Here is a 115,343-nt window from a genome sequence, read left to right on the forward strand (position 1 = left end):
TGGGTGAGATGTGTGTAGTTCATTATGCAATTTCGACTGGCCGGTCAAAAAGGCACAAATGCTATCGCATCTTGCCCTCATTAACCGGTACCGTTCATAAATTGCACTTCATCCTAGAATTCGCCTTTTATTTTTATTTTTATTTTTATTTTTATTTACCAGATTCGATGGGAACATTCCCATCAATACATTGCTTCTTCAGCACATCGCTTGCACGGCTTTCCCCTTCCTTTTAACGGGGAAAAAGTCTCTTCAATCATTGATCAGGCAGGCCACGGCGCATTCTCCTGCGGATAAACCAGAAAACAACAGTGGTGTTTTGCAGTGTAAATTACCGCTTTTATTGACAGAATAAACACCTATACTTTGGATGTTTTTCTAACAACCGATGGATTATCATTATGCAAAATATTCCCAAAATTGCGGCACTGATCGCTATTCTTATATTGTTGTTTATCATTAGCCCGTTTGCCACTATTCCAGCGGGTGAACGCGGCGTTCTCACGACGTTCGGAAAGCCGTCTGAAGAAGTGTATAGCGAAGGAATTCATTTTATTTGGCCAATTGCACAAAAAATGCACAAAGTCAGTGTTGCGATTCAAAAAGGTGAAGGCGACGGCGATGCCGCTTCCAAAGACTTGCAAACTGTTCACACTAAAATCGCCATCAATTACCACGTGCGCCCCGATGCAGTCGTCTCCGTTTATCGCGATTTGGGAAATGAACCTGGCGAAAGAATTATTATTCCTAGCGTTCAAGAAGCGGTAAAAGCAGTTACCGCAAGGTTTACGGCAGAAGAACTCATCTCACGCCGGTCTCAGGTTCGCGATGAAATTGTGATGGCGTTGAAAGAACGCATGGCGAGACACGGTCTGATCGTCGATGAATTTTCTATCGTTAATTTTAATTTCAGTAAAACTTTCAACGAGGCGATCGAAGCAAAAACCACCGCGGATCAATTAAAAATGAAGGCAGAACGAGACCTCCAACGGATTGAAGTAGAGGCAAAACAAAAGGTTTCACGTGCACGCGCAGAAGCTGAAGCTCTTGCACTGCAACGTCAGCAAGTCACGCCTGAATTATTACGTTTGAGAGAAACTGAAAATCAAGCCAGAGCAATTGAAAAGTGGGATGGTCATTTACCTACCACGACCGGCGGCGCAATTCCGTTTATCAACGTCAATGGTAAAGGTAGTACGACTGAAAACAGTCATTAGAAGCTGAAAGGGCTATTTTCTTAGAGTAGTCGGGCGGTTGCAATCGGCGTCTTCAATATGACAGCACCGTTTGCGTCCGACCGACAAAATACGAACATTTTCGCCCTAAGAACCAGGGGATTCCTGCGAAGTCTACGCCTACAAAATCATGCCACACCGCCAGCACCAACTTACATTGCAAAGCGCTGACGCTGATTAAATATCACCAAATTAAATAGCCGCCTGTATTATGTCTTGCGGCTGAAAATCGGTACTTTCTATTGGGCGCAATGCGACCATACTAAATCCTTTGCTTGCGCTAATAAGGTGACCTGGTTGAATAGTTTCGGGGCCATTCTTTGTTTTGATTTTCAACGCACGATCAACTTCAAATTTTACGCCGCGCGGGACAAGTAATTGTGTTGAATTTTGATAGGTTCCCTTGATCGCACGAATCATTTCTATTTTTTTTTCTGGTCTTCCGTTGAAGTGCTTAATTGCACCCCTGGCTGCACATCAATCACAATGGCTTCTGCATACTGACTTAACACGCGTAATTCGATATAAACCTGTCCTGTTTGTGGACGCAAAATGCGTTGAATTACCCCTAGCTGCGGTTGATGCCAATCCGTCTGTTCCAACATATATGCAGCCAAGTCACCAATATTCATCACTGACGTATGACGACTTTCTAACGTTGACAAGCAAATCAATTTATCATCTTGATGACGTAAGAACCAGGCACTACCGGCACTTGTTTCAGCGTCGTCTGAAAACACAGCTGAATGTCTCGCTAGCAAATCGGACATCCGTTGCCCCACGCCCTTCCATCCACCGCCAGTTCCAATATGATGCAGTAAAGAGAAAACGTCGTTAAAGCCAATAAAAATCCGCAGGTCTGGCACTTCTTTTTTCTGGTCAATAAAGATCGACTGGCGACTCGGATAATCTCGATAACATTGGTATTGCAATTGCGCGATGGCGAGGCGTTCATCTGGGCTAAACAAACTAAGATGTTTAGATAACGGTGCTGAAGTCTCATACTGCCGCGACCGTAATACCTGTGCCAGATCAGACGTTAAGGCAACTTGTAATTGATCCCACTGTAAGCACAATGGTTCGATCTCATTGGCTCCCTTAATTTGCGTAAAACGCATAGGTAAAATATCAGCACAATACACCAATGAAGTATGGGCATTCTTGGGCAGATTGGCGCTCTGATGCAATGCAATTTTTAATTCGCCCAAACCGATTGAGCGCTGCAACCACATTTGCCATTGCACTGGCCAATAACTAAGTTGTAAGCGTTCGACGATTTGCAACGAAAGATAGACGTCAATTGATCGCGTGGTTGCTGTTGGCGTGTCCGAACGGTATTGCTGCTCAAGGGGTTTTAGAACAATATTCATACGCTCGGATGCCGCCAGAATATGAATCAGCGTATTGGCCATATTCCAGGATTTAGCCGTCAATTCCTGGTAACGCAATCCTTTTATTGTTTGTTTTAATTTCAAAAATTCGAACAAACGAAAGATCGCCAAATCTAAGTTCGGAAGTGAACGTGCATAACGAAAACGTGAGCATTGTTGAAAATATTGGATCAACAAACCATGCGAATTGATCAATTCTGTACAGATCGTAATCATGCATTCAAGTAGCTGTGCGCGCTTGTCACTATCAGGAACACCGCCGTCCTTAGAAAATCGTGTTACCAACACCACTGCAAGCGGATAGAACAATCCCGTCAGACGATGGTTGTACTCTTCTCGTCTGGCAACACTCGCTTTACTCCGGTTGAGCTGTTTGAGGTTTTTAAGTAGCAATGACAAAAACTCGGCATCGTCCGCATCTGTCGCGCGTTTTTTTGTAATTGATACAGCGTATTAAGAACCGGTAAGGTTGTCGATTTGATGAGTGGAAGTGAGAAAGCAAAGGGAATGCGTTTCTCAGGATAATTCAAACCTAACCAGTTATGCAGCCATTGCGGGATAAAAGCCATAGATCATTGATGCAGTCAGAAATATGATCAATTATAGCAATTTAATCAATAAAATACCTTTTTTACAATCATATGAAGACCGCCAGCAACGATACTAGCAATTCAGTTACTCCTCAGTTACCCCCGTCACAGTGTGAGCATGAATTGATCATGAATTGAGGAAGCATTGAGCTTGCGCGCATCGCATCGCATCGCATCTTAAAGCGTACCTATCGTAATGAAAAATAAAAAAACCTCATCCGTTATCAAGTAATAGGATGAGGTCATTTTATATTGCCTTAGGTTCAAACTTGGTATGAGCCATCTTGCAAAAAATTCAGCTAACCGGATGATCATCCGGTTAGCTCGTCGGATTGTTAGTTGCGGATCAAATGATCAAATGCACCTAATGCTGCTTTTGCACCTTCGCCTACCGCAATCACAATTTGTTTGTACGGCACTGTAGTCACGTCGCCAGCAGCGAATACGCCCGGTAATGAAGTCTGGCCGCGGGCATCAACAATTATTTCTCCGTGACGGGATAACTCTAAAGTACCTTTCAACCATTCGGTATTTGGAACCAGGCCAATTTGCACAAATACGCCTTCTAACTCAATATGCTTGAGTGCTTCCGTCGAACGCTCTTTATAACTGATTCCGTTAACCTTTTTGCCATCACCGTGAATTTCCGTGGTTTGTGCATGGGTGATCACGGAGACGTTTGGCAAGCTGTGCAGCTTTTTCTGCAACACGGCATCTGCCCGCAACTCGGCTGCGAATTCGATCAAGGTAACGTGACCGACGATACCGGCAAGATCAATCGCCGCCTCTACACCAGAGTTACCGCCACCAATCACAGCAACGCGTTTGCCTTTAAACAAAGGACCATCGCAGTGTGGGCAATAGGCGACGCCATGATTACGGTACTCTGTTTCACCAGGCACATTGACTTCGCGCCAGCGTGCACCCGTTGCCAAAATCACCGTCTTCGCTTTCAAGGTCGCACCACTTGCAAGACCAATTTCTGTCATGCCGTCTTTTTGCGTGAGCTTGTCTGCACGCTGCAAATTAGTGATATCAACCTCGTACGCTTTAACGTGCTGTTCGAGAGCAACCGCAAATTTCGGTCCTTCCGTTTCTGTCACTGATACAAAATTCTCGATCGACATCGTATCTAAAACTTGCCCGCCAAAACGCTCCGCAACGATGCCCGTACGAATACCTTTGCGCGCTGCATAAATTGCTGCCGCCGCACCTGCCGGACCACCACCGACAATCAGCACATCGTAAGGGGCTTTTGCGTCTAATTTTTCTGCCGCACGTTGAACGGAACCGGTATCAAGTTTGGCCAGAATTTCTTCGACCGACATGCGTCCCTGACCAAACACTTGACCGTTCAGATAAATCGTCGGCACCGCCATGATTTGACGTTGCTCGACTTCTGCCTGGAACAAAGCCCCATCAATCGTCACCGATTTAATACGTGGATTGAGCACCGCCATCAAATTTAACGACTGCACGACTTCAGGACAGTTTTGGCAAGACAACGAGATATAGGTTTCAAAATGAAAATCACCATCCAGATTTTTGATCTGCGCGATCACGTCGGCATCGACTTTCGGCGGATGTCCACCAGCCTGCAATAATGCCAATACGAGCGATGTGAATTCATGGCCCATCGGGATACCCGCAAAGCTGACGGATATATCGTGACCAGGAGAAGTGATCGCAAACGAAGGCTTACGGATCGCGGGATCATTATTTTCGGACAAAGAAATCTTATCCGACAATTCGGCGATTTCATGAAGCAAACTTTGCATCTCTTTTGCCTTGTCACTGTCATCAAAAGACGCAACCAATTGGATAGGGCGGGTCAATCGTTCGAGATAAGCTTTGAGCTGGGTTTTGAGTGTATTGTCTAGCATGATATTTCTTTCCTATTTTCAGCTTGGTGTATTTAGGACTGATGCAGAATGGTCCCAACCGGGCAAGACGACGAAGGTGATGGATACGACGGCGAAGTGCCAAAAAATGCGGGGCAATTTTGCATCAGCCCACACTCTGATCAACGAGATCAGAGTGTGGTGTACAGCGAAGAATCTTCAATAATTCTGCGCAGTATTACGAATCAGATTACCTGGCAATTGCAGGTCAATCATGACGACTTAGATCTTGCCAACCAGATCCAAGGATGGTGTCAATGTTTCTGCACCTGGTGTCCATTTTGCTGGGCAAACTTCACCTGGATGGCTAGCAACGTATTGCGCTGCCTGTACTTTACGCAGCAATTCTTTTGCATCACGGCCGATACCGTTGTCATGCACTTCCAATACTTTGATTTCGCCAGCTGGGTTCACAACGAATGTACCGCGCAGTGCCAGGCCTTCTTCTTCGATCAGCACTTCAAAATTGCGGGAAATCGCCAATGTTGGATCAGCAATCATTGGGTAAGTGATTTTGCCGATAGTGTCTGACGTGTCATGCCATGCTTTGTGGGTGAAATGTGTGTCAGTAGAAACTGAGTAGATTTCAACGCCTAGTTTTTGAAATTCAGCGTAGTGGTCAGCCAGATCACCTAATTCTGTTGGGCAAACGAAAGTAAAGTCTGCTGGGTAGAATACGAAAACAGACCATTTGCCGTTCAGATCTTCATTCGTTACTGGTACAAATTTACCATTGTGGTAAGCAGTTGCTTTGAATGGTTTTACGATTGTATTAATCAATGACATGGTAATTTCCTTAGTGGTTGAAACGTGTCTTATTTACTTACTTGCTTATTGCTTGCTTATTGCTTGCTTATTGCTTGCTGATTGCTTGCTTAGTTACGTCATGTGCTACGTGATGAAGTATCTATGATAGTGCGTTTTTACATATATGAAAAACTAATTAATTTTATCGACTCAATTAATTTTAACTATCACATCAAGTATACCGTAAATTTCCTTCTTCCATATGTCATGCCCCTTCTATGATCAAGGATTAGTAATAACTTTGAATAATCACCTCGAAAAAGCAATTTTTTTGCATTGCAATACAGGAAAAACGTGATTTATCTTTGCGCAACGTTATAATTCCCGACCACTTCAATTCAAAGGTCACCTACTGTGTCTGATCGACTTGCCGTTCTCACTCAATACCTATTGCCTAAGCAGGCACTCACTGCGTTGGCCGGCAAAGCAGCTAATGCGGCATGGGGCAAAGTAACGACCAATTTCATTCGCTGGTTTGTTGCTAAATACCAGGTCAATATGAATGAAGCAAACAATCCAGACATCACCAGTTACGCGACCTTTAATGATTTTTTTACGCGCCCTTTAAAACATGGCGCACGTCCCTTAGCCAATAGTGATCTGATCTGCCCGGTGGACGGCGCTATCAGCCAATTCGGACCGATTGCACAAGGACAGATTTTTCAGGCAAAGGGACATGAATTCTCAACCACCGCGCTCATTGGCGGCGACAGCAAGGCTGCCGCTGAATATGCAAACGGGAGTTTCGCGAACATCTATCTTAGCCCGCGCGACTACCACCGGATTCACATGCCTTGCGATGGCAAGCTGACGCGCATGGTCTATGTGCCTGGTGATTTATTTTCAGTGAATCCAACGACGGCACGGGGGGTGCCAAATTTGTTTGCCCGAAATGAGCGTGTCGTGTGTTTCTTTGAATCAGCCGCAGGTAATTTTGTGATGACATTAGTGGGTGCAACCATCGTCGGTAGCATGGCCACTGTATGGCATGGGATTATTAATCCACCACGTCCAGGTAAAGTCCGCTCATGGGATTATCAGGATCAAAATATCGTCCTCAAAAAAGGCGAAGAAATGGGGCGTTTCATGCTTGGCTCCACCGTCGTCTTACTGTTCCCACAAGCGGATATACGTTTCAACGCATCCTGGAAACCTGCCAGCGGCGTCAAGCTCGGTGAGTCAATGGCTGACTTCGCGTAACCACACACTTAGCTGCCCACTTAATTGCGCACGTAACTGCAACTTCAGCTCCCACGTTGTCATCCCCTGGAAGGGCGATGGCCGACCATCCAAACACTGTCTGCCCTCTTAGTAGGGCGTACTGACTCCTGCATACTGTCGCTCTGACAAAGTCCTGCAAACCACGCCGTTTCAACACAAATCTGACAACGCATAAAGTCACGTAAATGACTAAATTCCTTGCAAAAGTCTTTTTTTTCGTTAATAATTAAATGCGAATTATTCTCATTTAATGTAAGTATATTTAATTTAATTTGATTAAATTCGATTTAATTGGATTTTTATTTTACCCACTAACGAAAGACAGCAATGAATACTCATGAGCAACATGAAGTCATACAAATCGCCATCGACCAGGTCGCCGTGCGCGATCGCAACACGATGCAACCTGTCCTGCGACACAAAAGTAAGGACCTCATGCAAAATCGCAGAGAGCTTGAAATAGATCATGAAGGCCGAATTTATCGTTTGCGGGTCACTCAATTAAATAAACTGATCCTAACCGCCTGAATTGAATACCGTCAGCCAGCTAAGCAGTGAATTGCCAGTCAGCCAAGCCACCCATGACTCAAGGGAGAACGATTGTGCAACACATTTTATATCGCAGTATTCCAACTGACAGCTTCACTGATCGACCAACGGAAGCTCCATCTAAAACGCAACAGCACGCAGAGTTATTACTTTCCGCTGCCTTGCACCTGATGTCCCATTACAGCGTCAAATCGGTTTTACCAGAAGGAAGTACGGCCTGCCTTAAGCTTGCATCGGTCATCGAGAGACACTTAAAAGCCTTAAGTGAAATGCCGGAAATGACACCCGTTCTCCTTGCCACATGTCAACAATTGCATGAACAGTGGGCGGGATTTATTGATGAACAGTTAATTCTACAGCAGAAGAAAAGCCGCTATTCATTTGGCTTATTCGGTTCTGATACGGTGCTAAAAAGCTAGATGTCTTTACAGATGACAGATGAAATTTGGCAGGTCGGAGGATACATCGGGCGACCTGCCAATGGATTGCGTGTAACTGAATTACGAGGGGATCGTATCTTTAAACGATGGGCGCTCTGCCAATTTAGCTGCAAGTTTTGCCAGATTAGGATAATCAGTTCTCCAGTCAATTTCAGGAAAACGGAAACTTAACCACTCGACGGCGCAGACCACACTGATATCGGCCAGCGTCATATGATTGCCTGAACAAAATGGCGTTTCAGCCAAGCCAGTCGACATAGCTTTGAGTCCAGCATTGACCTTTGCCATTTGACGCGCAATCCACTCGTCGCTCTGCTGTTGCGCCGGACGCAAGGTTTTTTCAAGACGAACCAATATAGCTGCATCGAGCACACCGTCCGCCAGCGCTTCCCAGCATTTCACCTCAGCGCGCTCACGGCCCAAGGCCGGAATCAGTTTGCCGACCGGGGTTAACGTGTCCAAATACTCAACGATCACACGCGAATCGAACATCGCACCACCATCTTCCATTAGTAGGCACGGAACTTTGCCCAAAGGATTAGATTCTTGAATTGTCGTGTCGCTGGCCCAGACATTTTCCAATAAAAACGCGTAGTCAAGTTTCTTTTCCGCCATTACAACACGGACTTTTCTAACGTAGGGACTGGTGGTGGAGCCGATGAGTTTCATAGTTTTTACAAGAATAATAGTGACTTGATTATAGCATTCTGAATATCAAAAGCTGCTTTCACCAAGGCAAGACGGATTGCACATGTGCCACAAATTTCCGCAAACCAACCTGGTAAAGCCTGCTTTAAGTGCCTATGAAATGGTAAAATCGCGGTTTAGCCGCAAAAACAAACCAAAGCAAGTAAAGACAGTCAAAAAACTTAGCTTAATTTAAAACCTTGAATTAGTTAGAAAATAACCGACGAGTGTTGTTTTTTGCGCAAGCCTTTCCATCTTACATTACCACATCGAGCAATCATGTCCTTATCCGCCCTCTCCGCCCTTTCCCCTCTTGATGGCCGTTACGCGAGCAAAGTTGATGCCTTGCGTAAAACTTTATCCGAAGCTGGCTTTATGCATCACCGCGTGAAAGTCGAAATTTCCTGGTTACAAGCTTTATCGGAAGCTGGCTTTGATGAAATCAAACCATTTTCCGCAGCCGCAAATACCTTGCTCAATAAAATGGTTGCCGATTTTTCTGAGGTTGATGCACAGCGTATTAAAGATATTGAAGCGGTGACTAACCATGATGTGAAAGCCGTTGAATACTGGCTCAAAGAACAAGTCAAAGATGTGCCAGAGTTAGTAGCTGCCAGCGAATTCATCCATTTTGCGTGTACGTCGGAAGACATCAATAACACCTCACATGGGATGATGTTGAAAACTGCTCGTGATAGCGTGATGTTGCCCTCTCTGCAAAAATTGATTACCCGTTTAACTGAGTTAGCACACACCAACGCTGACGTACCGATGCTGTCGCGTACGCACGGCCAGGCAGCCAGCCCGACGACGCTCGGCAAAGAAATGGCCAACGTCACCGCGCGTCTCCAGCGTGCAATAAAACGGATCGAACAAGTTGAGATTCTTGGCAAAATGAATGGTGCTGTTGGTAACTACAACGCGCACTTGTCCGCTTACCCGCACTATGATTGGGAAAGCTTCTCTAAAAATGTGATTGAACAACGTCTGGGCCTCACATACAACCCGTACACAATTCAAATTGAACCACATGATTACATGGCAGAACTGTTTGATGCGTTTGCCCGCGTGAATACAATTTTGCTGGATTTAAATCGGGACATCTGGGGCTACATCTCAGTTGGCTATTTCAAGCAAAAAACCAAAGCGGGCGAAATTGGCTCGTCCACAATGCCGCACAAAGTTAACCCTATCGATTTTGAAAACTCAGAAGGTAATCTCGGTCTGGCAAATTCATTGTTGCGTCACCTGTCAGAAAAATTGCCTGTCTCCCGTTGGCAGCGTGATCTGACTGATTCGACGGTTCTGCGTAATATTGGCGTCGCGCTTGGTTACACACTTCTCGCTTACGATAGTTGCCTGCGCGGCCTCAACAAGCTGGAAACCAATCCTGAACGCCTGGCTGCAGATTTGGATGCAACATGGGAAGTCCTCGCTGAGCCAGTGCAAACGGTAATGCGCCGCTATGCAATTGAAAACCCTTACGAGCAATTAAAAGAATTGACACGTGGCAAAGGTATCTCCAAAGAAGCATTGCGCGAATTCGTCGAAGGACTGGCAATTCCACAAGAAGCAAAAGACGTATTGCTGGCAATGACACCGGCAAACTACATCGGTATCGCCGCAAAATTGGCCAAAGCCATCTAATTTATCGCACTTGAATTTGCCAACAGGCAAGAGCAAAATGCAAATGAAAAAGCGCAATCAATTTGTTTTGATTGCGCTTTTTTTTCTGAGCTCTATAGTCAATACAGGGTAATGTGTGCACGTGCATGTGCTATTTACCTCTATTTACATCAATTTACCTCTAATTGCCTCAGATCATCTTTTGCTGAAAATTAGCACTCCTCAGCAGACTTGAACTTTTTTTGCTATATTAGTTCTAACACGAACTAAATTTTATATGAACAGGAGTTTTTGAATGACGGACAATCAACGTTATCCAGCCGTAATCGTCGTTTTACATTGGTTGATCGCAGCCTTAATTGTTGCCGCTTTTGCGCTCGGCACAGTGATGACCGACATGCGTATCAGCCCAACGAAATTGCAATACTATTCCTATCATAAATGGTTAGGCGTCACCGTTCTGGGATTAGTCGCGATACGCCTTTTAGCACGTCTATTCAGTACTGCACCAACCTACCCGGCAGCAATGAGCCAATGGCAAACCAAAGCTGCCGACGCCGCACATCTGCTGTTGTATGTACTGATGTTCGCGGTGCCACTATCCGGCTATTTTTATACGTCTGCCGCAGGCTATCCTGTGGTCTACCTCGGACTATTCGAATTACCGACCATCATAGGGCCAAATCCAGAGCTAAAACATACACTCAAAGAATTACACGAATTACTAACGAATGTGCTTTTGGGCGTTGTTATTTTGCATGTATTAGCTGCTCTCAAGCATCAATTTATTGATAAAGATGGCCTGTTACGCCGCATGAGTTTGAAAAATAAGTAAGTCTGAAAGTAAGTCTGAAAGTAAGTCTGAGAAACAATCTAAAGGGTTATTATGAAATTCCGTCTCAATACCAAACACCTTGTTGCCTCGGCAATCGTCGCTGCAGTAGCAATACCAGCGCTTGCTGCTGTCGCTAAACTTGATAATGCTAAAAGTACAGTCAGCATCGTATTCAAACAAATGAATGTGCCGGTCGATGCAAAATTTAAAAAATTTAGCGCCAACATTGATTACAACGCCACTAAACCTGAAACCTCGAAAGCAAACGTCGAGATCGATCTTGCTAGCTTCGATTTGGGTGACGCCGAATACAACAAAGAAGTCTTGAAAAAAGAATGGTTTAACGCCGCGCAATTTCCGAAAGCCAACTTTGTCGCCACGAGCATGAAAGTGAGCGGAGCAGGAAAACTCGATGTCAATGGCACGCTCACCATCAAAGGCAAATCAGCAAATGTCACTTTCCCGATGAGCGTTAAGCAAGAAGGCGCGAATCAAATATTTGACGGCAGCTTACCAATCAAGCGACTGGCCTTCAATATTGGCGAAGGCGAATGGAAAGACACCAGCATGGTCGCCGACGAAGTAACAATTAAGTTTCATGTAGTCACCACGCAGTAAAACAAAGTAAAAACCAAGTCGTCATCACACGTTAATCAAGGATGTCATCGTTCAAGGTTGGCATCCCATTTTCATCCACTCAGGAGCAATCAATGAAATTAGCAAAACTCATCGCCGCAGCTTTAGTTGTTAGTGCAGCCCCGGCATTCGCTGACAACTATACGATCGAGCCATCACATACCTATCCTAGTTTTGAAGCTGACCATATGGGCATCTCCGTATGGCGCGGAAAGTTTGATAAAACCAGCGGCACTGTTTCTTTAGACCGCGCAGCAAAAACTGGCACTGTCGATATTACAATCGATACATCGTCTATCGATTTTGGCTTTGTCAAAATGAATGACCATGCCAAGTCTGCCGATATGTTCAATGTAGAAAAATTCCCAACTGCGACCTACAAAGGCACATCTATCAAATTCAACGGCGATACGCCAGTTGCGGTGGAAGGTCAGTTCACATTGTTAGGCGTGACTAAACCATTGACATTAACGATCAATAAATTCAAATGTATTCAACATCCAATGTTGAAAAAAGAAGTGTGCGGCGCTGATGCTTCTGCGGAATTCAAACGTACAGATTTTGGTTTGAACTATGGCACACCACGTTTTGCACCAGAAGTAAAATTGTCGATCCAGGTTGAAGCAGTTCGCGCTGACTAACTCCCGCCAGACCAACCAATGATCTCCCCAATTGCGCGCTGATCATTGGTGCCGGTTCTGACCGTCACAACGTAGAACCGGCATCCTTAAAAGAATCAAAAATGAGTAAACGTTACCTTCGCAGCATCCGCTTGTTATCCGAATGTATGCAGCTGTTTGAAACAGCATCCAAACGCAATGTACGCCAATTCGGCTACACGCCAGCGCAATTCGACATTATTGCGACACTCGGTAATACGACCGGCATGACCTGCAAAGAACTGGGTGAAAAAACCTTAATTACCAAGGGCACTCTGACCGGCGTACTCGACCGTCTGGAACAAAAAGGCTTAGTCCAACGTGAGCGCGGTGGCGAAGATCGTCGTCAGCTTTTTATAATGCTGACCGCAGAAGGTGAAGCGATATTTAAAGACATTTTCCCTAAAGTCGTGGTCGCTGGCGAACAACGATTTGCCCATTACACCGACGACGACTACCATGCATTAGAGCTCGCCCTGAGCAAATTGAAACAGCATTTGAGTGTCAGCTAAGTGTTGATCAGGTATGCTGATTCAGAGTTAGTGGCGACACAATGATTAAAGTCACTCGCAATAATCCACACTAAAGAAGCCATCAGAAAATCATTGCAGCATAGCAAATTTAAGTATGATTCTAAGAAAAAGCACTTGATCCTAAAAAAAGGACAATATCTCTTTGTATGCGTCAAAAAACAGTCAATAGTCAACGGCAACATGATCGCCAGACAACCACTAGTCAAAAAACAGACAGCAGACAGCAGACAGCAGACAGCATCAGATATTGACTCAGAACAGGTTCATTTAAAGTTGGTATTGCGATTCTTTTCACGCGACATTCAATAGACGAGATTTTTCATGACAGCGACGACAGTTCAATTATTAAACCTCTATCCGGTTTTAAACGAATTACCTGACACAATTCGCGATCAATGTCTGGCTGAAGCAAAACAACTGGTGGTGCCTGGAAACACATCCATATTTGAAGAAGGTCACCCATGTACCGGATTTCCATTGGTAATCAGCGGAAGTATTCGGGTACTTAAATCAACAAAAAGTGGGCGTGAAATACCGCTTTATCGCGTTTTCCCGGGCGAATCTTGCCTCATAACCACCACATGCCTGCTAGGCCGCATCGCCTATAGCGCGCGTGGCTTCACCGAAGAGGAGACGCAATTACTTTTACTGCCTGGAAAATGGTTTGATGAGCTGGCGTCATTTACGTCGTTCAGAGGTTTTCTTTTTCAGCTATTGGCTGATCGAATGGCTGACATGATGCAACTCGTCGAAGAAGTCAGTTTTCAGAGGCTTGATCAAAGACTAGCCAATATTTTGCTGGGCAAGGGAGCGCATCTTCAAGTGACGCACCAACAACTCGCCGATGAACTGGGCAGCGTACGCGAAATGGTCAGTCGCATTTTGGAAACCTTCAGTTCAAAAAATTGGGTGCGACTAGGGCGAGGAAAAATTGAGATTCTAGATCCCGCAGCACTTAGAGTGTTAACAGAAGAACGCTAGAGATAGGCGTATCTCGTTATGTGACTTTGGTTACATACAAAGTATCTGGTCAGATGGTTTACTTGGCATTCCTCGTATGTAAACCAGATCTAAGGAATTATCATGAAACTCAATGTTGGTGGACCAGACCGTATTCTTCGCATCCTTGTAGGCATCGTTTTGATTGGATGGACTTTTGTAGGCGGACCGCAGTGGGCGTGGATTGGAATCGTAGCACTTGCTACCGGTTTATTCAGATTCTGCCCGCTGTATTCCCTATTTGGATTCAATAGCTGTCCAAAATAAAAAACACCCATGCGGATGCCGACCCCGGTATATCCAAAATTATCAACGAACACATTACCGCTTTACTTGAAATATGTCGGAAACTCTCACGCTGAGAGAAATTCTCATCGTGAGAGTCGGGCTTGTGCAACCTATGCTGCCAATCATCATCTGCGAAATTGGCAAGTTGCGCCCGCCCGACGATCGAGTATCCGTATCCATCGCAATATCGCTTTTGATTATCTGAGCTGTAGGCACAGCACTTTGTGTTTCACGGAAAACGGATCAAAAAATATCTTTGTCTGAGCGCAGCGAGTTTAGATACTTTCCCGTTTTAAGTGAAGCTCACATTGTGCAGACACACAGTGACGGCACTTGCCGGGCCAGACCCGGCATGGCTCTAAAAAGAGCGATGGTTTTACCTATCAAAAATGACGATAAAATGACGCAGAAAAAAGAACATCAGGATCGCTTTGGATAGCTTTGAATAAGAGTATTTACTTGACTGTGTCGTGTTAAAGCATTTTTACACTGTACACATTTCTTGTTCCACTGCTGTCGCGATAGCTTCGGCTCCCCGTGAACTGCAGTTGTTTGTGAGCTGCATCCCAGGTCATGGGTTGATGGTTATAGGGGCTTCTGAATGGCTCTTTTGCGCCATTTACATACGCCAGCATTTTATCGTCTGTAATACCCTGGCGACGAATATCCAGCTGCAGACCAACGAGACGTATATAGCCATCAAGATCAGCCACGTTCTCCATGTAAGCGAAATATATATCGTACGGTGTAAATCCGGTATAAAAAAGAATTTTCCCTATGGGATTATATAAATAATGCAGATAAGGCAAATAGGCATGTTCATTGAGAATGGTACCGGGGTCTTGCAGTCCTTTACGAACGCGATCAAACTCAGGCGGCAATATATTCAACGATGGGATCAGCGTTTTCCAACGATCAGCCATTAAATTTTGCGTGGCGTTGACCTGATAAAACAACGTAAAAAAGTGATCTGCAAAATTGTTCGCCTCGGCATATTTGATGGATTTTATGCGTATCAAGCTATATTGCGCCTCATCGGTAAGGGCAGGAACCAACGATAACTCGTCACTTGTCAACGGCGTGAGCATCTTGCCGAGTTCATCGCCATTGCTATTAACAAGCTGTGGATACATTTCCACCAATTCACTGATCGTTTTTACCTGTCGTTTCAACATTGCCGTTATCATCGTCTTGGAACTCAAGGTCGATGACTGGCGCATCAAGCGGCGTAGACAAAGATCATTTCTTTGTAACTGCTCAATTCCTTCTTTTATCTTTCCATCGGCAATATCAAATACCGCCTCAGTAACTGCCATGTCAGAACCTTCCCATAGAGATATATTATTACCCGTTACCAGTACGGGAGATATAGTCGGGGGTTCCGAGAACTGCGGAAGTTGTTGAATCATTTCATAGCGCTTCAGAAGAAGGGCATTTTGGACTAATGCAGTTTCTAAAACTTTTCGATTTAACAGATCTGCTTTAATACAAAAATCAATCCCATCTTTGCATCCTTCATTGTCATGGCGAAAAGAATGCCAAGTAAATCCCGGTACTTTTTTATATTTTACTTTTTCAAAATAATCGATACGACTTGGATTTTCATGAGCCAGGAATGTCAATTTTTCGGTGACTTCCTGACCGATTTTTAAAACGTCCTGGCTTTCATCAGCGTCAATTGCGCTCAATACAATGTAACCATTGCTATTCATCTCAACTGGTTTTTTTGACAAAGCTAAGAGTTCTCCGGCAGCTGGATTCAGCTCTACATCTTTCAAATTGATGACGAAACAGAAAGCAAGAAACGTCACGATCGCAGCGATACTACCGCCTGCAATTCGCAAGAACCAGGTTAAGATTTTTCTTGAATTTGGTGCAGCCAATATTGTTTGGGACGTTGCTTCTTGCATTTGAAATCCTTTGAAAACGGGTTATTGCAATTCACAATCCGAACAAGTTTTAGGGAGCCAGTTCCTATTTAAAGTGCCTTGTTCTTCAAACTTAAGCAATTTAACCAGGTCGAAAAAACTTATCTCGACTCGACGTATTTTTTGAAATTCATCAGAATTGCCTGCCAACCATGCCGCTGCTGTTCTTCGGGATAAGTTGTCTCGGCATCGAATGTAACAGTGACATGAATACCTTCCGACGTATTATCGAAAGTAATTTGTGCAGTGCGATCACCGAACGAATACGCAATGAATTTGTATTCATCAATGTGCGTATAAACCCCAGAAAAATCAAAACCCATACTGCCGTCTTTCGCTTCCATTTTGAATGAAAAATTCCCACCCACACGCAGGTCTACTGTGGCATTGGTTGTCTGCCAATCATCCGATGCGGCATTCCAGATTTTAATCACGTCGGGTGATGTATACGCACGCCAAACTGATTCGAGAGGGGCTTGAACGGTAACATCGACGTTGATTTTCATTGTATGACTCCTAATATCTATACAGCATCTTGCTGCAATACAATCTCACTCAAACACTTCAGAGAAAAATCCGGCACGCGGTACAGCCGCCCTAGCAAAATTTTATTGATCTTTTTTGATCTTTTTTGAGAACAATAAATGAAAGACAACTAAATTGCAATTATATTTTTTCTGGCTATATGAGTCAGTTTTTTGGTTTTGATATGACCAACACTCGATTAAAGTTGTGAAACCTGAAGGGTTCAACATCATATTTTCACCTTTCAAGTACTCTATTGTTAGGATAATAAAACACTCTCACCCCTTTACTCTACGAGAGGTGGACTGAAAGAGGTTTAACTTCACTCTGTTGAATTATGAATAGAAGTTGCAAAAAAAAAGCCAGCAAGCTGGCTTTTTCAAATGATTAATAAATTAAACGACGGCGCCGTCTGTATCGTCTTTCTCTTTGACTGGCTTGATCAGATCTTCACGTTTGACACCCAACCACATCGCAATCGCGGCAGCCACGAAAACCGATGAATAGATACCGAAGCAAATACCAATCGTCAGGGCAACCGCGAAATAATGCAAGGTTGGACCGCCGATTAATAACATGGACAACACCATCATCTGTGTACAGCCATGCGTGATGACTGTACGTGAAATCGTACTAGTGATCGCATTATCGATGACTTCTTTGACCGTCATCTTGCGCTGCTTACGGAAGTTTTCGCGGATACGATCGAAAATAACTACGGATTCGTTGACGGAGTAACCCAACACCGCAAGCACGGCTGCCAGAACGGACAAGTTAAATTCCCACTGGAAGAACGCGAAGAAACCAAGAATGATGACCACGTCATGCAAGTTAGCGAAAATCGCTGCTACCGCAAATTTCCATTCAAAACGAATCGCCAGATAAATCACGACGCCAATGACCACAAACAACAGAGCCATCAGGCCATCGTGCATTAACTCGTCCCCCACTTGTGAACCGACTTGTTCCGTACGTTGCAACTTCACATCTGGGTCAGCGGCCTGCAAAGCAGTGAACACTTTTTTCGCTTGATCGTCTGCCGAAATTTCTTTCGGTGATGGTAAACGAATCACCACGTCCTGTGCTTTACCAAAGGTTTGCACCGGCACATCAACAAAACCCAAGGACTCTACCGTTTTACGCACAGAATCAACGTCAGCGGCTTTGGAGTACGATACTTCCATCACCGTACCGCCGGTAAATTCGACAGATAAATGCAAGCCTCTGTGCAGCAAGAAAAACACGGCAGCAACAAACGTTAAAGCAGAAATGACATTGAAAATCAGCGCATGGCGCATGAAAGGAATGTCTTTTTTAATGCGGAATAATTCCATAATGAATTCCTGAATTCTTATCTAGGCTTATGATTATTTGGCGACGTCAGTCGTAGTAGTTGCATCACCATCTGGTTTCCAGATCTGGCCGATAGACAGTGAAGTCAGTTTCTTTTGGCGACCGTACCAGAGATTCACCACACCGCGCGACACGAACACGGAAGAGAAAATCGATGTCAAAATACCCAGACAATGCACAACCGCAAAACCTTTGATTGGACCCGAACCAAAAATCAACAGAGCCAGACCAACGATGAAGGTGGTCACGTTGGAGTCAAGAATAGTCGCCCATGCATGTCCAAAACCTTCTTCGATCGCTTTTTGTGGTGATTTACCGCCACGTAATTCTTCACGGATACGTTCGTTAATCAGCACGTTAGCATCAATCGCCATACCCAGAGCCAAAGCAATCGCGGCGATACCAGGCAATGTCAGCGTTGCTTGCAACAGGGACAAAGTAGCGACCAGCAACAACAAGTTGACCGACAATGCCAGAACACTGAATGCGCCGAACAACATGTAATACACGATCATGAAGATGGAGATTGCAGCAAAACCATACAATGTTGAATTGCGGCCTTGTTTGATGTTTTCTACGCCTAACTGCGGGCCAATCGTACGTTCTTCGATGATTTCCATCGGTGCGGCCAACGAGCCTGCACGCAACAACAGAGCCAGATCACTTGCCGCAGCAGCAGTACCCATCCCAGTAATCTGGAATCGGGAACCGAGTTCGTCGTTGATCGTTGGCGCAATCAATACGTCGCCTTTGCCTTTTTCAAACAGCACGATCGCCATGCGCTTACCAATTCGGGTACGGGTGGCATCACGCATTTTGCGACCACCTTCGCCATTAAGGTCAACGGAAACCGCTGCTTGTTGACGTTGGTCGAAACTCGCGGAAGCGCTTGTAATATAATCACCTGTCACAACGGGATCTTTATTCAAAATCAACCATTCACCACGATTTGATTTGAATAATTCAGCACCAAAAGGCACTGGTGTATTCGCATCCACAGCACCAATTACACTGTCGTCCAGCAAGCGTACTTCGAGCGTTGCGGTACGTCCGATGATTTCTTTTGCACGTGCAACGTCCTGCACACCAGGCAATTGGACAACGATACGATCAGGACCTTGTTGCTGAATAATCGGTTCAGCAACGCCTAATTCGTTCACGCGTTTGGATAAGGCGGTAATATTTTGCTTCACGCCTTCAGTAACCACCGCCTTTAAGGCTTCTGGCTTCAGACTTGCTTGTAAATTAAATTCCGTTGCATCGCTTCCTGCGGCTTCAACAAAATTCACGTCGGGTAATTGCGATACCAAGGCCGCTTTGGCGGCAGCACGCGTTTCAGCGTCACGGAATTTAATCGAAATGACGTCAGCGTCACGACCAATGCCAGCATGATGAATTTCTTTATCACGCAAAATTGCGCGAACGCTGGATTGCAAACCTTGCACCCGTTTATTTAATACAGCCTTGGTATCGACTTGCATCAGGAAATGCACACCACCGCGCAAGTCCAGACCCAGATACATCGGTAAGGCATTTAAACTTTGCATCCACTTAGGTGTGTTTGACAATAGGTTGAAAGCGACCGTGTAAGTAGGATCTGCCGGGTCTGTATTCAGGGCTTTTTCGATGACATCTTTGGCTTTGAACTGGGTATCGGTGTCAGTGAAACGAGCACGCACCGTGCCTTGCAAACCATTAAAATCGTAAAAAATGCCGTTGTCTTTGATGCCTGCCTGTTGCAAGGCTTGTTCAACCGTCGTCGACAAGCTGCTATCAATTTTAACTGTCGATTTCGCGCTACTGATTTGTACGGCAGGCGACTCGCCAAAAAAATTCGGTGCCGTATATAAACCGCCAAAAACCAGCGCGATTAAAATCAACAGATACTTCCAGAGTGGGTAGCGATTCATAATAAAAATAGAAGTGGAAGCTAAAAAGCACAACGCAGTCCAAAACTTGATGGACTGCGTTGCCGGTGGTTGCTAATTAAATCGCTTTAATGGTGCCTTTAGGCAACAAAATCGTTACAGCAATTTTTTGTACAACGATTTCTGTGCCGGTTGCGACTTCCAGAGTGACATAAGCATCGGTCACTTTGACGACTTTACCCAGAATACCGCCGGAAGTGATCACTTCATCATTCTTCGCCAACGCATCCATCATGGCCTTTTGTTCTTTCTGACGCTTCATTTGCGGACGCAACATCAAGAAGTACAACACCACAAACATCAACACCAATGGCAAGAAACTCATCAAGCCACCATCGCCACCAAGAACACTAGCAGCACCTGTGGACTGCGCGTAAGCGTTAGAAATAAACACGTTAAGACTCCATTCGTTATAAGAGACAGCAGCCCATCAAAACAAGCCGCTTTCGTTGCAATTACCCATATATCGTTACAAAGGGGTAATTTTCAATTGGCAAAGCGCCACATTCTAGCATTGGCGGACAAAAATACCGCTTTTTCGTATGCTTTACCGTGTTTTGCTCGCAAAACTAACGCATCCCATCTATTTATTTGATGGATTTTGGCGTATCCATAGCAAAATCATGCGACATTTTTGGTCAAACTGCGTCTAATTTCATGGTTTCCAGCGCCAGCTCCGCCGTATTCAACGCACCTTCGACAAAACCCTGGTAATCAGAATAGGCTTCACCAACGATATGAATGTTTTTAGCGCCGGATCCAAAATCAAATGCTTTAAACACGTCCATCACTTTCCAAGAGCGGACACCTGGCTGCCAGCCATGATTGGCAGCACCATACGGCGCGCGTGCCCAATCGCGGATGCCATAGGTAATCACAGAGTTTTTTATAAACGCCGCGGTTTCTTCCAGGCTCTTTTCTTCAAACATATGCCGCGCCTGCTCAGTCAAGCTCAAACCAGAACGATTAATGTCAATCAAGCGTTTGACGTCCCGTGCAACAAATAATGAAAAAGCTTCAACGATCTTGGCATTTTGATCAATTTCTGCCCTGTCATGCTTATCGCCCTCAACCACGTAATGCTTCCAGAACTCGGTCGAAGGACGATCCATATATAACAAGACCATGCCGTGCCCGTCTTTGTCTTTATTCTCTGGGCGGCGGAAATAATGAATCTCACGAGTCGGTAAGCAGCTCGCATACTGCTGAGGCTTTTGCGAATAATCCCACCACGGCGCATCGGTGACGAAGAACAACTTCAGCATCGGGAAGCCATTCACCGAATCCAGCTGGCTCGCCACGTGCTCTGGCAAGGATGATGCCAGTTTGACCAATGGCAAGCGTGGCAATGCCAAAATAAGGCGGTCGGTTTGCAATTGAATTACACCATTTTTGGTCGTAATTTCCAAATCCAGGCGTGGCTGGCCCATGGCAACTTGCTTAAAGCTTTTTAAGGTATGTCCGCCAGCGAGCGTAACATTGCTGGAGGCGCGCAATTTAGCCATGATGCTATCGGTCAACTTGGCACTGCCTCCATCAATCGTTGCCAGTTCCTGACCTATGGTTTTCAAGGCACGCAACCACCAGATGATCCATTCAATTGCATTCAGATTTTCTGGCAGCATGTGGTAAAAAGTACCAGTATCACGCAACTTGGTCAGTGCCAGATGCGACAACACGCCTTGTGCCGACATCGCGTTCCAGAAACCCATGCTCCATAATGGCTGGCCATTCAACTGCGCATGTTTGCGCATACGTTGGTAATCGGCTTCCGTTTGCTTATCGATCCAGGTCTGATCATCGGGTGATTGCCCCATGATCAGCATGATGCCGCGTTTGAGCAGTTGCAATGAATTGAGTCCTAGTTCTTCATCCGGCAAATCATAGGTCGGCGCATTCACCTCTTCACCTACCGGACCACTAAAATCAATCAGCTTCACGCCCAGATCGCGGCATAAACCAGCAAAGCGTGGTTGCAGCGTCGGTTCAAAGCGCATTGGTCCCCACTCGGCAGTAAAGCCATCAAGGTCTTCGGTCTCAATACGACCACCCCACCGATCCGCAGAGCCTTCCAACACCACCACTTGCTGGCCGGACTCAGCGAGCCGCCAGGCGCAATACAAGCCAGCAATACCGCCCCCGGCGATCACTACAGGATGAAAATTCATGTTATCTCCTTTTTATTTCCAGGTCTATGCGGCGAGCGTTGATCTCAGCCGCAGAACTTTCAGCAATACATAAAATCTGTCAGGCGCGATTTTACTCTCGGAGAGCAGCAAAAACCCGTGATTCACCGACTATATTTGAAAAACGCATATCAATATAACAAACGTAAAAAAGGGTCGCAGCGCGACCCTTTTTGGACTGCATCAATTCAATTTGATGCTTTGAATCTTCAAGTAAATTTATATACCGCGACCACGATCAGCATGGAATTGCTGCACAAATTCCGGGAAACGCTCATCGTCGAGCGCTTTACGAATGTTTTTCATCAAATCCAGGTAGTAATGCAAATTGTGTATCGTGTTCAAACGTGCCCCCAGGATTTCGCCAGTACGGTGTAAATGATGCAAATACGCACGTGAGAAATTTTTGCAGGTATAACATTCGCAGGTCGCATCCAAAGGCTCTTTGTCTTCTTTGTAACGTGCATTTTTGATTTTGACATCGCCAAAACGAGTAAAGATCCAACCATTACGCGCATTGCGAGTTGGCATCACGCAATCAAACATGTCGATGCCATTCGCCACGCCAGCAACCAGATCTTCTGGCGTACCAACGCCCATCAGATAATGTGGCTTATTTTCTGGCAATTTGGGACCGGTATGCGCCAGAATGCGCATCATGTCTTCTTTTGGCTCACCCACCGACAAACCGCCAATCGCAATCCCATGGAAGCCTAATTCATTCAACCCCGCGAGGGATTCATCGCGCAGGTTTTCAAACATGCCACCTTGCACGATACCGAACAAGGCATTCGGATTTTCATTCGCATTAAATTCATCAATCGAACGCTTGGCCCAACGTAAGGACATGCGCATGGATTTGCCTGCTTCTTCGGTCGTCGCCGGACGGCCATCGATTTCATACGGCGTGCATTCGTCAAACTGCATGACGATGTCAGAATTCAAAGCGCGTTGAATTTGCATCGAGATTTCTGGCGACAAGAACAAACGCTCACCGCTGATTGGTGAAGAAAACTTGACACCTTCTTCGGTAATCTTACGCATGGCTCCCAGAGAAAATACCTGAAAACCACCCGAATCCGTGAGAATCGGTTTGTCCCAGCCCATAAAGTCATGCAGGCCGCCGAATTTGTTGAGCACACTCAAACCCGGACGCAACCACAGATGGAAGGTATTGCCGAGAATAATGTGCGCATCGATCTCTTTTAATTCCAGGGGCGACATCGCTTTGACCGAGCCATACGTACCCACTGGCATAAAAATCGGCGTTTCGATTTCACCATGATTGACTTTGACGCGCCCACGACGTGCTGCGGTGGTTTTGTCTTTTTTTATCAGCGTAAATTCCAGCATATTCTTTCCTTGTACCCTACTCTGTCGTGGGCACGCTAAATGATTCGTTTTTTCTCATCCGACTTATTCGTTCGCTGCAGCCTGATCACCTGAGGTGTTGTTCAGTAACATCGCGTCGCCATAACTGAAGAAACGGTATTGTTGTGCAATTGCATGAGCATAAGCAGCCTTGATGCTATCGTAACCTGCAAACGCCGATACCAGCATCATCAACGTTGATTTTGGTAAGTGGAAATTCGTGATTAAGCGATCCACAGTTTTAAATACATAACCTGGTGTAATAAACAATTGGGTGTCGTCACTACCGGCTTCTAACTGACCCGATTGCGATGCTGATTCCAGGGCGCGCATACTGGTCGTACCAACCGCAACGACCTTCCCACCGCCAGCCTTGGCTGCGCGAACGGCATCCACCGTTTCTTGCGGTACGGTGTACCACTCGCTGTGCATGACGTGTTCGTTCAGGTTTTCTACGCGCACAGGCTGAAAAGTACCAGCACCGACGTGCAAAGTCACGTAAGCGAGGTGCACGCCTTTGGCTTGACAAGCATGCAACAAGCTCTGGTCAAAGTGCAAACCAGCGGTTGGCGCTGCGACAGCACCCGGTACGCGGTTATACACGGTTTGATAACGCTGCTCATCAAAATCATCTGCATCGTGCTCGATATACGGCGGCAAAGGCAAACGACCATATTGCTCCAAGAGCGCAAAAATATCCGACGGAAAAAACAAGGTAAAAAACTCACCTTCGCGTTCACCCACCACGACATCAAATGCGTCCGCCAGACGGATTTTACTGCCAGGTAACGGCGATTTTGACGCCCGCATCTGTACCAGTACGCTGCGGTTTTCATCGGTATTCGACAACACGCGCTCAACCAGCAATTGCACTTTACCACCGGTTTCTTTGACACCAAAAAAGCGTGCTTTGAGTACCCTGGTATCGTTAAATACCAACACATCGCCCGCATTTAACTGCGCCAATACATCAGAAAAACGACGATCGACGATGCGTTCACCATCAACGTGCAATAAACGGGAAGCGGTACGATCCGGCAATGGCATTTGCGCGATCAGGGCTTCGGGCAAATCAAAATCAAAGTCACTAAGAGAATATTTCATGCTCGGAGAATCAAAAAAGACCAAAAAGGTAAAAACAAAATACTGGACACTGTATAAAAAATCAGTAGAATAGTTTGCGGCATGCTATGCTTTTGCGAATATAAGAAAAATATAAGAAAAGAAGCGCAGTAACCCTGCCACTATTCCCACTATATAAACAAAAAATCGGCCAAACTTTTTAAACGACGCGAACAGCCAAACCCACCATTTTACACCCATGGCAGCTGAAGCCCCAAATCCCCTCGCAGCAACCCCTGAAATCATCAATAAATCAGATGATACGCAGGGCAATGGTCGATCCTCAGCAAAAAAAACCGTAAAAAAGCCTGCAGCCAGTAGCACCGTCAAAGCCAGTGACAAACTAGCAAAATTAGGCTTGCGCAAGGACATGGATTTTGCCTTGCATCTGCCCATGCGTTATGAAGACGAAACCAGCATCACCAGCATGCATGACGCCTCATTGCGCGGCGGGAGCACGGTACAAGTAGAAGGCGTGGTCACCGAATCCGACGTGCAATATCGCCCGCGTCGGCAATTAGTCGTCACCATCACTGACGATAGCGGGCAAATCGTACTGCGTTTTTTAAATTTTTATGGCAGTCAACTCAAACAATTAGCGGCCGGCATACGTGTCCGCGCACGCGGCGAATTGAAGCATGGTTTCTTCGGTGCAGAAATGGTGCATCCGACGTACAAAATCGTCAATGAGGGAGCGCCATTAGCGACGGCATTAACGCCGGTGTATCCTTCGGGCGAGGGCGTACCCCAAGCACTATTGCGCAAAGCCATTGCCAACGCCCTAAGCCGCATGCATTGGCGCGACACCTTATCTCCAGCACGATTGACGGCGCTGGGATTACCCGGCATCGAAGAAAGCGTGCGTATTCTGCATAACCCGCCGCCAGACATTGATCAATACAGCCTGATAGAACACGAACATCCAGCCTGGCAACGCGTCAAATTTGACGAATTATTGGCACAACAATTGTCGCTCAAGCGCGCGCAGATTACGCGCCGTAGTAAAGGTGCGAATGCCTTACCGGTGGTCGGTGAATTGAGCAATGCGTTTTTACTCAATTTACCGTTTTCATTAACGGGCGCCCAAGAAAAAGTATTGGCTGAAATTCGCCAGGATCTGCGTGCCAGTTACCCTATGCAACGCTTACTGCAAGGCGATGTCGGTAGCGGTAAAACCATCGTCGCTGCACTGGCTGCCGCACAAGCGATAGACAATGGCTATCAGGCCGCCCTCATGGCACCGACCGAGATCTTAGCAGAACAACATTTCCGAAAAATCGCCGCCTGGCTAGAGCCGTTGGGTGTCAAGACTGCATGGCTAACTGGTAGTCTGAAGAAAAAAGAAAAAGATACCGCCAATGCCTTAATCAGTTCTGGCGAAGCGCAACTGGTCATCGGCACCCATGCGCTAATTCAAGATACGGTGCAGTTTAAAAAATTGGGATTAGTGATCGTCGACGAGCAGCATCGCTTTGGCGTCAGCCAGCGTCTAAATCTCGCGAACAAGGCCGAACAAGGCAAAGTACCGCATCAACTGATGATGTCAGCCACACCAATTCCTCGCACGCTGGCGATGACCTATTTTGCTGATCTGGAAGTCTCTGTGATTGACGAACTGCCGCCCGGTCGTACACCGATCGTTACGCGTGTGATTGATCAGAATCGTCGCGATGAAGTCATCGCCCGTGTGCATGCAGCAGCCCAGGAAGGCAAGCAAGTGTATTGGGTGTGCCCGCTGATCGAAGAATCAGAAACCTTGCAATTACAAACCGCCACCGACACCCACTTGATGCTTGCCACCGCATTACCAGGCATCCAGGTAGGGCTGGTGCACGGGCGTTTAAAACCTGCGGAGAAACAGCAGGTCATGGATGATTTTATCCACAATCGCAGCCAGGTATTGGTCGCTACCACGGTGATTGAGGTGGGCGTTGACGTACCCAATGCGAGTCTGATGGTGATTGAACACGCGGAACGCTTTGGTCTGTCGCAGTTGCATCAATTACGTGGTCGTGTAGGTCGCGGCGCAGCTGCCAGCGTCTGTCTGCTACTGTATCAAGGCCCGCTCGGTGGCACTGCAAAACAACGGCTTGCAACCATGCGGGAAAGTAATGATGGCTTTGAAATTGCACGTAAAGATCTAGAGCTACGCGGCCCCGGTGAATTCCTCGGCGCGCGCCAATCCGGTGAGGCCATGTTGCGTTTTGCAAATCTGGAAACCGATCAGTGGCTCGTAGAAAAAGCCCGTAATCTGGCCGATGATTTATTGAAAAACGATCCGGTGACGGTCGCTGCGCATTTGGAACGATGGCTGGGGAATCGCGAAGAGTTTTTGCGGGTTTAAAAACTTTTCAGAGGCCAGATAGTAGTCCGCGCACCCTTGAGATGAAAGGACATCACGGGCCAGGCGTGAGAATTGGCACCAATATTGATGCGCTCAACAATGTAGTTTTTTCTTCCTTCGTTCAAACTCCTATCGCATCAGATCATGGCCGTAACAATGTTTGGACTGATTCGAGCGACGCAACGGCTTTGGTCTCAATTTTTTGGGCTATTGCCCAAATAAAAAATGCAGCAGAAAAACATTTTCTTTTGTCAATTTTCTGCCTACAATAAAAAATCTCATGTCGCGGAGGGCTATCTATGCCAAGGCTAGCTTTGTTTTTGCTTCTCAGCACCTTTTCACTGCTCGTGCATGCGCAAGATAGGAAATTACAATTTTGCTACGAGGATCACTCCGTCTACCCTTGGGTTACCGGCGTAAAACAAGGTCTTGTTTTTTATCTCCTGAACAAAACGGAAGCAGAGCTCCGGCTGAACTTTGACTTGATTAGTTTGCCCTGGAAAAGGTGCCTGAACGAGGTCAAAGCGGGGCGAATACACGCTGCCATTGGTGCAAGCTACATTCAGGATCGCGCCAAATGGGGTACCTACCCGACTGATGCAAATGGCAGCATCAACAAAGAACTTCGTTTGTTTTATGCCAATTTTTTTGTTTATCGACGAAACGATAGCGCGGTACGTTGGCACAACCAACGCTTTGAAAACCTGCGGCAACAAAGCGTTGGAGTACAACTCGGTTATAGCGTAGGAAAAGATTTGGAAGAACTGGGCTATCCGATCACATATCTACCTGCGAGTGAGGACTTGGTAGCGGTGTTTAAAACCAAGGCGCTGGAAGTCATCGTACTCGAAAACTCGGAAGCAGATCGAGTTATCGCCGCTAACCCGGGGTTAGAAAATTTGATGGTTAAAGAAGATGATCCGGTCAAAGGCGGCGAACAATATCTTCTGTTTAATACGGTCTATTACAACGCTAACAGCGCGTTGGCGCACAGTATTTGGGAAACTTTAGCGAAAGTAAGAAGAAGTAAAGCGTATCAGGAAGAAAGAGCAAAATACATCAGTAGTAAATAGAGTGGAATAGAAGAGTAAGCCATCAGTTTCTCTGCGAAATTTAGAAACATGGGAAGTCGTCTTTGGCGATCTGGTCAAGCCGACACCAAGTCCCACACTTCAATGGCAAACCCTATACTGACTTGAATGCAAGATCACAGCAGACTCATGCATGAGGTGACGATGTCAATTGAAAAAAGCCCAATAGAATCGACACCGTGTTTATCAAACAAAATTCAACTCAATGCCATTTCCCAATGGATCATTAAAAAAGATTTGGTGCTGTATTGGGAAGCCCTCAGAAGCCGGAATTTGTGCCATTTTGTAAGCGATCCCAGCTTGCTGTAATTTGTGCAACATTGCCGGATGATCGGTGCAATTAAAGGCGACGTGGTCAAAACTGGTTTTCAGCATTGTCTGTCTTTGTTCCCCGACCCGCATTTCCGAAAGATGCAATACGGCCTCGATACCAGCATATAACCAATAACCAAAACTCTGCAATGCGGGTCTCGCACCGACCTGAAGACCAACGTACTCACAATAGAATTCTTTGAGCACTTCCATTTGCTCACGGTCCGCACGCAAATTATAGTGACTCAATGAAGTGGTTGGCATACGCATTATCCTTTATGAAGAAACCAAGGTCTGATCCAACGATTCCAATAAAACTTCATGAAAACATCACGATTAACGTTCAGCTCTTTCAATCATCTTATCGATCATTTTATCGCTGCCGCTGCTACTTCTGTCATCCACTGTAACTGGTTTAGGATGGACGAAACCCTGCGTGTCGCTCAATTTCATATGCACACTCGTTGGATTTTTATCGGTGCATTCTGTATCAGAAAAGACGGTTTTACCGTTAATCACACAACGTCTGACACCAGACTGAATCGTTACCGGCGGTGGGACACCGGCATTGTCCTGACCAGGCAAATGTAACTCTTTGACACCCGCCGCTTTTTGCAACTCATGGCCAATCACTGTCCCCGATTGCGACCACCGAGCCCACGCTTCCTGAAACGGCAAGTGTCCATAGCGCGCGGTATACAAGAAACACATACTCGCAGCTGCCACTAACATCGATATGATGGCGACCCAGACTAAGCTAATACCTCGTTGTCGATGAAAATTCATGGTAATTCCGCGTTATTCATACGTTTGACAATTAATTCAGTTCGTCGTTGTAAGTAACTCGAACCTTGGTTTTTATCGAAATATCTTGGCTTCGGCAACATCACTGCTAAGCGCGCCGCTTGCGCAGGACCGAGCGCAGCCGCCGTCGTCCCGTAATAATGATGCGCAGCAGCTTCTGCACCAAATATACCTACGCCCCACTCAACGGAATTTAGATAGATTTCTAGAATTCGTTGTTTGCTCATGCAAAATTCTAGCATGTAGGTGATGATCAATTCCTGACCTTTTCGTAAATAACTCCGCTCACCAGACAAAAATAAGTTCTTAGCAAGTTGCTGCGTAATGGTTGAGCCGCCAGAAACAACTTTGCCTTTTTTTTGATTTTTTTCGTAGGCTTTCTGCATCGCTTCCCAGTCAACACCTTCGTGATCGACGAAGCTATCATCTTCGGAGGCAATCACGGCACGTTTAAGATTATTAGAAATGCGATTGTAAGGAACCCATTGATGTTGCAGTTTGGCGTTCGGGTCTTTCTCTTGCAAAACACTAAGCTGGTGACGCATAAAACTCGTTGATGATGGATTGAAATTAACCCACCAGGCGATCTGTACTAAAAAGTAAATTTGCAGCAGCACAACCAATAAGACGGGAACTCCGACCAACCAAAAAAGTAAGCGACGAAAAATTTTCATATTATTGAAATACCTTAGACTGCTGTCGACGCGCACAATTCAGCACGTAAATTGGCGAGTACAGTTGCCGTTTGCGGTCGCACTCCACGCCACAAAAAAAAGGCTTCAGCAGCTTGTTCCACCAACATCCCCAAACCATCCCGACAGGCGACGCCATATTGATCCGCATATCGTAAAAATGCAGTTGCTTGCGCGCCGTACATCATGTCGTACGCCAACTTGCATTGTTCAAATAAGCCTGGTTGCAATGGTGGTACATCGTCATTCAAACTGGCCGAGGTAGCATTAATGATGATATCGAACAGACCCGATAACGCCTCAAACGTCACTGCCTCAACCTGACTGGCAGGAGAAAATTGACGCGCTATTTTTTGCAAATCTTGCGCCTTGGATAAAGTTCGATTGGCAATCACTAGCAGCTCTGGTTGCTGCTCCAGTAAAGGTAATACTGCACCGCGCGCCGCGCCACCCGCACCGAGTAGCAGCACACGTTTGCCGCGCATTGGGACACCAGCGTTTTGGACAATATCGGCAACAAGCCCAATGCCGTCGGTATTATCACCGATGATATGGTCAACTTCAAATCGCAAAGTATTTACGGCACCAGCGGCGGCTGCACGTGGTGTCAGATCAGTCGCTAATGCGTAAGCTTCAAGTTTAAAAGGCACAGTGACATTTGCCCCGCGTCCACCACCAGCGCGGAACGCTTGTAGACTTGCAGCGAACCCATCCAGCGGCGCCAGCAAATGTTGGTAGGTTATTTGTTGTGCGGTTTGAGCGGCAAATGCCGTGTGAATCGATGGTGATTTGCTATGTGCAATCGGGTTACCAATTACGACGTAATGATCATTCGTTGCAACATGATCAGTCGGGCTATTATTCAAGGACAACCTCAAGATTTGCCTCCGCGTAGTTCTGTTTCTAGTTGCTCATCGCGGGTAAATTTAAAACGAGTAATCACAATCCATAAGTCATCTTTGTCAGACGACAGCATATTTTGTGGAAACTTACCGAACGGTGCTGAATGTCTGATAATGCGCAAGGCTGCTTTATCAAGCGCTTTATTGCCGGAAGATTTTTCTATGCGTGGTCCACCGTCTTTTTCGTAAATCGTACCATCCTGAAATATCGGGATATACACAATCAATTCACCATACAACTTCTGACCATCTTTTTGAGGAAAATGAACGGTGCCAAAATCTTCGATACGTTTTTGCATTTCCTTGTAATACATGGCGTAACCCACTTTTTGAGTACTTGGTGTAATAAAGGTTTTGCGCGGACGTTTGTTTTGGTCTTCAATCGTTTGTGAGATTTCTGCGGCCATCCTTGCTAAGGCCTTAGTCGTATCAAGATCATCGGTTCCCTTAGTGGGAGCACGGCTATCATCGAGGCGTCTTTTCTCCTGCTGCGGCATGCGGAATTTTTCCTGTCGCTGGGTCTGATCCAGTAACTGCTTTTGCAGTTGTTCAAGTTCTTCAATTCGCTTTGTGGCCGCGCGAATATTGTCTCCATCCTCATTTTTTTGCATGTCGGGCAACGGCGACTTACTGCGGCCGCTTTCATTCGGGCCACCACCATCAAGATTTGCCTGTGCCAGGGCTTCAGCTTTGAGAGGCTTTTTATCATGTTTGGCATTAACCAAAATCACTTCCAAGCCGGGATCGGCAGCCTTGGTTTCTGCTACATCGGGAGAAACGAAATGAACCAGCATCAACGCCACATGCACCATCACAGAAATTGTGATGGCGATTGTCAGTATCAAATTATCGAAAATAGATTTCAATGCTATGTTTTCCGTCTTAGTTCGGTGGTCGAAGATCCGTGGTCTATGATCAACGTATTAGTGTATTTAGTGTATTTGTATTTAAACTATGAGATCGCATTCATAAAATAGTTGTTACATATTAATTACGTATTTTCCTGTGTTACATTTTGCTGGTCTTGTTGCGTTGCATCCTCAGCATCAACAGCAGTAGCGTCCGCGTCAGCAGGATCGGCATCTACAGCATCTACAGCATCTAAAATTATCGCTTGGTCTGCCTCTGCTGCCTCAGTCTGATCGGTATCGGATTGCAATGCATTTGCATCATCGCCATCTTCATCATCGCCCAACTCAGTAACGGTATTCAAGACCTCCAAGAGACGGGCTTCGACACTCAGGTCGACTTCATCCCAACGTAAAATATCAAGCTTGACTTGCGCGCCTCGTGCAGTTTGCGGCATGCCTGGCAAGCGTATCACGAGTGGAATATCCACCAGACGCAGAATTTCATCCTTCAACACGACAGCATCGACCTGACGCGCCGCTTCTTGTTGCAACCAACGCAAACACCAGTAGCGTTCCATATTATTCTGGAAGTCCGCATAGGCAGAATACGCCGCATCAAAACCAGAGACGATCGCAAACAAGTCAGCATCCTTGGGTTTGAAGGTAGCCACCAATGGTGCAGTAATGCCATGTTGTACGCAAGCGATAATCTGCCATTGATTCACCAGATCGGTATAGCGGCGCAACGGCGAAGTGCTCCACGCATATTGATCGACACCCAAGCCCTGATGCGGCGATGCATGCGTCAACATCCGCACTTGCATACGTCCCGCCCAGCCGCCCTGGCCACGCCCACCAGCAACACCTTGAGCACGATAAATGCCTGGTATGCCATGATCCGCCATCAGCTTACCCCAGGTACTATTGGCAAAAATCATCAACTCTGCGACCATCTTATCTAAGGGCGCACCACGCTTACGCCGAACGATGCTGACGACGTCATCCTCAACGTAAAAATTAAAATCAACGCGATTGGTTTGTTCTGGCTTCATACCAAAACTTTCACGTTTGGCCATGCGACCTTTTTCTAATTCCAGGGCCCATTTCCAGATATGCGCAATCTCAGACTTATGGGGATAGTCACCCGCATCGTTGGCCAGATTGTCTTCCGTCACCAGGTCGTCCAAATCGTTGTGCCGCAAATTAGACGCCATTGGAATAGCCTCGACTTTGGTTTCTGTCGCCAGGACTGACCAGTCTTCGGTATTGATCGTTGCGTACAGCGACACAGCAGGACGCGTCTGACCCGCACCCAAGGTGTAGGTATTCACCAATTCATCGGGCAACATAGTGATTTTATCGCCGGGCATATAGACCGTTGACATCCGTCCGCGAGCGATCAGATCGATCGCGTCGCCACGTTGTATGCCCAGGGCCGGTGCTGCAATGTGAATGCCAACACGCAACTTACCTTCGCCAAGATCGACCACGGAAAATGCATCATCAATCTCGGTCGTTGTGACGTCATCGATAGAAAAAGCCTGCACATCAGCGACCGGCAAATCAGTCGGCAGAGCGGGTACCTGGATTGCAGGGAACGCTACGCCTTTCGGGAAATTTTCAAAATGGAATTTCGCCAGATGTAAATCTTTAGGGCTGCTGATGCCACCAACGGCCAGCATCAGTCGCTGTGCCGAGGTTTGCATCACATCGCAGGCCTCAGCCAAGGCTTTGTATTCGATACTGTTTTTGTCCGGCTTGAACAACAATTGCAAAGCTAAAGGTTTCATCGCTTCTGGCAGGCGATGTTGTTTCAAGTCTTCTACATAACTTGCTTGTACAAGCAATTGCTGTTTCTTTTTTTCAATACCAGCCAACGCTGCTTTCAGTGACGCTTCAGGGGCAGCTTTATAACGACCACGGCCTTTTTTATAGAAATAGACAGGCGCAGTATGCAAAGCGAAAATCAATCCCGCCGCCTCAACAGGTTGCGGGGCATGACCATAATATTCTGTTCCTAGTTCGGCAAAACCAAACTCTTCCTGGCCGGCGACTTCCCATAAGAATTCCAGATCAATCTCGGCCGCGGCGGCTTTTGCTTGTTCTATCAAAGTAGAGGGATCGGGAGAAGCAAATTGCAGCAACACGTCTTTCGCTTTGATTTTGCTGCGCTTGCCGCTTGCTAACTCAACCTGATAGGCCTCGCCCGCCTGTGACATCACGCTACCTGCTTTGAAATCGCCAGATTCTTCGAAAAATAAATTCATTCAATACTTCTTTATAAACATCAATGTTTGTAAATCGCCATGCATCACGCTCTGACAAATTACCGATTTTTAGGGAGTATGCTTAATTTCAGTTGATTTATCATGACGAACCAACGAGCTTTAAATTTACTCCCCTCCAGTATACCTAGTACATTTATCCGATCTACGCTTAAGCATCAGTCCGGATAAGGTCAAGCTGTCGTCGCTGCCATTGTTGATCGAGACTCACAATCGCCGGTAAAAATACTTCCGTGACCAACAAACATCCCCCTTTACGCCAAAACAAAGAGCGACGTGCTGGCAAAGCATGCGCAGTCATATCGGGCACAGCCAGTTTGATTCTTCGCATTAATGGATGACCATTGTGCAAGCGTGCATAAGACAACACGCCGCGTTCCACTAAGGGATCGTTAAATAAGGTGCTACCGAGAGATTTTTCACCCAAGGCATGAAACAAAGGCCATTGACTCGCCGTCGCCGACAGCGGCACCACGGTATGTCCGTAAATCATGGCGACACCATCACAACGCAACAAGACTTCACGCTGATGGACTTTGGCAGCACGCGCCAAACCAATCGCAGCATACTCATCCTGCAAACAACGTGTCTTATGCTGCGACAAACGTTGTACTCGAAATTGATGACAACGCGCGACTAATCTGGCAGTCAATGAGTCACGATTACTGAGCCAGTCTTGCATTTGAGGTCGGGTATCAACCGTATTCACGTGCTCTACCCAGTTCGCCAAAGTCGGTCGATAAGTCGGTCGCTGCGCAGATTTTGGACTAACGGCAAATTGAGATTCAATCATGCGGCACCACACCATCGCAAAATGCAAGCACCTGCGCAAACATCGTGGCAAACTCTGCCAGGCCGTGGTCGCTGCCTTCAATAATGACTTGTTGCGCATTTTGATAAAAAGCCACCATTTCGCGCCAGTCCAGAACCTCATCACCCGTCGCTGCCAAGAGCAGGTAACGTTGAGGGCGGCTTATTTCCTGTATCGCCAACGCCCTTAATTCATCCACATACTCTGATTTAAACTCAAAGACTTCATTGCTATGGTAATAAGTAGTGACGCCGACATAACTTTCTAATTCACGCGGTGGTTTGACAGCTGGATTCACAAGGATGGCTTTACAAGCGTACCTTTCCGCCAACCACGTGGCGTAATATCCGCCTAATGAGGAACCAACAATCGTTACCGTGCTGGGGTCAACCCCTTTTAAAATTTGCTCCGCCTGCGCAATGGCCGCTGCAGGAGACGGTGACAACGCGGGGCAAAAAAATTCTGCCTCTCGTCCGCAACGCTGCATATATTCTTGCATGGCACGCGCCTTAAACGAGGCAGGTGAGGATCGAAAGCCGTGCAAATACAAAATCATGCTACGACTGCCTCAGGTGTGTGCTTTTCTTTGAGTGCGGTCAATAATTTTTGATGTACGCCACCAAAACCGCCATTGCTCATGACCAGTACATAATCACCCGGCCGTGTTTGATCAACAATTGCCTGCACCAATTCTGGCAAATGTTTGAAGCTTTGCGCTTTATTTCCCAGTGGTGATAAAGCCTCGTCCAGATCCCATCCTAAGGCATCTTTTCCCTCTTGCGCGCCATAACCAAAGACCAGATCGGCTTCATTCAAACTTTCCGGCAAGGCTTGCTTCATGGTGCCAAGCTTCATCGTATTTGAACGAGGTTCCAATACTGCCAAAATTCTGGATGAACCGACTTTGCGGCGCAGACCGCCGACCGTCGTCGCAATCGCGGTGGGGTGATGGGCAAAATCGTCAATCACGGTCACACCGTTTTCTACGCCACGGATTTCCATGCGACGTTTGACATTCACAAACTCAGACAAAGCGGCAATGGCGATCGCCGGCGTGACGCCGACATGACGTGCAGCAGCGATGGCGGCTAAAGCATTTTGACGGTTATGTTCGCCGTTTAATTGCCAATGTACAGTTCCTTGCAAGGTGTCATTGAAAATCACATCAAAATCTTCACCCTCACGCAACACCAGACGCCAGGCCTGATCTTGCCCGAAAAATTCTTTCTCACTCCAACACCCACGCGCTACGACACGCGTCAGTGATTCGTCTTTGCCATTCACGATTAAACGGCCAACCCCCGGCACGGTACGTACCAAATGGTGGAACTGTGTCTCGATCGCCGTCACATCCGGAAAAATATCGGCATGATCGTATTCCAGATTATTCAGAATGGCGGTTTTGGCATGGTAATGGACAAATTTACTACGCTTATCAAAAAAAGCCGTATCGTACTCATCGGCTTCAATGACAAAAAAGTCAGATGTTTGCTTTCCATGCAGACGCGCCGAAATTCCAAAATTCAACGGCACGCCGCCAATCAAAAAACCTGGTGCGTACCCTGCGTACTCAAGTATCCACGCCAACATGGCTGAAGTCGTGGTTTTGCCATGTGTGCCGGCGACTGCTAACACCCACTTATCGCGCAAAATATGGTCGCCCATCCATTGTGGCCCCGATACGTAAGGCAAACCGCGATTCAGGATTTCTTCCATCAAAGGATTGCCACGCGAGACCACATTGCCAATCACATATAAATCCGGTTCCAGCGCCACTTGTTCAGCACCAAAGCCCTGCGTCAGTTGAATGCCCTGCGATTCAAGTTGCGTGCTCATGGGTGGATAGACGTTAGCATCACAACCTGTCACCGTGTGCCCAGCCTCTTTTGCCAAAACAGCAAGTCCACCCATGAAGGTGCCGCAGATACCTAAGATATGAATATGCATAATTTCAATTAATTTCAGAATCCCGTAATTCTACCTGAGAGCAGCGTGGTTTCCCTATGCACGAAGGGATAGATCTTGAGTTATGATGCCAACATGATGATCCAAACTCCCACTGAAGCAGAAGCATTGCGCGCCGAAATCGCCGCCCTTGCCGCCCGCATGATCGCTGAAGACGGCGCTGATTACGCCTCTGCCAAGCGCAAAGCAGCCAAACAACTACTCGGCAATCAAAAGCTCAAAGGCGACGTCTTACCCGACAACGAGCAAATTGAACAAGAAGTTCGTGAATACAACGAATTGTTCTTCGGTGATACGCAACCACAACGACTTTTGCAATTAAGACAACTCGCCGCCCGATTAATGGCAGAATTTGAGTGTTTCAATCCCTATCTGGTTGGGGCTGTTTTAAATGGCACCGCTGGCGCGCACTCCGACATTTATCTACATCTTTATACCGACAATAGCAAAGATGTCGCGATCTTCTTATTAAATAAGGATGTGCAGTTTGAAGTCTCTGAAACCTTTAACAAGCGCAATGAAAGTATCGAGACCCTGAGTTTTATGGTTGAAAATGAAGGCGTCCATCTGGTGTTACATGACCATGATGGCATCCGCAGCAGTAATGGAAAAAGCGTTGAGCGTGCCAATTTGGCAACTTTACAAGCATTGATATCCAAAGAAACTGAATAAATCATGAATAAAAAAATAATTTCTATCTCAGCCATCATTGGCGCACTTGGCTTAGGTTTGGGCATCTATGCAGGCAATCTGAACGCCAACGCAGATACGCCGCAAGATAAAAATGTCGCCCAATTGCTGGCCAGGACATTACCGGATAGTGCTGCCAGGCCACAGGCTCTGAGTCAATGGAAAAATCATTTTCTGGTGGTGAATTTTTGGGCTACCTGGTGCTCGCCTTGCGTACAGGAAATGCCTGAATTATCAGCTTTGCAAAAAGAATTCCAAGGAAAATCCGTGCAAATCATCGGACTTGGCATCGATAGCCCCAGCAATATTGCGGATTTTGCCAAAAAATATGAGATTAGCTACCCTTTATATGTCGCAGGGTTGGATGGTAGCGAATTATCACGCCAGATGGGTAATCAAGCAGGTGGACTGCCATTTACGGTATTAATTAACGGCAACGGCAAGGTCGTGAAAACTTATCTCGGACGACTGAAGATGGGCGAGCTACGTGCCGACATCACCAAATTTTCTGCGGAAAAGCTTAAGTAAGTCGTTTTTTTCTTGCCAATCTGTAGTCATTAGCGGCAAAATGCGGCCATCTTCGTCAAATTGAATCCGACTATGGCAAGCAAACTGCTGCTACTGAATGGCCCCAATCTGAATTTGCTCGGCACCCGCGAGCCTGCCACCTATGGCGCAACGACTCTGGCCGAAGTGGAGGCCGCCGCGCAAAAACAAGCACAAGCAGCTGGCGCTGAGCTCGCCGTTTTCCAAAGCAACCATGAAGGCGCCTTAATTGACCGCATTCACGCGGCCCGCCTGGAGCTTGTCGACGCCATCGTCATCAATCCAGGCGGATTGACGCATACCAGCGTTGCCTTGCGCGACGCATTGGCCGGCGTTGCCATCCCATTTATTGAAGTTCATATCTCCAACGTTCATCAACGCGAAGCGTTCAGGCATCATTCTTTCTTGTCGGCAATTGCAAAAGCTGTGATTTGCGGTTGCGGTACCGATGGTTATCGCCTTGCCATTGATTTTTCTCTAAAAAATATCTAATTTCTTTTAACTTCGTTCATTTAACGTACATTTTCATTTAATTTAATGTACAATCCGCAGTCCGGCAGCATTGCAAGAACTGTCAAATCGTTCTATATTGCGCCCTTCAGATAATTCAGAACTACTTTTTTTAAGGGGATTACACATGGATTTAAGAAAACTCAAGACCCTGATTGACCTCGTTGCAGAATCGGACATTGCCGAACTCGAAGTGACCGAAGGCGAAGGTAAAGTCCGCATCGTTAAGTCTTCCGCCTTACCCCAAAACCAAGTCGTCATGATGCAGCAACCACAAGCGCATCAACCAGCAGCGCCCGCCGCCGCTCCAGCACCCGTTGCAGCCCCTGTTGCAGCAATACCAGAAGGCCAAATCGTCAAATCGCCAATGGTCGGTACTTTCTACCGCTCTTCTTCGCCAGGCTCCGCCCCATTCGCAGACATCGGCAAACAAATCAGCAAGGGCGATACGCTGTGCATTATCGAAGCAATGAAATTGTTAAATGAAATCGAAAGCGATTTCGACGGTGTGATCAAACAAATTTTGGTCGAAAATGGTCAGCCTGTTGAATATGGCCAGCCATTGTTCGTCATTGGCTAATCCGGGCTAGCGTGTTCATTTTTCCGACACCAAGAGCTGCAACCATTGCCACAGCAAAGTTAAATCATGTTTGAAAAAATTCTTATCGCCAACCGTGGTGAAATCGCGCTCCGTATTCAGCGCGCATGCCGCGAGATGGGTATCAAAACCGTGGTTGTGCATTCTGAAGCCGACCGCGAAGCAAAATACGTCAAACTGGCCGACGAATCTGTTTGTATCGGCCCTGCACCATCAAATCTGAGCTACCTCAGCATGCCTGCGATTATTAGCGCCGCGGAGGTTACTGACGCACAAGCGATCCATCCTGGCTACGGTTTCTTATCCGAAAATGCCGATTTCGCTGAACGGGTAGAGCAATCCGGCTTTGTTTTCATCGGTCCACGTGCAGAATCTATTCGCCTGATGGGTGACAAGGTGTCCGCTAAACACGCCATGATAGAAGCAGGTGTACCTTGCGTACCGGGTTCTGAAGGCGCCTTGCCAGATGATCCAAAAGTCATTGTTCAGACCGCTCGCAAAGTAGGCTACCCTGTCATTATCAAAGCAGCCGGTGGCGGTGGCGGTCGCGGTATGCGCGTCGTCCACACTGAAGCCGCATTACTTAATGCAGTGACCATGACCAAAGCCGAAGCAGGTGCGGCATTTGGCAATCCAGAAGTTTACATGGAAAAATTCCTGGAAAATCCACGTCACGTAGAAATCCAGATTCTCGCCGATCAGCATGGCAACGCCATCTGGCTGGGTGAACGCGATTGCTCCATGCAACGCCGCCATCAAAAAGTGATTGAAGAAGCGCCAGCACCGGGCATTCCACGCAAGTTGATCGAAAAGGTCGGCGACCGTTGTGCTGCCGCCTGTCGCAAAATTGGTTACCGTGGCGCAGGTACTTTTGAATTTTTGTATGAAAACGGAGAATTCTATTTCATCGAAATGAATACCCGTGTTCAGGTTGAACACCCAGTGACAGAAATGATCACTGGCGTCGACATTGTACAAGAGCAGATCCGCATCGCTTTCAACGAGAAATTGCGCTTTAAGCAAAGCGACATTACGATCAGAGGCCACTCGATTGAATGCCGTATCAACGCCGAAGACCCGTTTAAATTCACGCCGTCGCCAGGCCGTATTACGTCATGGCATACGCCAGGCGGACCCGGGATTCGTGTTGACTCACATGCATATGCAGGCTATTTCGTCCCGCCTAACTACGACTCTATGATTGGCAAAGTTATTTCCTACGGCGAAACACGCGAGCAAGCAATCCGCCGCATGCAAATCGCCCTGTCAGAAATGGTCGTTGAGGGTATCCAAACGAATATCCCGCTGCACAGAGAATTGATGATCGATGCACGCTTTATCGAAGGCGGCACCAATATTCATTATCTGGAACACAAACTGGCCGATATGCCAGATTTGTCGAAGAAAAATAAGTAAAGCTTAAGACCTCTTAACACAGGGGCACAAAGGGCACAGAAGGATTAGAATAAGGTGTATTCTTTATATCAAATCCGGATGTTGCCCTTTGGCGTTTTCTCTGCGTCACTTGTATTAAGCCTGTTGGTTATAACGTAGGAATAGAAAGTAATAAAATGGCTTGGATAGAAATTGTCATCGAAGTAGCGCGCGCACATGCAGAACAGTTATCGGACGCCTTGATGGATAGTGGCGCTTTATCTGTGTCTGTTGAAGATGCCGATGAAGGAACTGAAGATGAAAAGCCATTATTTGGTGAGCCAGGCATGGAACCGGATGAAGCGGCCTGGGATCGCAGCCGCGTCGTCGCTCTGGCAGAAACTGACAGTGATCATGCAACCATCGTTGCAGAAGCAGCAGCATCCATTGGCTTGGCAAACACACCAGAATACAGCATTCGTCGGGTTGAAGAACAAGACTGGGTACGCTTAACCCAATCCCAATTTGACCCCATCCATATTGGTAAAAATATCTGGGTTGTACCGAGTTGGCACGATGCACCAGATGCGAACGCATTGATCCTCGAATTGGATCCCGGACTAGCGTTTGGCACCGGTAGCCATCCTACCACTCGTTTGTGTATGGAATGGCTGGAAGAGCATGCACCAAAAGACTTAACTGTTCTGGATTACGGTTGCGGTTCCGGCATTTTGGCCATGGTTGCTAAAAAATTAGGCGCACGTCAGGTCATTGGTGTTGATATCGACCCGCAAGCAATCGAATCTGCGCAATACAATGCTGAACGTAATCAATGCGATATCGACTATGCATTGCCTGCAGAGTTTGGCGTAGCGCACCCCGCAACAGAAAAATTTGACGTCGTGGTCGCCAATATTTTATCTAGTCCACTCAAATTGATGGCGCCAATGTTGGCTGGTCGGGTTGCGGCTGGTGGTTCATTAATTTTATCCGGTGTATTAGCACGTCAGGCTGAAGAAGTCGCGGCGGCGTATGCGCCATTTATTCAACTTAGCGTCTGGGCTGAGCACGAAGGTTGGGTCGCTCTTTCCGGCCAATTAGCAGGATAAAGCTATGGCACTTGCCACCCGCTGCCCCCACTGTCAGACAAGCTTCAGAGTCGCCAACGACCAACTGAAATTACATGCTGGCCTGGTGCGCTGTGGCTCGTGCCAGCAAACCTTTAATGGCGTCGAACATTTGATTCCTTTGGATGTCGCAAAAGCGACGTCTGCTGCGTCGACAAGTCGTGAAAAAAAACCTGCGCCAACGGAAGAATCATCAGCATCAGCATCAGCATCAGCATCAACATCGACGCCAGCATTTATGCAGCGTGAAGTTCAAAATGATGTAGAAGAAGCTGCCGGACATGATGTATTTACTGCATCGGCGCCTGAGGAAGAAAAATTCCTTGCAGATAATGCGCCCCCAGAGCCGGAAGCGCCTGCAAGCAACAGCGTAATGGCCGCATCAACTCAGGAATTACTGCCAGATTCCGCAGCATCTTTAGATTTTTTATTGGGCGATGCTGAAAGCGACGCGGCGCCCACGTCTCTGACACCTGCTGACAGTATCGCAACACAAGCAGAACTAGAAAGCAAAGCCGCTTTACTTTCGCCAGGCGATCCTGGCTGGTCAACCACCGACACACCAGAAAATGTCAATCACGAGGTGGACATCGAACGTAGTCATCAAGCGGACGCGGAGTTGGCAAACATCGATTTTTCTGCTGGAAAAAGCGATAACGAGCCACACGAGCCGTATATCGGCGATGCCGAAGCAGCATTAGAACAACACGCTGCGCGCGCAGTGGATTCAGACAACGAATCCACTGCTGATCTGACATCTGAAGAGAAACCAGATTTTGTCATCAAAGCAGAACGTGAACAAAAGCGCGGTCGTATTATCCGTATCGCAATGGGGGTGTCTTGTTTGCTGCTTTTACCGCTTTTATTACTGCAAGCGGTCTATATTTTTCGCGTTCAAATTGCGGCCAATTATCCAAATAGCAAGGCCATTTTGGTTCAGGCTTGCGGCCTGATGCATTGCGAGATTCCACTGCCAGCGCAAAAAGAACTCATTACGCTAGAGTCTAACGAACTTGAATTGCAGCCAGACGGCAAGATATTTTCACTCGTGATGCAACTGCAAAATAACGGCACGACGCAACAGGCGTGGCCGCATATTGAACTTGTGCTCAATGATGAAAAAGAAAAAGCAGTGTTACAAAAAGCTTTCACACCAAACGAGTACCTGGCAGACAAGGCGCTTTTGAGTAAAGGCTTTACGCCGAAGAGCCAGCAAAATATTACTGTGTATTTTGAATTACCAAAACTCAAAGCAGCAGGCTATCACGTTAGCCTTTTTTATCCTTGAAGCATCTGGTTACTCTGTTGCTGATATATTTTCTGCAACAGAGTGATTTGAAATACAAACTAATATTTATTACTTATTACTTATTACTGATAACTTAAGGTTTCTTGAGTAACGCCAGCGCCAGAGCAAGCATTGCACCAACTTTGGCATTGTGTTTTACCAGAGCGATATTCGTTGCCAAGCTGCGACCACCGGTCAGCTCTTTAATCCGACTTAATAAAAATGGCGTAACCGCCTTACCTGTAATGCCTTGTAATGCCGCTTCTTCCAGCGCCTGCGACGTGATGAGATCAATTTCTTCGGTTGGCATTGCATCGCTCTCTGGAACCGGGTTGGCGATGACAACGCCACCGCGCAAGCCAAGTTGCCATTTAGCGTGTACAAAATTAGCCTGCTCTTCTGCAGTATCCAATTGAAAATCTGCGAGATATCCACTATCTCGTGTGAAAAATGCCGGGAACGCCTTCTGTCCGACGCTGACCACAGGTACGCCATACGTTTCCAGATATTCCAACGTCAAGCCCAGATCGAGAATAGATTTAGCGCCAGCGCATACGACGGCGACCGAGGTCTGCGCTAGCTCTTGTAAATCTGCCGAAATATCAAAACTGGTTTCAGCACCGCGATGCACACCACCAATACCGCCAGTAACAAACACAGAAATGTCGGCCAATTCTGCACAGATCATGGTCGCTGCAACGGTCGTTGCCCCTAGTTTTTTACTCGTCAACACATAAGGCAAATCGCGACGACTGACCTTCATAGCATCTTTCGACTGTCCCAACAATTCCAACTCTGCATCCGATAAACCAATATGAATTTTCCCAGCGATAATAGCGATGGTCGCGGGGACGGCCCCCTGCTGGCGAATTATTTGCTCGACTTCACGCGCCGTCTGCACGTTTTGTGGGTAAGGCATACCATGTGAAATAATGGTCGATTCTAAAGCAACGATCGGCTTGCCGGATAGTCGGGCAGCGCTGACCTCGTCAGAAAAATTCAAATAGACGTGCATAAGGATTCCTCGGTAAATAGGGATGGGTGCAGGCTTTGCGCGACGGTCGAGGCCGTCTTCAGCGTCAGTGCCGCCAAAATCTGTCCGCGCTGGCAAGCAAGTTTTAAATCTGTCGGCGCCTCACTCAACGACCAGCATACACCGGCCACAAACGCGTCCCCAGCACCAGTTACGTCCACGATTTCATCAGGATGAACCGGTGCAGCCGGAAGTACAATCCAATCGTCACTACCTTGACTATGACTGAAAAGAACACCACCCTCACCCAGCGTAACGATCACATCTTGTACGCCTTGGGACTGAAGATGACGGCCAGCAGCGATGATCTCTTCGTGATTCGCGAAAGAATTGCCGTGTCGCTGCTCCAATTCAGCCTGATTCAGAATCAGCAAACGCAAACCAGCCAAATGCTCAGGCAAACGAGCCATCTTGGGCTGCGAAACAGCAACAATAACTAAGGGGATCAGAGAGTGTTTGGCTTCATCCAATAATAGTTGGATGCTTTCCAGCGGTAAATTGAGATCCGCTACGGTCATTATTGCGTTCGCTCTTTGTTGTTGGCGACTAACAAGAAATTCGGAGGTGATGGTTTCACAAAGTTCCATATGCGCCATGGCTAACACTAACTCACCTGCATCATTGAGTAATGCCGTATAAGTCCCGCTTAGCGCGCCAGCAACCTGAAGACTGGCGCCAACATCAATACCGATAGAATCAGCCTGCGCTAACAAGCTTTGCCCGGCTGCATCATCACCAACTGCGCACAACAAACGCGTGGAGGCACCTAAACGTGCCAGGTTTTCAGCAATATTACGTGCCACGCCGCCATAACTTTCCTCTTGATACACCGGATTTGAGGTGCCCAACTGCAGCGGCGCTTTGCTACGCAATTTGCGATCAATATTCGCGCCGCCAATACACACAACAGGACTTAGATCAGGTAAGACATAGGCACGGCCTAGTATACGGCCATCTTTGGTCAGGTTGGCAACATAACCCGCCACTGCCGATCGAGACAATTGTAATTGTGTTGCTAATTCCTGCTGAGAAATATACGGATTTGCTCGCACTAGTTCAAAGAGCTGATCCTTTTTTGACATCGTTTTACCCATATTTTTTACCGCAGAAAATATCGCGCAAATTTAAGGCGCGTAGAAAAAAAACTAACAATGCACGCACTATATCAAACATTTGTTTAAATTTATAAACATTTGTTTTTTTGATTATCTAACTTTTTTACGTACTTTTCTTTGATCGCCAAATTACATCGCCAATATGTCATGCGATATTTGACAGCATCACCTATCAGCCCCACAATCCTAAATGCTGGCAGAGCAATAAAGCGAGATCAAAATCATAAAAATGACCGCTTGCCTTGTCGCAAAGACGCTCAGCAAGTCTTAAAATTGCACAAAATTTCACCAAAAAATTAAGAATGCGCTTGACGAGCCGATTAGCGCATAGTTAAATACGAAATCGATTGCGCAAACGATTGCGCAACCACTTTTTATCGAGAAAATTGCATCATGAAGCCACGGATAACTGTAGTCGGCAGCGTCAATATGGACCTGGTCTTTCGCACACCACGCATGCCTGCGCTCGGCGAGACTTTGCATGGGCATGAATTTCGACAGATTCCTGGTGGTAAAGGCGCGAATCAGGCAGTCGCTGCTGCTCGTCAGGGTGCGAAGGTAAGCTTCATAGGCGCGGTGGGTGATGATGGTTTTGGTGCCTCGTCGTTACAATGCCTGACGGCTGAAAAAATCGACGTGACGTACTTGTCGACCATTCCAGGCGTCGCAACCGGTGTTGCGGGAATTCTGGTTGAAGATGGCGGCGACAATAGCATCGTCCTGGCAGCAGGCGCGAATGGTAGTTTATCGGCGACACATATTGCTGCTGCGCGTTCTGCCATATCTGCAGCAAAACTCTTGCTATGCCAGCTTGAAACCCCGCTGGCAACCGTGGAAGCTGCGATCGATATCGCGCGTGATCTCGGGGTCAGAGTCATTCTGAATCCAGCGCCGGCACAAAATTTAAGTCCAGCCCTGTTAAAGAAAATTGATTTCCTGATTCTGAATGAAACAGAAGCTTCGCAGCTGAGTGGTATTGCGGTCACAGATCAAACTACAGCACGCTCAGCATCACAAGTTTTATCGGGCTTTGGCGTCGCCACAATCATTTTAACAATGGGCGGTCATGGTGCCCTGATTACCGAGCAAACTGGTAGCCAATTTATCCCTGCCATCAAAGTCGACGTTGTCGACACCACTGCTGCGGGCGATACGTTTGTCGGTGCCTTTGCTGTAGGAATCGCACACGGTTTAAGCGTCCTGGATGCAAGTATCGAAGCACAATATACTGCAGCAATGACCGTCACAAAATTGGGCGCACAAACCTCAATTCCGCGACGTCAGGAAGTTCTGGACTTTATGTCCACACGAAAAACCGCGTAATAAAGCAGCATATTGCTGTGATCGGCTCGCAGTTTAAAAACGGATAAGAAACATCAGTATTTGATAAAATTTTGCCACCGTGTCAGAGCATTCACCATTGACATGATAGGCTAGTGAGAACGGTTGATCGATTAATTGTAGATATGCTAGCGTCAGCACCCATAAATCGCCATTAAACGCCCACACTACGAAAACATTACGAAAAACTAAGACGACATCACGCAGACATCTAAAAAAGGAAGCTCTTATGAAACTCAAGCAAATTTGCCTGTCTATGGCTGGTCTGTTAGCAGCAAGCAGCGTCTACGCTGCCGATCCAAAAGTAGCGGTGATCTACGATGCCGGCGGTAAATTTGATAAGTCTTTCAACCAATCAGCGTCCGAAGGTGCTGAGCGTTTCAAGAAAGAAACAAAAATCAATGTGATCGAAGTGCAAGTTGCCAGCGATACTCAAGCCGAACAGATGTTACGTAATCTGGCTCGTAAAAACGTCGACCTGATTGCTGCGATTGGATTTGCACAAGCGCAAGCCGTCCAAAACATCGCTAAAGAATTTCCTAAATCTAAATTTGTCATTATTGACGGCATCGCCAAAGGCGACAACGTCAATTCCGTTCTGTTTAAAGAACAAGAAGGTTCGTATCTTGTCGGCGTCGCAGCAGCTTTAACCAGCAAATCAAAAAAGCTAGGCTTTATTGGCGGCATGGACATTCCTTTGATCCGTAACTTCTCATGCGGTTATACCCAAGGTGCCAAAGCAACCGACAGCAAAATTGACGTTGTGCAAAATATGGTTGGTACAACCACAGCCGCCTGGAACGATCCAGCAAAAGGTGGCGAACTGGCGCGTGCTCAGATGGAACGTGGCGTTGATGTGATCTTTGCGGCAGCAGGCGGTAGCGGCATGGGTACGCTGCAAGCGGTCAAAGAAAAAGGCAAATTAGGTATCGGTGTCGATTCCAATCAAAATTACATTCACCCTGGCAATATGCTGACTTCCATGGTCAAACGTGTCGATCAAGTCATTTACGACAGTTTTATGGAAGTTAAAAACGGCACCTGGAAAGGTGGCGTAACGTACAAAGGTCTGAAAGAAGGCGGTGTTGACTGGGCGTTGGACAAAGACAATCGCAGCGTGGTGAGTGCCGACGTCGAAAAACGCGTCAATGCAGCAAAGCAAGACATTATCAGCGGGAAGATCAAAGTAGTTGATTTCCGCGATGCAAACAAGTGCCCGGTCTGATTTAAGATCTGGCAAACGGGGCGCTGTTGGATAGCGCCCCGAAATTTTTACAATGGCGTATTAAGCCCCGCCCTTATTTATTATCATCTGGAATCCCGAAAGTATGCAGCCAGCCGTCGAATTTCAACACATCTCCAAACGCTTTGGCGCTGTACAGGCCAATCGCGATGTGAGTTTTTCCATTGCACCAGGCTCAATACATGGCGTCATCGGTGAAAATGGGGCGGGTAAATCAACGCTGATGAGTATCCTGTATGGTTACTATCAAGCGGACAGCGGCAAGCTCTTGATCAACGGTCAGGAACAACAGATACGCAACAGTCACGAAGCCATTGTCCTTGGTATCGGTATGGTTCATCAACACTTTATGTTGGTCGAAAATATGACGGTGCTAGATAATGTCATGCTCGGCGGTGAAGGTGGTTTTCGTCTGGCGCAGCGTCGCAAAGAAGTCGAAGCTACCTTGCGTGACATCTGCAAACGCTACAACCTCGATGTTGATCCATTGGATAAAATTGAAGATTTATCAGTTGGCGTGCAACAGCGCGTCGAAATTCTGAAACAAATTTATCGCAGCGCAAATATCCTGATTCTGGATGAGCCCACAGCCGTGCTGACGGTACAAGAAACTGCCTCGTTATTTGAAGTTTTACGACTCTTTAAAGAACAAGGCAAAACGATCATCTTGATCACCCACAAACTCCAAGAGATTCTCGACATCACGGATGAAGTCACCGTCATGCGGAGCGGCTCTGTCGTCGGCTCTGTCATCACCGCCAACACCAATAAAGAACAATTAGCGGAACTAATGGTCGGACGACCGATTGAAACTCAATTGCCACGTGCGCCCTATGCACCAGGTGAAACGGTACTGGATGTAAAGGGCTTAAATCTGATCAATAATCAGCAAGTCAGCTTACTCAAAGATCTGAATTTCACTATCCGTGCTGGTGAAATTGTTGCTATTGCTGGTGTGTCTGGTAATGGCCAAAGCGAGTTGTTGGAAATTTTAAGCGGCATGCGCTTGCCGACCAGCGGCACTATGACGATGAATGGCAAAGCGCTGCCCTTTTCCGGACGTAAAGACGCGGATGGTCTGCCTGCCGAGTATCGTGAACGGGGCATAGGCCATGTACCAGAAGATCGACTGCGAGATGCCGTCATTAAAAATTTTTCTGTGACGATGAATAGTTTCCTCGGCTATCAGAAAAAATTAGGCAAGGCGTTTGGCTTACTCGATTACAAACAAATTCTGAGTAACTGCAACGATATGCTACGTAAATTTGACGTGCGTCCTGCCGATCCCCATTTGCGTATTGCCTTGTTATCGGGTGGCAATCAGCAAAAGGTGGTGATGGCGCGCGAAATTGATGCGAATCCAAAACTCATGCTGGTAGGCCAACCGACGCGCGGCGTTGATATTGGTACGATAGAAAGTTTGCATGCGCGCTTGCTCGCCATGCGTGACTCGGGCATAGCGATTCTGCTGGTTTCGGTCGAGTTAGAAGAAGTGCGCGCTTTGGCAGACCGTATTTTGGTCATGTCGAGCGGGTCGATTACTGGCGAATTAAAAATTGAAGAATTTGATGCGACTCGTATTGGCTTGTTAATGGGTGGGTTGCACAAGCATTAGGGCTTACGCCGCCGTTTCTGCCAATACTGACATCCGTCCCGAAAAAACATAAAGCTAATACTCATCCTACTAGCGACAATAGAACCTAAAGTATGAATCAAGCCGACCTTCCCCGCTGGGCCAGCGCCTTTGCACTACCATTACTCAATTTGCTATCGGCACTTCTGGTCGCTGCAGGTGTCATTTATTTACTCGGTGAAAGTCCCATTGAGTCACTACAAATTCTGATCAATGCGGCAGTACTCGACCCCGAAGGTCTCGGTTATACCTTGTTTTATGCGGCAACATTTATATTTACCGGACTGTCAGTCTCTGTTGCGATGCAAGCTGGTTTATTCAATATCGGTACTGAAGGTCAAATGTATATTGGTGGCTTGGGGCTGACTTTAGTGATACTGATGCTGGATGCCCATTTACCCGGCTGGATATTAATACCGCTTGCGATTGCAGGCAGCGCCATCTTCGGTGCCGCGTGGGCATTTTTACCGGGCTACTTGCAGGCAAAGCGCGGTAGTCATGTCGTCGTGACGACAATTATGTTTAATTTCATCGCAGCCAATCTGATGAACTACCTGATCATTCTGCTAATTCCAGATGGTCAGCAAAATCCTGCGAGTCGTTTGTTTGCCAACAGTTCATGGTTACCAAAATTAAATGCACTGTTTCGTGTCCTGGGTGAAACACCGCTCAATATCAGCTTCATTATCGCTATTTTTGCCTTGGTTGTTTACGGCGTCGCCGTCTGGCGCACCACCTGGGGCTATCAATTGCGGGCAACTGGTCTGAATCAACATGCCGCGCATTATGCAGGTATCTCGATCAAAAAAACCATCGTTGTGACAATGATGATTTCTGGCGCATTGGCGGGTCTGGCGGCAGTTAATTCAGTGATGGGCTCAACCCATTACCTGAACCTGAACTTCCCTGCAGGTGCTGGTTTTATTGGGATTGCGATTGCTTTGATGGGTCGCCAACATCCGGTTGGCATATTTTTGTCGTCAATTTTATTCGGCGCATTAATACAGGGCGGCTTTGATCTCTCGTTGGAGAAACCCAATATTCCTCCAGAGACCTTTATATTTATTCAGGGTCTGATTATTTTGTTCTGCGGTGCGATGGAAAATTTGTATGCGCCAGCTTTGTCCGCGCTGTTAAAACGTAAGGAAAAATGATGTTTGATGATTTTCAATTTTCCAGCATTCTGGTCGCAACTATCCGCAATGCGCCAGTCTTGATATTTGCTGCCATGGCTGGTCTGTTTGCTGAACGCAGCGGCGTCGTCGATCTGGCATTGGAAGGCAAAATGTTAGCTGCTGCGTTCGTCTCCGCATCGGTAGCTTACACGACACAAAACCCGTGGCTTGGTGTACTGGCAGGTGTCGGTGTGTCAGTCGCGATTGCGATGTTGCAAGGTTTTGTCAGCATTACCCAAAAAGGCAATCAGTTAGTTGCGGGGATTGCCATCAATATTGCGTTGAGTGGTCTGACGTTCGTATTAGCACAATTCTTCTTTATGCAAGGTGGTCGCACACCTGATCTGGGTGAGGCACGTTTGTTCGATATTGTTTTACCTGGATCTGCTGCCATCACCGATGTTCCTTTTATCGGATGGTTTTACACAAAGCTGCTTGGTGGTCACAGTATCTTGGTTTATCTCGCATTTGGCTTGATTCCACTGGTCCACTGGGTGTTATATCACAGTCGTTTTGGATTACGTCTGCGTGCCGTTGGTGAAAATCCGCATGCAGCTGATGCTGCGGGTGTAAATGTCGAACGTACCCGTTTTATGGCGATGTTATGTGCAGGCGTACTTTGTTCATTTTCAGGTGCTTATTTGTCCATCGTACAAAGTGGATTTTTCCTGCGCGATATGTCGGCAGGTAACGGCTATCTGGCATTGACAGCATTGGTGTTTGGTAACTGGCGTCCGCTACAAACCGCATTGGGTTGCCTGATGTTTGGTTTCTTCACTGCCCTACAAGTACAAATCGAAGGTGTTGTATTTCCAGTCATCGGTAAAGTGCCGGGTTCGTTGATTCAAATGATACCTTACGTCGTAACGGTGATCGTGCTCGCTGGGCTGATGGCGAAATCAGTAGCGCCCAAAGCCATCGGTGTGCCATTTGTAAAATCACGATAAAAATACACGCAATAAGCGATCTCACGGACATCATAAATACCGTCAGATCTTTGTCAGGCAACGCGCAATTTTCGGCCTCCTTGAACCGGGTCAACCACAACAAATCGCTTCGCGTCTGGGTTCTGCCTAATGGCCAGCCGGAGTTATTTTTTGGAGAACATCCATGCAAACCAAACACAAAGTCATTTTTGATACCGACCCAGGTGTAGATGATGCAATGGCGCTGTACTTTGCACTTGCCCATCCGGACATCGATGTCGTTGGGATCACCACGACTTTTGGTAATGTCTACGTTGAGCAGGCAACCATCAACGCGCTGTATCTGACACGTATCGCTGGCCGCCATATCCCAGTAGCGCAAGGCGTGAACGTTCCATTGGCAAAAGCAGCAGGTACGCCACCTGACTTTATCCATGGCGCTGACGGTTTGGGCAATCTGCCTTCACGTATCGACGTCGGCGGCAAAGCAGAAGTTGAAAGCGCAGCGGAATTCATCGTCAAAATGGCACGCCAACATCCAGGTGAAATTACGCTCGTGGCAGTCGGCCCATTGGGCAATCTGGGCCTGGCATTGAAGATGGAACCACAACTGCCTAAGTTGTTGAAAAAAGTCGTCTTGATGGCGGGTGCCGTTGATGAACCAGGTAATGTTTCTCCGGTGGCGGAAGCTAACGTCTGGAACGATCCTGACGCTGCTGATCTGGTATTTACCGCTGGTTGGGACCTGACTATGGTTGGCCTGGATGTCACACACCGCGTAGTATTGCCTTCGACATTCTTTGCACGTCTGGCACAACATCACAAACACGTGGCAATGGATACCTTATCCCACGCTGTGAACTTCTACGCTAACTTCTACCAAAGCATTCGTCCAGATCTGGGCCATGCTTGCTATGGTCATGACGTCTTGGCGTTTGTCTGGTTAGTTGCTCCAGAAATTTTCGAAACCCAATCGGGTCGCGTACGCGTTGCTAAAGAAGGCATCGGCAATGGTCAGACCATGATGGCAAAACTGCCTATCCCGTATCCACAAGCAGGTTGGGAAGCCAGCAAACCCGAAACCCGCGTATGCATGAAAGTGGACGCTGAAGCCTGTTCCAAATTGATCGATGCAACCTTGAGCAGCGATTGGTTGCAAGCGCCTTTGAGCAACTAAGGAGCGATCATGCATATTCAACCAGTTGATTATCGTGATCCGGATGCTGCCAGAAAATTCACTGAAAGCCTGCATCAAACCGGCTTTGGTGTGTTGACCAACCATCCTTTGTCGCAAAATTTGCTCAACACCATTTATCAGGAATGGTATGAATTCTTCCAGACTGATGCGAAGAATCAATACACATTTGATGCTGAAAAAATGGATGGCTATTTTTCGCCAAAAATTTCTGAAACAGCCAAGGGCTTCGCGAAGCGTGACTTAAAAGAGTTTTACCACGTTTATCCATGGGGTCGCGTTCCATCGGAAGTATCGAATGCAGCACGCGAATACTATGTTGAAGGCTCTAAATTGGCCGCTGAGTTATTGCAATGGGTAGAAGATCATACCCCTGCAGAAATCAAAGCCAAGTATTCTATGCCTTTGTCAGACATGATTACGGACAGTGATCTGACTTTGTTACGCGTATTGCACTACCCACCATTACGCGGCGACGAAGAACCAGATGCGGTGCGTGCGGCAGCCCATGGCGACATCAATTTACTGACGGTTTTGCCAGCGGCGACTCAAGCCGGTTTGCAAGTGTTAGGCAAGGATGACGCATGGCATGACGTACCATGCGATTTTGGTATGTTGATCGTCAATATTGGCGACATGCTCGATGAAGCATCGCAAGGTTACTATCCTTCGACGATTCATCGTGTGCTCAATCCAACGGGCGAAGAAGCGAAAAAATCACGTATTTCTTTGCCGCTATTCTTGCATCCGCGTCCTGATGTTGTGCTTTCTGAGCGCCATACATCGGGTAGCTACCTGCAAGAACGTCTGCGCGAATTAGGCGTTAAAAAATAATACTCACGATTAGTGACGTTATAAAACAAAGGCATGCCGTTGAACGACATGCCTTTTTCACTGGAATAAAAAATGAATACTCAGGAATTGATCACCCAAGCAAACATTGCTCGTGAACGTGCATACGCGCCTTACTCAAAATTCAAAGTCGGCGCTGCAGTGCTGACCAACGACGGTAAAGTTTTTCATGGCTGTAACGTCGAAAACGCGTCATATGGCCTATGTAATTGTGCCGAACGCACCGCTTTGTTTAGCGCCGTTGCCGCAGGTTATCGCCCTGGAGATTTCGCCAAAATCGCCGTCACCGGCGACACCGAGGGCCCGATCGCACCTTGTGGTGCATGCCGTCAGGTGATCATCGAACTCGGTGGCCCTGAACTTGAAGTCGTGCTGACGAATGTTAAAGGTGATGTTAAAGAAACGACCGCTGGCGCGCAATTGCCGGATGCGTTTTATTTGAAGCCGGAATAAGTAGCGATAAATAGCGATGAATAGCTGTAAATAGCGGTAGCTTTGTACCCATGTCCCGCAAACGGGACATGGACCTTTATTCACACATCAATGTACCAGTGCAGTAAACGGCGGCACGTAAGCCAACAAGAACACAAACAAGCCAACCAACACCGCTAAAGCCAAGCTATGGAAGAACACGAAGCGCAGAATGCTGCTTTCATGCCCATACCAGCGCGTTGCAGTACTGGCAACCACAATACTTTGTGCATCTACCATTTTACCCATCACACCACCAGCACTGTTAGCAGAAGCCATCAGTATCGGATTCAAACCCAATTGTTCTGCTGTCGTTTTTTGCAAACCACCAAACAAAACGTTGGCTGCCGTATCAGAACCAGTCAAAGCAACACCCATCCAGCCCAATAAAGTACCGAAAATAGGATACAAGCTACCGGTATGCGCAAACGCAATTCCCAGTGTTGCATCGGTACCTGAATAACGTGTCAGATAACCCAGCGCCAACATCAGAACGATGGTCAATAAGGAATAACGCACTAACCAGATCGTGCGGAAATAGATTTTTATCAAATCCAGCAAACGATATTTCATCATCACACCGCTCAACAAACTGGCGATGAAAATACCGGTTCCTGTCGCAGATAACCAATTAAGGACGTAGACCGCTGGCTCTTTGTGTGGTGTGGTAACAACCGGCGCCACCTTTTGCACCATATTGTCCAGACCACTGAACGGGATTTTAAATATCGAAATCCCATCAACCCATTTTTTAAATTCTGGTACGCCCCAGATGAACACGAGAATAGTCAGAATGACCCATGGCATCCATGCCAACAAAAGCGCACGACGGTCGTGCTTTTTGAAAATCGCTGCAGCAGCATCCGCTTCGTGGCCATGCGGCTGTTCACTGGCAACGTCTGCTACACCGGAATCATCGGCATGACCTTTTAAAGATACAGAAGTCCACACCTTCGCCGGTTTCCAGACTTTGAGGAACAGGATCAGACTGACCATAGAAACAATCGCTGCGACCACGTCAACCAACCAAGGACCGTGATAGTTTGAAACCAGATACTGGGGAACAGCAAAACTTAAACCGGCGACCAGAATCGCTGGCCAGATTTGTAACATGCCACGGAAGCCGGCAAACGCCCATATCAGCCAAAATGGTACCAGCAAAGAAAACAGAGGCAAGATGCGGCCTATCATGCCTGACAATTGCATCAGATCAAGACCGGTTACAGCGGCCAGCGCGATGACTGGCGTCCCCAAGGCACCGTAAGCGACTGGTGCTGTATTGGCGATCAGACACAAACCAGATGCGGCAAGCGGGGAGAAGCCGAGACCGATCATAATCGCTGCAGTAACAGCAACCGGCGTACCAAAGCCAGCGGCGCCTTCAAAAAACGCACCAAAACAAAAAGCGATCAGCAGCAATTGTATGCGGCGGTCATCGGTGATGTTCGTGAGGCTATCTTGCAACACATTGAAGGAGCCATTTTCGATGGTCAGTTGGTGCAAGAAAATAATATTAAGAACGATCCAGCCAATCGGTAACAAGCCATATGCGGCACCAAAGCCTGCGGCATTCCATGCCAAACCTGCTGGCATCCCAAAACCCCAAATTGCGACTAAAAGTGCGCTAATTAAACCTAAGCCTGCGGCGTAATGCGCTTTCATGTGACCAAAAGCGATACAAGCTAACATCACGACGACGGGTATTGCCGCCATCAGCGCAGACATCCAAACATTCCCTAACGGGTCGTACACCTGACTCCAAACCATCCTAATCTCCTTTTTGTTTTATTCATGCAGCGAGCCTGCTTTTGCTCTCAGTTTTTGATGGTACGACAGGTCGATGCAAGAAAATCATCAATCAGGCATGAAATGAATTTCAGCAATCGTTGAATATTTTGAAGTTTTAATTAAAACACTATGCTATTCAAGTTAACGATGATAAAAAATTCTTTTTTGACAACTTAAGCTGGATTGAGCGCAATCTGAGACATGAACCCGGCACCGCGCGCGCGAAGGGACGCCAACTCAATATGAAATTTCACGCTAAGATACGGATGCACATCTTGCGAACAACGATGTCAATCTACCCTCATCCTCAACCATGCTGGAGAAATTAATGCTACACCGTGAAGAGTTTAATAGTATGACCGGACATTCTGATGAGTCTGAACCTATGAGTCGCCGTAATTTTATCCAGACTGCCATGGGAGTTGGTTTTGCAGCGGCGGCATTGCCTGTTGTCGCACAAACCATGATTAAAACAGACACAGCGGGCCTCGAAGATGGTCGGGTTAATTTAGAAGTCAGCGGCCAGCAAGTACCCATTTATTTTGCCAAACCACAAGGTAAATCGAACTTACCAGTCATTTTGGTCATTTCTGAAATTTTTGGTGTCCATGAACATATCGCCGATGTCGCTCGCCGCTTCGCTAAACTGGGTTACCTGGCAATTGCACCCGATTTGTTTATTCGCCAAGGTGATGTAAATCAATATCCATCGGTCGCAGAATTAATTCAGCATGTTATCTCTAAGGTGCCCGATGCTCAGGTGATGGGCGACCTCGACACGACAGTAGCGTGGGCAGGTAAAAATGGCGGTGATTTAACACGTCTTGGCATTACTGGATTCTGCTGGGGTGGTCGCATAACATGGATGTACTCAGCGCATAACCCGAACGTCAAAGCTGGTGCGGCCTGGTATGGTCGTCTGGTTGGCGCCCCTACGCCACTGTCACCTACCAATCCTATCGACATCGCCGCTGGTTTAAAAACGCCGATCCTAGGCTTATATGGCGCAAAAGATACTGGCATTCCTGTATCTACCGTCGAACAGATGAAGGACGCTTTAGCCAAAGGGCAAAGTCACTCGGAATTCAAAGTTTTTGAAAACTCCGGTCATGCATTTCACGCTGATTACCGTCCAAGCTATGTTGAAGCAGACGCGAAAGACGGTTGGGTACGCGCAGTTGCCTGGTTTAAAACACATGGCGTGGTGTAAGGTTTAGATCTGCACAATAAATGCCACCGGGATCTTTTTTGAAACAAGTTATCATTCAATGTCAGGTGGCCAGACCTAAATACAGAGCTGGATTTGCAGAATAGCCAGCTCTGTGTTTTAATTTGCAACCTTGTTGCAAATTATCCTGAGGTTTAAAATTCACTCCACCCTGATATCCATCTTAATTACCACCTCATTAGCTGGTTTATTAAGCATTACTGCTGCTGCGATCTTTTCATTTGCATTGCTGGCCAAAATGGTGGAGCGCATGGTCGCTTTGTCGGTCGGTATTATGCTATCGACGTCCTTATTACACGCACTGCCAGAAGCATTTGAATCCAAGGCGGATCCACACACTTTGTTCGCCTGTTTACTCGGCGGATTACTGGCATTTTTTCTGCTTGAAAAATTTGCCATATTGCGTCATTCACACCACCATGAAGGCGATGGTCATCATCACGAACATGGTCATGATGCAGATGAAGCAGGCAAAGCTGGCTGGATGATTTTACTCGGTGACGGGATGCATAATTTTACGGACGGTATTTTGATTGCCGCTGCATTTTTAGCCAATCCGCAATTAGGTTTCGTGACTGCCTTTGCGATTATCGCGCATGAAATTCCACAGGAGATCGGCGATTTTATTATTCTGCTCAATGCAGGTTTTAGTCGCACGCGCGCGTACATGTACAACCTCGCGTGCAGCATGATGGGCGTGCTCGGTGGCGTCCTCGGCTATTACACGTTAGAACACGCCAACGGCATGATTCCGTACGTGCTGGTGTGCGCATCCTCAGGATTTATTTATATTGCGGTCAGCGATTTGATGCCGCAAATGCAGCGTCGTACAACATTAAAAGAAACAATTCCACAAATTATTTTGGTCGCACTTGGCGTCGTCATCGTGCTGTTTGTGACACGACACCACTAATTCATTCATTTATTGATTCATTAATTGGATCACTAATTGGATCACTAATTGGATCGAAAAATGATCGAAAAATGATCAAAAAAAAGGGAACTCAAGTTCCCTTTTTTTTACCGTGCAACTGGGCGACTACTGTCCGAACACCATTCACTCCACGAGCCCGGATACAGCGCTGCACCCTTTAATCCGGCAACTTCTAACGCCAATAAATTGTGGCATGCAGTCACGCCGGAGCCGCATTGCATGATCGACTTCTCTGGATGCGTCAGTAAAGCAGACCATTCGATTTTTAACTGCGCGGCGTCTTTGAAGCGACCATCAGCCTGCAAATTGTCTTTAAAAAAGCGATTTAATGCGCCAGGTATGTGGCCACCAACGGGATCGATCGTTTCATTTTCACCGCGAAAGCGATCCGCTGCGCGAGCATCGACAACGGTCAACTCTGCGCTTGCAATATTGGCCAATACTCTGGCGACATCGACGTGCGACACCAAGGTCGTCTGCTCCGAAATGTCCCCTTTTCGTGCGTCAGGAACATCTGTTGTCAATGGAAAAGACTGTGCCTGCCATGCTGGCAAACCGCCATCTAAAACGGCGACGGCAGCATGGCCAACCCATCGCAACATCCACCACAAACGTGCGGCAAACATGCCCCCATGCGCATCATAAACAACGACTTGGGTGTCATTATTAATACCTAATTGACGCAAAGTTTGAATGAATTGCTGTTTTTCAGGCAGGGGATGACGTCCACGAAACACGCCATCAGCGCCCACTTTAGGTGCCGACAAGGATTGATCCAAATGGACGAATTGCGCGTGCGGAAGGTGTCCTGCTGCGTAAGCTAACGAGCCAGCATTGGACTCCATCAAATCATGTCGACAATCGAGAATCACCCACCGAGGATCTTGGACGTGGGCAGACAAATTGTGTGCGCTAATCAGCGTGGTGTAGGAAGATAAATGCGTCGGTAAAGGCATGGACAACTCCGCAATGTGTTGAATATTGAAAATCTTAGAAGCGGTGCAAATTCTGGCTCTCGCCGTGCAACGATCGCCGTGCAACTATTGCAGTCCAAAGCAATTTGGAAACACGCCATCATTTTAATCACAGGGACAATATCACATTGTGATAGTTGGGAGGTAGTCGACCGCAGTATCGACGAAAAAAAAAGCACGCTTTGATGAGTGCTTTTTTCGATTTTTGCCGGAAGGACACAAACTGCAGATACGCTCGACGATGCATTGCGCGGGTTGCCCCCGCGCCACAGGCAGTAACTTAAAATGACATGCGACGGCGATACCACTCGTGGAAATGTTGCATCCCATCTTCCATCGGTGATTGGTAAGGGCCAACTTCACTTTCACCACGTCCCAACAAAATTTTGCGGCCAGCATCCATACGTTGACCGATTTCATCATCTTCTATGCATGTCTCCATATAGGCTGCACGTTCCGCTTCGATAAACTCGCGTTCAAATAAAACGATTTCCTCCGGATAATAAAACTCGACAACATTCCGTGTTTTACCAGTTGACGTCGGCCATAAAGTAGAAACAACGAGCACGTGCGGATACCATTCAACCATGATATTCGGATACAGCGTCAGCCAAATCGCGCCGTATTTTGGCGGTTCACCATGACGGAACTGCAGTACCTGTTCTTGCCATTTACGGTACTTTTCAGAACCAGATTTCAGCAAACCGCTATTCACACCGACAGTTTGTACACTGTAATCTTCACCGAATTCCCAGCGCAAATCGTCGCATGTTACGAAGCTACCAAGCCCAGGGTGAAATGGTTCAACGTGATAATCTTCCAGATACACTTCGATGAAGGTTTTCCAGTTGTAATCACATTCGTGGACTTCGACATGATCGAGCATGTAACCCGTAAAATCGAGATCTTTGGTCACGCTAAGTTGCCCCATGCGTTCCATGACGTTATAGCCGTTTTGCTCAAACAGCAAACCATTCCAGTTTTGTAATGGCGTACGCTTTAAATTCAGGCACGGCGTGTCAGAGAAATGCGGTGCACCGATCAGTTCACCTTTGAGGTCATACGTCCAACGATGCAAAGGGCAAACGATATTATTGGTGTTACCACGGCCGTTAAACATCAGCGCCTGACGATGACGACAGACGTTAGACATCAACTCGATGCCGTGAGCGTTTCTCACGAGCATACGACCTTCATTTTCGGACTGTAAAGTCGCAAAATCACCCACGTTGGGTACCATCAGTTCATGACCGACGTAACGTGGACCAGCTTGGAACAAGTCCTTGATTTCACGTTGCAATAACGTTTCATCAAAATAGACATGCACCGGAAGTTGCGCGTCAGAACGCGCGAGTGTAGACAAAGAAGCCAGATCGGACATCCCCACCCCCCAAATTAATTTGCACCAACCTAAGAGAGAAAGAATCCACAAAAACCTGTTTTCGACTGGGGTTTCAATCCAGTCAAAAATTCAAACGATCAAACGACTTGAAGAGGAAATTTTGGACAGAACTGGTCATTATACCTGAATGTCTCAAATTTTGCCCGAATTTGCTTAACTTCCTGAGACAAATCAAGTCCTTAGCGCAGTTTGTACATCACCATGGTTCTTTTTTTGATTTGTGTCGCGGATAACACGCTCTGATTTTTTTAGTAAAAACCGTCTAATTCAATCGTGAATGCTATTGAAGCAGGCCAAATTTCAAGAATTGTCTATGAAATGATATTGATCATTATTTTCAAAGCGTTGCCTGAGTTCAATTGAATAACTTTTTGGCTATGCATTTATGTTGCATAGCAACTTGCCAGCGACTCCATCCAAAAACTACTCTCGACCTGGCTGAATTGAAAAACTAAAAAAAGCTAAGTTTGACTTCAGCCCCGCCCGGTTTCATTTAAAGCAAAATTTAAGAAAGAATTAAAATGAACAAAACACTGATGAAGAAGTTGTTTGCATTCTTAATCGCGTTGTCCCTGCTACCGGCACAGACATGGGCAGCAGGCTATACGGGTACAAAATATCCTATCGTGTTAGTACACGGCCTGTTTGGGTTCGATAACATCGGCCCCGTTGAATATTTTTATGGCATTCCTGCGGCATTGCGTGCTGATGGCTCCCAGGTTTTTGTCACGCAAGTGTCAGCCGCGAACAGCACGGAGGTTCGCGGTGAACAATTGTTAGCGGAAGTTCAGAGTATTTTAGCTGTCACAGGTGCCAGCAAAGTGAATCTAATCGGACATAGCCACGGCGGGCCTACAACTCGTTATGTCGCGTCAGTCCGCCCTGATTTGGTTGCCTCTGTTACTTCGATTGGCGGGGTGAACAAAGGCTCTAAATTTGCAGATTTTCTGCTTGGTGTTGCACCAGTAGGAAGCTACTCCAACGCCGTCGTCGTTTCTTTGAGTAATGGTTTGGCAAAACTGATCAGCTTTCTGTCAGGTCAGCCAAAGTTGCCACAAAATGCCCTGAATGCTGCCCAGTCGCTGAGCACTGCAGGCTCACTGAAATTTAATGTAGCCCACCCGGAAGGCATCCCGACAAGCGCATGTGGAGAAGGCGCGTATAACGTCCATGGCGTTGCGTATTATTCTTGGAGCGGCGCAAAACAAACAACGAACTTTTTTGATGTTTCTGATCCAGTTCTAGCGCTAACTTCCCTGGCGTTTAACGGTGAAAAAAATGACGGCTTAGTTGGTAGTTGCTCTTCGCATTTAGGTCAGGTAATTCGTGACGACTATGGCATGAATCACTTAGATGAAGTGAATCAAGTTATTGGTCTGGTTAACATCTTTGAAACCAATCCAGTCACTATTTATCGTCAACAAGCCAATCGCTTAAAAAATAGCGGGCTGTAATTCATCCTGAAAACTGTACCGGCGCGGCATCATTATGAATATAAAAATGAAACAATCTTTGTTGGCGGCGGCTTTCTTGAGCGCCGTTTTTTTTCTTTGGAAAATGGAGACTGGCAAGCAAGAACCAGCCGTACGTCTGACCGCCAACGATCACCAATTTTCATTTGTGCGTTCATTAGAAGGAACATCAATTGACGGAAATGTCTCGGAAAGCAATGATGGAAATTTACTCATCAGTGCGGAGCTGAAACGTCTTTTCGATTACTACTTGTCGGCAATGGGTGAGAAAAGTTTGCCTGAAATCAGAGCACAAATAGAGAAAATATTAGATCAAAAATTAAAGCCAAACGCAGCACAGCAGGCCAAACAATTACTCAACCGTTATATCGCGTACAAACAAGCACTGGTCAATCTGGAGACAGATACGTTACATGCCAATGCCAACGCAAATGTCGATGCCAATGACATGCTCACTGCAGTCAAAAATAAGTGGGATAGTATGCGCCATATCAGGTCGCAATTTTTCAGTGACAAAGAAATACAAGCGATGTTTGGATTCGATGATACCTATGATCAGGATGCATTAGCTCGCATGGCAATTAGTCAGGATAAAAACCTCAACGAAGCGCAAAAAAAAGAAAAACTTCAGGCATTAGATACCTCAATGTCTCCTGAACTGCGTGAAGCAAAAACTGCGCCGTATCAAGTAATCAGGCTCACAGAGCAATCCGAAAAAATGCGTCGGGAAGGTGCCAGTGACGATGAAATTTATCGCATGCGCGCTGCCGCAACCAGTCCGGAAGCAGCCAATCGCCTGGCGCAATTAGATCAGGAAACCAATGAGTGGAATAAGCGGATCAATCAATATCTGACACAACGCAAACAACTGGCCCTCGATCAGACGAATACAGATTCGAATGAGCAACAAAGCCAGAGACAGCAGCAATTGCAGCAGCAGCAATTGCAGCAGTTACGTAATCACTACTTTACAGCGCAAGAACAAGCACGCTTGGCTGCGTATGAGTGAAGTTACGCAGCGCAGCTAAAACAATAAAGGTCCTTCCTGTAGCGAAAGTGCAAACCGCCGATTGCAGCCATAATTCATTGCAGCGCGGACTGCGTCCGCCCGATTAGAAATCCAACTCCAGGTCAATAACGCGTTTGGATTTCACCGCAGCAGACAAAGCAATTTGTGCGTCACGGAAAACGGATCAAAATGTATCTTTGTCTGGGCGCTGCGACTACAGACCATCAATACCCTGTCAGCTTTTTCACGATGCCTCTTGCTGAAGTACCGAGCAACCGCGTCAAGATGTTAAGTATCGCCGCGTCAAGACCAACACGCCATATGACTTTATTGCCGTGAACAGCGTCCCAGACCGTTTTCGCAACTTGTTCGGGCTCAATTTTTACACCTAATTTCTGTATGGTGCTGGCTTTAAAAATGGCGTCATTGACCATGGGTGTATTCACATAGGGAGCAACAATTGCACTGACTTGAATATCCAAAGGTTCAAACTCAATATTGAGCGCTTCTGTTAAACCACGAACAAAAAATTTGCTCGCACTGTACACAGCATGGTCTGGCGTGCCGTATTCTGCTGATGTAGAAGACATGTTGACAATATGCGCTCCCGGTGTGTTTTTAAGCAACGGTAATGCCGCGTCGATGCAGTAGAGAACGCCTTTGATATTGACGTCGATCATCCTGTCGATGAGATAAGTATCAATCGATGGATGCGTTCCCATCTGGAGCAAACCAGCACAGTTAAACAGGCAATCGAGTCTGCCGTTGTTAACATGACTAGCAATCGCCATCAGCGCATTTGCGCCCTCCCGTGTTCTGACATCACCTTTAAAAGGCACAATCAAATCACCGAGCTCTGCCGCCAATTTATCGATGGCTGCTTCGTTGATATCGACCGCTATTACTTTCCAGCGATTACGGACAAAAAGTCGAACAGTTTGCAAGCCTATACCTGAACCAGCACCTGTAATGAGAATCGTTTTTGGGCTAGTCATAATGGCAAGTGTTGATGGGTGAATTGAACCAATGATCGTATGGCGTCCTTGCTTGATTTCAAATACAAAGTTTGCAAATGGAATACATGCCATCTTTCGAGGTAACATTCAAGATGGCACGCCACATTAAAATGCGTAGCTCTTGCTTCCAGTTGCAATGAATCGTTGAGCAATATTTCTTCTTGACCGACTTGAATCAGCATAGGCGGCAAGCCGGTTAAGTCAATTTTTAGCGGTGAAAATTCAGATATTTCTGGTGGATTAAACCAATTCAGCCCCTGTCCCAACCATTCGTATGAAATCATCGGATCACCTCGCCCGCCCAAAAATTGAGACTGACGAATTGCCAAGCCATCCGTCACTGGTGAAATCAACGCCATGCAGGCTGGGGGTGGCACTCCCATTTTTTTCAGGCGAATAGCGAGTGCCAACGCAAGGGAGCCGCCAGCAGAATCGCCAGCAATCACAATGTGTTGCGATGAATAACCTTGTCTCAACAATGCCTGATAGATCGATACGGCATCGTCCAGCGCAGCAGGATAAGGGTGTTCTGGTGCCAGGCGGTAATTTGGTACCCAAATTGGCATTCCACTTTCAAATGCAAGATGACTGCAAAGACTTCGATGGCTGAAATTACTTCCCAAACAAAAGGCGCCACCATGCAGAAACAGAATCACATTTTTTGAATCACTTTTCTTCGGACTTAGTACCTCAACCGATAATCCATTCACGTCCACACTCCGGCTCGCTATGCCACCACGCCCGGGCATCAACAATGCGAGCAGCTGAACCCAGCGCCGCTGCGCCTTTACACTTGTGCCAGGGCCAATCAATGTTTTGAATGTGAGTCTTAAAAAAAGACGAAGAAACGCTGCCAGAAATTTTTCTATACGCCCAGTTGGCGCATTAATTTGAACAATCAAGATACACCTCCAAGCTTATTCAATCCAACCGAGTAAAAACGGTATGCATCCAAACTTTTCGTTTTGGTGAGCCAACGGTAGCTTATCGTAAAACCAGGCCAATTGGTGCTGTTATACCCCTTCGCATCCACATACCAACTACTGCAGCCAGTCCATACCGTGTGAGAAAAATTCTTCTGTAGACGGGATGTGTAGTTTTCATATTCATCGTTCTTAATTTCGATGACCTTAGCGTCCTCTTTTTCCATCTTTTTCAAGCATCGCATCACGTGTGTAATTTGGCTTTCGATCATGAAAACGATCGAGTTATGACCGAGGTTCGTGTTCGGGCCATAAAGCATAAAAAAGTTGGGAAAATGCGGGACTGACATCCCAAGATAAGCGCGCGCGCCCTCTGACCATACGGTATTCAAATCGCGGCCGCCAACTCCCTTGATTGCCAACGGCGCCAGAAAATCGGTGGCGGCAAAACCTGTACCATAGATGATCAAGTCAACTTCATGCAATTTACCGTCGATGGTCTCGACACCTGTTGGCGTAATTTGTCGAATTTTTTCAGTAACGAGGTGTACGTTCGAACGATGAAATGTCGTAAAATAATTGCTTGAAAGCAGGATTCTTTTACATCCGATTTGGTAGTCGGGGCTCAGCTTTTGACGCAGTACAGGGTCAGTCAACTGCCTGTTAAGTAAGCGATGAAACGGTATCCCCACCGCAAATTTCATCAATCCTTTGAAGCGCGTGAAGGCGATGGCGCGCGACTCATATTGCAGGTAACAGGCGAGCCTCTGTAATTTCATCAGACTTGGAAAACGTTTAAACAGCTGCTTTTTCCATTCACTATTGGCACCATCTGGTCGTGGCATGATGTACGCTGGAGAACGCTGGAATACACGCATTTCTTTGACCTTGCCGGCAATGGCAGGAACAAACTGAATTGCCGATGCACCAGTCCCAATAACGGCTACCCGTTTACTACTCAGATCTATCGAATGATCCCAGTTTGCAGAATGAAATGTTGGTCCCAAAAAGTGATCTTTGCCTTCGATTTTCGGCAGCGCTGGCAGACTTAATTGTCCCATTGCCGTCACCAAAATCTGGCTATACATGATCTCGCCATTTTTGAGAAAAACCTGCCAGTGTTGTGCTGATTCGTCGTAGCTCGCTCCACACACTTCACAGTTAACCTTGATATGCGGTGCAAGCTGAAACGCCTTCGCACAATTTTGCAGATAAGTATAAATTTCGGACTGCGGGGCGAAGGTTCTGCTCCAATACGGATTAGGGAAAAACGAAAAAGAGTACAAATGTGAAGGGACATCACAAGCCGCGCCAGGATAAGTGTTTTCGCGCCAGACGCCACCAACATCGTGCCCTTTTTCAAGTATCACAAAATCGTCAATATTGAATTTCTTTAGTGCGACAGCCATTCCCAGACCAGCGAAGCCCGATCCAATGATGATGGCTTTTTTTACTACTTTGCTATTTTGTAAAACGCCTTTGTTGCTGTTGAGGGTGGAATTCATTGTGTGTTTTCCTGGTTGTCTCGTTTTATGCCAATCAAGTTTCAGGTTAACGCCTCATCTTGATCAGAACTTGTATATTTTTTGTTTTGGGTATTGTTGTATAGATCGGGCTATCTGCAAATGTTGATTTAGGTCAGATGCATTAGAATATAGGCCAAAGGTCCCATCGCCCGGAAAATTCCCTATGAACTTCTTAGACCTGACACGCAGCCCCGCCAGCATTGCGCTCTTGGTTCAATGTGGGAAAGATGAAGGGATTGATTCTGCCGACTTGCTACTGGGGTGTAAATTGTCTGATCAGCATCTGAACAATCCCAACATAGAAGTGTCAGCGGCGCAAGAAATTCGGGTAGCTCAGAATTTACTCCGGCTTAGTCAATCGAAGTCTCAGCTCGGCTTAAAGCTTGGTCAACGTTATAAACCGTCGGTATATGGGATGTGGGGATTTGGATTAATCAGCTCTGCCACAGTTGAGGATGCAATGCGTCACGCCATGCGCTTCCTGCCGCTCACCTTTATTTTTTCCACGATCAGGTTTCGTAATGATGGCGAATTGCTCCATTTACAATTTGATGAAGCAAATTTTAATGATGATTTAAAAAAATTCCTGTTACACAGAGATATGTCTGCGGCGTTTGTACTGCTGAAATCTATTATTGGTGAAGATTTTTCTCTGCAGCAAATGACACTCAGGCAAGCAGCCCATGAAGTAATGCACAAATCAGAATTTGAAAAACTCTTTGAAATAGTACCCTCGTTCGGGGCGCATTCAAATTCGCTGGTATTTTCTGCCCAAATAATAAAAAAGCCGCTACCGTTGGCGAATCCGACAGCAGCCAATATGTGCGATCAGTTATGTGCAGAACTGCTAGAGAAAAGACGTTCAAAACTAGGCACCACGGCTATTGTGAAGCAATATCTGGGGATGAATTTTTATCAAATACCCAGATTAAAGGAGATGGCGAATTTATTCAACACGAGTGAGCGGACTCTCAAACGCATGCTCGCTAGCGAAAATACGTCTTTTCGCCAACTCGTCAAAGAATTTCAATGCACTGAAGCAATTGACTACCTGACCAATAGTCATCTCAAAATTTCTGAAATTGCGACGCAGCTCGGGTTTAGCGACGCATCTAGTTTTTCCCAATCATTCAAGCGCTGGACTGGCATAGCACCGATCAACTTTAGAGAAGCGCTAGGTGACGAGCAAGCTGACGAGCAATGTGACGAGAATTTATAAGGCGGTTTTGCAAGGGGGTGCAAGCCGCCAATGCAGCGCGGATACGATCGCTCTATGGATTGCGCCCGTCCTACAAAACCGCTTCTGCAAGTCCACTACCAGCATCCGATAAATGATCAAGCGCATCATGCAAGGCGCGATCAATTACTTTATCCAATACCAATACTTTGACACGCTGTTCGCTAAACGCTTTTTCTAACTCGTTCGCAGCGATAGAAAAGCTTTTTTCTTTTTGGCTGGATGTAAAAATATACAAGCTACGCATAGGACTAACCCATGCCAGCCTGACTTTTAATGATTCGCCATTATCTTTTGAGAAATCGAGCCATATACCGCGCTCTAGTTGCATTACGGTCGTTATGTGCTCTTCGGCGATCGCTGGGGTTGAGCATTCTGCTAACGCGGCTTGCTCAGCAGCGGCGCGTTTTTCCAATCGTCGCTCTGTTGCCTTCTGGGCAGCTTCAACCGCTAGTTCAAGTTGGCGTTCAGGCGATAACTCAAGCGGCGCACGAACAATGGAGGCGTGACACTCCGCCAGATCCGCGAAAAATTGCACGCGGTCAACGGCTTCCCATTTAATCAGACTCAGCCATTTATTCAATCGTGCCAGGATAGTCGGTAAACGATTCAACAATTCCTGCCGTTCTTGCAATGTGATTTTTGGTTTGACGCTCCAGATCAAATCATCCATTGTTTGAATGGCGTCGGTCACCGCATGAGGTTTTTGATCTTGCACGGTATAGGCCAACGTCAGTACTTTAGTCCAGCGGTCTTCCAAAAAAGTTTCGATAAATGCGACAACTTCACCGCTACCAACCCGGATCGCCACATCATGAGTTGCAGTAATAGTAGCTTGCTTGATTTTTTCTTTTCTGATCGCTTTTTGTATCGGCACTTGCAAGGTTTGAGCGCTGGCTTGCTCCTGTTTATCAATGAAACTTTCGAGATCGTTGACGACCTCGTCAAACAACGACGTTTCGCGATCAAATTCTTGCGATACGCGTTGAACATTTTTTTGCATTGTCTGATAAAGCGGATCTTCAGATCCTTTATTTTTGTCCAGTGCCGGGCTATAGCGAGACAGTAAATCGATAAGCCGTCGGGCAGGATGCTGCTCTTGGAAGAAAAAATCTTTGTCGATTAATGCAGCTTTTAAGACCGGAATTTGCAGCAGTGAAATCAATTCTTTCACGGTCGCAGGAATATCCGGATTGCGAAATACATGATCAAAAACTTGCGCGAGCAAATCCAAGGTATGTTTTTCAACGCCGGTGCCAATGTTGCCGCTCAATTGTTCACGTATTTGCGACAACTTCACGATATCTTGTGCTTCAGCCACTAACTGTTTGAGCTTAAAATTCTTTTGAAAGTCTTCTAATTGCTTCATTAATGCAGCATTAAATGCATCTGCCGTCGCGTCTGCTGCGCTAGCCTGTGCTTCATGTGCTTCGTGAGATTGGCTTTCGGCATCCACTTGATGTGACGTGAGCCCTTTTCCTGACGCAATTAAACTGTCACGACCACTTGCGAGAAAGGCTTTTAATCTTTGTTGCGCTGCGTTTGCTGCGGTAGCTGCGGTAGCTACCTTACCCACTTTTTTATCTGTGCCAACGCGAGATGGATTTTCATTTTCTTTGTCGGTCAACCGTGTTTTGGCATGATTGCGTTGAATCCGATAAGATTCCTGGAGATCAGGCAGTACTTCTTTGCCGACTAACCATTGATTGAGTGCCACTAAAATGGGTTCAAAGTCGAACAGAATATCAGTCCGTAGCAAGGGTAAAATCAGTTCCCGGCTAGCCGTCTCGGGATCGAAAGCGCACCAAGCGACATACAATGCTCGCAAGAACACTTCAGGGCGAAACGGATTTTCGGCAATGCTTAAGGTATCTCGATGCAGCACGTGGGATAACCGCATATTCAATGCGGCGTATTCCTCGGCACAATCAAGTTCTATCGCACGACTAACGCGGCTGAGTGCCAGCTTTTGATCCATTTCTTCGTAGCTGACCAGACTGAAAGTACCGTCACTTTCATCATCGACATTTTTCAGAGCACCTTCATGCAGTAGAGATTCCACTTCTTGCCGGAAGGTTTTTTCAAATTCAACTGTGGCTATGTGATAAAACGCATAAACGTTTTTCTTCAACAACTGTCCGGCATTAAAGCTAAGGTTGGCGGCACGTGAGTCGATGGTTTGTTCAGAAAATGCCAGCAACGCATTAGCCAGACGTGCCGAAAAGGCGTCGACCTGAGCAATCGTCAGATGACTCACCAGAGGCATTAAGCCACGCACCAGCTCTGGACGCAGCTTGGGCTTAGCGGCCAGTTCGGAAGGCGGATGGTTAGAATGACTCATAGTAGAAACGATGCGGAAAATCCGGCCTGATTAAAAATAACAATCACATCAAAAAGTGGCGTTCTCGATAATTGCCAGGTCCCATACTTTTCAATAAGTGGTAACACGGTTGATGATGTGCTGCCAAAGTAAGTAAAAAACAGCTATAAAAAAACCGCTATTAGTCTTAGACAGGAGGAATAACAAGCAATTATCAAAAAATTAATAAGCTATTAAACTGACGATGTTACACGTCCTGAAATAGGTATTACTGTGCTGAAACTATATACTTTTAATTTCCACATGGAAATGTTCGAATCACAATTTTGTGACTTTTTTCAATATTTACTTTGTGGATGATCATCATTTTCATGTCAACCACCTAGCAAAACTTGCTTCAAGAAGAATATTTATGTTGTTTTGAAATTATTATTTGTACAACAATGACAATTTAACGCCAAGTTGAGTGGATTGCTCTAAAATAGAGGGTTAAACTTTTTCGTGTAATTGTGCACAATAAATACGCACTATTTGTAACTAAACATTTTATGCCTAAAAAAAATTCCAGTGCCACTTTGCCAGACGACGCCGCTGCCCCAAGCTCTTTTGAGTCGGCAATGGAGGAACTGAGTGTGCTCGTAGCACAAATGGAAGCTGGTGATTTGCCACTAGAAAAATCCGTGATCGCTTACCAGCGTGGTTCAGAATTAATAAAATATTGCGCGAATCAACTTAATAAAGTTGAACAGCAGGTTAAAGTACTAGAGGCAGGAATGCTCAAACCCTTCAATGTTGATAATGATGAGGATCTTGCATGAGCATGGATTTTCGCACCTGGATGAAAGCGACGCAGGATTTGTGCGAACAAGCACTTTCAGAATTTATCCCCACATCCAGCACCGTTCCACAACGTCTTCACGAAGCCATGCGTTACGCCGCCTTAGACGGCGGAAAACGTGTACGCCCTTTATTGGTCTTCGCTGCTGGTCGTCTTTTTAACGCGCCAGAAGAATTACTACGTCGCGCAGCAGCAGCTGTCGAAATGATTCATGCTTACTCTTTAGTACACGATGACATGCCTTGCATGGACGATGATGCGTTGCGCCGTGGAAAACCAACCGTGCATGTTAAGTATGATGAAGCAAGTGCGCTATTGGTTGGCGATGCCTTACAAGCGCAAGCATTCATTGTCTTGTCAGAAGGCGCTGGTGATGCCTCGACCAAGTTGGCGATGGTACGAGTACTCGCTCAAGCATCCGGTTCCCTGGGGATGTGTGGCGGTCAGGCGATCGACCTTGCCAGCGTTGGTCTGGCACTCAACCGCGCAGAGTTAGAGCAGATGCATCGTTTGAAAACCGGGGCATTATTACGTGCGGCCGTATTACTCGGTGCGATGAGTGGAAAGACCCTCAGCACCAGCGAAATTGAAGCACTTGATGTGTATTCAGCCGCGATCGGTCTTGCATTTCAGGTGGTCGATGACATTCTCGATGCCACTGCAGATTCGGCAACACTAGGTAAAACAGCTGGCAAGGATGCCGCTGACAACAAACCGACTTACGTCAGTCTGCTGGGATTGGACGCGTCGAAAGAATTAGCAATACAACTTTGTAAAGACGCCCACGGGGCTTTACTGCCATTTGGACCACAAGCACAATATTTGCATGATCTCGCAGATCTGATCGTGCAAAGACAAGCATAACTAGCAGACTCCTATGACGAATCTACTTCAACAAATCAATTCTCCGGCAGACCTGCGTCATCTGACACGTCAGCAATTGCATTCGTACGCGTCTGAACTGCGCCAGTATGTGCTCGAGTCAGTCTCCAAAACTGGCGGTCATTTATCATCGAACTTAGGCACTGTCGAGCTGACGATCGCCCTGCACTACGTCTACAACACCCCTGAAGACCGGGTCGTATGGGATGTTGGGCATCAGACATATCCACATAAAATTGTCACTGGCCGGCGCGACATGATGCATACGTTGCGTCAGTTTGATGGTATTTCAGGTTTTCCGCGTCGTGCAGAAAGTGAGTACGATACGTTTGGCACCGCCCATTCATCAACGTCGATTTCTGCGGCGTTAGGCATGGCTTTGGCAGCTCGCACCAAGGGCGAAGATCGTCATTCAGTCGCGGTGATTGGCGACGGCTCAATGACAGCTGGGATGGCCTTTGAGGCGCTTAACAATGCCGGTGTTTATGATGATATCAATATGCTGGTCATCTTGAACGACAACGATATGTCGATCTCACCGCCGGTTGGCGCGTTAAATCGTTACCTGGCACGTTTAATGTCCGGTAAATTTTATGCCGCAGCACGTAATGTCGGTAAATCAGTTTTACCTTCACCGATGCTGGAATTAGCAAAGCGCTTTGAAGAACACGCAAAAGGCATGTTGGTTCCAGCCACTATGTTTGAAGAATTTGGTTTCAATTATATTGGCCCGATTGACGGTCACGATCTGGAATCACTCATCCCTACCCTACAAAATATTCGCAATTTGAAGGGGCCGCAATTTTTACACGTGGTAACAAAAAAAGGTCAGGGCTATAAATTGGCGGAAGCGGATCCCGTGCTGTATCACGGCCCTGGTAAATTCAATCCTGCCGAAGGCATCAAGCCAAGCACCTCATCCAAACTGACCTATACGCAGGTGTTCGGTCAATGGCTGTGCGATATGGCGGCAACTGATGAGAAATTAATCGGCATCACGCCTGCCATGCGTGAAGGCTCGGGAATGGTGGAATTTGAAAAACAATTCCCGAAACGCTATTTTGACGTTGGCATTGCAGAGCAACACGCTGTCACGTTTGCAGCAGGGATGGCATGCGAAGGTTTAAAACCTGTCGTTGCTATTTATTCCACATTTTTGCAGCGTGCCTATGACCAATTGATTCATGATGTTGCCTTGCAAAACCTCGACGTAACGTTTGCCCTCGATCGCGCTGGTCTGGTCGGTGCCGACGGCGCAACACATGCTGGCAATTATGACATGGCCTTTTTGCGCTGCATCCCGAATATGGTGGTCATGGCTGCCTCCGATGAAAACGAATGCCGTCAAATGCTGAGTACTGGCTATCACTATCCTGGTCCGGCAGCCATTCGCTATCCACGAGGCGCTGGCATTGGCGCTAGCGTCGACACGGCACTGACAGTGTTGCCTTTCGGAAAAGGAGAAATCAAGCGTCAAGGGCAAAAAGTAGCAATTTTGGCGTTTGGGTCTATGGTTCACCCAGCCATTGCAGCGGCAGAGACACTGAATGCAACCGTTGCCAACATGCGCTTCGTCAAACCTTTAGATGCTGAATTAGTGAAATCACTTGCAGCATCGCACGATGTTCTGGTCACCGTGGAAGAAGGCTGTACGATGGGCGGTGCTGGCTCTGCCGTTGCTGAGGCCTTGTCTGAAGCCGGCATTCAAATACCGACTTTAATTTTAGGCTTACCTGATAAGTTTATCGATCACGGTGACGTTCATCTGCTGCTAAGCCAATGTGGTCTGGATGCCAAGGGAATCGAAGCTTCTATACGTGAACGTTTTGCTCACTTATTCACATCGGCGCCAAAACTGGCTGCAAATGCCTGATCAATCAGTCATCGTCAATATCGCTGTAACAAAAATGGCTACCCAGGTAGCCATTTTTTTCATTCTATGGACATCTCTATCCAGTGCTTGAGGTGAAATATACTACCCATAGTATATTTAAATATCTCCACCATATCAATGACAATACGTCTATTTGGCGAGATACCCCCCCTTTTTTACAAAAATCAGAGCGCGCTCCATTCGCGTTGACTTTGCTCCGAATAACTCACGGGAGCGCCTTGAATATCGTCGAATGTAACAATTTCATAGGCATCCGGTTGCGCCAGTAGAACGCGCAATAATTGATTATTTAAGCCATGTCCCGATTTGTGGGCGGTATAGCTGGCTAAAAATGGGTGTCCGATCAGATAGAGATCACCAATCGCGTCCAGTATTTTATGGCGGACAAACTCATCATCAAACCGTAAACCGTCTGCATTCAGAATCCGGTATTCATCCATTACGATCGCATTTTCCATCGAACCGCCACGCGCCAGACCAATGCCACGCAACATCTCTACGTCTTGCATAAACCCAAAAGTGCGTGCCCTGGCAACATCTTTAACAAAGGAAACTTTCTCAAAATCTACTTCTGCCGTTTGCACTGTACCGTCGACCGCTGGATGATTGAATTCAATGAAAAAATGGAGTTTAAAGCCATCGTAAGGCTCCAGCCTTGCCCACTTTTCTGTTTTTCCAGTGCCTTCACGAATTTCTACCGGTTTCAACACACGGATGAATTTCTTGGCTGCCGACTGCTCTTGCAAGCCAGCTTGTTGCAAAAGATAAACGAAAGAAGATGCCGAACCATCCATGATAGGAATCTCTTCGGCACTGACGTCAATATATAAATTATCAATCCCCAGGCCAGCACACGCAGACAGCAGATGCTCAACGGTGGAAACACGTTGGCCATTGTTTGACAAAGTAGAGGCCATGCGGGTATCACCCACGCTCATTGCGTCTGCAGGAAACACCAGAGGAGGTTCAAGATCGGTCCGCGTGAAGACGATGCCCGTATCGACCGGCGCAGGCCGTAATACCAGTTCGACCTTGGTACCAGAATGTAAGCCGACACCGACGGTTTTGACCAGTTGTTTAATTGTTGTTTGCTTTAACATCCGCTTATTATAGCAATTCATGCACCAGCCGATGTAACACACTGCAAAATGGCCATAATCACATGGCGCTTTTTCCCATTGAAAATTGACCCGCTCAGATCGCCGATCTTGATCAATTCGGCCGGCTAAGCCAACAACTTAATCAACAACACCACTTCGCCGCGCTGCATGTTTTTGGCTGAAATAGATCCCCATTTGGGCATTTATTCTGGCAAGCCAAATTCAACTAAAACGACTATATCCATTTAGTTGCCTGTATGAATGACCTCATGATTGGCTATATCACAGCAAGTGTTACCGACGTCTTGAATAACCCATTTATGTTCGCGACGACAATATGTCGTGTAGGCACCATTGTTGTTGATCAAAACTATCCACGTTCAGGGATAGGAAAGACATTGATGGAAGCTGAGATCGCGTGGGGCGCTGAGCAGGGAAAAAATGATGTCAGGTTAGAGGTATTTGATTTCAATAAGAATGCGTTAGATTTTTACGAATAACCAGGTTTCGTGCCGCAGTCGCATATCATGCAAAAAAACATAGCAAACAAATAGTGACGTAATAATATTAAAATAATATCGAAATAAGATCAAAATAGGATCAAAATAAGATCAAAATAAGATCGATCTAAAAACAAAAAATGGGCGTAAAAAAAAACAGTGCTCGCCACAGCAAGCACTGTTTCTGATGAACAAACCTTAAGCGAGTTGCGCTAACAAAGTTTCTGCATTGGACACTTCAAATTTGCCGCCTTCTTCGATGTTCAATTGTTTAACGATGCCGTCAACAGCTAACAAAGAATAACGTTGGGAACGTGTGCCCATGCCAAATTTACTGAAATCAGCGGACAAACCCAAGGCTTTGCTAAAATCAGCATTGCCATCAGCCATCATACGGACGATGCCTGTCGCTTTTTGGTCGCGACCCCATGCACCCATTACAAACGCATCATTCACTGAAATACACCAAATTTCGTCAACGCCTTTTGCTTTTAATTCTGCTGCATGGGCGATATAGCCAGGAACGTGTTTCGCGGAACATGTCGGCGTGTATGCGCCCGGCAAGCCGAAGATCGCAATGGTTTTACCTTTGACTAAGTCTGCAACCTGAAAAGTGTTTGGTCCTATACTACAGCCCTCACCTTCTACTTCAATAAATTCTGCCAGGCTGCCTGCTGGTAAATGCTCGCCGATTTGTATGCTCATCGTCATTCCTTTCATTTAATTCAAAATAGTCTGCCTGCACAAAGTGCTGGCACTGATCGGCGCGGTCAATAGGTCAAATGACAAATATCCGCGCACGCCGGAAGTATGCCCTACTAAAATAAAACTTGCAGAAACCCTGACAAATTTCCTTCCCTAACAGGCGCACTTGGGCAATGTTGCATTAATAGCTTTCTAAAATAGCTTTCCAAAAGGCAATCAATATGATCCAATATCTTACAAATAAAAACGCTAGCCAGTTTTCATCATCCCAAAAGCTCAAGCCTCCAAACCTTCGATGAATGACGTAAAAAAACCGCATCTTGATGCGGTTTTTTATTTATACGGTCAACTAATTAATGGGGAAGAAGCTCCTGTGATGGCCAGAAGCTTCAACGCTAAGAATTAGTCCGCTTGCTTACGCAAGAAAGCTGGAATATCGTAAGTTTCCATGCCATTTTTCTCTAACGCACGCACTGTATCGGACGCTGATTCACGACGCCATACAGCTGGTTTGCTCAAGCCGTCGAATGCTGGCGCGGTGCTAGCCATACCATTTGATACTGTTGTACTTGCAACGCCAGCAGCAGCCATCATTGGTTCGTTATTTGTACCAGTACGCAGCATTGGTGTTTGAACCAGCTGAATATTTTTCTTACCGCGACCCAAGCCTGTTGCAACCACCGTCACACGGATATCATCACCCATGGTGTCGTCATACGCGATACCTTGTGCAATCGACGCGTCTTGCGCAGCAAAAGCACGAACTGCAGCCATGACTTCTTTGATTTCTTTACCTTTGAGACTACGGCTAGCCGTCACGTTCACCAATACACCACGTGCGCCGGAAAGGTCGATACCGTCGAGGAGTGGAGATGCAACTGCTTGTTCTGCCGCCAAACGCGCACGATCAACACCAGAAGCTGTCGCCGTACCCATCATCGCCTTACCTTGTTCACCCATAATGGTTTTAACGTCGTTAAAGTCAACGTTAATATGGCCAGGAACATTGATGATTTCAGCAATACCAGCAACCGCATTGTTGAGCACGTCATCTGCATGCTGCAACCATTCGATCATGCTATCGTCTTCGTAGATCTCTTCCAATTTTTCATTGAGAATGATAATCAGAGAATCGACATGTTGTGACAACGCATCCAGCCCTTCGTCGGCGATATCCATGCATTTCTTGCCTTCGTAAGAGAAAGGCTTAGAAACCACAGCAACCGTCAATGCGCCCAGTTCTTTCGCGATCTGAGCAACGACTGGTGCAGCACCTGTGCCAGTACCACCACCCATACCGGCGGCAATAAACACCATGTGCGCGCCACGCAATGCGTCTTCGATGCGTGCACGGGAATCTTCAGCCAGCTTGCGACCGACTTCCGGTTTCATCCCGGCACCCAAACCGGTCTCACCGATTTGAATAACGTTATGCGCTTTAGATTGCAACAATGCTTGTGCATCCGTATTTGCAGCAATGAACTCAACGCCGGAAACACCTTTGTTGATCATATGCTGAACCGCATTGCCGCCTGCACCACCTACGCCGACAACCTTAATTACGGTGCCTTGTGTGGCGTTATCAACCATATCGAACTCCATCATGACTCCTCCAGGTAGGCAGTTATCAGTCGCTAATCATCACACGATGTGACGACTAGCGACTAACAACTGTATATCAGACCATTATAAAATGACTATACCATTTGTGATACAAAAAGCTGACTAAAAATTACCCAAAAACCACTCTTTCATGCGTTGCCAGGCCGCTTTTGCAGATCCTTCCTGCCTTGTGACCAAATTTCCACGCAAGTACTGCTTCTTTGCTTCCAACAACAACCCTAAAACTGTCGCATAACGCGGACTACGAACAACGTCTGCAAGCTGCCCGTTATACGCAGGCATGCCTAACCTGGTTGGCTTCAAAAAGATGTCTTCTGCCATCTCCACCATTCCCGGCATCGCCGACGAACCGCCTGTGAGCACGATACCGGATGACAGCACGTCCTCGTAACCTGATTCACGAACGACTTGGTGTACCAACGCAAATAATTCCTCTACGCGTGGTTCGATCACTGCCGCCAAAGCCTGACGCGATAGCGATCGCGGTCCACGATCACCTAGACCTGGCACCTCTAACGAGTCACCCGGATCAGCGAGTACCTGTTTGGCGACACCGAAACGCACCTTGATTTCTTCTGCTTCCGAGGTCGGGGTTCTCAACGCCATCGCAATGTCATTGGTAATCTGGTCACCAGCAATCGGTATCACTGCCGTATGGCGAATCGCCCCTTCACTGAAGACCGCAACGTCAGTCGTGCCGCCACCGATATCAATCAACACCACACCCAATTCTTTTTCATCTTTGGTCAGCACCGCTTCCGCCGATGCCATTGGCTGCAAAATCAGGTCAGATACTTCAAGACCACAACGACGTACGCATTTGACGATATTTTGGACTGCCGACACCGCACCAGTGACGATATGCACTTTCACTTCAAGCCGGATACCGCTCATACCGATCGGTTCGCGGACGTCGTCCTGGTTATCTACAATAAATTCTTGCGGCAAGGTATGCAGCAGCTGTTGGTCGGTCGGAATATTCACCGCTTTTGCAGTCTCAATCACCCGCGACACATCCGCCGCAGTGACTTCTTTGTCCTTAATCGCCACCATACCGCTGGAATTAAAGCTGCGAATATGACTACCTGCAATCCCGGTATAAACACGACTGATTTTACAATCGGCCATCAATTCGGCTTCTTCGAGTGCCCGTTGGATCGATTCCACCGTCGCTTCGATGTTGACGACCACGCCCTTTTTTAAACCTTTAGATTCATGCTGACCCAAGCCAATCACTTCATGCCGCCCATCAGGCATCACTTCAGCGACTACCGCCACAATTTTTGAGGTACCGATATCGAGACCAACGATGAGATTTTTTGCGTCTTTTGTCATGTCTTTCCAATTGCCTTAGTTTGCTTTTTCGATCCGGCAGGATGGGCATATTTAAGTGCCAATCCATTCGGATAACGCATGTCTACACTTTCAATACCCTCTTGTGCGCTAGCGACCAGTCTCGGATAAACCATCATCAATTTATCCACCCTGGATTTGAGCGTCGTACCATCCTGAATCCGGCCCAATTCTATGCGCATGCCGTTATTTAAATTAACACTCCAGGCATACCGATTTGAGTAAATGACCGAATCCGGAGACAAATTAATTTTGGCGAACCAATCTTTAAATGCCAGATACTGACTCAATACTTCTTTTTCACTACCGTCCGGACCGCTTAAGGCGATCAGATCGGTATCATCTTCTGCTTCAGCCAAATTGGCGGTAAATACATCACCTGCGACGGAGATTAAGCGACCGTCTCCACCCCAGGTTCCCAGCGCAACGTGCTCATCCAAAGTGACCGTTAATTTATTCGGCCACTCCCTTTGCACACTCGCTTTACGTACCCAGGGAACGCTCTCAAAGGCGCCGCGGACTGCATCAAGATTGGCCGTGAAAAAATTCCCTCTGATTTTAGGCAACGCAGAATTTTTTATCGTCACAGCACTTACATGTCGCAATGCCTGTGGCGTCACGCCAACAACACGAATGGTGGTTAAAGTGAACATCGGTCTTTGTATGACCCACCAGACACCCGACGCGATCAGGACGAGCAATACCAGGCCAAATAAAGCATTGGCGATATTATTCATCATTTTGACGTCATGCCACATTCGTTTTTATCTCTTTATTTTGCTTCAGTATGAATTTTCAAACGTGCCGATTTTAATATTTCAAGACAGATATCCTCATAACTTAAGCCATTAGCTTTAGCTGCCATTGGCACTAAGGAGTGACCTGTCATTCCCGGGGATGTATTAATCTCTAATAAAAATGGCTTATTATCGGATTTACGCAATAACACATCAACCCGCGCCCAGCCTTCGCAGTCGAGCGAGCGGTAAGCATCTACCGCCATTTGTTGAATCTCCGCTGTCAGCACATCATCCAAGGGTGCAGGACACAAATATTGCGTCACATCCGTGAAATATTTGTTTTGGTAATCATAGTTGCCGTCTGGCGCGACAATTTCGATAATCGGCAAGGCATAAGCGTCTTTCCCACGTCCTAAAATCGCAATCGTCAATTCGCGACCTTCGACAAATTCTTCTGCCAGCACGACTTCGTCAAATTGTGCCGCCAGGCTATAGGCTTCCTGCATTTCAGAATAACCGTTCACCTTAGTGATGCCAATCGTAGAACCTTCATGTGGCGGCTTAATAATCAACGGCAAGCCCAATACATCAGGCACTTCGCGCAACGTGACATCCGGTGTTAAAACGACGTATTTAGGCGTACTCAAACCATGCGTTTGCCAAATACGCTTGGTGAAAATTTTATCCATGGCGATGGCCGACGCCATCACGCCACTGCCGGTGTACGGAATATTCAACTGTTCCAATACGCCTTGCAAACTGCCATCTTCGCCATAGCGGCCATGTAGTGCAATGAAAACCCGATCAAATTTTTCAGCCGCCAGTTCAGCGACACTACGCAAAGCAGGATCAAACGGATGCGCGTCCACGCCACGAGCTTTCAGCGCCGCCAGTACGCCGGTGCCGGACATGATGGAAACATCGTGTTCGGCAGAGCGACCGCCAAACAAGACACCGACTTTACCTAAGGATTTAATGTTCAATTCACTCATGATGATCTGATGGTTAAATATTATTTTGCCTGTGCCAGTTTTGCTGGCACAGCACTGATAGATCCGGCACCCATGATGATAAGCACGTCACCATCTTTCAAAACATGCAGCAAGCTCTCAGGCATTTCCTGAATATTTTCAACAAATACGGGCTCGACTTTGCCACTGACACGCAAAGCACGCGTCAGAGCGCGACCATCAGCAGCAAGGATCGGCGCTTCTCCGGCGGCATAGACTTCAGCCAGCACTACAGCATCTGCCGTCGATATGACTTTGACGAAATCTTCAAATAAATCGCGTGTTCTGGTGTACCGATGTGGTTGAAACGCCAGTACCAAACGACGGTCTGGGTAAGCCCCGCGCGCTGCCGCCAAGGTTGCTGCCATTTCTACCGGATGATGCCCATAGTCATCGACCAGTGCAAAACTACCACCCGCTTCGAGGGCAATTTCGCCATAACGTGTAAAGCGACGACCAACGCCATTAAATTCACTTAAAGCCTTTTGGGTCGCTTCGTCTTCGACACCCACCTCGCGCGCAATCGCAATGGCCGCACATGCATTTTGCACATTATGCATACCAGGCTGGTTGAGACTGACTTGCATGTCTGCGTAGCCATCCTGCACGACTGTAAAATGCATTTTCCCACCGGCCGCTATTGCATTGACGGCACGGACTTCAGCCTCTTCATGGAAGCCATAAGTTACAATTGGTTTAGAGATAAACGGCATAATCTCACGCACGTTGACATCATCCAGGCACAACACAGCGACGCCATAAAACGGCAAACGTTGTGTAAATTCAATGAAAGCTTGTTTTAACTTTGCGAAATCATGGCCATAAGTTTCCATATGGTCGGCATCAATGTTGGTAATCACTTCGATGACTGGCAACAAATTCAAAAATGAAGCGTCAGATTCATCCGCTTCTGCCACAATAAAATCACCACTGCCTAATTTTGCATTAGCGCCAGCACTATTTAGCCGACCACCAATCACAAATGTAGGATCTAAACCACCTTGTGCCAGAATACTCGCGACCAGGCTCGTGGTGGTCGTTTTACCGTGTGTCCCAGCAATAGCAATCCCACTTTTAAGGCGCATTAATTCCGCCAGCATCAATGCTCGTGGCACGATAGGAATATGCTTTTCTCTTGCCGCAACTACTTCTGGATTATCGGCTTTCACCGCCGTCGACGTCACGACGGCATCCGCACCTTGAATATGTTCTGCTGCATGCCCAATCCTGACATCGGCGCCAAGTTCCGCCAAGCGCTGTGAGGCCGCATTACTACTGAGATCCGAGCCGGAAATGGTATAACCGAGATTCAATAATACCTCGGCGATGCCACTCATCCCTGAGCCACCAATACCGACAAAATGAATATGTTTAACTTTATGTTTCATGCGAGTGATTCCAAAATTTTTGCGATGTTTTTGCTTGCATCACGCTGACCTGAAGCGTAAGCCTGAAGCGCCATCTGCAGACATTGCTGTCGATTGAGTGTTTGTAATTGTGCCGCCAGCTTCTCTGCATTCAATTCGGTTTGCGGCAAATAAATTGCGGCACCTTGTTTTTCCATCCACGCCGCGTTCTCTTTTTGATGTGATGTGCTCGATGCCATAAATGGCACCAAAATACTCGCGACACCAGCGGCAGTAAGTTCAGATACCGTAATCGCACCAGCACGGCAAATCACCAGATCAGCTTCAGCATAGCGGCGCGGCATATCATCGATAAAATCCAGAACTTCAGCCTCGACACCAGCATTAGCATAATTTTTTCGGAGCGACTCAATATTTTGTTTGCCTGATTGATGGGTCACAGTCGGACGTTCGCCCGCCGGAATCAGCGCCAATGCCGCTGGCAAGCTGTCATTTAGGACCTTTGCGCCCAAGCTACCGCCTACGACTAAAATTCTTAAGTTTCCCGAACGCTCTGCATAACGTAGTTCTGGCACAGGCAACTCGCAAATATCTCGACGAATTGGATTACCTGTCACTTCAATTTTTGCGTCGTTAAGTAGTTCCGATGAGGTCAATCCAAATAGCAATTTGTTTGCAAATGGTCTCAAAGCTTTATTGGACAACAATAATGCGGCATCCGCATTCATCAACACTAACGGCTTGCCGCGTAACACCGCCATTAATCCACCCGGAACAGTCACGTAACCGCCCATACCTAAAACGACATCGGGACGCCGGGCACCGATAATTTTCAAACAGCTGAAAAAACTTTTGACTAATTTAAATGCGCCGCTGACCGTATGCTTCCAACCTTTGCCACGTAAGCCGGTGAACTCAAGACTGTCCATTGGAACACCATGTTTGGGAACAATCTGACACTCCATCCCAGTGCTAGTACCAAGCCAACTGACATCCCAACCCCGCTCACGCATGATGTCGGCGATCGCAAGGCCGGGGAAAATATGCCCGCCGGTACCTGCCGCCATAATCATCAGTTTTTTGCGTTCACTCATGCGCGACCTCCACGCATCAGTACGCGATTTTCAAAATCAACTCTGAGCAAAATAGCGAGCCCTATACAATTAATCATGACGCCTGATCCACCATAACTCATTAGAGGCAAGGTCAATCCTTTGGTCGGCAGTAATCCAAGATTCACACCCATATTAATAAAGGCTTGCACACCAATCCAAATGCCTACACCCTTGGCTGTCAAGCCAGCGAAGGTCTGATCCAAAGCAATCGCCTGACGACCAATTTCGAATGCTCTTTTCAATATCCAGTAAAACAATAACACGACGACCATCACGCCAACGAAGCCCAATTCTTCACCAATCACAGCCAGCAGGAAATCGGTATGAGCTTCTGGTAAATAGTGTAATTTCTCCACACTACCGCCAAGACCGACACCAAATATTTCACCACGTCCAAAGGCGATTAAGGAATGCGACAATTGATAAGCTTTACCGAGCGCATTCTCTTCTTGCCACGGATTCATATAGGCCAGCAAGCGTTCACGACGCCAAGGAGAAAAAATAATCACCATAGAAAACATGCCAACCAAGACTGCTGCGATCCCACCAAACCAAACGCCATTGATGCCGCCTAAGAATAAAATCCCCATCGCGATACAAACAATGACGCCGAAGGCACCCATATCAGGCTCCAGCAACAGCAACAATCCCACCACACCGACCGCGGTGAGCATAGGTACAAAACCCTTTGTCAGTTTGTGCATATACTCTTGCTTACGAACGGTGTAATCCGCCGCGTACAAGACCATAAACAACTTCATAAATTCCGACGGTTGTATGTTGAAAACTTTAAATGACAGCCAGCGCTTGGCGCCGTTAACGCCTTTACCTAAGCCTGGAATTAATACTGCGATCAGCAAAATCAAGGTAATTACAAATAAATAGGGCGTAATTTTCTGCCAGCTAATGATTGGCATTCTGAATGCAAAAGCACCGGCGATCAGCGAGACAAAAATAAACAGTGCCTGGCGTACGAGAAAGTGATTATTTGTGTAATTCGCGTATTTGGGCGAATCAGGCAATGAGATCGATGCTGAATACACCATGACCATACCGAATAGCATCAGTATCATGGTCACCCAAACCAAAGCCTGATCGTAGTTCATCATTCTTGAACGATGAACTAACTGCGTTTCAGGACCAGGGGCCGAAAACGGTAGCAGACGTTGAAATGGAAGCAGCATTTGCTTCATCAGCAAATCTCCCCTTTTGACAACGCAACTTCGCGCACCGCATCAACAAAAACTTCTGCTCGATGTGCATAGTTACGGAACATGTCGTGGCTCGCGCACGCTGGTGACAATAAGACGATATCGCCGCTCTTTGCAAATTCAGCCGCCGCCTGGACTGCCAAATCCAAATCAGCAAAGTCCTCGCATTCCACATTGGTCATCGTCAAGACCTGACGAATTTCTTGTTTCGCTTTACCAATCAAAAATACTTTTTTCGCGTAACGCTCCACAGCGTCTGCCAAAGGAGAGAAGTCTTGACCTTTACCTTCGCCACCGGCAATCAACAAAATACGCTTCTCGGGTGAGTTCGCTTGTTGCCCAAGCCCTTTCAATGCTGCGACAGTGGCGCCAACATTGGTGCCTTTACTGTCATCGATATAATCAACCTCTGCAATTGTACTAATTAACTCCACCCTATGCGGTTCACCTTTGTATTCGCGTAAGCCATGTAACAAAGGCGCGAACGAGAGGCCAATCCCACGACACAATGCCAGGGCAGCTAGAGCATTTGCCGCATTGTGCTGACCGCGAATTTGCAAGGCATCCGTTGGCATCAAACGAGTAATAAGTGCAGGAATTTCTTCCACATCTTTTTTCTTGCGGCGGCCCGTTACAACAGGTACGTCTTCAGCAGGCGTTGCGGTGACCAGCCATCCCATACCATGTTCATTTAATAAACCAAGATCGCCAATTACTTCTGGCTCGTCGAGGCCAAACGTCACCACGGCGCCAGCCGATTTTGCCATTGCCATCACCAAAGCATCATCGCGATTGAGCACTTGAATAGTATTTTCACCAAAAATTCTGGCTTTATCAGAGCAATAGGCAGAAACGTTACCATGCCAGTCAAGATGGTCTTGCGTTATATTGAGCACGGTTGCCACATCCGCTTGGAGAGTAAAGCAACTGTGTAGCTGAAAACTCGACAATTCCAATACCCAGACATCAGGCAGAACGTCATTTTCTAAATCATGACGCAATACGTCCAATACTGCAGGACTGATATTGCCGGCGATACGCGTCCGCAAACCAGCTCGTTCACACAGAAGTCCAACCAAACTAGTTACTGTCGTTTTACCATTCGTTCCTGTGATCGCGATCACTTTAGGATGATATCCACTGCTTTCTTTTAAAACCGACAATGCCTGAGCGAACAGTTCCATTTCACCCCATACAGGGATATTTCTCTCAACAGCAACAGAGGATATATCTTTCAGCTCCAGCAACGGCGATAGCCCTGGGCTCACTGCAACAAAGTCAATGCCCGCTAATAATTCAGATGTGAAAGCGCCAGTAACGAACTCAACGTGCTCATTCAATGCCCGCAATGCAGGCAGACGATCTGGAATTTCACGCGTGTCGGCAACACGCAAAGTCGCGCCAGAGCGCATCAACCAGTGCGCCATTGCGAGGCCGGATTCACCCAGACCTAAAACTAAAACGTGTTTTCCAGAAAAATTCATAGGCGACAATTCAAACAATCAAGTTACAACAAAAAAATATGATTCACTTCCAAGACGTAGATCAACGCAGTTTTAGGGAAGCCAAGCCAACCAACACCAACAGCATCGTAATGATCCAAAAACGTACGACGACTTGCGTCTCCTTCCAGCCCTTTTTCTCAAAATGATGATGGAGTGGCGCCATCAAGAATAAGCGCCGCCCTTCACCAAACCGCCTTTTGGTATATTTAAAATAGCTGACTTGCAAAATGATGGACACTGTCTCGGCAACAAAAATGCCACCCATAATGAACAGCACAATCTCTTGGCGAATAATGACCGCAATGGTTCCCAAAGCACCGCCCAAAGCCAACGCGCCGACATCACCCATAAATACCTGTGCGGGGTGCGCGTTAAACCAGAGAAATGCAAGTCCGGCACCAGCCATCGCCCCACAAAAAATCAGTAATTCGCCCGCACCGGGAATGTGCGGGATCAATAGATATTTTGAATACACAACGTTACCAGTAAGATACGCAAAAATACCTAATGTCGAACCAACCATGATGATAGGCATGATTGCCAGTCCATCTAAGCCATCGGTAAAATTAACCGCATTGCTAGTACCAACAATCACGCAATAAGTTAGCGCAATAAAGCCCCAGACGCCAAGCGGATAACTGATCGTTTTAAAAAACGGTACGATAAGATCGGCTTTCGGTGGTAAATCCATACTGAAGCCTGACTGAACCCAGGCAAACAAAAGGTCGAGAATCTTAGAGCTACTTGGCGCCGACACTGAAAATGCCAGATAAAATGCAGCAACCAATCCAATGATGGATTGCCACATATATTTTTCCCTTGAACGCATACCTTCCGGATCTTTATTGACGACTTTGCGATAATCATCGACCCAGCCTATGGCACCGTAACCAAAAGTCACTATCATCACAACCCAAATAAAGCGATTACTCAAATCAGCCCACAGCAAGGTAGAGATCGCAATCGAAATCAAGATCAAAACGCCACCCATGGTCGGCGTACCGGTTTTCACTAAATGTGTTTCCATGCCATACGAACGCACTGCTTGACCAACTTTTAAACGAGTCAGCATACGGATCACAGCTGGCCCGGCAAAAATACCAATGGACAACGCTGTCATAGTGGCGAAAACTGCACGAAATGTAATAAAACCAAAGACGCGCAGCAGCCCCAGATCCTGTTTAAAAAATTCTGCTAACCAGAGCAACATGCTAATGAATTCCTATTGTTTTTTGTTGTGTAGAAATATCTGCGGCGTTCGTTAAATGTGCAACTACGCGCTCCATCTTCATAAAACGTGAGCCTTTAATCAGTACCTTAGTGTCGCTGCTGACGCGTGCATCTAAGGCGGTCAGCAAGTGCGCGATATCCGGAAAAAAGGTGGCCCCAATCCCATAACCAACCGCACTATGAGATACCTGGTCGCCCAGCAGAAACAAGCTGGCAATCCCAGATGCACGTGCGTACTCGCCTATCTCTTGATGGAATTCCGCGCCGTTTTCACCAACTTCGCCCATATCACCAAGCACCAGCACTGTGTCACCACCTAATTGACGCAATACATCGATTGCTGCTCTTACAGAATCTGGATTAGCGTTGTAGGTGTCGTCGATGACAGTTGCACCACTGATTGCTTGCTTACGCTGCAATCGTCCAGAAACTGGATGGAAACTTTCTAGACCGCGCACAATCAGATCATCGCTAATACCAATCGCATGACAACAGGCGGCGGCAGCCAATGCGTTTAGTACATTATGCTGACCGGCAGCCTGCAACTGAATGGAAGATATTTTTCCGTCGATGGAGATGTTGACATGACTACCAAAAACGTTGGCGGTGTAACTACCAGACACCTCGGCGTCGGACGTCAAACCGAAACTAATGACTTTGCGATGCCCACGCTCATGCGCGTAGGTGCGCCAGAGAGAACTATACTCGTCATCATGCGGGAATACGGCAATACCATCGTCTGGTAGTGCTCGAATTGCCGCGCCATTTTCTTCGGCTACCGCACGAACGGTTTGCATAAATTCCTGATGTTCCCGCTGCGCATTGTTCACCAACACCACCGTAGGCAACGCCACCGACGCCAATAGCGCAATTTCACCAGGGTGATTCATACCCATTTCGATAACGGCCGCTTGATGTGATGACGCCAACTCCAGTACGGTTAATGGCACGCCAATTTCATTATTCAAGTTACCCCTGGTGGATAATCTTTGATTTTCACCAAAAGCTGTAGCCAAGATTGAGGCGATCATTTCTTTCACGGTGGTCTTACCATTACTTCCCGTTACACCAATGACGGGTAAGGTAAATTGCTGGCGCCAGAATCGTCCCACTTCCGCCAGTGCCATCTTGGTATCAGGAACTACTAATGCAGGTAAATTGAAGTCGTCAGGTAGGTGTTCAGCAATGACTGCTGATGCACCGGTAGCAGCGACTTGCGGCAAGAAATCGTGGGCATCAAATTTCTCACCACGTAGGGCAACAAAAACGTCGCCGGCGTTAATTTTCCGGCTATCCGTCGACAAGCCAAAAATCTCTGCATCAGCGGTAATTGACGCAGAACTCAATGCAGCAGCTAACTGTTTTAAGGTAAATTTCATTAGCTACCTCGCTTAGTATTGCCACTGGTAGCAACAGTTGCCAATGCCAGAGCCGCATGCTCTTCGTCAGAGAATGGCCATTTTTTACCTAAAATATCCTGATAGGTTTCATGGCCTTTGCCCGCCAATAACACGACATCCTGGTGACCTGCATGTTTAATAGCGTACAAAATTGCATTAGCACGGTCTTCGACCACATGTACTTGCGTACTCATACCAGCGACAATATCCTGAATAATCGTGGTCGGATTCTCACTACGTGGATTGTCACTGGTGACGACAACGTGGTCGGCATTTTCAGCAATTTTCCCCATCTGAGGGCGTTTACCGGGATCGCGATCACCACCACAACCAAAGACGCACCATAGTTTCCCCTGGCGTTCTTGCGCAACTTGACGTAAGGCTTCTAAAGTTTTTTCTAAGGCATCGGGTGTATGTGCATAGTCAATCACGACCATTACATGCCCAGCAGTACCCAAAAGTTGCATACGTCCAGGCACTGGCGTCAGTTTTTCTATCGTCGCTACGACTTTGGCAAAGCCCAGTCCTTTGCTCAATAACACCGCGATAACACCGAGTATATTGCTCACATTAAACTGACCAATTAACTGTGTCTTCACCAACCCGCTACCGAATGGCGATTCCAAATGAAAACTAGTACCCGTATGAGAGGTTTTCAAATTCGATGCGCTCAGCAAATCAACGCCTTCATTGTCTTTCTGATGGAGGCTGTAGGCGATCAATTTTAAGCTTGGATATTTTTGACGCAATTCTTTGAGCAAGGTCTGCCCAAACGGATCATCAAGATTAATCACAGCAGTACTTAAACCAGGCCAATCAAATAAGGCACTCTTTGCCGCAGCGTAGTGCGCCATATCTCCATGATAATCAAGATGATCACGGGTCAGATTTGTCAGTAATGCAGTATCAATATGCAAGCCATATAAGCGGCCTTGCTCCAGTCCTATTGATGACGCTTCTATCGCTAAAGCCTGTGCGCCATCTTCCTGCATTCTCACCAACCCACGTTGCAAGTTCAGTGCATCTGGCGTCGTAAAGCCGGTTTCCGATAAACTCCCTAACGTGCCATTTTTATAAATGCCAACACCTAAGGTGCCAATGACTGCGCTATCGCACTTGTTGAGCGACAGTGCTTTAGCCAGCCATTGCGTGCAGGAAGTTTTACCATTAGTACCAGTCACAGCAATGCTAAACATACCGGCATCGGGGACGTTATACCAAGCACTTGCAATGTAACCTAACTGTTTCTGCAAGTCCGCGACGGCGAGGTGCGGCGTAGTTATTGACGGATCCCAAGCATAATCATTGGCTTCATACACGACAGCAACGGCGCCATTGGCAATCGCGTTACGAATATATTGCCGACCATCACCATGATGTGCTTTCACAGCAAAAAATACATCGCCGGGAGAAATACTTCTGGAGTCGGCGCTCAGTTGGGCTGTTGGCGCACTTTTCCTGAGCCAGTTAATAATGTCATTCATTGATAATTTATTTATTGTCATTACATACTCTCCTGCACACCGGTATCGGGCACGATCGTAGTAATTGACGAATCTGGAGGAACGTTCATTGAACGTAATACATTGGCAGTGATAGCCGAAAAGATTGGTGCGGCAACAATACCGCCGTAATAACCACCTACGCTAGGTTCATCGATCATCACCGCCACGATAACGCGAGGATTAGATACCGGCGCAAAGCCGACGAAGTCACCTACATATTTATTGACGTAATGTCCGCCTTCGATCTTATGTGCGGTGCCAGTTTTACCTGCGACACGATAACCAGCAACCCGTGCCTGAGTCGCCGTACCGCCAGGTTGCGTCACGGATTCCATCATGCTGCGCATTTCCATCACTGTCTTTTGAGAAATAACACGTTGGCCTTTCGACGCGCCAACTGATTTTTGAAAAGTCAAAGGAATCATGTCGCCGTTACGAGCAAAAATCATATAAGCATGCGCCATCTGCAACAGCGAAACAGAGAGACCATGGCCATAGCTCATGGTTGCCTGCTCAATGGGGCGCCAGTTTTTGTAGTTGCGCAAGCGACCAGCGACAGCGCCCGGAAAGCCTACTTTTGGCTGCTGCCCAAACCCTAGCGTGGTGAATAATTCCCACATTTCTTTTGGCGGCATTTGCAACGCCATTTTTGCAACGCCGATATTGGAAGACTTTTGAATAACCTGCGCTACCGTCAATGCGGATTCTTTATGCGCATCATGGATCATCGAAGGTCCAATCATCATTACACCTGGAGCTGTCTGGAATACTGTATCAGGCGTTACTCGCCCGGTATCAAGTGCCAATGCGACAGTAAATGGCTTCATGGTTGAACCCGGCTCAAACGTATCGGTGATCACACGATTACGTAGCTGGGCACCTGTCAATATCGAGCGATCATTGGGGTTATAACTTGGCAGATTAACTAACGCCAATATTTCACCCGTTTGCACATCTAACACGACGGCTGCACCTGCTTTTGCTTTGTGTTTTTCGACGGCATCTTTGAGATGGGTAAAAGCAATATACTGAATTTTACTGTCGATCGACAAATTTAATTCATGGCCATCATGCGGTTCGCGAATCGCCCGAATGTCTTCAACGATACGACCCAAGCGGTCTTTGATAACACGGCGACTGCCGAGCTTACCGGCGAGGTCTTTTTCAGAAGCTAATTCGATGCCTTCTTGTCCGACATCTTCTACATTCGTAAAGCCCACCACGTGCGCCATGATTTCACCCTCTGGGTAAAATCGCTTATATTCTTTGCGGGTATCAATTCCGGGAATAGCTAAGGCTTGAATTTTATCGGAAACGTCTTGCTCGACCTGACGTTTCAGATAGACAAACTGCCGGTCTGAATCGAGTTTTTTACGTAATTCAGCCTCTGACATATCCAACAACTGTGCCAGTTGCCGGATTTTTTCTGCTGGTGCACTTAGTACGTCCTCAGGTATTGCCCAAATAGCTTTCACTGGTACCGAGGAGGCCAATACTTCACCATTTCTGTCCGTAATTTTTCCGCGCGTCGCCGGTAATTCGAGTGTCCGCGCATAACGGCTGGCACCTTGTTTTTGCAAAAATTCAGTCGTAATACCCTGCAGCCATAAAGCCCGTGCTATCAATGCAAAGAAAGCACCAAATAAAAGGAATAGCACCAAGCGCGAACGCCAGGTAGGCAATTTAACATCCAACACTGGATTAGATGAAAACGACACCCCACGGGATGCAGCCTTGCGTGAGCTATTCCCCGGGCGACTCATTTTAATTCCTCAGCTTTGAGGTACTGAGTGCGCTCCGGCGTCACGACGATCATACCTAATTCGCGCGTTGCGGTTTCCTCGATCCGTGCGTGTTTCCCGTACGTCGACTGATCTAACTTGAGTTGCGTCCATTGCAGCTCATACTGTTTGCTCAGGCTTTGCTCACTTTCGAGTTCAATGAACAAATGGCGTGCCTGATATTGCGCATTAATCAAAGATAATGCACACGCAATCAATAACAGCGCCAAAAAAATATTGATGCGGTTTGTCATGACATCACCTCAGGCAAACGCTCTGAAACACGCAAAATCGCAGAGCGAGAACGCGGATTCTCAGTCACCTCCTGATCGGAAGGCTTAATCCGATTGAGTAAGCGCATTTGAGGTTGCGGTAAATCCAAATGCCGGATAGGCAAACGTCGGTCGGGCTGCTCAACTTTGACCTTAGAAGCAAAAAATTGTTTTACGATGCGGTCTTCCAATGAATGAAAACTGATCACCGACATGCGACCAAAGGGCGCCAATGCCGTAAATGCAGCTTCCAGACCTACTTCGAGATCTTCAAGCTCCTTATTGACGAAAATCCGTATAGCCTGAAAGGTGCGAGTTGCCGGGTCCTTGCCCTTCTCGCGAGTTTTGACGGCGTGTGCGACGAGTTCTGCAAGCTGTCTGGTTCCAGTAATGGTGTCCGTCTGCCGGCGAGCAACAATCGCCTTTGCAATCTGAAAAGCAAACCGTTCTTCCCCATAATTTTTTATTACCTCCCTAATTTTTTCTTCATCTTCGCTCGCCAACCATTCAGCTGCCGAAATACCACGTGTGGTATCCATACGCATATCTAAGGGGCCGTCTGCACGAAAACTAAAACCACGACTAGCATCGTCCACTTGTGGAGACGAGATGCCTAAATCCATCAAAACGCCGTCAACTTGAGTTACGCCAAGTTCTTGCAAGGCTTCCGTCATAGTCGCAAAACTGTCATGGACAATGTGAAATCGTGGGTCGCTGATTTCAGACGCGCTGGCAATCGCCTGAGTGTCTTTATCAAATGCAATCAAACGGCCTTGTGGACCCAAATGCTCCAAAATAAGACGGCTATGGCCGCCGCGCCCAAATGTGCCGTCAATATAGACGCCGTTAGCACGCTCACCAGAAATCCCCAGTGCATCTACTGCTTCGTCCAACAGCACGGTCTTGTGCTTATATTCTGTCGCTACGTGGTTCGTCATTTCTCGCGATCAGAAAGAAAAATTATTTAACACATCTGGAGCGCCAGCTGCTTTGGCATTGGCTTCATTTTCAGCCAAACGCGTGGCATCCCAGATTTCAAAATGACTGCCCATACCAAGAAGCATGATGTCACGCTCAATCCCTACCGCATTACGCAGTTCTGGCGCAACCAAAATACGTCCAGCACTGTCCAGATCCACATCGAATGCATTACCGAGAAAAATTCGCTTCCAGTCGCGTGCCTGGATCGGCCAGGCGGCAATTTGCTCACGATGAGATTCCCAAGTTGGCCGCGGAAATAGCAATAAACAACCGTCAGGATGACGTGTCAGGGTGACGTGCCCCTGAAATTGCTCGCTCAGGGCATCACGATAACGGGCAGGAATAGACATTCTGCCTTTCGCATCGAGATTGAGTGCGGATGGACCCTGAAACACGCTTGTACCTTTAACCTGGACTTTGATTGAAATGAGAGGTCTTGTGATAAGAATCAATTATTGGGGTTTTATCCCACAAAAATACACTTTTTCACACTGATTCCCACTTTAGAGGATGACTCGAACATGGTCAAGTAAAATTACAAGGCTAAATTTGAATTTCTTTAATGAAGTCAATGACTTAGCGCAACTACTTAAAAAGTAATTTTTAGAAATAGTCCTATAAATTAATGACTTACGAAATATTTTGAAAGTGGCTTATCACATATAAGCCTGATGGTCAGCAAAAAGCTAACCGAAGAAAGTTATGAAATAGAGGAAATTACCCGATCATGCAAACATGTTGCCTACACTTAAATATGGCATAACCATGGTTAACAGGCATGAGGTTGACGTTCCAGTTACGCAGAAAAAGGATTAATTTCAACTTGCGAGCATTTTTTTCAACTAAGAAGGCCGTTTTAATTTCGCTTGTTTTTGCAATAAATGCTGGAAATCCTTAGCAGCAATCGCTTTACTGAAGTAAAAGCCTTGGTATTCATCGCATTTAAAATCACGCAATGTATTCAGTTGGGTCTCAGCATCCACCCCTTCCGCAATCACTTTCAGACCCAAGGTATGCGCCATTGCGACGATCGCCAGAACAATTGCGGTATCATTCGGATCGGTAGGAATGTCTTTAATAAACGAACGATCGACTTTTACACTATCCACTGGGAAACGCTTTAGATAGGCGAGAGAAGAATAACCTGTTCCAAAATCATCGATAGACAACGTAAACCCGGCTTCCTTGAAACCATCCATTAACACAATCGCTTGCTCGCGATTGTGCATCACCATGCTTTCGGTAATTTCGAACTCGATAGCATTCGCAGGCACTCGCCAAAACTCGACCACACTTTTGACTTCATCTAGCAACAGATGATCATTGAACTGCGAACCAGATAAATTAATCGCAATACGGCCAAACCGGCTATCTAACTGACGGAAACTCAACACGTCACGGCACGCCACATCCAGCACCAACATGCCCAATCGAGGAATCAGGCCAGCCTCTTCTGCCAGCATAATAAAGTCGTTCGGGTAAAGAATTCCACGTTCAGGGTGATTCCAGCGCACCAGCGCTTCCGCCCCAACAATAAGTCCAGTCGCTACCGACACCTTTGGCTGATAATAAACCACGAACTCCCGACGCTCTATGGCCTTTCGCAAACGCGCCTCAAAGGCCAGCCGTTCGACGGTGTGGGTGTTCATTTCCGAGGCATAGAACTGGAAATTATCTTTACCTTTATTTTTCGCACGATACATCGCGATATCGGCATTTTTTAGCAGCGTCTGGGCATCACGACCATCGGTCGGGAATGTTGCAATACCAATACTGGCGCTGAGCTGGCACTCTTGCCCGTAAATTTCGAAAGGTTGCGATGCCTCAAACAACAGCTTGTCGGCAATATCACCCAAGTCACGCGGTTCGCTGAATTGATCGATCAGCAAGATAAATTCATCACCGCCAACGCGCGCCACAATATCTGATTCACGCAGCGTCTGCCGGAAGCGCTGAGAAACGCTACGCAAAACTTTATCGCCTTCGTCATGGCCAAAGGTGTCATTGATATTTTTAAATCGATCCAGATCAAGAAATAAGACCGCCAGCCTGGTCCGATTTCGTTCTGCGAGGGACAGAGCTTTTGCCAAATGCTGGTTGTAGAGAAAGCGATTCGGTAAGCCGGTTAGCTCATCATAGTGCGCAAGTTGCAGAATTTTTTTCTCGGATCGACGACCTTCTATCGCAATCGTCGCGATCTCAATCATGATACCAATTAGGCCCATGTCTTCTTCAGTCATGCAAGGAACATCCGGAAATAACACCGTGAAGCTGCCTAAAACATGCCCATGCTTATCCATCAAAGGCCACGCCATACTGGACTTAAACTCGGATAACTCTTCGAGTCCATTAACAAATTGCATACAAGGTGCTTGTTGTAAATTTTCTATCTGTACGGGACAAGCGATGGATACCGCATCACTCCAAATCCCGTTGCCGTGAGTGACAGACATATTGGTCATTTGACTGAGCAATATTTTAGGAAATTTATGCCCAACGCCTTGCGTAAAGGTTCGTTGATCATCAGACAGAAGTTGCAAACCTACCGACCACGAGGGTCGCATTTCTTGCACAAAATCGCATACTGCATTCAAAATATAAATAGGATCTTCGTTCGCGCCGATATATTGTAATAAGCGATTTTGTCCTTCCAGCAAACGCTCTGTATATTTTCTGGCGTTAATGTCTCGCTCTACGCAAAATAGTAGGGTTTCTCCTTCAATCTCAACCGGACTCAAAGAAACTTCGCTATAAAATGGCATCCCATTTTTTTCAAGTTGCCACTCGAAACACTGCGGCGAACCAGAAAAGGCCATGTCAATTAAGTTTGAAATTAAAGCGTCTTTATCAGAATCATAAAAACCCGGGACAGATTGTTTCTGAGCTGAAAAGCTGCCAACTTGCTTACCAACGATATCCGTCTCTGATTTTGCCCCCAATAATTTTACCGCCGCATGATTGCAATCGACGTATTGATAGGCGCGATTAATAATCAAAATGGCGTCTTGCGCACCAGTAAAAAGTATTCGATACCTGTCCTCACTTGCGATAAATTTAGCTTGTGAAATCTGCAGTCGTTTTAGTTGCCACATTAACACCAGCGCCAACAGCACAATGAAAGCAACCGTTAACGACGTGAACAAGATTCGTTGTTGCAAACGTTTATTCCAATCGACCAATATGTTATCCATATTTCTCGCATAGACGAGAGTCATAGGAGCGCCGGTAATTTTGCGATGAGTGTACAGATACTCGCCACCACCATCCAGAATAGAACCACTAATTAAAGTACCCTCGTTGGCGACGTCTTCAATCGCTGCTAAAAGGTCCGGCTGAATCGGTGGATGATCAAGAAAATTGGCGTCAAATGGGGCTCTGGCGAGTATGTTGCCATGCTGGTCATGTAGCGAAATTCCTGCAGCGCTACCGCGCGCGACTATTTCGTAAAATTCTTGAAAATAGCTCAACCTGACATCCGCCTCCAAAATGCCGATGTCCTGTCCTTTTGAATCATAAATATGGCGTGCAATCGGTAAAATCCATTGATCCGCCTCTGCTAACTTGGTTGAGTTACCAACGACCAGATCTGTGTAGGCAGGTCTTTTCAATAAGAGATCGATGTGAGTCAATGTGGAATTGCGATTCGCCAAATCTTTGAAAGGACGACTAGAGAAGCGTCTGACGCCTTGTCTATCAAACACGGAAAGCGAATATATAAACTGCGACTCTTGTCTTTGGCTCAGTAAAATTTTTTGTGCCGAAGCGTCATAAGTGGGTGACGCCGGATCTAACGCACGCATTTCGCTGCTGGTAGCATCCATTGCACGTACAGCTTCATTCAAAGCCCGGCTGGCATGCTCCTCCAGAATCCGCACTGTAAAATAGCTATGCTGCTGGGCGTCAGCCAGCGTCAAGCCTTTATCTTCGCGTATCGACCACCAACTCTGGGTCACAATTGCGACAACGATAAGAAGAACACAAACAACGAATGCCGACAACGGCACCTCGCGTTGCTTTTTTATGCGTTGAGTCTCCATGCGCTTGAGGGTGATATGTATTTGTTGATATGGTTCCTGATGCGTCGCAGTGATCAACGCCTCAGGGAAAGTAGTACAAAAATAGCTTTATTAATTTATTAAAGTTTAAGTGTAAGTCTAAGTGTAAGTGTAAATTCAGGGATTCAGTTTAACACCAGAGTTTTTGAAAAATTACTACAATCTTCGTACTTTGAGGAAATTGTTTAAATATTTCCAAATAACGCGAACAATGCAAAAAAACCACAGATCGTCGCCATCTACAATTATTTGCCGATGAACAACATTCAAGGTAAATTATCAATATAACATTAGAAAGTGGCGATGCTGTCGATTTTTCGATAGCGCAAAGCAGAAAATAGCTGACATGGGACTCGACGCATCACATATGACACGCATCACTCTGATCGCACTAAATTAACCGCAACGCCACACGTTTGACGTCGATCACTAAATATTAGTGGAATTAGTGAAATAGAAATTAGTTGAAGCAGGCCGATAGGCCGGATTTTGTTACGGCATCAGGCATTGCTACCTTCCGCTATGACAATCATTCCTCTAGGCGCCGGATTACTCCGCCGCTCAAGCTTTCTACCCGCACGCTCCGCGAGCCGCCTCAACGCGTGCCTATTTGAAATTGCTCCGGGTGGAGGTTACCGCGTTTCACCGTAACTTAATACGCTCGTCTCTGTGGCCCTATTCCTCGTCTTATACTTTCGCTTTCGCCAAAGCTTTCAACGTACGGCCGTTAGCCGTCACCCTGCTCTATGGAGTCCGGACCTTCCTCCCGTCGCCATGCAAAACATGGCAACCAGCGATTGTCTGGCCTGCTTCGGGCTCTATTTTACCTCAGAACAGGCACCATCAGTAGCAGTAAGCTTCCATTGACGTCAATACCATCGTTGCGACAACGACAGATTTTATCGATTATCGTCAGAAGCACTGCAAATTTTGTAGGCTTTCTGGTAGCTTACTGCTTTTCCTTGTTCAGATTTCTTATCATGTCGAATTCTCGTTCTGGCGGTCAACTCATCGTGGATGCATTACAAATTCACGGTGTCGATACAATTTTTGGTGTCCCCGGCGAGAGTTATCTCCCAGTTTTGGATGCATTGCACGACAGTCCCATACGTTTCATTATCAATCGCCAGGAAGGCGGCGCTGCCTTCATGGCAGATGCCTATGGAAAAATGACTGGCAAGCCAGGCATCTGCTTTGTCACACGTGGCCCAGGTGCCACCAACGCCTCCATTGGTGTTCATACAGCGTATCAGGACTCAACCCCAATGATTTTATTCATTGGCCAGGTTGGTAATGATTTTGTGGAACGTGAAGCATTTCAAGAAATCGACTATCGTCGCATGTTTGGGCAAATGGCTAAATGGGTCGCACAAATTGACCACGCGGATCGGGTGCCTGAATACATTGCGCGAGCTTTCCAGGTTGCAACCAGCGGTCGGCCAGGACCCGTCGTTTTAGCTTTACCGGAAGATATGCTGGCACAAGTTGCAGACGTTGCGGACACCCGCCGTTACACGCCGGTGCAAGCATCCCCATCGCCACAACAGCTTGCACAATTCCGCAATATGCTAGCGGTTGCCCAACGTCCAGTTTTGTTGATCGGTGGTAGTGGGTGGGATGTTGCCGCCTGCAATAATATTCGCGATTTCGCCAGCAGCAATCATCTCCCCCTCGCCTGTGCATTCCGCTTTCAGGATTTAATCAATAATGCGGATGCGAACTATATCGGTGATGTCGGCATTGGCATCAATCCCAAACTGGCGCAGCGCATAAAAGAGGCCGATCTGGTCATTGCAATTGGCCCTCGCCTTGGCGAAATGACGACCGGTGGCTACACGGTTCTGGAGGCCCCTATCACCAAACAAAAACTGATTCATGTCCACAGCGATGCTTTAGAACTTGGCCGTGTTTATCAGGCAGATCTGATGATCAATAGCGGTATGAAAGAATTTGCGGACGCGCTGGCTGATATGGAAGCATTGGATGCTGCACAAAAGTGGCAGCATAATGTTGCCGAAGCGAAGGCTGATTTATTGGCATGGCAAGTTGAACCCGCTATTTTTGCACAAGAGAATGCACCTCTCAATTTGTGGCAGGTCGTACAAGAGATCATGCGCCAAACACCCGTCGATACCATCATCACGAACGGTGCAGGAAATTACGCAACCTGGGCGCACCGTTATTTCCGCTATGGTGGTTTCCGTACCCAACTGGCGCCTACGTCGGGAGCCATGGGCTACAGCGTGCCGTCAGGGGTTGCGGCAAAAATTATTGATCCAGAGCGCACGGTAATCACCTTCGCGGGTGATGGCGAATACATGATGAATGGACAAGAGTTAGCAACCGCAGTTCAGTACAAAGCGGGTGTCATCATTATCGTATTTAATAACGGTATGTATGGAACTATTCGTATGCATCAGGAGCGTGAATTCCCGGCACGTGTTTCGGGTACCGAGCTGCATAACCCAGATTTTGCCGCGCTTGCTCGCGCCTATGGCGCAAGTGGCGAAACTGTTCTAAGCACCGCAGAATTTGCCCCCGCACTTGAGCGTGCGCTCAAGTACAGCCGTGAGAATCAATTACCCGCGCTGATCGAATTACGTTACGACGGTAATTTAATCACTCCAGGTGCGAGTCTGGAAGCGATTCGAAAGCAGGCAAAGGCATCTGGAAAATAGCATCGCAAATTCGCATCAATCGCCTAAAACACCATGCCGTCGCGCATGGTGTTTCTTCGTTAACTACAAAAAATATTGTGCGATAAAAGACTTATCAACAACCTATTAAAGTCAATCAAATATCATCCGTAGCGTTACCAATGTCGCAGACGGCGATCCAAAGTCCTGGAAGCGAAACCTCATCGCTTTTTTTAATAGATGAGCGGATGCCGACGTTGATGACTGGGCACTGAGGCATGAGCCTGTGTCTCGAGTGGGAAGTTAACAATCCAATGACCAAGGAAAAACGGCGCATTAAAGTCTTCTGCGATTTGTCCATGGCAAAACTCTGGTGCAATGTTTGCCGCCAATTCAGTCTGAATAATTGGGTGATCTGGATCGGTGACAGAAAACTCACCAACAATGAGCGAACAGCCTGGATGTTGCGGATCCTTGTTGAATTTGTATGATAATGCTGCTCTGTCATTTGAAGGACCGACCAGTAGGCGCTCATTTGATCCTGATACGTTGTCGTCCCTGGATATCCAGCTGGCTGAAAAACGAAAAAAATAGGTAGCGATGGCCTTCCCATGCCGTCCAAGATTTTGTCCATTGACAACAAAGCCATTCGCAAAATCATTCCAGCGAATAGCAATACAACGAGGACGAGAAGCGTCAAAAGTAACAGAAGCCATGTTAAACCACCTTTGAAAATGGAACTTTCAAGACGACAATAAAATCTGTTTAGCAAACAGATTGAGCGATCAACGCAATACGTTATCTTGAATGGCTCACCAAAATACTGTTGAGCATTAGCTGTATTTTTATTGCGTGATACACGACAACATCAGTCTCCTCTTCAACGCACAACGGGCATGTCAGACCATCTGATCCATGAAAATCCAACGAGTTCCATAAATGTGGTTGATTAGCCAAAAATGTGCGACTGAAGTCACTTTCTATGGTTTTTAGTATTATTTAAAAATATAGAAATTTCAACATCTTTTTTATATTTTTTCGTATTTTTCATACTTTTTAATTCTATTCGGGACTTACGTAAAACGGTCCCTGCAAGGCCTGGCGGCGAAGGCAGTACAAATAGTGCGACTAGGAAATATAGTGCTGTTGTGGCTGTCTTTCGTAAGTCCCGCAAATGCTCAAAAAAATTACTCAAAGAGTAATAGATTAATGAGCAATTGAGCTTTGTAGTCGAGTTTCTTTATTTCGCTGTTGACGATGTTGCCATGCAGATAAAATACCTGCCATAACGATCATCACAAAAATCCAGGCGATATAGGCTACCAATAAGGCTGGCTTATAAGCGGGATTTACAGTTCCAGAAAAGAAACTGATCTGCGAACCATACATTCCCTGCATATAAAGCCATGCAAAGCCATGAATGAGACCTAGATGCAACATGTAGAACAACAGCGGATGACGGCCAAACAGCAATAAAACAGGCCAAGCTTGTCTGACATGACGTTCTAACAGATACAAAGCAAACAAGCCGACACTTACGGTGATACAGAGATACAGTAACGATGGCGGGTATTTGTGTACTTTGATAAACGCCATGAGGTCAATCAACCATCCCTGCCCCTGTGGCATCCAAGGATCTGGATCGCCATAATAATTACCGCTACGCAAAATAATAAAACTCAGCATCAACAAAATGGCAGCGCCAAGCAAAAAACGATCACGACGCGGCGGCTGCCACGTCATTACTGGCCCCATCGCATAGCCTGCCGCCATCAAACCTATCCATGGCATCAACGGATAAGCAAAAATAATACGAAAATCGTCGCCTAAAGAAATAGCACCACCTTGATGCCAAAGTCGCAGCCACAGACCGGCATCTTTTGCATGCCACGCGTCAAGTAAATTATGCGGTACGATTAAAGCGATCGCTATGCCGATCAACACCCAGCGCGGCAACCAAATGAAAATACTCAATGCCATCATGGCGACGCCAATCGCCCAGATCACCTGCAATAAGACGAAATGAAAACCAAATTGCCAACAAAAGCTGACCCATGTCCATTCGAGTACGACCAGCATCAAGCCACGGGACAGCAAGTAACGAGACATCTGCTGCAAATCGTAACGTTGTGCGCGGAGAAAAGCGGACATGCCGGCCAAAAGCACGAATATTGGTGCACATAAATGCGTAATCCAGCGCGTCCAAAACCATGCTGCCGAACCAGCGTTCCAATCAAGGGGATCAAATGCTGTCGGAGCAAAAAAATCTCGCGTATGATCCAGCGCCATGAGTATGATGACGATGCCACGCAGAAGATCAATTGAAGTCAGGCGACTACTTGGTTTCAACTCCGGCTCCTTATTTTTTAGCGATTCAATAACGGCAAATAATAACAACTACAGGCAACCTCGGGCGCGGCAATTTCAGAAAATGGCAATGCTCATTTCTCTTTTTGAAGCAAAGAAAAATATCTAAACGCACGACATTACGTCTCACTTTCAGTGATGTCACGCAATAAATTTTTTTGCAAACCTTGCCGCGCTTGTCTACGCGCTGTACGTTGCGGGTGTACTGCCTCGTGCGCCCCCGCATTACGTTGACGCGCCGCCAACGCCAGCAAGTTACGTGGCTTAGACGTGGGTATTGAAAGTGTCATTTTCTTCTTCATATTATCCCCCTATGGATTCACTCCAAAGTCTCTATGCATAAGCAATTTGATCGGGATATTTTTCACCGGGAAACCATCCGGCGATAAAAAACCCCGACAAGTTTTCTTTACCAGGGTTACAAAGTGAACGACCGGCTCAGGTTGGTGTTGTACCGTAATCCCTGAGCAAGCTGCGCAGAGATCTTACGATATAGGTTTTGATCTTGCATCAGCCTTGCGTGGCATGGTCGTCCTTTCTAAAAAAAATAAAATCGTTCAATATATCGTCATTCATATTCATGCATACAGCGAGTGCTTCATTGTGCACGATATAAAAACAGCCTGTCAATCTGACGTTCTCATTTCATTACAATTCCATGAGATCACGACCAACCACCAGATTCCCGGAAAAATAGGGGCGCACTGCGTCAGCCCAAACCTCATCAGCTAAAAATGGATATCCACCAGGAACAAAATGCGAGAGTACCAAGGTTTTTACCCCAGCCTCTGAAGCTACTCTCCCAACTTGTTCGGTACTGGTATGGCTGGCTAATAAATGTTCGCGTAAGGTTTTTGCATTTGTTTCCGTTGCAATCAATTTGTCGAGCGAAGGGAGATGCATAACCTCATGCACCAATACATCGGCGCCTTTTGCGAGCTTGATCAAATTATCAGATGGATGCGTATCACCCGAAAAAACAATTGACCGATCCGGGCAATCAAAACGATAAGCAAATGCTGGCGACACGGGAGGATGTTCGACAAGTGCCGCCGTTACTTTAACGTTCGCATCTTGCATCACAAAGCCATCACTGGTGATTTCGTGCACCTGAAACAAATCTGCCAATGATGGCCTGCCTTCATCCGCCATTCTTGTACGAATATCGTAGTCATTCATTTGCAAAAATAATTTACGCATTTCGGCGAGGGGCGGAGGGCCATAGCTTTCTACTTTGGTGTGCAGATCGGCTGCCCAAGCCAGCAACATTAAATTGCCAAAATCCGCGTTGTGATCGGAATGCTGATGGGTGATAAAAATGTTTTTTATGGATGATAATTTCAACTTTGCTTTAATAAATTGATTCGCTACGCCATTTCCACAATCAATGACATAACTCGCGCCATTAACGACCAACACTTGCGCCGGTGCAGCCCGATTCGGCTTAGGTGTTGGGCCACCAGCGGTTCCTAACAGAATCAAACGCGATTTACCGTTATCGGCATCGGCTGCGAACGCATTGCCAAGTCCAGACAAACCTGATGCAACGCTGGCACCTAGGGCAACTGAATGATGTAAAAACTGGCGACGTGAAGTGGATAGGGAACCTGATTTTTTCATTATAAAAATCTCACTGTGAAGCATGAAATTAAAAGTGTAGCACGCGACTATTGTCGATAAATCAAAACTGTCGCATCGATAACATCATCGTACTCATAAAATATAATTCCGTGCAGCAATAAATATTAATTCATGCACAACTTGTGTTGGTCGCTGAGCACAAATTATTCCGTTGTGAATAATTTACTGGCAGCAACCTAATTGGTTCTGGTATTTTGTAGGTAGTGCCTTGTTCAACAGTTTTTTGAAAAGTTCCTGTTCTCCCTCATTGCCTGAATTTCAGTCTCAGTAAGGAAAGAAGTCATGGAAGTAATCGGATTTAAGCTTCGCTGGCTCGTCAAGAACCTATTCTTTGTACTTTCAATGGCTTTCTGCGGTTGCTCGTTTGCAGGTACGGTCATGACTGATGCTGTCTGCGGTAAACCATCTGAATTTCCTCAAATCCCGACTGCGAACGCTGCATGGACACCAGGGCTTGGGAAATTACGCCTCGAAAAAATATGCTGGCTACGCATCGACCGTCCATTGCCGTACAACGAACTATTGAGTTTTAAAAGTGTATGGATCGATATTGCGCTCTATGATAAACAGGCCAACGTAATTGGAAGCGTGCTTCATAATGGACCGAGCCATAATGCGCTCGTCAGTGCGAATCGTGTTAGTTTTGTCGTGCAAAATGCAGCTTATCCATTATATGCGCGCATCGCCATTTCGCCGATGACCTCATTCTACGACCCGATTGAACTCTCGAGCATGACGATGGAAGACGCGAGTTCAGTTGCCCGTAAGGCAGAAAACACCAGCGTGGCGGAGTCCGCTGTCTTGTTAGGCTTTGCTTTGGTTATGTTAGCGTTCAGCCTTTTTTTACGAGACGTCAATTATGCGCTGTTTGCTCTCTATGCTTTTTTCCAGGCGGCATTTATCATCTTCAATGACGGTTTGATTTTCGCATTCTCAGATTTACCGCCATGGTTTTTACGTTTATTCGTCTTAACTTATTGGCCGGCAAAAGCGGTGTTATCCGTGATAGTGACCAGGATCGGCGGATTTCAACAACATAGTCCTAAAATTGCTATTTGCATGTTGTTAATAGCAGGCTGCTACTTAATGCTGCCTCCACTTTCTTTTTATGAGGCAACGCTACCAATCAAAACGGTGCACATACAGGACTACCTTGATTTTTTATGGTTTCCAATCGCGTTATGGGGCTTATTTCGTGCGACCCGCCAACATCAAAAAGGGACGCCTTTATTAATTTTTGGTTTGCTTCCCATAGCGCTTCTTTGGTGGCCGGTTGCGCTGATTAATATTCAACCCAAAAGCTGGGGTTGGCGTTATGAGCCGCCATCAGGTACGACATTGGACGTGATTCAAAATTTATTCTTGCCAACACTTTTATGTATCAGTCTGGCTTACCGTTCTTTCGTGTTGCATAAAGAAGCAATACGTATTGCGCGAGAAGATCAACTAACCGGTCTCGCCAATCGTGAACGCCTTGCAGTACAGGGCGAAATGATGCTCAAAAATAATCATCATCCCCATATTGCGGTGGTTGCAGTTAACGTTGATCGATTTAAAGCAATCAATGAAACTCTGGGACATGACATTGGAGATGCGGCATTGATCGAAGTAGGACGACGGCTTTCTTCTATCCCCAATACAGTGGTTGGTCGCAGTCAATCAGATCAATTTTTTATTATTTGGATAGGCATCCATAATATTGGTGATTTACAACGGCATCTGAAAGAAAAATTCTTTTCGGCAATCACAGTCAGTCAACAAACAATCGATATTTCTTTATCGGCCGGTGTCAGTTTACAAATCAATGTCAGTATGCAAAAGCATATGCATTGTGCCGAAATCGCGCTCGGTGCAGCTCGCGCGTCCAAATCTGGTTGGGAAGTCTATCGTCCGGAAATGGATAGCAATAAACTCGGTGATTTGAGCTTGCTTTCTGAATTACGCAAAGCCATTCAAGATAATCAATTGCGAATTTATTTACAACCGAAGGTCAGAATTAACGATGGCGCTATTACCTCCGCAGAAGCACTTGTACGTTGGCACCATCCGACACGTGGCATGATCCCGCCTTACCAATTCATTCCATTTGCAGAGCATACAGGGCACATTAGCGCTATCACCGTGTGGATGCTGAAAGAAGCCATGCAGTTAGTCGCTGCTTGGCGCCAGGCTGGAGATCCGATACAAATTTCAATCAACTTGTCTACCTTCGATTTACGAAATCACAATATTGTTTCGATTATCGAAACGCTTCGAGAGACCAATCATGCCTCCGCAGAAGATATCCGCCTTGAAGTGACTGAAAGTAGCGTCATGAGCGACGCTAACACCGCAATTGTTGTGTTAGATCATCTGCGCATGCTCGGCTATTCGATCGCACTAGATGATTTTGGTACAGGTTATTCATCTCTCGCGTATTTGCAAAAAATGCCGGTATCAGAGTTAAAAATAGACCGCACGTTTGTGGCAAATGTAAAACCTGACACCGATGCGGCGCTCCTTCTCTTGTCAACGATAGAACTGGGACAAAGGATGAAACTACAAACTGTCGCAGAAGGCGTAGAAACAATCGATGAATGGGAACTAGTGAAAAATTTTGGGTGTCAATATGTACAAGGATGGTACGCCGCCAAACCGATGCCGGTGACTGAGTTTCTGCAATGGCGGAAATTGAATAATCCATTTGATTATCGCCATCCCGTCAAAATTTTACCAGGATCAACTTAAGGAATACAAACAATCAAACCCTGCTCATCCGGCAAAACGCCACGATAAGCAAATGTAAACACGAGACAATTAGCGTTCAGTAGCACCATAGCATCAAAGTCGTATAACCGTAGTTTAATAAAGCCGTATCTCAAAAAATTGCCTTAAAAACCTTTGTTTTTGTCTCAAAGATGAAAACAAATTCGCTGTCGTAGTTGAGTTTTTACAACCCATCCACATAAGGAGAATGACATGTCTGTTCAGCAAAAAATACCCGGTATGCCTGGCAATGGTGCAGAAGAGAATAATGAGAATCCCGGCATGCCGGGCAATGGCGGAGAAGAGAGCGATCTGACGGGAATGCCAGGAAACGGCACTGAGGAAGATGATCTGGTAGGAAAAAATGAACCAGGGATGCCAGGCAATGGCTAAAAACATCAGATAGGATTGTTATTGCAAAAGTGAAAAAAAACGGAGCAAGCAAAGGCTCCGTTTTTTCTTTATTGATAAAAAATCCTGGCTCTTACAACAAATAGAAACAGATTTTTCTTATTACTGACCTATATGTTGACCTATATGTTGACCTATATTTTTGTCCAAAAATTTCTCAACACGCGTCCAGAAGTCGACTTTATTTTTTAAAAGTCGCCATCCATGCCCTTCGTCAGGGTACGAAACCCATTCGACGTCTGGATTACCTACTTTGACTGCTTTATAGAATTTTTCACCGTGTATTTCGGGAACGCGCTCATCAACACCGCCATACGCCAGCAATAGCGGCTGCTTGATGCGAGCAGCCTGTACCAATGGCGACACAGCCTTGAGCTGTTCTGCCTCTTTGACCGGATCACCAATCATGACTGGCATTCCATATTTTTTCTGAACTTCATTGGTGTCGCTCCATTTGACGGAATATAACAAGTCGATGTCAGTAACACCGACCCAGTTAATGCCACAGCGAAAAATATCAGGATTATTGACCAATCCCATCAACGTTGCATATCCACCATAACTCGCCCCAGCGATGCAAATACGTTGAGGGTCCGCAATACCCGACGATATCGCCCATTTGGCAGCATCTGCAACGTCATCTTGCATTGCCCGTCCCCATTGCTTCCATCCCGCATGAAAATGGTGATATCCGTAACCGATACTTCCTCGGAATTCGGGCTGCAGCACCACATAGCCACGCGATGCCAAAAACTGCACCTCGGATTCCCACTGCCAAAAGCCGCCGCGTACCCATGGACCGCCGTGAACTAACACAACCATCGGCAAATTTTTCCCGCCGGAGCCATTGGGGATGGTGACGTAGGTTGGGATATCCATTCCGTCCCGCGCCGTCACGTGCACCAAATCCATTTTCGACATTTTTTTCGACTCAAGATCAGGATGAGAAGCGCCGAGTCGCGAAATCTTTTTCGTCTCTTTATTGAAGAGAAGGAAGGTATGTGGCAAGACGTCCGAAAATGCGTCAATGACGACATAAGGTGTTTCAGCACGAGAGCCAAAATCAATCCGGTTGGTCGTTGTCGGCAGCAAGCGATCAATTGTTTTTTGCAGTGCCTCCATCTCTGGATCAAACCATTGTGTTACTTCGCCATCGACATCGTACCGCACACCAACTAATCGATTCTGATTGAACAGAAGTCCACCATCAATATCATACTTAGAAGAGGCAACGACCGCGTCTGGAAGCAGACGATTGTGTTCTAGATCAAAGCGATAGATCGCCGTCTTGTCTTTCCCATTATTCGAGGCAACATACAAGACATTATCCGGTCCGATGGTAATTGGTTCAAACGCATCCTTGCTCAGAAAATCAAATTCAGCAAGTTTGCGCCACTGTCCCGTCGATGGGTCATTATATTGCACAGTACGCATGTGTCCTTTACGAATCACCACAACGCGAAGCGTCCCGTCTTTATCAAAAAACCACTCATTAGCGTAAGCAGGCGCATCCAGTGTCACCGTGCGTCCATTACGCGTATTGAGTGTTTTCACTTGCCAAAACTGATCAACATTTTTCCCGTACCCTTCTATTTGCCCGATAAAGACGTCATTGCCGGTTTGGTTCTGTTTTGCCGCAATAAAAAAATTATTCCATGGCAGGATATTCGCTTCCAGTCCCGATTTTAAATATTCGATATTTCTTTCAACCAATTGTCTGAATTCGGTGCCATCGCGATTGACGGCATAGAGCCCGGGTGCGTCATGGATATCGGCTTGTGCAGCCTGTAGATCCCCCACATTGAGGATCAGACGTTCATCATTAATCCACTGAAACATCACGACGTCCGCCACCTCAAACGAGGCGACGGGTTGCGGTGTCATGGTCTCCAGATCAAGAACAACCAACGATGCGCGATGCTCTTTATTAGGAATCCGAACCGCGACAAATTTGGCATTGGGCGATAGTTTCGCACCACTAAAATTCGCATTTTTGAAAAACAATTCGGCGTCGGGCAGCGTGCCTGACCAAGCGGACATTGTCAAAAATAACGTGGCTGCCAATAGGAGCCTGATCATGCGATGCAGCGTCACAAAACGTGGAGGGTAGAGGATCATATTGAATGTCAAATCAACTGTTTTTATTGGCACTTATCCGCGATAGGAAAGCAAGTAAGTTTTACTTTTCAACGATGGCGCAATTTGATATATTAAAATTTTAATGAAATACATATTTTTATAACATCATAAAAAAAGGCCGACAGCTTGTCGACCTTTATCTCGTTTCATGTGTTGTTTCGCGTGCAGTTGCGTTTGCAGTCTTGCTTACTGTCCTGCTTACTGTCTTGCTTACTGTCTTGCTTACTGTCTTGTTTCTGTCTCTTTTTTCTGTTTCGCGTAAAAGCAAAACAGTGGCTCAACATCGCAACAAGATGGTAGCAAACGCCACCTCAATTAAATTGACTGAAGTCCGGCTTACGCTTCTGGAAGAAGGCCATAAAGGCTTCTCTCGCTTCAGGCGCATTGAGCATGGCGGCAAAATGTTGATTTTCCTCGGCCATTTTTGCAACGATTGCCTGAGGTTGCGACCCCTTCATCAGGCGTTTTGTGGTGCGGATAGAAGCGGCAGGCAATGCCACCAGTTTTGCCGCCACTTGCCGCGCGTACGGCAACAAATCAGCGAGCGGCAACACTTTATTGACGAAGCCCATCTCAAACGCTTCTTGCGCGCTGAATGCCTCACCTAACATCAATTTTTCCGCAGCACGCTGATAGCCAACGATTTGTTGAAAAACCATACTTGAAGCAAATTCAGGGCACAGGCCTAACTGCGTAAACGGCATCGATAATTTTGCGTTGTCCGCCAGATAAATCAAATCGCAATGCATTAGCAAAGTGGTACCGATACCGACCGCTGCGCCTGACACCGCCGCAATCACTGGCTTGCCAGAATCATTCAAGGCTTGCATGAATTGGTACACGGCTGGAACACTGTCTGGCTTTGCCATACTGCCGGCATTTTTCATGAAATCTTCGAGATCGTTTCCCGCAGTAAAAATTTCAGGCTTACCAGTAATTAAAATTGCTCTTACTGTTGCATCTGTCTCCGCATCGCGCAAGGCATCAGCCATGGCCTGATACATGGCTGCTGTTATTGCATTCTTCTTTTCCGGACGATTAAAGCTGATTGTCAGCACGCCATTTTCTTTTTGGGTCAGGATATCTGTCATGGTTGTCTCTTCTCTTATCGTTTAGGCCAGCTCTTAAAACACGCCCTATTGTAACGCGTCATGTGACGACACGCGGTGAGGCTGATTTGTAAAAAAACCGCACAAGGTCTTGTGCGGTTTTTGATGGTTAGACCACTTTACATTTCCAAACGAATTACATACGTTCAAAAATACCAGCGGCACCCATACCAGTACCTACGCACATTGTCACCATACCGTATTTCAGGTTATTGCGATGCAAAGCATGGATTGTGGTAGCGGAACGAATTGCACCTGTTGCGCCCAGTGGATGACCCAGAGCAATCGCGCCGCCCATCGGATTCACTTTTGCAGGATCGAGACCCAGATCTTGTACCACTGCCAGAGACTGCGCCGCAAACGCTTCGTTCAGTTCAAACCAGTCGATCTGATCTTGCGTAATACCTGCTGCGCGACATGCTGCCGGGATCGCTTCTTTAGGACCGATACCCATAATTTCTGGTGGTACGCCACGGACTGCGAAGGAAGCGAAACGTGCTAATGGTGTCAAGTTGAATTGCTTCAGGATTTTTTCGCTGACCAGTATCAATGCGCCTGCACCGTCAGAAGTTTGAGAGCTGTTACCAGCAGTCACACTACCTTTGGCAGCAAACACGGCTTTGAGCTTCGCCAGTCCCTCTAAAGAGGTATCTGGACGTGCGCCTTCATCGCGCGTCACGGTGCGAGTTTTGAGTTCGATTTCGCCAGTCAACAAGTTAGGCACGCGGTCGATGATGTCAACAGAGGTTGTTTCTGCATCGAAGTAGCCAGCATTTTGCGCAGCGATTGCACGTTGGTGAGATTGTAAAGCGAATGCATCTTGCGCTTCACGGGATACTTTCCATTGTTGCGCGACTTTTTCAGCAGTTAAACCCATACCGTAGGCCATGCCGACGTTTTCGTCTTGCAGAATCGCCATATTCATCGATGGGTTGCTACCCATCATTGGCACCATGGACATGGATTCCACACCGCCAGCGATCATCACATCAGCCTGACCAACACGAATGCGGTCAGCTGCCATCGCCACAGCAGTGATACCGGATGCGCAATAGCGGTTGATCGTAACGCCACCGATCGTATTTGGTAAACCAGCCAGCAATACGCCCATACGCGCCAGATTCAGGCCTTGTGCGCCTTCTGGGAAAGAACAACCAATGATCGCATCTTCAACCAGCTTAGGATCGAGATTAGGCACTTGTGCCAGCGCTGATTGCATGACACGTACCAGCAAATCATCTGGGCGTGTGTTGCGGAACATACCGCGACCAGATTTACCGATCGGTGTACGAGTAGCAGAGACGATATACGCGTCTTGAAGTTGTTTAGTCATGTTATGTACTCCGATTAGTTACGTACTGGCTTGCCAGTTTGCATCATGCCCATGATGCGCTCTTGTGTTTTTGGATGATTCAGCAATTCCATAAACGCTTTACGCTCCATGTCGAGCAACCATTGTTCGCTGACCAAACTGCCGTTGTCGATGTCGCCACCGCAAACAATTTCTGCAATCATCTTGCCGAGTTTATAGTCATGTGCAGAGATAAAGCCACCGTCACGCATATTGATCAATTGCGCAGAAATCGTCGCGATACCGTGACGACCAGTCACAGGCACGAGTTTCTTCATTGGGGCACGATAACCAGCGTCAAACATCGCGCGCGCTTCTACTTTCGCTACATGCAACAGTTCGTATGGATTAAATACAATCACATCGTTCTCAGACAAGTAACCCATTTTTTTCGCTTCAAGCGCAGACTTGGATACGGCTGCCGTTGCTGCGTTGGTGAAGTAGTTTTTCAGGAACTGCAACAAATCAGTACCTTTAGCATCCGCTGCAGCACGAACTGCCGCTTCTTTCAAGCCACCACCGCCAGGCACCAGACCAACACCGACTTCAACCAAACCGATGTAGGATTCGATCGATGCGACGCGTTTTGCTGCGTGCATCAACAATTCGCAACCACCACCCAATGCCAGACCAGAAACCGCTGCCACAACTGGAATATTTGCATACTTCAATCCCTGATGCGCGTTTTGCAGACGTGCAATCGCTGGTTCGATGGCTTTCACGCCGCCGGACATAAACAATGGCAACATCGCTTGCAAATCAGCGCCAGCAGAAAACGCGCCGCCATCGGCTGCATCCGCACTCCAAATGACCAGACCTTTGTAATTCTTCTCGGCTTCGGCAATCGCTTTTTCCATGCCTTCGATCACGCCAGGGCCGATCACGTGCATTCTAGTTTTCAGTGACAGGATCAGCACGTCATCACGTTGTGCTTCTGTACCTTGATGCCAAAGTCGAACGGACTCATCTTCAAAGAACGTTGTACCAGCGTTGGCACCAGTTGCTTCGCCTGTACCCAGTACTGGCGCACGGAATGCCTGACGGTCATATACAGCTAGCGTGGAGCGTGGAACGAATGTCGATTGACTTGCAGACCAGGAACCAGCAGAAGTATGTACGCCAGCATGTTGTGCGACTGGACCTTCAAATACCCAGCTTGGCAACGGTGTGTTGCACAATGCTTTGCCAGCATCAATGTCTTCTTTCACCCAGTTAGCGACTTCTGCCCAGCCAGATGCTTGCCATGTTTCGAATGGACCCACATTCCAGCCAAAGCCCCAACGCATCGCGAAGTCGATATCGCGGGCATTGTCAGCAATCGTTCCTGCGTGAACAGCGATGTAATGGAACGCATCACGGAAAATCGCCCATAAGAATTGCGCTTGTACGTGAGTCGATTCACGCAAGGTCTTCATTTTCTTGACAGGGTCTTTTTCTTTCAACATGCGTGCTACGACGTCGTCAGCTTTAGCACCGCCGGTCACGTATTGTGCTGTCGCGAAGTCCAGACGCTGAATGTCTTTACCTACTTTTTTGTAGAAACCAGCACCAGTTTTAGAACCTAATGCACCTGCTGCAACCAGTTTCGCCAATACTTCTGGTGTCTTGTAGACCGCGAAGAACGGATCATCCGCCAGATTGTCTTGCATGGTTTTGATCACATGACCCATGGTATCGAGTCCAACAACGTCTGCGGTACGGAAGGTACCAGAGGATGCGCGACCCAGCTTTTTACCGGTCAGGTCATCAACGACGTCCACTGTGAGGCCGAATTTTTCAGCTTCATAGATCGTTGCCAGCATACCAAAAATACCAACGCGATTCGCGATGAAATTTGGAGTGTCTTTCGCGCGGACAACGCCTTTACCCAAGGAAGTCGTCAGGAAGCCTTCGAGTTGATCGATGATTTCTGGACGTGTTGCCACCGTTGGAATCAACTCAACCAAGTGCATGTAGCGCGGTGGGTTGAAGAAGTGGACGCCGCAGAAGCGTGCTTTTAATTCTGCATCAAAACCTTCAGACAAGGCTGTGATGGATAAACCAGAGGTGTTCGACGCAAAAATCGCGTTTGGCGCGATGTGCGGGGCCACTTTTTTGTACAGATCATGTTTCCAGTCCATGCGTTCTGCAATGGCTTCAATGATCAGATCGCAACCAGCGAGCACGTCGAGGTTGTCTTCGTAATTAGCAACTTCAATCAGCGCTGCGTCGTCTTTGTTACCGAGCGGTGCTGGATTGAGTTTTTTGAGATTGTCAATTGCGCGCAAAACGATGCCGTTTTTTGGGCCTTCTTTTGCTGGCAGGTCAAACAATACAACTGGTACTTTGGCGTTAATGCAATGCGCTGCGATTTGCGCACCCATCACACCAGCACCGAGCACGGCGACTTTTTTAACGATGAAATTGGTCATGGCTTTTCCTTGTTTTAGTCTCTGACTGCAGGAGACGCGTTGCGCCACCCTGCCAATCTGAGAGTGAAGGTGTGCAAGCACACCCTACGGTTACTTACATCAGAACAAATCAGCTTCGAGGGACAGCAAATTGGCAGAGCCAGAACGTGCCTGACGAATCAACATCGCTGTTTCTGGGTACAAACGTGCAAAATAGAAACGTGTTGTTGCTAATTTTGCTTTGTAGAATGTATCGCCAGAAGATTCTTTTTCAAGTGCCAGTTTTGCCATTTGAGCAAAGAAATAGCTATACACCAGATGACCAACTACACGCAGATAAGGAACAGCCGCTGCACCCACTTCGTCTGGGTTCTGGAATGCTTTCATACCAATTTCCATCGTCAGCTTGGTGACTTTATCGCCCAGTTCGGCCAATGGAGTCACGAATTCAGACATCGCTTCATTGGTGCCATTCGCTTCCACGAAAGCTTGTACTTTTGCACCGAATTTACGCAGTTTTGCACCGTTGTCCATCAAGATCTTACGGCCTAACAAATCCAGTGACTGTACTGTGTTTGTACCTTCGTAAATCATGTTGATACGTGCATCACGAACGTATTGTTCCATGCCCCACTCAGCAATAAAGCCATGGCCACCGTACACTTGCAGACATTCTGAGGTTGCGGTCCATGCATTGTCAGTAATAAAAGCTTTGATGACTGGTGTCAGCAACGCAACTTCATCAGCGCAATCTTTACGGACTTGTTCGTCAGGATGATTCAGTTCTTTATCCAGTTGCAGAGCAACGTAAGAACAGAAGGCACGTGCACCTTCAGCATAGGCTTTTGCTGTCAACAACATGCGACGCACGTCAGCGTGAACGATAATCGGATCGGCTGGTTTTTCTGGTGCTTTAGGACCAGACAAGCTGCGCATCTGGATACGGTCTTTTGCATAGACCAGCGCGTTTTGGTAAGCCACTTCAGTCAAACCCAGACCTTGCATACCAACGCCCAGACGTGCTGCGTTCATGAACACGAACATTGCGTTCAAACCTTTGTGTGGGCCACCGATCAACCAGCCGGTCGCGCCATCCAGATTCATCTGGCATGTGGAGTTACCGTGGATGCCCATTTTTTCTTCGATCGCGCCGCAGAAAATCGGGTTACGTGCACCGTTTGTTCCATCTGCATTCGGCAGGAACTTAGGAACGATGAACAGGGAAATACCTTTTGAACCTTCTGGTGCGCCTGGCAAACGTGCAAGCACCAGATGGACGATGTTGTCAGACATATCGTGCTCACCAGCGGAGATGAAAATCTTCGCGCCGTTGATTTTGTAGGTGCCGTCTGCTTGTGGTTCAGCTTTGGAACGCAGCATACCCAAGTCAGTACCGCAATGTGGCTCAGTCAGGCACATAGTACCTGTCCACTCGCCAGAGATCAGTTTAGGCAAGTACAAGGATTTTTGCTCGTCAGTCCCATGCTCATGGATACATTCGTAAGCACCGTGCGACAAGCCTGGATACATCGTCCATGCCTGATTTGCAGAATTCATCATTTCATAGAATGAATTGTTCACGACCAGTGGCAAGCCTTGACCGCCGAAATCCGGGTCGCAAGACAATGCAGGCCAGCCAGCTTCGACGTATTGTTTGTAGGCTCCTTTAAAGCC

Annotated in this window: 98 protein-coding genes and 1 other RNA gene (1 of these 99 running past the window's edge); 40 read left to right on the plus strand and 59 right to left on the minus strand. The window is 46.8% G+C overall.

Going from position 1 to position 115,343, the window contains the following annotated elements; translation table 11 throughout:
- Positions 1 to 401: 401 nt before the first annotated feature.
- Entirely contained in the window at positions 402 to 1,217 is an 816-nt protein-coding gene (locus tag ACO0K1_RS05125; RefSeq protein WP_423023372.1) for a prohibitin family protein, read from the plus strand.
- 210 nt (positions 1,218 to 1,427) lie between these two features.
- On the opposite strand, the gene ACO0K1_RS05130 is transcribed toward ACO0K1_RS05125, so the two are convergent.
- From ACO0K1_RS05130 to ahpC, 4 genes are all read right to left on the minus strand, one after another.
- Entirely contained in the window at positions 1,428 to 1,655 is a 228-nt protein-coding gene (locus tag ACO0K1_RS05130; protein WP_423023374.1) for a hypothetical protein, read from the minus strand.
- Positions 1,656 to 1,657: 2 nt separating this feature from the next.
- A complete protein-coding gene (locus ACO0K1_RS05135) occupies positions 1,658 to 3,025 on the minus strand; it encodes a hypothetical protein (protein ID WP_423023376.1) in 1,368 nt (455 codons plus the stop codon).
- 526 nt (positions 3,026 to 3,551) lie between these two features.
- The gene (gene ahpF, locus ACO0K1_RS05140; RefSeq protein WP_423023378.1) at positions 3,552 to 5,099 is read right to left on the minus strand and encodes an alkyl hydroperoxide reductase subunit F; all 1,548 of its coding nucleotides are present in this window, start codon (positions 5,097 to 5,099) and stop codon (positions 3,552 to 3,554) included.
- Between the two features lie 240 nt (positions 5,100 to 5,339).
- On the minus strand, positions 5,340 to 5,903 hold the full coding sequence (ahpC, locus tag ACO0K1_RS05145; RefSeq protein ID WP_423023380.1) for an alkyl hydroperoxide reductase subunit C: 564 nt from the start codon (positions 5,901 to 5,903) through the stop codon (positions 5,340 to 5,342).
- 375 nt (positions 5,904 to 6,278) lie between these two features.
- On the opposite strand from ahpC, the gene asd reads away from it, so the two are divergent.
- The 3 genes from asd to ACO0K1_RS05160 all read left to right on the plus strand — a co-directional run bounded on the left by asd (position 6,279) and on the right by ACO0K1_RS05160 (position 8,113).
- Entirely contained in the window at positions 6,279 to 7,124 is an 846-nt protein-coding gene (asd, locus tag ACO0K1_RS05150) for an archaetidylserine decarboxylase (RefSeq protein WP_423023382.1), read from the plus strand.
- 348 nt (positions 7,125 to 7,472) lie between these two features.
- Positions 7,473 to 7,673: a hemin uptake protein HemP gene (hemP, locus tag ACO0K1_RS05155; protein ID WP_423023384.1), complete on the plus strand. Its 201-nt coding sequence runs from the start codon at positions 7,473 to 7,475 to the stop codon at positions 7,671 to 7,673.
- Between the two features lie 74 nt (positions 7,674 to 7,747).
- On the plus strand, positions 7,748 to 8,113 hold the full coding sequence (locus ACO0K1_RS05160) for a hypothetical protein (protein WP_423023386.1): 366 nt from the start codon (positions 7,748 to 7,750) through the stop codon (positions 8,111 to 8,113).
- Between the two features lie 81 nt (positions 8,114 to 8,194).
- On the opposite strand, the gene ACO0K1_RS05165 is transcribed toward ACO0K1_RS05160, so the two are convergent.
- The gene (locus ACO0K1_RS05165; RefSeq protein ID WP_423023388.1) at positions 8,195 to 8,803 is read right to left on the minus strand and encodes a glutathione S-transferase N-terminal domain-containing protein; all 609 of its coding nucleotides are present in this window, start codon (positions 8,801 to 8,803) and stop codon (positions 8,195 to 8,197) included.
- A 297-nt stretch (positions 8,804 to 9,100) separates the two neighbouring features.
- Here ACO0K1_RS05165 and purB point away from each other — a divergent pair, with 297 nt between their 5' ends.
- The 7 genes from purB to ACO0K1_RS05200 all read left to right on the plus strand — a co-directional run bounded on the left by purB (position 9,101) and on the right by ACO0K1_RS05200 (position 14,376).
- On the plus strand, positions 9,101 to 10,468 hold the full coding sequence (gene purB, locus ACO0K1_RS05170) for an adenylosuccinate lyase (protein ID WP_423023390.1): 1,368 nt from the start codon (positions 9,101 to 9,103) through the stop codon (positions 10,466 to 10,468).
- A gap of 274 nt (positions 10,469 to 10,742) precedes the next feature.
- A complete protein-coding gene (locus ACO0K1_RS05175) occupies positions 10,743 to 11,282 on the plus strand; it encodes a cytochrome b (protein ID WP_423023392.1) in 540 nt (179 codons plus the stop codon).
- Positions 11,283 to 11,333: 51 nt separating this feature from the next.
- Positions 11,334 to 11,900, plus strand: a complete 567-nt coding sequence (locus ACO0K1_RS05180) for a YceI family protein (protein WP_423023394.1) — start codon at positions 11,334 to 11,336, stop codon at positions 11,898 to 11,900.
- A 92-nt stretch (positions 11,901 to 11,992) separates the two neighbouring features.
- Positions 11,993 to 12,559, plus strand: a complete 567-nt coding sequence (locus ACO0K1_RS05185) for a YceI family protein (protein WP_423023396.1) — start codon at positions 11,993 to 11,995, stop codon at positions 12,557 to 12,559.
- Between the two features lie 101 nt (positions 12,560 to 12,660).
- Entirely contained in the window at positions 12,661 to 13,089 is a 429-nt protein-coding gene (locus ACO0K1_RS05190; protein ID WP_423023398.1) for a MarR family winged helix-turn-helix transcriptional regulator, read from the plus strand.
- A gap of 342 nt (positions 13,090 to 13,431) precedes the next feature.
- A complete protein-coding gene (locus ACO0K1_RS05195) occupies positions 13,432 to 14,091 on the plus strand; it encodes a Crp/Fnr family transcriptional regulator (protein WP_423023400.1) in 660 nt (219 codons plus the stop codon).
- Between the two features lie 102 nt (positions 14,092 to 14,193).
- Positions 14,194 to 14,376 (plus strand): YgaP family membrane protein, encoded by a 183-nt coding sequence (locus ACO0K1_RS05200; RefSeq protein ID WP_423023402.1) that lies wholly within the window; start codon positions 14,194 to 14,196, stop codon positions 14,374 to 14,376.
- Between the two features lie 494 nt (positions 14,377 to 14,870).
- On the opposite strand, the gene ACO0K1_RS05205 is transcribed toward ACO0K1_RS05200, so the two are convergent.
- From ACO0K1_RS05205 to queA, 8 genes are all read right to left on the minus strand, one after another.
- Complete coding sequence (locus tag ACO0K1_RS05205) at positions 14,871 to 16,307, minus strand: hypothetical protein (protein WP_423023404.1); 1,437 nt, start codon at positions 16,305 to 16,307, stop codon at positions 14,871 to 14,873.
- Between the two features lie 119 nt (positions 16,308 to 16,426).
- On the minus strand, positions 16,427 to 16,831 hold the full coding sequence (locus ACO0K1_RS05210; RefSeq protein WP_423023406.1) for an SRPBCC domain-containing protein: 405 nt from the start codon (positions 16,829 to 16,831) through the stop codon (positions 16,427 to 16,429).
- A 414-nt stretch (positions 16,832 to 17,245) separates the two neighbouring features.
- Positions 17,246 to 18,184, minus strand: a complete 939-nt coding sequence (secF, locus tag ACO0K1_RS05215; protein ID WP_186910997.1) for a protein translocase subunit SecF — start codon at positions 18,182 to 18,184, stop codon at positions 17,246 to 17,248.
- A 33-nt stretch (positions 18,185 to 18,217) separates the two neighbouring features.
- Complete coding sequence (gene secD, locus ACO0K1_RS05220; protein WP_423023408.1) at positions 18,218 to 20,113, minus strand: protein translocase subunit SecD; 1,896 nt, start codon at positions 20,111 to 20,113, stop codon at positions 18,218 to 18,220.
- A 76-nt stretch (positions 20,114 to 20,189) separates the two neighbouring features.
- Entirely contained in the window at positions 20,190 to 20,525 is a 336-nt protein-coding gene (yajC, locus tag ACO0K1_RS05225; RefSeq protein WP_423023410.1) for a preprotein translocase subunit YajC, read from the minus strand.
- Positions 20,526 to 20,769: 244 nt separating this feature from the next.
- Positions 20,770 to 22,299: a flavin monoamine oxidase family protein gene (locus ACO0K1_RS05230; protein ID WP_423023412.1), complete on the minus strand. Its 1,530-nt coding sequence runs from the start codon at positions 22,297 to 22,299 to the stop codon at positions 20,770 to 20,772.
- A 237-nt stretch (positions 22,300 to 22,536) separates the two neighbouring features.
- The gene (tgt, locus tag ACO0K1_RS05235) at positions 22,537 to 23,670 is read right to left on the minus strand and encodes a tRNA guanosine(34) transglycosylase Tgt (protein ID WP_423023414.1); all 1,134 of its coding nucleotides are present in this window, start codon (positions 23,668 to 23,670) and stop codon (positions 22,537 to 22,539) included.
- Positions 23,671 to 23,733: 63 nt separating this feature from the next.
- Complete coding sequence (queA, locus tag ACO0K1_RS05240) at positions 23,734 to 24,792, minus strand: tRNA preQ1(34) S-adenosylmethionine ribosyltransferase-isomerase QueA (protein WP_423023416.1); 1,059 nt, start codon at positions 24,790 to 24,792, stop codon at positions 23,734 to 23,736.
- A 217-nt stretch (positions 24,793 to 25,009) separates the two neighbouring features.
- On the opposite strand from queA, the gene recG reads away from it, so the two are divergent.
- Both recG and ACO0K1_RS05250 read left to right on the plus strand, forming a co-directional pair.
- On the plus strand, positions 25,010 to 27,154 hold the full coding sequence (gene recG, locus ACO0K1_RS05245) for an ATP-dependent DNA helicase RecG (RefSeq protein ID WP_423023418.1): 2,145 nt from the start codon (positions 25,010 to 25,012) through the stop codon (positions 27,152 to 27,154).
- A gap of 299 nt (positions 27,155 to 27,453) precedes the next feature.
- Positions 27,454 to 28,227 (plus strand): substrate-binding periplasmic protein, encoded by a 774-nt coding sequence (locus ACO0K1_RS05250; RefSeq protein WP_423023420.1) that lies wholly within the window; start codon positions 27,454 to 27,456, stop codon positions 28,225 to 28,227.
- Between the two features lie 204 nt (positions 28,228 to 28,431).
- On the opposite strand, the gene ACO0K1_RS05255 is transcribed toward ACO0K1_RS05250, so the two are convergent.
- From ACO0K1_RS05255 to mpl, 9 genes are all read right to left on the minus strand, one after another.
- Complete coding sequence (locus tag ACO0K1_RS05255; RefSeq protein WP_423023422.1) at positions 28,432 to 28,821, minus strand: diguanylate cyclase; 390 nt, start codon at positions 28,819 to 28,821, stop codon at positions 28,432 to 28,434.
- Positions 28,822 to 28,893: 72 nt separating this feature from the next.
- Positions 28,894 to 29,343, minus strand: a complete 450-nt coding sequence (locus ACO0K1_RS05260; RefSeq protein ID WP_423023424.1) for a hypothetical protein — start codon at positions 29,341 to 29,343, stop codon at positions 28,894 to 28,896.
- Positions 29,340 to 30,035: a monofunctional biosynthetic peptidoglycan transglycosylase gene (gene mtgA, locus ACO0K1_RS05265; protein WP_423023426.1), complete on the minus strand. Its 696-nt coding sequence runs from the start codon at positions 30,033 to 30,035 to the stop codon at positions 29,340 to 29,342. The genes ACO0K1_RS05260 and mtgA overlap by 4 nt, the downstream gene beginning before the upstream one ends.
- A gap of 14 nt (positions 30,036 to 30,049) precedes the next feature.
- Entirely contained in the window at positions 30,050 to 30,919 is an 870-nt protein-coding gene (gene aroE, locus ACO0K1_RS05270) for a shikimate dehydrogenase (RefSeq protein ID WP_423023428.1), read from the minus strand.
- Positions 30,920 to 30,927: 8 nt separating this feature from the next.
- Positions 30,928 to 31,821 carry a TonB C-terminal domain-containing protein gene (locus ACO0K1_RS05275; RefSeq protein WP_423023430.1) on the minus strand — a complete coding sequence of 298 codons (894 nt, stop codon included), beginning with the start codon at positions 31,819 to 31,821 and terminating at the stop codon, positions 30,928 to 30,930.
- 125 nt (positions 31,822 to 31,946) lie between these two features.
- On the minus strand, positions 31,947 to 34,073 hold the full coding sequence (locus ACO0K1_RS05280; RefSeq protein WP_423023432.1) for a ribonuclease catalytic domain-containing protein: 2,127 nt from the start codon (positions 34,071 to 34,073) through the stop codon (positions 31,947 to 31,949).
- 169 nt (positions 34,074 to 34,242) lie between these two features.
- A complete protein-coding gene (locus ACO0K1_RS05285; RefSeq protein WP_423023436.1) occupies positions 34,243 to 34,884 on the minus strand; it encodes a chorismate--pyruvate lyase family protein in 642 nt (213 codons plus the stop codon).
- Positions 34,877 to 35,458 (minus strand): YqiA/YcfP family alpha/beta fold hydrolase, encoded by a 582-nt coding sequence (locus tag ACO0K1_RS05290; protein WP_423023438.1) that lies wholly within the window; start codon positions 35,456 to 35,458, stop codon positions 34,877 to 34,879. Before ACO0K1_RS05290 ends, ACO0K1_RS05285 begins: the two co-directional genes overlap by 8 nt.
- Complete coding sequence (gene mpl / locus ACO0K1_RS05295) at positions 35,455 to 36,849, minus strand: UDP-N-acetylmuramate:L-alanyl-gamma-D-glutamyl-meso-diaminopimelate ligase (RefSeq protein WP_423023440.1); 1,395 nt, start codon at positions 36,847 to 36,849, stop codon at positions 35,455 to 35,457. The genes ACO0K1_RS05290 and mpl overlap by 4 nt, the downstream gene beginning before the upstream one ends.
- Positions 36,850 to 36,942: 93 nt before the next feature.
- On the opposite strand from mpl, the gene ACO0K1_RS05300 reads away from it, so the two are divergent.
- From ACO0K1_RS05300 to ACO0K1_RS05330, 7 genes are all read left to right on the plus strand, one after another.
- Complete coding sequence (locus ACO0K1_RS05300) at positions 36,943 to 37,539, plus strand: hypothetical protein (RefSeq protein WP_423023442.1); 597 nt, start codon at positions 36,943 to 36,945, stop codon at positions 37,537 to 37,539.
- Between the two features lie 3 nt (positions 37,540 to 37,542).
- Positions 37,543 to 38,085: a TlpA disulfide reductase family protein gene (locus tag ACO0K1_RS05305; RefSeq protein ID WP_423023444.1), complete on the plus strand. Its 543-nt coding sequence runs from the start codon at positions 37,543 to 37,545 to the stop codon at positions 38,083 to 38,085.
- Positions 38,086 to 38,157: 72 nt separating this feature from the next.
- On the plus strand, positions 38,158 to 38,595 hold the full coding sequence (aroQ, locus tag ACO0K1_RS05310) for a type II 3-dehydroquinate dehydratase (protein WP_423023446.1): 438 nt from the start codon (positions 38,158 to 38,160) through the stop codon (positions 38,593 to 38,595).
- Between the two features lie 145 nt (positions 38,596 to 38,740).
- Positions 38,741 to 39,193 carry an acetyl-CoA carboxylase biotin carboxyl carrier protein gene (accB, locus tag ACO0K1_RS05315; RefSeq protein WP_423023448.1) on the plus strand — a complete coding sequence of 151 codons (453 nt, stop codon included), beginning with the start codon at positions 38,741 to 38,743 and terminating at the stop codon, positions 39,191 to 39,193.
- A gap of 66 nt (positions 39,194 to 39,259) precedes the next feature.
- Positions 39,260 to 40,627 (plus strand): acetyl-CoA carboxylase biotin carboxylase subunit, encoded by a 1,368-nt coding sequence (accC, locus tag ACO0K1_RS05320; RefSeq protein WP_423023450.1) that lies wholly within the window; start codon positions 39,260 to 39,262, stop codon positions 40,625 to 40,627.
- Between the two features lie 155 nt (positions 40,628 to 40,782).
- Positions 40,783 to 41,694, plus strand: coding sequence for a 50S ribosomal protein L11 methyltransferase (prmA, locus tag ACO0K1_RS05325; protein ID WP_423023452.1), 912 nt, complete (start codon positions 40,783 to 40,785; stop codon positions 41,692 to 41,694).
- A gap of 4 nt (positions 41,695 to 41,698) precedes the next feature.
- On the plus strand, positions 41,699 to 43,000 hold the full coding sequence (locus tag ACO0K1_RS05330) for a DUF3426 domain-containing protein (RefSeq protein ID WP_423023454.1): 1,302 nt from the start codon (positions 41,699 to 41,701) through the stop codon (positions 42,998 to 43,000).
- Positions 43,001 to 43,094: 94 nt separating this feature from the next.
- Here the strand turns inward: ACO0K1_RS05330 and ACO0K1_RS05335 are convergent, their stop codons facing one another.
- Together ACO0K1_RS05335 and ACO0K1_RS05340 are read right to left on the minus strand one after the other, a co-directional pair.
- Positions 43,095 to 44,015, minus strand: a complete 921-nt coding sequence (locus ACO0K1_RS05335; RefSeq protein WP_423023456.1) for a pseudouridine-5'-phosphate glycosidase — start codon at positions 44,013 to 44,015, stop codon at positions 43,095 to 43,097.
- Positions 44,000 to 45,115 carry a carbohydrate kinase gene (locus ACO0K1_RS05340; protein ID WP_423023458.1) on the minus strand — a complete coding sequence of 372 codons (1,116 nt, stop codon included), beginning with the start codon at positions 45,113 to 45,115 and terminating at the stop codon, positions 44,000 to 44,002. Before ACO0K1_RS05340 ends, ACO0K1_RS05335 begins: the two co-directional genes overlap by 16 nt.
- Before the next feature lie 426 nt (positions 45,116 to 45,541).
- On the opposite strand from ACO0K1_RS05340, the gene rbsK reads away from it, so the two are divergent.
- From rbsK to ACO0K1_RS05380, 8 genes are all read left to right on the plus strand, one after another.
- Positions 45,542 to 46,471 (plus strand): ribokinase, encoded by a 930-nt coding sequence (gene rbsK, locus ACO0K1_RS05345; RefSeq protein ID WP_423023460.1) that lies wholly within the window; start codon positions 45,542 to 45,544, stop codon positions 46,469 to 46,471.
- 247 nt (positions 46,472 to 46,718) lie between these two features.
- The gene (locus ACO0K1_RS05350) at positions 46,719 to 47,714 is read left to right on the plus strand and encodes a BMP family lipoprotein (RefSeq protein ID WP_423023462.1); all 996 of its coding nucleotides are present in this window, start codon (positions 46,719 to 46,721) and stop codon (positions 47,712 to 47,714) included.
- 103 nt (positions 47,715 to 47,817) lie between these two features.
- Entirely contained in the window at positions 47,818 to 49,347 is a 1,530-nt protein-coding gene (locus ACO0K1_RS05355) for an ABC transporter ATP-binding protein (RefSeq protein ID WP_423023464.1), read from the plus strand.
- A 92-nt stretch (positions 49,348 to 49,439) separates the two neighbouring features.
- Entirely contained in the window at positions 49,440 to 50,519 is a 1,080-nt protein-coding gene (locus ACO0K1_RS05360; protein WP_423023466.1) for an ABC transporter permease, read from the plus strand.
- Complete coding sequence (locus ACO0K1_RS05365; RefSeq protein WP_423023468.1) at positions 50,516 to 51,487, plus strand: ABC transporter permease; 972 nt, start codon at positions 50,516 to 50,518, stop codon at positions 51,485 to 51,487. Before ACO0K1_RS05360 ends, ACO0K1_RS05365 begins: the two co-directional genes overlap by 4 nt.
- Positions 51,488 to 51,650: 163 nt before the next feature.
- Complete coding sequence (locus ACO0K1_RS05370; RefSeq protein WP_423023470.1) at positions 51,651 to 52,643, plus strand: nucleoside hydrolase; 993 nt, start codon at positions 51,651 to 51,653, stop codon at positions 52,641 to 52,643.
- 9 nt (positions 52,644 to 52,652) lie between these two features.
- Complete coding sequence (locus ACO0K1_RS05375) at positions 52,653 to 53,495, plus strand: isopenicillin N synthase family oxygenase (protein WP_186911027.1); 843 nt, start codon at positions 52,653 to 52,655, stop codon at positions 53,493 to 53,495.
- Positions 53,496 to 53,567: 72 nt separating this feature from the next.
- Positions 53,568 to 53,966: a cytidine deaminase gene (locus ACO0K1_RS05380; RefSeq protein WP_423023472.1), complete on the plus strand. Its 399-nt coding sequence runs from the start codon at positions 53,568 to 53,570 to the stop codon at positions 53,964 to 53,966.
- 87 nt (positions 53,967 to 54,053) lie between these two features.
- Here the strand turns inward: ACO0K1_RS05380 and ACO0K1_RS05385 are convergent, their stop codons facing one another.
- Positions 54,054 to 55,751: an L-lactate permease gene (locus tag ACO0K1_RS05385; RefSeq protein ID WP_423023474.1), complete on the minus strand. Its 1,698-nt coding sequence runs from the start codon at positions 55,749 to 55,751 to the stop codon at positions 54,054 to 54,056.
- Between the two features lie 349 nt (positions 55,752 to 56,100).
- Here ACO0K1_RS05385 and ACO0K1_RS05390 point away from each other — a divergent pair, with 349 nt between their 5' ends.
- A complete protein-coding gene (locus tag ACO0K1_RS05390) occupies positions 56,101 to 56,982 on the plus strand; it encodes a dienelactone hydrolase family protein (protein WP_423023476.1) in 882 nt (293 codons plus the stop codon).
- A gap of 178 nt (positions 56,983 to 57,160) precedes the next feature.
- A complete protein-coding gene (locus tag ACO0K1_RS05395; RefSeq protein WP_423023594.1) occupies positions 57,161 to 57,913 on the plus strand; it encodes a ZIP family metal transporter in 753 nt (250 codons plus the stop codon).
- Between the two features lie 107 nt (positions 57,914 to 58,020).
- On the opposite strand, the gene ACO0K1_RS05400 is transcribed toward ACO0K1_RS05395, so the two are convergent.
- Positions 58,021 to 58,890, minus strand: coding sequence for a sulfurtransferase (locus tag ACO0K1_RS05400; RefSeq protein ID WP_423023478.1), 870 nt, complete (start codon positions 58,888 to 58,890; stop codon positions 58,021 to 58,023).
- A 298-nt stretch (positions 58,891 to 59,188) separates the two neighbouring features.
- Positions 59,189 to 60,289 carry an aromatic ring-hydroxylating oxygenase subunit alpha gene (locus ACO0K1_RS05405; protein WP_423023480.1) on the minus strand — a complete coding sequence of 367 codons (1,101 nt, stop codon included), beginning with the start codon at positions 60,287 to 60,289 and terminating at the stop codon, positions 59,189 to 59,191.
- A 542-nt stretch (positions 60,290 to 60,831) separates the two neighbouring features.
- On the opposite strand from ACO0K1_RS05405, the gene ACO0K1_RS05410 reads away from it, so the two are divergent.
- Both ACO0K1_RS05410 and ACO0K1_RS05415 read left to right on the plus strand, forming a co-directional pair.
- The gene (locus ACO0K1_RS05410) at positions 60,832 to 61,764 is read left to right on the plus strand and encodes a lipase family alpha/beta hydrolase (RefSeq protein WP_423023482.1); all 933 of its coding nucleotides are present in this window, start codon (positions 60,832 to 60,834) and stop codon (positions 61,762 to 61,764) included.
- Positions 61,765 to 61,810: 46 nt separating this feature from the next.
- Positions 61,811 to 62,791 (plus strand): lipase secretion chaperone, encoded by a 981-nt coding sequence (locus ACO0K1_RS05415; protein WP_423023484.1) that lies wholly within the window; start codon positions 61,811 to 61,813, stop codon positions 62,789 to 62,791.
- Positions 62,792 to 63,015: 224 nt separating this feature from the next.
- Here ACO0K1_RS05415 and ACO0K1_RS05420 read toward each other — a convergent pair whose 3' ends face one another.
- Genes ACO0K1_RS05420 through ACO0K1_RS05430 form a run of 3 tightly spaced genes read right to left on the minus strand, consistent with a single transcriptional unit; the run spans position 63,016 to position 66,235 of the window.
- Positions 63,016 to 63,786, minus strand: a complete 771-nt coding sequence (locus ACO0K1_RS05420) for an SDR family NAD(P)-dependent oxidoreductase (RefSeq protein WP_423023486.1) — start codon at positions 63,784 to 63,786, stop codon at positions 63,016 to 63,018.
- On the minus strand, positions 63,783 to 64,709 hold the full coding sequence (locus tag ACO0K1_RS05425; protein WP_423023488.1) for an alpha/beta hydrolase: 927 nt from the start codon (positions 64,707 to 64,709) through the stop codon (positions 63,783 to 63,785). The genes ACO0K1_RS05420 and ACO0K1_RS05425 overlap by 4 nt, the downstream gene beginning before the upstream one ends.
- Positions 64,706 to 66,235 (minus strand): flavin-containing monooxygenase, encoded by a 1,530-nt coding sequence (locus ACO0K1_RS05430; protein ID WP_423023490.1) that lies wholly within the window; start codon positions 66,233 to 66,235, stop codon positions 64,706 to 64,708. The genes ACO0K1_RS05425 and ACO0K1_RS05430 overlap by 4 nt, the downstream gene beginning before the upstream one ends.
- 184 nt (positions 66,236 to 66,419) lie before the next feature.
- Between ACO0K1_RS05430 and ACO0K1_RS05435 the strand changes: the two genes are divergently transcribed.
- On the plus strand, positions 66,420 to 67,475 hold the full coding sequence (locus ACO0K1_RS05435) for an AraC family transcriptional regulator (protein WP_423023492.1): 1,056 nt from the start codon (positions 66,420 to 66,422) through the stop codon (positions 67,473 to 67,475).
- 70 nt (positions 67,476 to 67,545) lie between these two features.
- On the opposite strand, the gene ACO0K1_RS05440 is transcribed toward ACO0K1_RS05435, so the two are convergent.
- Positions 67,546 to 69,834 (minus strand): DUF1631 family protein, encoded by a 2,289-nt coding sequence (locus tag ACO0K1_RS05440; RefSeq protein ID WP_423023494.1) that lies wholly within the window; start codon positions 69,832 to 69,834, stop codon positions 67,546 to 67,548.
- A gap of 527 nt (positions 69,835 to 70,361) precedes the next feature.
- Between ACO0K1_RS05440 and ACO0K1_RS05445 the strand changes: the two genes are divergently transcribed.
- Genes ACO0K1_RS05445 through dxs form a run of 3 tightly spaced genes read left to right on the plus strand, consistent with a single transcriptional unit; the run spans position 70,362 to position 73,406 of the window.
- Positions 70,362 to 70,631, plus strand: coding sequence for an exodeoxyribonuclease VII small subunit (locus ACO0K1_RS05445; protein WP_423023496.1), 270 nt, complete (start codon positions 70,362 to 70,364; stop codon positions 70,629 to 70,631).
- Complete coding sequence (locus ACO0K1_RS05450) at positions 70,628 to 71,515, plus strand: polyprenyl synthetase family protein (protein WP_423023498.1); 888 nt, start codon at positions 70,628 to 70,630, stop codon at positions 71,513 to 71,515. Before ACO0K1_RS05445 ends, ACO0K1_RS05450 begins: the two co-directional genes overlap by 4 nt.
- A 13-nt stretch (positions 71,516 to 71,528) precedes the next feature.
- The gene (gene dxs / locus ACO0K1_RS05455) at positions 71,529 to 73,406 is read left to right on the plus strand and encodes a 1-deoxy-D-xylulose-5-phosphate synthase (protein WP_423023500.1); all 1,878 of its coding nucleotides are present in this window, start codon (positions 71,529 to 71,531) and stop codon (positions 73,404 to 73,406) included.
- A gap of 185 nt (positions 73,407 to 73,591) precedes the next feature.
- Here the strand turns inward: dxs and lpxC are convergent, their stop codons facing one another.
- Positions 73,592 to 74,527 (minus strand): UDP-3-O-acyl-N-acetylglucosamine deacetylase, encoded by a 936-nt coding sequence (gene lpxC / locus ACO0K1_RS05460; protein ID WP_423023596.1) that lies wholly within the window; start codon positions 74,525 to 74,527, stop codon positions 73,592 to 73,594.
- A gap of 239 nt (positions 74,528 to 74,766) precedes the next feature.
- Here lpxC and ACO0K1_RS05465 point away from each other — a divergent pair, with 239 nt between their 5' ends.
- The gene (locus ACO0K1_RS05465; protein ID WP_423023598.1) at positions 74,767 to 75,027 is read left to right on the plus strand and encodes a GNAT family N-acetyltransferase; all 261 of its coding nucleotides are present in this window, start codon (positions 74,767 to 74,769) and stop codon (positions 75,025 to 75,027) included.
- 198 nt (positions 75,028 to 75,225) lie between these two features.
- Here ACO0K1_RS05465 and ACO0K1_RS05470 read toward each other — a convergent pair whose 3' ends face one another.
- The 18 genes from ACO0K1_RS05470 to rnpB form a co-directional block, all read right to left on the minus strand.
- Positions 75,226 to 75,732 (minus strand): peroxiredoxin, encoded by a 507-nt coding sequence (locus ACO0K1_RS05470; RefSeq protein WP_423023502.1) that lies wholly within the window; start codon positions 75,730 to 75,732, stop codon positions 75,226 to 75,228.
- Between the two features lie 402 nt (positions 75,733 to 76,134).
- Complete coding sequence (gene ftsZ, locus ACO0K1_RS05475) at positions 76,135 to 77,334, minus strand: cell division protein FtsZ (RefSeq protein WP_423023600.1); 1,200 nt, start codon at positions 77,332 to 77,334, stop codon at positions 76,135 to 76,137.
- A 123-nt stretch (positions 77,335 to 77,457) separates the two neighbouring features.
- Positions 77,458 to 78,690 carry a cell division protein FtsA gene (gene ftsA, locus ACO0K1_RS05480; RefSeq protein ID WP_423023504.1) on the minus strand — a complete coding sequence of 411 codons (1,233 nt, stop codon included), beginning with the start codon at positions 78,688 to 78,690 and terminating at the stop codon, positions 77,458 to 77,460.
- Positions 78,687 to 79,466 carry a cell division protein FtsQ/DivIB gene (locus ACO0K1_RS05485; RefSeq protein WP_423023506.1) on the minus strand — a complete coding sequence of 260 codons (780 nt, stop codon included), beginning with the start codon at positions 79,464 to 79,466 and terminating at the stop codon, positions 78,687 to 78,689. The genes ftsA and ACO0K1_RS05485 overlap by 4 nt, the downstream gene beginning before the upstream one ends.
- Before the next feature lie 14 nt (positions 79,467 to 79,480).
- On the minus strand, positions 79,481 to 80,443 hold the full coding sequence (locus tag ACO0K1_RS05490; RefSeq protein ID WP_423023602.1) for a D-alanine--D-alanine ligase: 963 nt from the start codon (positions 80,441 to 80,443) through the stop codon (positions 79,481 to 79,483).
- A gap of 17 nt (positions 80,444 to 80,460) precedes the next feature.
- Positions 80,461 to 81,846, minus strand: coding sequence for a UDP-N-acetylmuramate--L-alanine ligase (gene murC, locus ACO0K1_RS05495; RefSeq protein ID WP_423023508.1), 1,386 nt, complete (start codon positions 81,844 to 81,846; stop codon positions 80,461 to 80,463).
- On the minus strand, positions 81,843 to 82,919 hold the full coding sequence (gene murG, locus ACO0K1_RS05500) for an undecaprenyldiphospho-muramoylpentapeptide beta-N-acetylglucosaminyltransferase (protein WP_423023510.1): 1,077 nt from the start codon (positions 82,917 to 82,919) through the stop codon (positions 81,843 to 81,845). Before murG ends, murC begins: the two co-directional genes overlap by 4 nt.
- A complete protein-coding gene (gene ftsW / locus ACO0K1_RS05505) occupies positions 82,916 to 84,049 on the minus strand; it encodes a putative lipid II flippase FtsW (RefSeq protein WP_423023604.1) in 1,134 nt (377 codons plus the stop codon). The genes murG and ftsW overlap by 4 nt, the downstream gene beginning before the upstream one ends.
- An 83-nt stretch (positions 84,050 to 84,132) precedes the next feature.
- Positions 84,133 to 85,635: a UDP-N-acetylmuramoyl-L-alanine--D-glutamate ligase gene (gene murD / locus ACO0K1_RS05510; RefSeq protein ID WP_423023512.1), complete on the minus strand. Its 1,503-nt coding sequence runs from the start codon at positions 85,633 to 85,635 to the stop codon at positions 84,133 to 84,135.
- A 61-nt stretch (positions 85,636 to 85,696) separates the two neighbouring features.
- Positions 85,697 to 86,866, minus strand: a complete 1,170-nt coding sequence (gene mraY / locus ACO0K1_RS05515) for a phospho-N-acetylmuramoyl-pentapeptide-transferase (RefSeq protein WP_423023514.1) — start codon at positions 86,864 to 86,866, stop codon at positions 85,697 to 85,699.
- Position 86,867: 1 nt separating this feature from the next.
- A complete protein-coding gene (locus tag ACO0K1_RS05520) occupies positions 86,868 to 88,265 on the minus strand; it encodes a UDP-N-acetylmuramoyl-tripeptide--D-alanyl-D-alanine ligase (protein WP_423023516.1) in 1,398 nt (465 codons plus the stop codon).
- Entirely contained in the window at positions 88,265 to 89,791 is a 1,527-nt protein-coding gene (locus tag ACO0K1_RS05525) for a UDP-N-acetylmuramoyl-L-alanyl-D-glutamate--2,6-diaminopimelate ligase (RefSeq protein ID WP_423023518.1), read from the minus strand. Before ACO0K1_RS05525 ends, ACO0K1_RS05520 begins: the two co-directional genes overlap by 1 nt.
- Entirely contained in the window at positions 89,791 to 91,554 is a 1,764-nt protein-coding gene (locus tag ACO0K1_RS05530; protein WP_423023520.1) for a peptidoglycan D,D-transpeptidase FtsI family protein, read from the minus strand. Before ACO0K1_RS05530 ends, ACO0K1_RS05525 begins: the two co-directional genes overlap by 1 nt.
- Positions 91,551 to 91,826, minus strand: a complete 276-nt coding sequence (gene ftsL, locus ACO0K1_RS05535) for a cell division protein FtsL (RefSeq protein WP_423023522.1) — start codon at positions 91,824 to 91,826, stop codon at positions 91,551 to 91,553. Before ftsL ends, ACO0K1_RS05530 begins: the two co-directional genes overlap by 4 nt.
- Positions 91,823 to 92,782 (minus strand): 16S rRNA (cytosine(1402)-N(4))-methyltransferase RsmH, encoded by a 960-nt coding sequence (rsmH, locus tag ACO0K1_RS05540; RefSeq protein ID WP_423023524.1) that lies wholly within the window; start codon positions 92,780 to 92,782, stop codon positions 91,823 to 91,825. The genes ftsL and rsmH overlap by 4 nt, the downstream gene beginning before the upstream one ends.
- A 9-nt stretch (positions 92,783 to 92,791) precedes the next feature.
- Positions 92,792 to 93,220, minus strand: coding sequence for a division/cell wall cluster transcriptional repressor MraZ (mraZ, locus tag ACO0K1_RS05545; RefSeq protein ID WP_423023526.1), 429 nt, complete (start codon positions 93,218 to 93,220; stop codon positions 92,792 to 92,794).
- Between the two features lie 447 nt (positions 93,221 to 93,667).
- Positions 93,668 to 96,862, minus strand: a complete 3,195-nt coding sequence (locus ACO0K1_RS05550; RefSeq protein WP_423023528.1) for an EAL domain-containing protein — start codon at positions 96,860 to 96,862, stop codon at positions 93,668 to 93,670.
- Between the two features lie 480 nt (positions 96,863 to 97,342).
- Positions 97,343 to 97,693: RNase P RNA component class A (rnpB, locus tag ACO0K1_RS05555), an RNA gene on the minus strand.
- A 167-nt stretch (positions 97,694 to 97,860) separates the two neighbouring features.
- Between rnpB and ACO0K1_RS05560 the strand changes: the two genes are divergently transcribed.
- Positions 97,861 to 99,558: a thiamine pyrophosphate-binding protein gene (locus ACO0K1_RS05560; RefSeq protein ID WP_423023530.1), complete on the plus strand. Its 1,698-nt coding sequence runs from the start codon at positions 97,861 to 97,863 to the stop codon at positions 99,556 to 99,558.
- Positions 99,559 to 99,749: 191 nt separating this feature from the next.
- Here the strand turns inward: ACO0K1_RS05560 and ACO0K1_RS05565 are convergent, their stop codons facing one another.
- The 4 genes from ACO0K1_RS05565 to ACO0K1_RS05580 form a co-directional block, all read right to left on the minus strand.
- The gene (locus ACO0K1_RS05565) at positions 99,750 to 100,232 is read right to left on the minus strand and encodes a hypothetical protein (protein ID WP_423023532.1); all 483 of its coding nucleotides are present in this window, start codon (positions 100,230 to 100,232) and stop codon (positions 99,750 to 99,752) included.
- Between the two features lie 490 nt (positions 100,233 to 100,722).
- Positions 100,723 to 101,865 (minus strand): DUF1624 domain-containing protein, encoded by a 1,143-nt coding sequence (locus ACO0K1_RS05570; protein WP_423023534.1) that lies wholly within the window; start codon positions 101,863 to 101,865, stop codon positions 100,723 to 100,725.
- A gap of 137 nt (positions 101,866 to 102,002) precedes the next feature.
- Complete coding sequence (locus tag ACO0K1_RS05575) at positions 102,003 to 102,173, minus strand: hypothetical protein (protein ID WP_423023536.1); 171 nt, start codon at positions 102,171 to 102,173, stop codon at positions 102,003 to 102,005.
- 358 nt (positions 102,174 to 102,531) lie between these two features.
- Positions 102,532 to 103,503, minus strand: a complete 972-nt coding sequence (locus ACO0K1_RS05580; RefSeq protein ID WP_423023538.1) for an MBL fold metallo-hydrolase — start codon at positions 103,501 to 103,503, stop codon at positions 102,532 to 102,534.
- 303 nt (positions 103,504 to 103,806) lie between these two features.
- Here ACO0K1_RS05580 and ACO0K1_RS05585 point away from each other — a divergent pair, with 303 nt between their 5' ends.
- Both ACO0K1_RS05585 and ACO0K1_RS05590 read left to right on the plus strand, forming a co-directional pair.
- Entirely contained in the window at positions 103,807 to 106,251 is a 2,445-nt protein-coding gene (locus ACO0K1_RS05585) for a putative bifunctional diguanylate cyclase/phosphodiesterase (RefSeq protein ID WP_423023540.1), read from the plus strand.
- 231 nt (positions 106,252 to 106,482) lie between these two features.
- Positions 106,483 to 106,662 (plus strand): hypothetical protein, encoded by a 180-nt coding sequence (locus ACO0K1_RS05590; protein WP_423023542.1) that lies wholly within the window; start codon positions 106,483 to 106,485, stop codon positions 106,660 to 106,662.
- 120 nt (positions 106,663 to 106,782) lie between these two features.
- Here the strand turns inward: ACO0K1_RS05590 and ACO0K1_RS05595 are convergent, their stop codons facing one another.
- From ACO0K1_RS05595 to ACO0K1_RS05615, 5 genes are all read right to left on the minus strand, one after another.
- The gene (locus ACO0K1_RS05595) at positions 106,783 to 108,798 is read right to left on the minus strand and encodes a prolyl oligopeptidase family serine peptidase (RefSeq protein ID WP_423023544.1); all 2,016 of its coding nucleotides are present in this window, start codon (positions 108,796 to 108,798) and stop codon (positions 106,783 to 106,785) included.
- 332 nt (positions 108,799 to 109,130) lie between these two features.
- Positions 109,131 to 109,910 carry an enoyl-CoA hydratase gene (locus tag ACO0K1_RS05600; RefSeq protein ID WP_423023546.1) on the minus strand — a complete coding sequence of 260 codons (780 nt, stop codon included), beginning with the start codon at positions 109,908 to 109,910 and terminating at the stop codon, positions 109,131 to 109,133.
- Positions 109,911 to 110,064: 154 nt separating this feature from the next.
- Positions 110,065 to 111,261 (minus strand): acetyl-CoA C-acyltransferase, encoded by a 1,197-nt coding sequence (locus ACO0K1_RS05605; RefSeq protein WP_186911064.1) that lies wholly within the window; start codon positions 111,259 to 111,261, stop codon positions 110,065 to 110,067.
- Between the two features lie 14 nt (positions 111,262 to 111,275).
- A complete protein-coding gene (locus tag ACO0K1_RS05610; protein ID WP_423023548.1) occupies positions 111,276 to 113,690 on the minus strand; it encodes a 3-hydroxyacyl-CoA dehydrogenase/enoyl-CoA hydratase family protein in 2,415 nt (804 codons plus the stop codon).
- Between the two features lie 99 nt (positions 113,691 to 113,789).
- Positions 113,790 to 115,343, minus strand: partial view of an acyl-CoA dehydrogenase C-terminal domain-containing protein gene (locus tag ACO0K1_RS05615; protein ID WP_423023550.1) — the 3' portion only. 237 nt of this gene lie beyond the right edge of the window; 1,554 of the gene's 1,791 nt are visible here — the last part of the coding sequence; its start codon lies beyond the right edge, outside the window; its stop codon occupies positions 113,790 to 113,792.

It is taken from the genome of Undibacterium sp. SXout20W, from assembly GCF_049340285.1.
GTDB lineage: Bacteria > Pseudomonadota > Gammaproteobacteria > Burkholderiales > Burkholderiaceae_D > Undibacterium.

Coding starts and splice junctions, on each gene's coding strand:
- ACO0K1_RS05125 (WP_423023372.1), top strand. CDS start 402: ATGCAAAATATTCCCAAAATTGCGGCACTGATCGCTATTCTTATATTG.
- ACO0K1_RS05130 (WP_423023374.1), bottom strand. CDS start 1,655: ATGATTCGTGCGATCAAGGGAACCTATCAAAATTCAACACAATTACTT.
- ahpF (WP_423023378.1), bottom strand. CDS start 5,099: ATGCTAGACAATACACTCAAAACCCAGCTCAAAGCTTATCTCGAACGA.
- ahpC (WP_423023380.1), bottom strand. CDS start 5,903: ATGTCATTGATTAATACAATCGTAAAACCATTCAAAGCAACTGCTTAC.
- hemP (WP_423023384.1), top strand. CDS start 7,473: ATGAATACTCATGAGCAACATGAAGTCATACAAATCGCCATCGACCAG.
- ACO0K1_RS05165 (WP_423023388.1), bottom strand. CDS start 8,803: ATGAAACTCATCGGCTCCACCACCAGTCCCTACGTTAGAAAAGTCCGT.
- purB (WP_423023390.1), top strand. CDS start 9,101: ATGTCCTTATCCGCCCTCTCCGCCCTTTCCCCTCTTGATGGCCGTTAC.
- ACO0K1_RS05175 (WP_423023392.1), top strand. CDS start 10,743: ATGACGGACAATCAACGTTATCCAGCCGTAATCGTCGTTTTACATTGG.
- ACO0K1_RS05180 (WP_423023394.1), top strand. CDS start 11,334: ATGAAATTCCGTCTCAATACCAAACACCTTGTTGCCTCGGCAATCGTC.
- ACO0K1_RS05185 (WP_423023396.1), top strand. CDS start 11,993: ATGAAATTAGCAAAACTCATCGCCGCAGCTTTAGTTGTTAGTGCAGCC.
- ACO0K1_RS05190 (WP_423023398.1), top strand. CDS start 12,661: ATGAGTAAACGTTACCTTCGCAGCATCCGCTTGTTATCCGAATGTATG.
- ACO0K1_RS05195 (WP_423023400.1), top strand. CDS start 13,432: ATGACAGCGACGACAGTTCAATTATTAAACCTCTATCCGGTTTTAAAC.
- ACO0K1_RS05200 (WP_423023402.1), top strand. CDS start 14,194: ATGAAACTCAATGTTGGTGGACCAGACCGTATTCTTCGCATCCTTGTA.
- ACO0K1_RS05205 (WP_423023404.1), bottom strand. CDS start 16,307: ATGCAAGAAGCAACGTCCCAAACAATATTGGCTGCACCAAATTCAAGA.
- ACO0K1_RS05210 (WP_423023406.1), bottom strand. CDS start 16,831: ATGAAAATCAACGTCGATGTTACCGTTCAAGCCCCTCTCGAATCAGTT.
- secF (WP_186910997.1), bottom strand. CDS start 18,184: ATGGAATTATTCCGCATTAAAAAAGACATTCCTTTCATGCGCCATGCG.
- secD (WP_423023408.1), bottom strand. CDS start 20,113: ATGAATCGCTACCCACTCTGGAAGTATCTGTTGATTTTAATCGCGCTG.
- ACO0K1_RS05230 (WP_423023412.1), bottom strand. CDS start 22,299: ATGAATTTTCATCCTGTAGTGATCGCCGGGGGCGGTATTGCTGGCTTG.
- tgt (WP_423023414.1), bottom strand. CDS start 23,670: ATGCTGGAATTTACGCTGATAAAAAAAGACAAAACCACCGCAGCACGT.
- queA (WP_423023416.1), bottom strand. CDS start 24,792: ATGAAATATTCTCTTAGTGACTTTGATTTTGATTTGCCCGAAGCCCTG.
- recG (WP_423023418.1), top strand. CDS start 25,010: ATGGCAGCTGAAGCCCCAAATCCCCTCGCAGCAACCCCTGAAATCATC.
- ACO0K1_RS05250 (WP_423023420.1), top strand. CDS start 27,454: ATGCCAAGGCTAGCTTTGTTTTTGCTTCTCAGCACCTTTTCACTGCTC.
- ACO0K1_RS05255 (WP_423023422.1), bottom strand. CDS start 28,821: ATGCCAACCACTTCATTGAGTCACTATAATTTGCGTGCGGACCGTGAG.
- ACO0K1_RS05260 (WP_423023424.1), bottom strand. CDS start 29,343: ATGAATTTTCATCGACAACGAGGTATTAGCTTAGTCTGGGTCGCCATC.
- mtgA (WP_423023426.1), bottom strand. CDS start 30,035: ATGAAAATTTTTCGTCGCTTACTTTTTTGGTTGGTCGGAGTTCCCGTC.
- ACO0K1_RS05280 (WP_423023432.1), bottom strand. CDS start 34,073: ATGAATTTATTTTTCGAAGAATCTGGCGATTTCAAAGCAGGTAGCGTG.
- ACO0K1_RS05285 (WP_423023436.1), bottom strand. CDS start 34,884: ATGATTGAATCTCAATTTGCCGTTAGTCCAAAATCTGCGCAGCGACCG.
- ACO0K1_RS05290 (WP_423023438.1), bottom strand. CDS start 35,458: ATGATTTTGTATTTGCACGGCTTTCGATCCTCACCTGCCTCGTTTAAG.
- mpl (WP_423023440.1), bottom strand. CDS start 36,849: ATGCATATTCATATCTTAGGTATCTGCGGCACCTTCATGGGTGGACTT.
- ACO0K1_RS05300 (WP_423023442.1), top strand. CDS start 36,943: ATGATGATCCAAACTCCCACTGAAGCAGAAGCATTGCGCGCCGAAATC.
- ACO0K1_RS05305 (WP_423023444.1), top strand. CDS start 37,543: ATGAATAAAAAAATAATTTCTATCTCAGCCATCATTGGCGCACTTGGC.
- aroQ (WP_423023446.1), top strand. CDS start 38,158: ATGGCAAGCAAACTGCTGCTACTGAATGGCCCCAATCTGAATTTGCTC.
- accB (WP_423023448.1), top strand. CDS start 38,741: ATGGATTTAAGAAAACTCAAGACCCTGATTGACCTCGTTGCAGAATCG.
- accC (WP_423023450.1), top strand. CDS start 39,260: ATGTTTGAAAAAATTCTTATCGCCAACCGTGGTGAAATCGCGCTCCGT.
- prmA (WP_423023452.1), top strand. CDS start 40,783: ATGGCTTGGATAGAAATTGTCATCGAAGTAGCGCGCGCACATGCAGAA.
- ACO0K1_RS05330 (WP_423023454.1), top strand. CDS start 41,699: ATGGCACTTGCCACCCGCTGCCCCCACTGTCAGACAAGCTTCAGAGTC.
- ACO0K1_RS05335 (WP_423023456.1), bottom strand. CDS start 44,015: ATGCACGTCTATTTGAATTTTTCTGACGAGGTCAGCGCTGCCCGACTA.
- ACO0K1_RS05340 (WP_423023458.1), bottom strand. CDS start 45,115: ATGTCAAAAAAGGATCAGCTCTTTGAACTAGTGCGAGCAAATCCGTAT.
- rbsK (WP_423023460.1), top strand. CDS start 45,542: ATGAAGCCACGGATAACTGTAGTCGGCAGCGTCAATATGGACCTGGTC.
- ACO0K1_RS05350 (WP_423023462.1), top strand. CDS start 46,719: ATGAAACTCAAGCAAATTTGCCTGTCTATGGCTGGTCTGTTAGCAGCA.
- ACO0K1_RS05355 (WP_423023464.1), top strand. CDS start 47,818: ATGCAGCCAGCCGTCGAATTTCAACACATCTCCAAACGCTTTGGCGCT.
- ACO0K1_RS05360 (WP_423023466.1), top strand. CDS start 49,440: ATGAATCAAGCCGACCTTCCCCGCTGGGCCAGCGCCTTTGCACTACCA.
- ACO0K1_RS05365 (WP_423023468.1), top strand. CDS start 50,516: ATGATGTTTGATGATTTTCAATTTTCCAGCATTCTGGTCGCAACTATC.
- ACO0K1_RS05370 (WP_423023470.1), top strand. CDS start 51,651: ATGCAAACCAAACACAAAGTCATTTTTGATACCGACCCAGGTGTAGAT.
- ACO0K1_RS05375 (WP_186911027.1), top strand. CDS start 52,653: ATGCATATTCAACCAGTTGATTATCGTGATCCGGATGCTGCCAGAAAA.
- ACO0K1_RS05380 (WP_423023472.1), top strand. CDS start 53,568: ATGAATACTCAGGAATTGATCACCCAAGCAAACATTGCTCGTGAACGT.
- ACO0K1_RS05385 (WP_423023474.1), bottom strand. CDS start 55,751: ATGGTTTGGAGTCAGGTGTACGACCCGTTAGGGAATGTTTGGATGTCT.
- ACO0K1_RS05390 (WP_423023476.1), top strand. CDS start 56,101: ATGCTACACCGTGAAGAGTTTAATAGTATGACCGGACATTCTGATGAG.
- ACO0K1_RS05400 (WP_423023478.1), bottom strand. CDS start 58,890: ATGCCTTTACCGACGCATTTATCTTCCTACACCACGCTGATTAGCGCA.
- ACO0K1_RS05405 (WP_423023480.1), bottom strand. CDS start 60,289: ATGTCCGATCTGGCTTCTTTGTCTACACTCGCGCGTTCTGACGCGCAA.
- ACO0K1_RS05410 (WP_423023482.1), top strand. CDS start 60,832: ATGAACAAAACACTGATGAAGAAGTTGTTTGCATTCTTAATCGCGTTG.
- ACO0K1_RS05415 (WP_423023484.1), top strand. CDS start 61,811: ATGAAACAATCTTTGTTGGCGGCGGCTTTCTTGAGCGCCGTTTTTTTT.
- ACO0K1_RS05420 (WP_423023486.1), bottom strand. CDS start 63,786: ATGACTAGCCCAAAAACGATTCTCATTACAGGTGCTGGTTCAGGTATA.
- ACO0K1_RS05430 (WP_423023490.1), bottom strand. CDS start 66,235: ATGAATTCCACCCTCAACAGCAACAAAGGCGTTTTACAAAATAGCAAA.
- ACO0K1_RS05435 (WP_423023492.1), top strand. CDS start 66,420: ATGAACTTCTTAGACCTGACACGCAGCCCCGCCAGCATTGCGCTCTTG.
- ACO0K1_RS05440 (WP_423023494.1), bottom strand. CDS start 69,834: ATGAGTCATTCTAACCATCCGCCTTCCGAACTGGCCGCTAAGCCCAAG.
- ACO0K1_RS05445 (WP_423023496.1), top strand. CDS start 70,362: ATGCCTAAAAAAAATTCCAGTGCCACTTTGCCAGACGACGCCGCTGCC.
- ACO0K1_RS05450 (WP_423023498.1), top strand. CDS start 70,628: ATGAGCATGGATTTTCGCACCTGGATGAAAGCGACGCAGGATTTGTGC.
- dxs (WP_423023500.1), top strand. CDS start 71,529: ATGACGAATCTACTTCAACAAATCAATTCTCCGGCAGACCTGCGTCAT.
- lpxC (WP_423023596.1), bottom strand. CDS start 74,527: ATGTTAAAGCAAACAACAATTAAACAACTGGTCAAAACCGTCGGTGTC.
- ACO0K1_RS05470 (WP_423023502.1), bottom strand. CDS start 75,732: ATGAGCATACAAATCGGCGAGCATTTACCAGCAGGCAGCCTGGCAGAA.
- ftsZ (WP_423023600.1), bottom strand. CDS start 77,334: ATGGAGTTCGATATGGTTGATAACGCCACACAAGGCACCGTAATTAAG.
- ftsA (WP_423023504.1), bottom strand. CDS start 78,690: ATGACAAAAGACGCAAAAAATCTCATCGTTGGTCTCGATATCGGTACC.
- ACO0K1_RS05485 (WP_423023506.1), bottom strand. CDS start 79,466: ATGTGGCATGACGTCAAAATGATGAATAATATCGCCAATGCTTTATTT.
- murC (WP_423023508.1), bottom strand. CDS start 81,846: ATGAAACATAAAGTTAAACATATTCATTTTGTCGGTATTGGTGGCTCA.
- murG (WP_423023510.1), bottom strand. CDS start 82,919: ATGAGTGAACGCAAAAAACTGATGATTATGGCGGCAGGTACCGGCGGG.
- ftsW (WP_423023604.1), bottom strand. CDS start 84,049: ATGATGAACTACGATCAGGCTTTGGTTTGGGTGACCATGATACTGATG.
- murD (WP_423023512.1), bottom strand. CDS start 85,635: ATGAATTTTTCTGGAAAACACGTTTTAGTTTTAGGTCTGGGTGAATCC.
- mraY (WP_423023514.1), bottom strand. CDS start 86,866: ATGTTGCTCTGGTTAGCAGAATTTTTTAAACAGGATCTGGGGCTGCTG.
- ACO0K1_RS05520 (WP_423023516.1), bottom strand. CDS start 88,265: ATGAAATTTACCTTAAAACAGTTAGCTGCTGCATTGAGTTCTGCGTCA.
- ACO0K1_RS05525 (WP_423023518.1), bottom strand. CDS start 89,791: ATGACAATAAATAAATTATCAATGAATGACATTATTAACTGGCTCAGG.
- ACO0K1_RS05530 (WP_423023520.1), bottom strand. CDS start 91,554: ATGAGTCGCCCGGGGAATAGCTCACGCAAGGCTGCATCCCGTGGGGTG.
- ftsL (WP_423023522.1), bottom strand. CDS start 91,826: ATGACAAACCGCATCAATATTTTTTTGGCGCTGTTATTGATTGCGTGT.
- rsmH (WP_423023524.1), bottom strand. CDS start 92,782: ATGACGAACCACGTAGCGACAGAATATAAGCACAAGACCGTGCTGTTG.
- ACO0K1_RS05550 (WP_423023528.1), bottom strand. CDS start 96,862: ATGGAGACTCAACGCATAAAAAAGCAACGCGAGGTGCCGTTGTCGGCA.
- ACO0K1_RS05560 (WP_423023530.1), top strand. CDS start 97,861: ATGTCGAATTCTCGTTCTGGCGGTCAACTCATCGTGGATGCATTACAA.
- ACO0K1_RS05565 (WP_423023532.1), bottom strand. CDS start 100,232: ATGGCTTCTGTTACTTTTGACGCTTCTCGTCCTCGTTGTATTGCTATT.
- ACO0K1_RS05575 (WP_423023536.1), bottom strand. CDS start 102,173: ATGACACTTTCAATACCCACGTCTAAGCCACGTAACTTGCTGGCGTTG.
- ACO0K1_RS05580 (WP_423023538.1), bottom strand. CDS start 103,503: ATGAAAAAATCAGGTTCCCTATCCACTTCACGTCGCCAGTTTTTACAT.
- ACO0K1_RS05585 (WP_423023540.1), top strand. CDS start 103,807: ATGGAAGTAATCGGATTTAAGCTTCGCTGGCTCGTCAAGAACCTATTC.
- ACO0K1_RS05590 (WP_423023542.1), top strand. CDS start 106,483: ATGTCTGTTCAGCAAAAAATACCCGGTATGCCTGGCAATGGTGCAGAA.
- ACO0K1_RS05595 (WP_423023544.1), bottom strand. CDS start 108,798: ATGATCCTCTACCCTCCACGTTTTGTGACGCTGCATCGCATGATCAGG.
- ACO0K1_RS05600 (WP_423023546.1), bottom strand. CDS start 109,910: ATGACAGATATCCTGACCCAAAAAGAAAATGGCGTGCTGACAATCAGC.
- ACO0K1_RS05605 (WP_186911064.1), bottom strand. CDS start 111,261: ATGACTAAACAACTTCAAGACGCGTATATCGTCTCTGCTACTCGTACA.
- ACO0K1_RS05610 (WP_423023548.1), bottom strand. CDS start 113,690: ATGACCAATTTCATCGTTAAAAAAGTCGCCGTGCTCGGTGCTGGTGTG.